Below are 97,267 nucleotides of genomic sequence, written 5' to 3' on the forward strand. Positions count from 1 at the left end.
GAAAGGACCAAAGGCGGCATCATCATTCCCGACACCGCCAAGGAAAAGCCGCAGGAAGGCGAAGTCATCGCCGTCGGCCCCGGCGCGCGCAATGACGCCGGCCAGATCCAGCCGCTCGACGTCAAGGCGGGCGACCGTATCCTGTTCGGCAAATGGTCCGGAACCGAGATCAAGATTAACGGCGAAGATCTGCTGATCATGAAGGAAAGCGACGTAATGGGCATCATCGAGGTTCCGGCGGCCGGCAAGAAGGCCGCTTGAGGCGCCCTTCAGCTAACGCCAGCCGGCTACCAATGGAGGAGTAAAAACATGGCTGCCAAAGAAGTCAAATTCCACACCGACGCGCGTGACCGCATGCTGCGCGGGGTCGACGTGCTTGCCAACGCGGTCAAGGTGACGCTCGGTCCGAAGGGCCGTAACGTCGTGATCGACAAGTCCTTCGGCGCGCCGCGCATCACCAAGGACGGTGTTTCGGTCGCCAAGGAAATCGAACTTGAGGACAAGTTCGAAAACATGGGCGCGCAGATGCTGCGCGAAGTCGCGTCGAAGACCAGCGACGTTGCCGGCGACGGCACGACGACGGCGACCGTTCTTGCCCAGGCGATCGTTCGCGAAGGCGCCAAGGCCGTTGCTGCCGGCATGAACCCGATGGACCTGAAGCGTGGTATCGATCTTGCTGTCGATGCCGTCGTCAAGGAACTGAAGAACAACGCCCGCAAGATCTCCAATAATGCCGAGATCGCCCAGGTCGGCTCGATCTCCGCCAACGGGGATGCCGAAATCGGCAGTTTCCTTGCTGAAGCCATGCAGAAGGTCGGCAATGAAGGCGTCATCACCGTCGAAGAAGCCAAGACCGCCGAAACCGAACTCGAAGTCGTCGAAGGCATGCAGTTTGACCGCGGCTACCTGTCACCGTACTTCGTGACCAATCAGGACAAGATGCGGGTCGAGCTCGAGGATCCCTATGTTCTCATCCACGAGAAGAAGCTCTCGAACCTGCAGTCGATGCTTCCGGTTCTCGAAGCCGTCGTGCAATCGGGCAAGCCGCTGCTGATCATCGCTGAAGACGTCGAAGGCGAAGCGCTTGCAACGCTCGTCGTCAACAAGCTGCGCGGCGGGCTGAAGATTGCTGCCGTCAAGGCTCCGGGCTTCGGCGACCGCCGCAAGGCCATGCTCGAGGACATTGCGATCCTGACCGGTGGTACGGTCATCTCCGAAGACCTCGGCATCAAGCTCGAGTCCGTCACCCTCGACATGCTCGGCCGCACAAAGAAAATCGCGATCGACAAGGAAAACACCACGATCATCGACGGCGCCGGCGCCAAGTCCGACATCGAAGGCCGCGTTGTCCAGATTAAGGCGCAGATCGAAGAAACCACCTCCGACTACGATCGCGAGAAGCTGCAGGAACGCCTTGCCAAGCTCGCAGGCGGCGTTGCCGTCATCCGCGTCGGCGGCTCGACGGAAGTCGAAGTGAAGGAAAAGAAGGACCGTGTCGACGATGCACTACATGCGACCCGCGCGGCAGTCGAGGAAGGCATCCTGCCAGGCGGCGGTGTAGCGCTGCTGCGCGCCGTCAAGGCGCTCGACAACCTCACCACTGCCAATTCTGACCAGCGTGTCGGCATCGAAATCGTCCGGCGCGCAATCGAATCTCCGGTGCGCCAGATCGCCGAGAATGCCGGGGCGGAAGGTTCGATCGTCGTCGGCAAGCTGCGCGAAAAAGCCGAATTCTCCTACGGCTGGAATGCTCAGACCAATGAATATGGCGATCTCTATCAGATGGGCGTGATCGACCCGGCCAAGGTCGTGCGCACAGCGCTTCAAGATGCTGCCTCCGTTGCCGGCCTGCTGGTGACGACGGAAGCAATGGTGGCGGAAAAGCCAAAAAAGGAAGCCGCTGCCCCTGCTATGCCCCCCGGAGCCGGCATGGACTTCTAGGTTGACATACGGCCCGCCTGGCGACGGGCGGGCCGTACCGAATGGAGGTCAAGATGGTTCAGACGATCATCAACAGATCGGACGTGCCGCTCGATGCCCGTGACCTTGAGATGTGCCAATGCGTATTCGACGAGATTCGATCGGAAGCCAACGTGGCCAAGGATTGCGAAGAAGCGGAGCGGATTGCTGCCATAACGATCGAACTCTATCGCCAGGGCGTGCGCAGCCCAGACCATCTGAAGGTCATGGTAGAGGCGGCTCGCGGTCTTATCGCACCGCGCGAACAGTAGAGTGAATGGATGGCCAAGACTGGTCATGCCCGTTTGAAACCCGCAAACGGGCAGGCAGTGAGATGGGAAGACAAAAGCTCAATAGCAGGAGCAGACGGTCTGCCGGCGAGGCGCTGGCGACATCCTTTGCGGCCCTGCATGTCCGCCGCTTGCCGATGATCTGAATTTTTCGCCCCTTTTTTGAGGAGGCTCCATGAATCTGTGCTAAGTCGCGGTAAAGAACGCCACCATAGGACTTATCGCAGCCATGATTGAACTTACGCCATCGCAGGTCGCAGCACTGAAACTCGCAAGAGACGGCGATCTTTATCCTCAGCCGATGAAGAAGTGGACGCACCAAAACGCCACGGTGACGTACGCGAAAACCGACCGTTGGAAAGAACGTCCGCAGAAAGTGAAATCTGTAACCAGCAAGGCACTGGACGAATTGAAAGCGTCAGGGTTTCTGGAACGGCGCCATCTCGACCATGATGCTTCAAAGGACGTCTACGGGATCACAATGGCTGGCAAGATGTGGCTGCTGAAGAATAAGTAGGGACCCAGATCCTCATCAGACTTTTGATCCTGACCAGTCTGCCGTTCAACGCCTAAACGATCGTTTTCCAGGAGCTGAGAAAACGTTTTCGCAATTGACATTGTTGTTGCGAAAAGGTTTTCTCTTGCATGGTCACGGGTGAGAGAATGAGACTTTGGACCATACTGGAAGAAAGCAGACCCGCACTACGATCCACGATCTAGCCGCTGCGGCCGGGGTCAGTATCTCGACGGCCTCGAAGGCGCTGAACGATACGGGCCGCATGGGCGAGGAGACACGCGAGCGGGTCAAGCGCATTGCGCGGGAAATCGGCTTCAGGCCGAACGCGCTGGCGCGTGGCCTCTTGAGCAAACGCAGCTTCACTATCGGGCTTTTGACCAACGATACCTATGGACGCTTCACACTTCCGGTGATGGCAGGCATTTCGGAAGCGCTTGTCGATCACGGAGTTTCGGTTTTCCTTTGTGCGATCGAGGATGATCCGGCCCTTGGGCAGATTCATGTGGATGCGATGCTGGACAAGCAGGTCGATGGCATCATCGCATCGGGAAAACGGGTCGATCGGCAGCTTCCGGTCGATTTGTCGAGCCTTCCTGTACCCGTTGTCTATGCCTTTACCGAAGGTATGCCGGGCAGCGTAAGCTTCCGCTCGGACGACGCACAGGGCGCAAGGCTCGCCGTGGAATTGCTCATCGGGCTCGGGCGTTTGCGCATCGCCCATATTACTGGTCCTGAAAGCTTCTTTTCGGTGCGCGAACGCGCTTTTGCTTATCGCGAACTGGCAGGTGACGGTGAACCGGTTCTTTACGGCGTGTGGGCAGAGGCCTGGGGTCACGAAGCGGTCGACCAGATATGGAGCCGCGCCGGAGAAAAACCCGATGGCATCTTCTGCGGCAACGATCAGATTGCCCGCGGCGTCGTCGACGCGCTGCGCGAACGGGGCGTCAAGGTACCGGAGGACGTTTCCGTGGTCGGCTTTGACAATTGGGAGATCGTCGCCGCACAGACCCGGCCGCCGCTGACGACGATCGACATGGAATTGAAGGAGCTCGGGCGTCAGGCAGGATTGACCGTGCTTGCCCTCGCCGAAGGCCGGCCCGTCGAGCCCGGCGTGCGGAAATTGCCGTGCCGTTTGATCGTGCGGCAGTCATGCGGGAGTGATGCCCGCGAAGAATGAGAAGCGGCGCGAGGAGACGCGCCATATTGGGAGGAATGTCATGATCAAGCGCCTAATAGCAGCGACCAGCATCGCTACCCTATGCCTGGTTTCCGGAGTATCGGCCGCCGAAAAAGTTGAAATGTGGGTCCGCTCGGGGATCGGCGACGCCTTCAACAAGGTGGTCGAAGCCTACAACGCCAACCACGAAAACCAGGTCGTCGCAACCGAGGTGCCATTTTCCGAACTGGTGCAGAAATATGCGACCGCCATTGCCGGCGGACAGGCCCCCGACGCCCTTTCGATGGATCTTATCTATAACCCGGCCTTTGCTGCGGCCGGCCAGTTGGAGGACCTGACGGACTGGGCAAAGTCTCTGCCCTATTTCAATTCGCTGTCGCCGTCACACGTTCGCCTTGGAACCTATCAGGACCGCATCTACGGCCTGCCTCTCTCCGTCGAGACATCGGTCTTCGCCTGGAACAAGGATCTCTACAAGAAGGCCGGTCTCGACCCGGAAAAGGCACCGGCAACGTGGGACGAGATCACCGCCAATGCGGAAAAGATCCGCGGGCTCGGCGACGACACCTACGGCTTTTATTTCTCCGGGGGCGGCTGTGGTGGCTGCATGATATTCACCTTCACGCCGCTCGTGTGGGGTGCCGGCGCAGATATCCTGTCGGCCGACAGCAAGACAGCAACGCTCGATACCCCGCAGATGCGCAAGGCCGTCGATATCTATCGCAACATGGTCAAGAAGGACCTCGTGCCGGCGGGAGCCGCAAGCGACAACGGCGCGAACTTCCTCACCTTCACCAATGGCAAAATCGGTCAGCAGAGCCTCGGCGCTTTTGCCATCGGCACGCTTGTGACCGAACATCCGGACATCAACTTCGGGGTCACACTCATTCCCGGCGTCGACGGAAAGCCCTCCTCCTTCGCCGGTGGCGATAATTTCGTCATCACCAAGGGCACGAAGAAGATCGACGCAGTGAAGGAATTCCTCGAATACGTCTACTCAGTCGATGGCCAGAAGGTCATGGCGAAATACGGCAGCCTGCCAACGCGCGGCGATATCGCCGAGAAAGTACTGGAAGGGCTCGATCCGCGCATGCAGGTCGGCCTCAAGGCCATTGGTGTTGCCAAGACACCCTATACGCTGCAGTTCAACGATCTGATCAACAGCGCCAACGGCCCTTGGGCCAGCTTCACCAATGCCGCGATCTTCGGCGACGATGTCGACGGCGCTTTTTCAAGCGCCCAGTCGGAAATGCAATCGATCATAGACAGCGGCCAATAATCCTCTCCCGGCCGCCGGCCGGGAAGAGTGGCAGCTTCCCGGCCAACCCCAACGACAGATACGGAGCGTTCTCGATGACAGGTTCAGGCTTACGGCGCCAATCTTGCGCGCGCAGGCGTCGGAGATCGCAATGGCGCGGCCTTGCCTATATCGCGCCGGCCATGGCGCTCGTTATCGTCTTCTTCATCATGCCGGTGCTTTTCACCGGATGGATGAGCCTTCACAACTGGCCGCTGATGGGCGCATCGCGCTGGATCGGATTCAACAACTATTTTCGCATGTATAACGACAGCCGCTTCATAACAGCGCTGAATTTTACGGCCTATTATACCGTGATCGTCACGATCGCGATCTTTTCGGTCGCCTTTCCGCTCGCGATCTTCGTCGAGAAAGAGCGGCAGTTTGTCAGCGCCTACCGCACGGTCATCTTCCTGCCCGTGGTCGTCGGTCTTGCGACGGCCTCGCTGCTTTGGGTTTGGCTCGCCAATGTCGACAGCGGTTTCATCGGTCCCGCCTTGAAAAGCCTCGGCCTCGTGGCAAAGAGCCCCAACCTGCTCGCGACTTTCGACACGGCGTTTCTGACGATTGTCGTGATGGTGGTCTGGAAGATTGCAGGCTTCACCATGATCATCCTCTTGACCGGACTTCAAGCTATTCCCGCCGAACTCACCGAGGCGGCCCGCATCGATGGCGCCGGGCGTTGGCAACGCTTCGTGCACCTGACACTGCCGCTGATGCGCAAGACGATCGCACTGGCGCTGATCGTCTCCGTCACCGGGTCGATCCTCGCCTTTGACCAGTTCTACATCATGACGGCCGGCGGACCGCAGAACAAGATGATCTCGGTCGTCTACTACATCTTCAATCAGTCCTTCGTGTCCTTCAATCTCGGCTATGGCGCAGCGCTCTCGATCGTGCTTCTCGCGATCCTGGTGGCGATCAGCATCGTGCAGCTCTGGCTGCTCCGTGTCGGAGAGGACCACCCATGATTTCGGCGAAGGAACAACGCGCACGAAGGCGCTTGCGCTCGAAGTCGGCCTATCACTTGACCGGCATCGCCATCGCGATCTTCTTTCTGGCGCCTTTCGCCGTCACGCTGCTTGCCTCGTTCCGACACGGAACCGAAGCGAGCCTGCCGCCCCTGCCGCCATGGCCGACCGCGGGAATAAGTTTCGATTCCTACAGATTGCTGGATACCTTCGGCGCCGGCATCTGGCGGCATATGATCAATTCGCTGCTCGTTTCCCTTGCGACCGTGGTGCTCACGGTTGCAGTCAGCCTGCTTGCGGGCTACGGATTTTCGCGTTACCGCTTTCCTCTGAAGAACGTGCTCTTCGTGCTGATCATCACGACACTGATGATCCCGTTCCAGTCGATCCTGACGCCGCTTTTCATCATCCTTGCAAAGCTCGGGCTCAACAATTCGCTTCTTGGGCTGACGCTGGTCTATGTGACGCTTCAGCTACCCTTTTCCGTCTTCATGATGCGAAATGCTTTCGACGCCGTGCCGAAGGAGATCGAGGAGGCTGCGCGCATCGACGGCGCCCGTGATTTAAAACTCCTCGCGCGCGTGCTGTTGCCCCTCGTCCTGCCGGGTGTCGCAACCGTCGCGATCTTTGCGTTCCTGAATGCCTGGAATGAGTTCCTGGCGGCACTTGTGCTGCTCTCCAGCAACGAGAAATACACCCTGCCGGTCCTCATGACGGCGGTGCGCGCCGGCCGCCTTGGCGCCATCAACTGGGGTGCTGTGCAGGCCGGTGTCGTCGTCATGACGATCCCCTGCCTCATCGTCTTCCTGCTTTTGCAACGCTACTACTTGCGCGGGTTGATGGCCGGCGCGGTAAAATGAACCCAGCTACAACGGATGAAGCCATGAACAAGCCAAAACGAGACCGCCAGTTCCGCCCCCTGCCCGTTCCAAGCGTCGAGCTTTACGGGGTCTTCGGGGACCGTCAGGATGCGATCTGCGAGTCCACGGCCGAGACACTTCTCGACCGCTGCGTGGAGGCGGGGATGCTGCGCGCGATCGATACCAGCCATCCGAGCCCCGGTGTCGTCATTCCAATTCAGCCCTGGGGCGGTACGACGCAGATGTTCTGGGACAGCGACCTTGGAAAGTCGATCGAGACGGTTGCCTATTCGCTCTACCGCCGCCCCAATGCCCAACTTGAGGCGCGCGTCGACGAAATCATCGACATGTACGAGAAGCTGCAGGACGGGGACGGTTACCTGAATGCCTGGTTCCAACGTGTTCAGCCCGGTCGCCGCTGGACCAATCTGCGCGATCACCACGAGCTATACTGCGCCGGACATCTGATCGAGGGCGCCGTTGCCTATTATCAGGCGACGGGCAAGCGAAGGCTGCTCGACATCATGTGCCGGTATGCCGATTATATGATCAAGGTCTTCGGCCATGGCGAGGGCCAGATACCGGGCTATTGTGGCCATGAGGAGATCGAACTTGCGCTCGTGAAACTCGCGCGAGTGACAGGCGAGAAGAAGTATCTGGATCTCGCCAAGTATTTCATAGACGAGCGTGGCACAGAGCCGCATTTCTTCACAGAAGAGGCGATCCGCGATGGGCGCGATCCGGCAAATTTCATCCAGAAGACCTACGAATACAATCAGGCGCATCAACCAGTGCGCGCACAGAAGAAGGTGGTCGGCCATGCGGTGCGTGCGATGTATCTTTATTCCGGCATGGCCGATATCGCCACGGAATATAACGACGATACGCTGACTGCAGCGCTCGAAATACTCTGGGACGACCTTACTACCAAGCAGATGTATATTACAGGCGGCATCGGCCCGGCCGCGGCAAATGAGGGCTTCACCGACTACTACGACTTGCCGAACGAAAGCGCCTATGCGGAAACCTGCGCTTCGGTCGGCCTCGTCTTCTGGGCAAGCCGCATGCTCGGCCGCGGCCCGAACCGCCGCTATGCCGACATCATGGAACAGGCGCTTTACAATGGCGCAATGGCCGGTATTTCGCTCGACGGCCGCACGTTCTTCTATGAAAATCCACTTGAAAGTGCCGGCAAGCACCATCGCTGGATCTGGCATCATTGCCCGTGCTGCCCGCCGAATATTGCCCGCCTGCTTTCCTCCATCGGGTCGTATATGTATGCCGTTGCCGACAACGAGATCGCCGTCCATCTCTACGGAGAAAGCAAGGCGCATTTTGAAATCGGCGGCTCCAAGATCACGCTCGCGCAGGAGACGCGCTATCCTTGGGATGGCGCCATATGTTTCGACATTGTAACGGAAAGGTCGGCGCGTTTCGCATTGTCGCTTCGTATCCCCGAATGGGCAAACGGCGTGGCGATCAAGGTGAATGGCGAGGCGCTTGATCTTTCATCCGTGATGCTCGACGGCTATGCCCGCATCGAGCGGGAATGGAAAAACGGCGATCACGTCGATCTCGACATTCCTCTTGCGGCGCGCTCGCTCTTTGCCAATCCGCTCGTGCGCCAGGATGCCGGCCGCACCGCTTTGATGCGAGGACCTCTGGTCTACTGCGTGGAGGCAACCGACAACGGCTCCGGCTTGAATGGAATCCGGCTCAATGGCGACGTTTCGAAAGCGACGACTTCCGAAGTCGCCGAGCTTCGTGGTGCCGTTGCTCTGGATGTGCCCGCAAGGCGCGATGAGGCCGATTGGGGCAGCGCCCTTTACAGGGCGTCGCCGCCACATGCACGCGAAACGACTGCGCGCTTCGTGCCCTATCCGTTCTGGGACAATCGAGCGCCAGGTGAGATGCTTGTCTGGGTAAGAGCAGGTGAAGAACGCGGTGAGTAAACTGGCTGACACTGGCGTCGTGCTGGCGGGCGTGCGCAAGAGTTTCGCCAGCCTCGATGTCATTCATGGCATCGACCTTGAAATTGCCGAAGGCTCCTTCGTTGTCTTCGTGGGACCCTCGGGCTGCGGAAAGTCGACGCTGCTTCGCATGATTGCCGGATTGGAAGAGGTCACCGACGGCGAGATCGAGATCAAGGGACGCAACGTCACCGATCTCGATCCCTCCGAGCGCGGCATTGCCATGGTGTTTCAGTCCTATGCGCTTTACCCGCACATGAGCGTACGCGAAAACCTCGCCTTCGCACTGAAGATGGCGAAAACGTCGGCAGCAGAGATCGAAGCACGTGTGAAGGCCACGTCCTCGATCTTGAAGATCGAGCACCTGCTCGACCGCAGGCCTGGACAACTCTCCGGCGGTCAGCGCCAGCGCGTAGCGATCGGGCGGGCAATCGTGCGCAAGCCGGACGTGTTTTTATTCGACGAGCCGCTATCCAATCTCGATGCCGAATTGCGGGTCTCGATGCGCATCGAGATTGCTCGGCTGCATCGCGAACTCGGCAACACGATGATCTATGTGACGCATGACCAGACCGAGGCGATGACGCTTGCCGACAAGATCGTCGTTCTGCGCGATGGGCGTATCGAACAAGAAGGAACGCCGCGTGAAGTCTATGAGAACCCGGCCAATGTCTTCGTAGCGGGCTTCATCGGCTCACCGCGGATGAATTTACTGCAAGCGACATGGTCGGGCGACGGCACAATCAGCATCGCCGGGACCGTCATTCCGGCGCCGATTGCACCTGGCAAGCTTTCAGCCGGCGACAGGCTTACATTCGGCATTCGCCCGGAGCACTTCATTGTCGCTGAAGCTGCGGCGCAGACGCTTAGAGCGCGCGTTGATTTCTTTGAGTACCTGGGCGGAACCCAGTACCTCTACTGCCAGCTCGATGATGGGCAGACCGTTACCGCTGAACACAGGTCTTCGCTCACAATCGAGGCCGGCTGCACCGTCCATCTTGCAAGCGAGATGGCCAAGCGCCGCTTCTTCGATGCAGATGGGACGCGGCTTGCGGATTAAAAATCTTCTCTCGATCGAGACCGAAACCCGGCTCCGTGTGCATTTGCTCGATCTCGGAACAAAATTGCACACGGGGCAAGATTGATCCGCCGCACTTCCCCATTCGACCTTCACCAAGGCGCTGAAGTCCGTCAGCCTCACGCTTGATGACGTCGGCTCGCTCAACCTTTCTTTTGATGCTCGGTGTAGTCCTGGTACGCGGCGATGTCGGTGAAGTCGCCGAAAGCGGCGACATCGCGGGCGGCTACGGCACCCTCAACCAAATGGCTCACCGTCCACGGTGGCGGGCCATTCTTCAAACGTGGATACTCGATCAGTGACACACAATCGGCAATCTTCGTGCCCGATATCGTTCCGGCACCATCAGGCGTCAGCCGCAGGTGTCGGCTCGCCAAGCGAGAGCATCAGTCGGTTGGCCCAGTTGAAGAAAGCGGCACCATGGATGGCGTCGGCAATTTCCAGATCGTTCAGACCTTCGGACCGCAGCCGGGCAATCTCTTCTTCATTGAAGGCGGATGGAGTCGCCGTCAAAGCGACCGAAGCCTCGACGATTGCATTCCATCTGAGGCTGCCGAGGTCGGTATCTGTCCCTTCGTCGAGCAGGCGCTGAACATCGCTGGTGCGCTTGGAATAATGAGAGGCAAAACGGGAATGGACCGAGGCGCAGAAAATGCAGCCGTTCACCCGCGACGCGGCCGTCGCAGACAGCTCCCTATCGGCGCGTGGCAGACCCGCCGCCGTATTGTAGAAGATGTCCTTGTCGGTCTTCGTGCGAGCCTCCAGGATCTCCGGATCGCGTACAAGCAGCATGAAGTAGGCCGACTTGGCGCGCGACGGATCAACGAGCCCGGCCCAATGCCGATCTGTCAGTTCTTCTTCTACGAGCGGCGCCAGCCAGGGTGTCCAGCCAATCTCGGCCTGTGTGAAGACGCTCGGGCGGTACTCGAGCTCAGGATGGATTGCAATCTCGGTCATGTAATCGTCTCCTTATTCGGCTGCTGCCGAAGCAAGTGTCCCCTCGCCCGCCCTGGATAGCGCCGCAAGCCCCGTGATCACGCGAATCTGGAATGCAAGGAAGGAAACGATCTGCGAAAGCGTCACGATCGCCGTCGTGCTCCAACCGGCATCCAGCAATTTTTGCAAGGCAGCCGGAGAAGCCTCTCGCGGCCGGAAGACCAGCAGATGGCCGTGTTCAAGCGCCGCCGAAAGCTTAACTCCGAGAGCGACGCGTCCAAAATCGGATACCTCAAAGACCAGGCCCGACGTGTCTCCAACCGATAGGGGTCCCGCCGGATACTTGCCGTAGGGGCCATGCGTACGCCCCTTCTCGACCTCGGCTTTGACGGCTGCGGCAAGAGAAGCGCCGCCCGCCGTCTCGACGATCCCGGCCGTGTAGAATTCTGCTACCGCGCTTGCATCGTGCAATCCCGCAACGAAGGCCGCAACGGCAAACCTCTCCACCCGCAAGATGTCTCCTTCCTGTACTGGCTCGAAAAGTGCCAGATAGCTCTTTTGCGCATTTGCGCGTGTTTCAGGCCGTTCCGCACGAATGCGATCGACGAAGGATCCGGCGCGGATGCCGGCTAAGAGATCGATAACGTCTGGTGTCGAAGAGGCCATGGTCGTTAACCTTTCTTGGGTAGCCGAAAATATCAGGCGTTGGCTGCAAGGCGCCGCTCCTGATGAAGCGGAGCCTGGCCCGTCCAGCCAAGCGCCGGCGCCACCATGGTTGCCGTCAATTCCAACGAGCGCAGGATATGCTCTTGCGGCGGATCAACCGAATGCACCTGGAAGACGAGATCGGTCACTCTTAACAGCGCAGTATCGGCCTTCAGCGACGCAATCACGTCGTCCGGCGTCCCGACATGCACATCGAATGCCTTGATGAGGTTTTCGGTTGTCGTGCCTGCAATCTTATGACCGCTTGCGACAAAACGCTCGACGCTACGCTTGAGCCCGAGTTCGGCAAAATGCAGCGCCTCCTTCCGGTCATCGGCGACAAAGAGGCTGCGGGAACCAAGAATGCGCGGCGCGCGGCGATCGGGCAGCGCTCCGAGATAGGTATCGATGATCGGATTTTGCAATTCCCAAAGCTCGGCAGACGGGGCTTCAAGCGGACGCGGCTGCGTCCGCGAAAGCATGAGACCATCACCATCACGACCAGCACGCTCACCGCCGTCGACGGAAAACGTCGCCTGCCACACATGATCAAGCAAGTGCGGCGCATCTGGATAGAGGCGGTTGCCGCCTTCCAGCTCGCGGCCGGCCCAGGCATCGCGCACCATCGCAAGGCTTCTGGCATAGACCTGGCCGCGATCGGCACTTTGCAGGCCGAACGGCAGGAAGGCTAAAGGCGTGCCGCCCGTGCCGAATCCGATTTCAAGCCGGCCATTCGAAATAATATCGAGAACCGCCGTGTCCTCCGCAACACGAATCGCATTCTCCATCGGAAGCGTGATCACGCCTGTTCCGAGCCGGATACGCGATGTTCGCGCCGCAAGTTCGGCAAGAAGGATAAGGGGTGAAGGAAGCCCCCCTTCTTCGCCATTGAAGTGATGTTGGGCAATCCAGGCGCTATCGAATCCGAGCTTTTCCGCATGGACGATCTGCTCGGCAACCAGCCGGTAGCGGGTTGCCGGATCGGCCTGGTCGAGTACCCGGCTGAAAAAGCCGAGACGCTTCGGCTGGACTGGATATCTCATGGGCTCGTTCCTGCACTGGTCAACGACGGCCGCCTCGGGATCGGCGGATATTTCTTGCCGGGAATGGCAGCGATCAACTCGCGCGTGTAGGCATGCTGCGGATCGCCGAAGACAGCCTCCACCGGCCCGCCGTCGACGAGCTTTCCTTCTTTCAGCACCGAGACTGTGTCGGCGATCTGGCGGACCACGGCGAGATCGTGGGAGACGAAAAGATAGGTGAGCCCGAGCTCGCGCTGCAGTTTGTCAAGCAATGCCAGGATCTGCGCCTGCACGGTAACGTCGAGCGCTGAGACCGCCTCGTCGAGAACGAGGATCTGCGGACCAAGGACCAGCGCACGAGCAATCGCAACGCGCTGACGCTGTCCGCCGGAAAGCGCATGGGGCCTGCGCGGCAGCATATCGAGCGTCAGCCCCACCCTTTCGAGCGTGCTTGCGACCCTTTCAACCCGTTCGGCGCGTGAGATCCGATCGAAGTTCAAAAGTGGCTCCTCGACGATCCGTGCAATGGTCTGGCGCGGATCGAGTGAGCTAAAGGGATTCTGATAGACGAGCTGGATCTTCTTGCGAAAGAGCCTCAGCGTTTCACCGCCCAGACCAGCGAGATCAAGACCATCGACGAAGACGTTCCCCGCCGTCGGCTTCTGGAAGGCCGCCACAGTACGGATTGTCGTTGTCTTGCCCGATCCCGATTCACCGACAAGCGCATGAGTCGTGCCGCGCCGGACCCGAAACGAGATGTCGTCGACGGCGCGAAAGTGGCTTTTCTGTCCGCCGAGGCCGAAATCCTGGATCAGATTTTCGACAACGATGATATCGTCCGGCTCTGCGGCCGGCGCTCCTGCAGCAGCCGGCACGCGCCTTCGACCGGCATTGAGAGACGGCGCGTTGGCAAAAAGCTGTCGCGTATATGCACTTTGCGGCGCCCTCAGGATATCGCCGGTACGGCCTTGTTCCTGAATGCGGCCATGATGCAGCACGACCAGTTTGTCGGCTCGGTCGGCGGCAACTCCAAGATCGTGGGTCACCAATAGAAGCGCTGTCCCATATTCGCGGCGCAGCGCGTCGATGAGGTCGAGAATGTGCTTCTGGACCGTCACATCGAGCGCGCTCGTCGGCTCGTCGGCAATAATCAGCGAGGGTCTCAGTGCAATGGCAATCGCAATCAGCACGCGCTGCTTCATGCCGCCGGACAGCTCGTGCGGATACTGCTGGGCACGCATCGTCGGCTGATAGAGGCCGACGCGCCCAAGCAGTTCGATTGCCTGAGCATAGGCAACCGGTCCGGAGGACTGGTCGTGGATTGCAAAGATCTCCGCCACCTGTTTGCCGATCGTCTTGACCGGATTGAGCGCGTTGCCAGGATCCTGCGGTATCAAGCTCACGATTGAACCGCGAATGCCATCGAGCCGCTTCTGGGGCCAGTCGGCAATCTCCTGCCGGTTCAGCCGGATACTGCCTTTCTCTAGGCGTCCGTTTTCCGGCAGAAGGCCGATGATTGCCTGCGCAGTCGAGCTCTTGCCCGAGCCTGACTCGCCGACAAGCGCCACGACCTCGCCCGGATCCACGCGAAAATCGATCCCGCGTACCGCAGTGCGTGTTCCGTTCCGATCGCTGTAGGAGACTGTCAGCCCCGACACCTCGAGGACTGCGGCGGGCTGGGTCGCGCCCTTCGGCCGATTGACAGGTTGGATCGTCATCTCTGCACCTTTCCGATTGCCTGGCTGATCCGGTTAACCGAGAGAACGACGAGCACCACAGCGATGCCGGGTGCAGCCGTCAGCCACCATGCGGTTGCGATATAATTGCGGCCTTCGGCAATCAGCAGGCCCCATTCCGGCGTCGGTGGTGGCGCGCCGTAGCCCAGAAAACCGAGGGTCGAAAGTTGCAGGATGGCCGAGCCCACCTGCAGCGCTGCAAATGCAATGACAGAAGTCAGCGAATTCGGCAGAACGTGGCGCCATAGCACTTTCAGGAACGTGGCGCCGCTGCCGAAGGCCGCCTCGACATATTCGCTGCGGCGCACCGTCACGACCTCCGAGCGTACGATACGGGCAAAGCTTGCAATCGACGTCACGCCGACGGCGATTGCAGCGTTTGTCGTGCCGAAGCCGAGAAGGATGATGATGCTGAGCGACAGCAATAGGGCCGGGATCGAGAGCAGCACGTCCATGAGACGCATGATGACCCCGTCAACCAAACCGCCTAAGGAACCCGCAAGAAGGCCAAGCGCCGTGCCGATGGCAATGCCGATGGCGACAGCCGCAAGCGCGCCGGAAAGCGTATGCACCGAACCATGAACGAGCCGCGCATAAAGATCGCGGCCGAGCGAATCCGTACCGAGCAGATGCGCTGCCCCAGGCGGTTTCAATTGCTGACCCGCCTGCCCCTGGATCGGGTCATACGCGGTAAAGAGCCCTGGAATGGCAGCCCATAAAAGGACAAGCGTCAGGATCACAACAGCGAGCACAAAGTCGGGCTGGACGCGAATCCCGTGCCTCTTTCCTTCGGCGGTCGGCAGCGCCTCATCGGCGACCGGTGCTTCCGCGAGCCAGGCGACCGGATCCGGACTTTCGATACTGAGGTGCCGTTCTGCACTGTCGAACTGGGTCATCGAGCGGTCCCCAATTTGGTTTTCAGTCGCGGATCGAGCACGGGATAGAGCAGATCGATCGCAAGGTTTATGGCGACGAAGGTGGCTGCAGATATGACGACGATCGCCTGCAAAACCGCTACATCCTGGAAGGACACTGCCTGTTCGGCGAGGCCGCCGATTCCGTTGAGACCAAAGACGGCTTCGGTCACGACGGCGCCGGCCAGCAGTTCGCCGAAGAGCACACCAGCCACCGTCAGTACTGGCAGCAGTGCGTTCCTTGCGACATGGCGCCACAACACCCAGTAATGCGATGCGCCCTTGGCGCGCGCAACAGCCACGAATGGACGCGTAAGAACCTCATCGATGTTCCGAAGCAGGATTTGCGCCATCGGTGCAGAAATCGGAACGGCAACGGTCAGGACGGGAAGGATCAGTCCCTCCCATGGCCCGGGATTGATCACCGGCACGAGTTTCAGCCGGAACGAGAATATCTGGATCAGCATGATGCCGAGCCAGAAGGTGGGCACGGAGACGAACAGCGAAGGGATAGAATGAAAGAACGAACGAAGCCGGCCGAGGCCCGGAATGTTGCAAAGGACCGCAAGAATGACGGCGAGGATTAAAGCGGTGGCAAAGCCGAGCCCTGCAAGCCGGATGGTCGAGGGCAGGTTGGCGGCAAGCTGCGCGTTGACGGCGACACCGCGCTGCAGCGAATAGCCGAAATTGCCGGTCAGAAAATTGCCGATTGTTTGGAGATATTGCGACGCAAGAGACCCGTCTGCTGCGTAGGCTGCACGAATATCGGCCAGCTGTTCCGGGCTGAGGCCGTATTCCGGGTTCTGGAATTTGATCAGCACCGCGTCGCCGGGCATCGCCTGCAGCAGCACGAAGGAAATCGTGAAGGCGGCCCAGAGCACCAGAAGCGCCTGCCCTATGCGTGAAAGAACATATCTTGCCATGGCAAACTCCGTCTCAGCGAACCAGCCCGGATCTTGCCAGGCTTTCGGCCGCTTAGTGTTCAGCAAGCCAGATGCTGTAGAAGCTCGGGCGGCCGACCGCCTCGAAGGCTACCCCCTGCACATAAGGGGCGCCCGCAAAGGCCTGCGGCTCTTCAAAGATCGGGATGGCATAGGCCTGATCGATCACGTAGTTCTGAACCTCGCCGGCAATCGTCAGGCGCTTGGCGCGATCTGGTTCTGACGAAAGCTGCTCAAGTAAGCCGTTCAGCCTGCCGTCTGCAAAGGACTTCACTTTGTCGCTCAATCCGCCCTTCTGGCGAAGCACGTCGCGGTTCTTCGGATAGTACTGGCTCTTGATGACGTCGGGATCGGCGCGGCCGACCATCGCCGGCGAAACGGGCGTCTTTTCCGGATCGAGATCATCGACGGTCTTGCTGCCGGCATCGCCTGCAAGAACATTGAGCGTCACGCCGAGCTTCGCCCATTGCTGCGCGACAAGCTGTAGCGTTGCCTTGTTCTGGGGCTGCGGCGGCGATTCATAGGCTGTCAAGATTAGCTGCTGGCCGTCTTTCGCACGCACGCCATTAGCACCGGTCTTCCAGCCGGCGTCGTCGAGCAGCTTTGCGGCTTCGGCAGGGTCGTAGGCAAGCTTCGAGGACAGATCGACATAGCCCTGCGCGGTCGAAGCGATGATCGATTTTGCCTGCGGATAGTTGGCGGAAAAGAGCGTCGAGACGATTTCCTGCGTATTCGTGCCATGCAGCAGCGCCCGTCTGACGCGCAGATCGGCAACGAGCGGGTTGTCTGGTCGGAAGACGACGCTGTTGTTCACGCCACGCGTTGGCGGCGCATAGATCTTATACCCCTGGCTTTCGACCTGCTCTTCGTCATAGGCCTGCACCTGGCGGATGAAATCCGCCTGGCCGGAAAGCAGTGCGCCGATGCGCACGCTGTCTTCTCCGGTGATGACATATCTGATGCCGTCGAGGTAGGCGCGGCCCTGATGTTCAGACTTTGCAGGACCCCAGTTGTAGTCTTGGCGCGCCTTCAGCGAGAGTTCCTTGCCGAGCGTTTCGCTTTCGACGACAAAGGGGCCCGAGCCAATGATCTTGGTTGCATCCCCGAGCTGCTCGAACGGCAAAGCCAGCGTCGTCGGCGAAACAAGGCCGGAGCCGATAACCGACGTTCCCTGCAGGAATCCCGGCGATGGCCTTTTGAAGTAGAATTTTACGGTGAGCGGGTCGATAACTTCGGAATGGTCGTAATTGTTGATGACTTCCGAAACCGGCTGCTTCAACGCTTTGTTGCCCAGACCGAAGGTATCGTAGTTTTTCGCAACCGCATTCGCATCGAGCGGCGACCCATCCGAGAAAGTCACGCCTTCGCGCAACTTGAAGGTATATTCCGTCGCATTCTCGTTGACCGTCCAGGATTCCGCGATCCAGGGCTCGATCTCGAGCGTCTTCGGATTCTGGTAGGTCAATTTATCAGTAATCTGATTGAGCACGCCGCCATTCGGGTAAAAACCGCCGGCCGGAGGATAAAGATTGGTGTGCGCCTGCTGCTCGAGATAGATCAGCGTGCCGCCCGTCACCGGCTTGGCCGCATCGTCCGCAATGCCCACGGAAGCGGAAGTCGTAAACGACAATGCCCCAATCAATGCGGCTGCGCCCAAATTTGTGAAGCTCATGTCTATTTCCCTCGGATGGAACATGGCCGAAGGATATGATTTTCATGTTTTAATCCATAGAATTGATGTTCTATTTTATTCCCGGAAGGGGAAATGAAGAACTCGCGCGGGGATAAAACCGGCAATATCCGGCATGGAGAGGCAAATGCGCCAGCCGAAAAGTGAAACGCATCTGAGCTGTCGACCGTGTTGACGTGCAGTTTTCAGGCGATAGAACTGAAAAGTGGATGGATTGTGAGATCCCTCTGCTCTCGGCGACCGTCAAAAAGCCCGACCGCATCGAGGTTTCACGTCCCATTGACCTTTTCGTCCGAGCATTGACCCGAGCCCGCCACGTTGAAGACCGACCATGCTGATCCGCCAGGGGCACGAACGCAACGAACAGATTGACAGGAAGCTCGCCTCCTATCTTGCGGCGATCGCCGGCGCGCTCAACGCGGCCGCCTTTTACGCGGTCGGCTTCTTTTCGGCGAACATGACCGGAAACATCTCCACCTTTTCCGACCACATCGCCGTCGGCGCGTGGTTTTCCGCCCTGTTCTACCTTGCGATCATCGTCACCTTCATCTTAGGCGCCACCGTCTCGACGCTGCTCATCAATGCCGGCCGCAGACGCAACATACATGCCATCTACGCCTACAGCATTCTGACCGAGGGGATATTGCTTGCGATACTCGGCTGTGCCGACCTTTGGCTGCTTGGACAATGGCGGGCCCCGGTTCTGGTGATCGGCCTTGCCTTTCTCATGGGCCTTCAAAACGCAGTCGTCACCCGCATTTCCAACGCCCGGGTAAGGACCACCCATATATCGGGAATGGCGACCGATGTCGGCATCGAGCTTGGGATGGCGTTTGACATCCTGCGCGGACGGGAGCGACCCAGCGAGGCGCAGTATGACCGCGCCAAGCTCCTTTTACATGTCCAAACCATCCTAGCGTTCCTATCCGGCGGGATCGTGGGCGTCCTCGTCTATCGCTCCGCCGGCGGCTTGTTGCTTATCGCCACTGCCGCGCTACTGCTGGCGATTGCCATGACCGGCATTTTCCGGGTGCGGCAGCAGCGGGCACAGGCCCCGTGACTTACGTGGCTGGTGCATCAAAGGCGCTGCAGGCAGAAGGAAAAATGCGCATCCGGATCCAGCGTCAGGTATTCGAAGCGCCATCCGTATTCCGCGCAGAACTTGTTGACGGCTTCCACGACGCCATAGACGATCGGCTTTACGGTGTTGCCGGTACAAAAATCGTGGCCGGCAATTCGCCCGCCGCGATTGACCTTGCTGTTTGACAGGACCAACTCCTTCCAGGTGAGTTCGAAGGAATGATCCGTGTCGATATAAACCCAGTCGAAAAAACCATCGTCAAACGTGCTGAGAGCTTCAAGCGACGTGCCCTGCCGGATCACCACCGTTCCGCCTTCTATCTCGCCGGCGAATTTCTCGCTCACCGTCGCCATGCCCGCGGAGTATCGATCCATCCCCCACGGATCGATCAGGAAGAGTTTTTCGGGGCGATTCCGCTTGAGGATTTCAGACGTGAACTCTCCTTCAGCGACGCCAATCTCGGCCGCAACCGCATGATTGGGCAGACGATAGAGAAGTTCATTGCGATCAGGCAGCAGCTTGGCGCCTTCGGTATGGACAAAATCAAGCCTTGTTCGAGGTGTGCTGCTCCTCAGACGCAGCCGCTCTTCGCGCGTTTTCACTCTGTGCTCCAGTGCGGAATGATTTGTTGGTCGCGACACGACACCAGAACGTGCCGCGACGCAGCTCATCTCTATACGCAAGTCCGGCGTCACGAAAGCTTGCGAGACAAGAGGAACTGCCCTTGACGGTCACAATAATCTGAGCGTGCCCGTAGTGCACATGGGCTGATGATTGCCGGTTCGAAAAATTTGGAGAAAAAACCCGGCAATGGTCTTGCAGTTCTGCGCCGATATCGCTAGAGAGCCTTCACGCTGGATGCTGCGGCATCGAGGGGCGATTAGCTCAGTTGGTAGAGCGCCTCGTTTACACCGAGGATGTCGGGAGTTCGAGTCTCTCATCGCCCACCATTCCATTTTTTCCTATTTGATTATTCATCGCTTTTTCCCTCGTTTGTCTCACCCACATTTTTGGGCGGCAAAAGTGAGACATTTTGCTCGCTCGAGTACTGCTCTCGGCGGTCAAAGGCGTTCGCCGTCATCCGCCGCTTGTTCGCTTTCTCGACGTAGATTTGCGCTGTCTTCAGTTTGGTCCAACCGAAGATCGCCATCAGCTCGGAAGCCGTTGCGCCACTCTCTGCCAGAGCAACAGCTGCCGCCTTCCGAGACCGTGCGACGAGCAGTGCGGCAAGCCCGCGTCGTTGCACCATTCGCGCATTTTGTTGCCGAGACCTTCTGTGACGAACGGTTTTGCAAATGAAGTGATCAGATAGGCATCGCGGCCAATCACGGTCGCCGCGATAACCGCCTGCAGATCTTGGTCATCGGCGCTTCGATCGTCACCGGGAATCGGTTGCGGTTTTTGAAAGCCGTGAAGCGCAGCCAGCGTTTGTCTTTGATCGTAGTTTCGTTTCGCGGGCCGATCTTCGCCGCGTCCGAGCGCCGCGCGCCGATGTTGATCATGATCTCCATCGCGAGGCGCGGCCTGCTTCCGATCGAATGAAACGCGCGATACTGGTCGATCGGTGCTGTCACGTTGTTTGAAAAAGGTCAGCTTGAGCAGCGGGACCTAATTTAGGCCCGCATTCCGGTTACGGCTTTCCATTCCGCCATGGTCTTGAGGCGGTGGATATGGATGGCCAGCGCTGAGAAGATGTTGATGAAACGCTGGAGACCTCTTGTACGATCTCATCGAGAACGTATCCGCCTTGGTCAACCGCGCGCCAAAGCCAATGTGTTCGCCCGCCGATGGTAATCACGACCTCATCCAGATGCCAGACGTCACGATGCGACGGTTTCTTGCGGCGCAATTGCCGCGCATAGGCGGGGCCGAATTTCCGGCCCCATCGGCGGGTGGTTTCATAGGAAGCAACGACGCCGCGTTCCAACAGCATCTCCTCGACCAATCGCAGGCTCAGCGGAAACCGGAAATACAGCCAAACTGCCCGAGCGATGACCTGTGGCGGAAAACGATGGTGCTTCTAATTCACGGTCGGCAAGCTCATCCTGCCCGACCTAACAGTCAACTGTTAAATCGAAATCAACGTGACAGCACCGTCAGGACTCCTACGACTTGGGGTCCGCCTGGGCCAAGTTCGGTCGCCTACTGTCTGATTTCAGGATTTGCTGGCATTTTCGGCAGCGCTCCGACACCTGGTTCCGACTTATTTCAGGTTCCCGAATTGACGACGAGGTTCACCAGCTTCTCAAGCGCCGTTCAATGAGGCTATCGCGACCACAAGACCGCTGAAGTATAGGCATGAAAACGAGTTTTTAATTTTAGGTGCATTTGATATACTTGTAAAATCATGGATGTAATATGAGGCGTATTATGCATCGCGGCCTAAGATGCGCCGTCCTTCTGGCAATGGCCGCCTTGTGCGTTCCTGTAGCCTATGGTGTTGCGAACGAGGCCGACGTGGCAACAGGGGAGCGGCTCGCCGCCTTGGTACGTGCCAGTCGCAGCGTCATCTCAAGCCATCAGGGTTTGATCAACGATGAATCGATCGGAGATAAAAATCTGACTGGCGCACGCGTGGTCGAAGAGTCGCTAGCCCTCTATAGCAAGAACAACGAACACTCGTTGCCGGACGAGAGCTTTACGCCGGCGGAGAAACAACTGTTCGATGCTCAAATTGCAGCGATACGGGAAATTGTCGACGAAAACCAGGTAGTCATTAATGCCAAGGGCGTGGGCTTTAAAGGATTTATCCCCGCCACTTTCGCCCGCCTCGTCAACGAACGTCTGGAGAAAAAAGTCGGCGAAAGGGCAAAGATAAAGGTCACGGCCCCAAAAGACCTCGTGCGCAATAGAAAGGCGCTTCCCGACGATTGGGAGCGGGACGTCATCGAGAGCAAATTCCAGTCCGCGGATTGGCCGAAGGGCAAGCCCTTTGTCGAGGAGAGCGAAATGGATGGCCGTCAGGCGTTTCGTATGCTCATTCCCGAATATTATTCCCCATCCTGCCTGACATGCCATGGCCAGCCCAAGGGCGAGATCGATGTGTCCGGCTATCCGAAAGAGGGCGCCGCCGAGGGCGATTTGGGGGGTGCGATCAGCATCATGCTCTTCAGATGAGCGCCATGAATCTCATTCGCATTAGATTCAACCGTCTGATGGATCGGAAAATTTCGATCCGCCTCGTTTGTCTCTCCGCTGGCTTGCTCGGTGCCCTGTTGTTGAGCGTTGCTTTCATGGCACACGATCTTCTTGAGAACCAGCGGCGCGTGGAGGAAGCGAATGCGCGCTTTCACATGTTCGATGCGGCCGTACGGGCGCACCGGCATTTTGGCGAGATGCGCTATTGGCTCACGGACTTGTCGGTCAGCCTGCTGACACTGTCAGAGCGGCGAGCCGAAGCAGCACGTGACGCGCTGGAGGAGAATCTGGCCCACATCAGGGCTTTTGCGCCGGATGCCGCCGGCACCATCGATCAGGGTTCGAAGGCCTATTACGCAAAGGCGATGGAGGCCGTCGACGCCTATACGGAGGGCAATCGGGTCATCGGAAACACGCAGTTGGCCGCCGCCAGGAAATTCAGCGATGAGATCGACACCGTGCTGAAGGGGCTCGAAGAACGCCTTGAGACAGAGGCGGATGGGGCACGTGATGCGGCTGCCGCGGCAGCGAGGAATACCTACACTCGAGCTTTGATTGCGGTTGCACTGATAACGATAGCGGGCGCAATTATGACCTGGCTGGTGCTTCGGTCAATACTGGTTCCCCTCGCCCGCGTCGACAAAGCGATGGTCCAGCTGACGGAGGGGCAGGAGGATGTCGAACTGCCACCGGAGGGAAACGACGAGTTCGGGAGGCTTTCAACGACGCTGCGGCTGCTGCGCGAAAGCCAGGCCCAGCGCCGTATCCTCGAAGCGGCCGCTGTGCGGCAGCGAAATACCGTCACGACGGCAATTGAGACCATCCCCGATGGTTTCGCGTTCTTCGATGCGCAGGATAGGCTGGTCCTGGTCAACCAACGTTATCTCGAGATATTCCCGGATATTGCGGAGCTCATGACGCCCGGAAGGCCCTTCGAGGATATTGCGCGCGCGCAGGCGAAGCGCGCCACGGCCGAGATCGGCGCCGCCGGCTTGGAGACCTGGGTGCAAGAGGCGATCCGGCGCCACCGGGACCCGCAAGGTATGATCGAGCGGCAATTCGACAATGGAACATGGCTTCGCATCGCCAAGCGTAAAACTCCCGAAGGAGGCACGATCGCCGTTTACACCGATATCACCGACTTGAAACAGCGCCAGGTAGAGTTGGAAGAGGCCAGGCAAGGCGCAGAGGTCGCAAGTGAAGAAAAGAGCCGCTTCCTCGCCTCCATGAGCCATGAGCTGCGTACGCCCTTGAATGCCATCATTGGCTATAGCGAGATGCTCATTGAAGATGCAAATGACTTGGCGCAGCCGGGCCTTGTTGCCGACCTTGGAAAAATCATGGCGTCCGGGCGCCATCTGCTGGCCCTGATCAACGATGTTCTCGATCTCTCGAAAATCGAGGCGGGGAAGATGGAGCTTTATGTCGAACGTTTCAGTCTGATGCAGCTCCTCAGCGATGTGGAAAGCACCGTTGCGCCGCTGGTCGCAAAAAAAGGCAATCGGCTGACGCTCAAGGTTTCGATTGAGCCGGACGAGGTCGAGACAGATAAGACCAAGCTCCGGCAGAATCTGTTCAACCTGTTATCAAATGCTGCCAAGTTCACCGACCACGGCGAGATCCTGCTAACCGTGACGCGCAAGTCCGATCGGCATGGTGACTGGCTGGAGTTTAGTGTCAGCGACGACGGGATCGGCATGACAGAGCGGCAGCAGGCAAAGCTCTTCCAGGCGTTCGTGCAGGTCGATTCCTCGACCACGCGAAACTACGGCGGAACCGGTCTCGGCCTGGCGATTACCCAGCATTTTGTCCGGATGATGGGTGGAACCATAGAGGTAGAGAGCGAACTCGGAAAAGGGTCGACCTTTCGCTTCAAGATACCGGCTATCTGCAGGGCGCGGGAGATCGAGGAGATCCCGCCGCAAAATGAGGCGCAGGAGGAGGTGCAAACCCACGGAACGGTTCTCGTCATCGACGACGAAGCCAAGGCGCGCAAGTTTGTCTCAGACGCCATCCGCGGCGCAGGATTTAAGGTGGTGGAGGCCAGGGGCGGTGAGGAGGGCATGGCAAGAGTGCGGAAATTACACCCGGATGCCGTCATCCTGGACGTGATCATGCCCGGACAGGATGGTTGGTCGGTGCTGCGCGAAATCAAATCGGATGCAGCGCTTCGCCACATACCGGTCATCCTCGCGACCGTTGTGGGGGATCGCGAGATGGGCCTGGCATTCGGTGCCGCCGACCACCTGATCAAGCCGATCGATCCGCGACAACTCGTCGACACATTGAATGCTGTCGCAGGCGATAGGCGGCATGACGTGCTTGTGGTCGATGACGACCCGGCGACGCGTGAGCTCTTTCGCAGGGTCCTCCTTCGCGAAGGCTGGCGCGTTCGCGAGGCTGCCGATGGACGGGGCGGGCTGGAGCAACTCGACGCCGGGCGCCCGTCAATCATGGTGCTCGATCTAATGATGCCGAATATGGACGGCTTCGGGCTGCTGAGTGCCATTCAGGAAAGACAGGACCTTTCTGATCTCCCGATCGTTGTCGTCACATCGAAGGATCTAACCCGCGATGAGCTGGATTGGCTTGGCGTGCGGGCGAAGGAGGTTATTCGAAAGGGAGCTAAAGGCCGCGCCGAACTGATAGCGGCTTTGAAGCGGCACGTGCCACTGAGCGAGGATGCCTGAGGAGCGCGAACAGTATGGTCAAGATTCTCCTCGTAGAAGACAATGAGATGAACCGCGACATGCTTTCCCGCCGGCTGGAACGTCGGGGATACGAAGTGATCGTCGCGACCGACGGTCTTGCTGGCGTGGAGGCGGCCGTGGACGCGCAGCCCGATCTGGTCCTGATGGACATGAGCCTGCCGGTCATCGATGGCTGGGAAGCGACAAGGCGCATCAAGGAAAATCCCGCCACCGCCGATATCCCCGTGATCGCCCTTACCGCACATGCCATGGTCGGTGACCGTCAAAAAGCGATGGATGTCGGTTGCGACGACTATGACACCAAACCCATCGAATTCCCGGGACTGCTCGAAAAGATCTCCCGTTTGACCGGAGGGTGATGGCCGTGGTCCAGTCTGCAGATATCGGTCATCGGGTACAGATTGCCAGAATCGCGCAAAAAATCGCCGATCCGGCGCAGGCGATCCTCGGCTATCAGGAATTGATCATCGAAGAAGTGCGCCGGCAGGGACCGAGCGAGGCGTTGCCTGATCTGGAGAATGTGCTCCGTGCCGCCCGGGAACTGAATGCGTTGATTGAGGGGCTCCTGGGCACCCAGCCTTCCGAGACCGGAAGCATCTCGCTGTTGCGGCATGATCTCAGAACGCCGATGAATGCGATTCTCGGCTACTCTGAAATGGTCATGGAGGACTTCGATGGTTCCTTGTCAGAACGACTCGTCGCGGACATATCAAGGATCATTGACGAAAGCCGCCGTCTACTGGCGCAGCTCGATAAAGCGCCAGAGACTTCCTCTTTCTATTCGGATGAAAAGACGTCAGACGAGGCCGATGCGACGCTCGCGGCGGATTTCGTACGAACCATGGCAGCCCGGTCGTCAGCATCGCCCGAGAAGGTTGGCCGCATCCTGGTCGTCGACGATACGATGTCAAGCCGTGATCTCCTAGCCAGGCGCCTTGGACGCGACGGACATGCAGTTGTCGTCGCAGGTTCGGGCGCGGAGGCACTGCGGATTCTGGAAACGCAGAAATTCGATCTTGCTTTGGCCGACATTCTGATGCCGGACATGAACGGCATCGAACTTCTCGGCCATCTTAAATCGAACAGGCGCTGGCGCGAGATTCCTGTGGTCATGATTTCGGGCCTCAAAGATTACGATGCGGTCGTCCGCTGCATCGAGGCTGGAGCTGAAGACTATCTTCCAAAGCCGATCGATCCAGTCCTCTTGCGCGCGCGGATTAAGGCGTGCCTTGAACGCAGCCGCTGGCGCGAGCGTGAGAGGCGCTATCTCTCCGAGATCGAGTTCGAGAAGGAGCGGGCCAATGCGCTGCTTCATGCCATTCTTCCGGGGCAGGTCGTCAAGCGGCTTGCTGAAGGCGAGGAGGTGATCGCCGACCGCGTTGAGATGGCGACCATCCTTTTCGCTGATATCGTCAATTTTACGGAGTTTGCCGCACGAACCCCGGCAACTGTTTTGGTGCGCAGGCTCGGGGCGCTGTTCTCGCGCTTCGATGAACTCGCCGACGAGTATGGCATGGAGAAGATCAAAACCATTGGCGATGCCTATATGGCGGCAGCCGGGTTGCCGGACCCTCGCCCGGACCATGCGCAGGCAGCGGTTGCCTTTGCCAGGGCGTTGCTGGTCGAAATGGCTAGAACCACCGGTCCGGAGCCTCCGCTCAGCCTGCGAATTGGCATAAACAGCGGGCCGGTAATTGCCGGTCTGATCGGCCGAAAACGGTTCGTCTACGATGTATGGGGCCATACGGTAAACCTTGCCAGCCGCATGGAATCCTACGGTATCCCCGGACGAATTCAGATATCGCAAAGCACGTTCGAGGCGCTCGGATCGAGCTGCATGGATGTCCATCAAGAAGTTATGGAGATTCGAGGCATAGGAAAATACATCACCTACCTAATTTGATGAGCCCACACATGGGGATCGATCATATCGCGCGTGACTGCACGCCCATTGCAAGCGTCATCGGATTATGGAACTCATTGACTGCCGGTCTGCTGGCTAGTCATCCAGCAGTTTTGCAACAACGGTGTCTGTCCTAGCGTTGTTGCCGGAGTCATGGCTCCTTCCGGCACCGATCGGTTGGAGTAACAAGTCGCCGGTTCCTGGGCTAGTGTTGGCATCCCAGGACTTTGCAGCAGCGGTGTCTGGAGTGGCGCTGCTGCCGGCAGCCGCATGGCAGCTTTGACTTATCGAAAACATTGACTCTGCCGTCGTCGAAACGGGATCGAAGCCAAACGCGCTAAATCGACATGGTAATCTCAGGGAGAACAAGAAGCTGGCTCTGCTCAACGCTTTATGACCCGCAGCTTGAAATTAAATTCTTTCAGCTCCAACCCTGTTTCGAAGAGCTTCAAATACCTCGATCTTGCCGGTACTTCGGTACCTGACCATAGCTGGTTATCTTTGATCATCGCTGTTTCAAGGCCATGCTCGCCCTTGACCGGAAGGAGGTTTCCCATTCCCTCGGCCAGATCGAGCGCCTTCAATCGAGCCTCAAAGGTGACGCGATTGGCATGCGCCGCATGCACTTCCCGGCTTTCTTACTTACTGCCGGAGCGCTTCGTCTCCGCGCCCAGTTCGTGAAAACCATCGCCGGTCTGGCCTACTGCTCGATCATACGCAACCAGGTCGACCTCTGGAAAGCGACCGTTCTGCCGGACCTCCAGAAGGGCTGCGGCCTCAAGATTTTTGACGCGCTGCGATAATCGCTTGCTTCGAGACGCCTTTCCGCTCTGCAAGATCCTTGATCGATATCCAGATCGCGCCGCTTGCATCGTCACTCATCGTTTAAACTCCGGTTCAGTCGAGGCAATTTCGCCTTCGATCAAGTTGGTCAAGTCAGTTTCCCAGGCTGCGTCACTAGCGAAATCTCGGGGTCGCCCCGGCCCGGAAGGGAGTGGGAACTGGGAAGGACCCGCCGCCGCGCTCGCCGGATCACCGCCCATCTCCGACGATCATCCCGGCGGCATGCATGCGGTCGATCAGGTAAGCTTCACCCGCCCCTCGCCGCCGCATTTCGGCGGTCGTCGCCTGTTCGCTGACATCCTCGGTTATCCATTCCAAGAACCGGCCGAAGTTCAAACCAAAGCGACGCTGCATCGCATCACTCCATCGCTTCGGCGTGCGGTATCTCATCGCCCACAATTTTTCTAAATAACATCAATTGCTTATGCGGCGCGGCGACGGCTCGAACACAACCGCGCGGGTATTATGCGCAAAAATTCGAATATTGCATTCAGAGCGTGAATGGACAGGTCAAGCCGCGCATCAGTGAGCGTACCGACACCGGGTTGGCAGCTCCTGCGAAGGACATCTGAAGATAGGCGCGCGCGCTCTTGGCCCGGACATCGATCAGGAACCGTCGGCCGGCCTCGCGGGGCCGCAAGCGCGACCCATCCAAAAACCGCAACAGGCCCCATGGACCGCGTGCGCTCTTCTTCTCAAGCGCCGGACCTGTATCGAAGGATATCTCAAAGCCTTGCGCGGGCGAGGCTCCCGGCCAGTTCAAGGTGACCGACTCGCCGGAAGTGATGACCGGGGCATGAGCGCCGCCGATCGAGACAGTCGCGGCTCCTCGTTGGGCAAGAGCCTCCAGCGCAATCGGGACGTCGGGCGATGCTCCCTTTTGAAAAAGGGCCTCGCCAACGGCAACCGCCTTTTGGAGAAAGGCCGCGCTTTCGGGTGAATAGCCTGAAAGCCGCGCTTCCGGCTTCCACCGCCACGGTGTCGTCGACGTGTCCATCAAGTGCGCCAGTTGCGCCCGGAAATACCTTTCTATGGTGCCGTTCGGCGCGAAGATCCGCGCGACTTCGGCCATGTCCGCATCAGGCCCATCAAAGAACGGATAATGGCCGCTCACGGCGGCCTGGCAGGCGGCCGCAACCTCAGAGCCCCAAGGTGATTGTGATGGCTGTGCAGGTTGCGGTGCCGAGGTTGCCTGCTTTGGGACATGATCCGCAGGAACCTCGGGCACTTTTGGGGTAGCCGTCTGAGCGATCACGTCCTCGACGATCTGCACGACCAGCAGCGGGGCTTGCTGCAGGGCAACGATCGAGTTGGCGCGCTCCTGTGCGTCCATGAGGGATTTCTTGCCGATCTCCGCATCCGCATCGAGGACGGAGAGAGCCACGTTCAGCGAGACAAAGAGCTGCGAGATTTCCGACATCCGGCCCTGCTCCACGAACTGGATAGCCGGACCCAATGCCGCTGCGACCCGAAGCTGGTTGGCGTGGCTTCGGCTCCGGTCGGTCCCGCCGGACTGACGCCATGCCTCGCGGATAAGCGCCGAGAGCGGCGAGTTGCGTGCGCTCAGCCCACCGCTGATCACGACAGAAGTGGGTTGGTCTGTGAACGCCCTCACGCGAAGCTCACCCAGATACTGCGTCCACACCTCAAGCGTACGCTTTTGAAGGAGATCCATCACCGCTTCCGTGGTCGTCGTGCCGCCGCCCGAGGGGAGCAGCTTTGCGGCTTCGGACGTTGCCCGGCGGATCGCATCAGCGGTGCCCGACTTCGCATAGTTCCATCCAGCCTCCGTATAGAGACCGGGGACTCCGCGCGCGCTCGGCAGGCCTGACCGGTGGATCAAGATCGTGTCGAGACCGGGGGCTGCCTGACTGAGAGACCAGGGAGGAACAGCTGCCGTCTTTTCGGCACGTGCCAGTTCGAGCAAGGCCCGCTCACTGGCCAAGCCTTCAGCAGCGAATTGCCGCGCCTGGGCGATCGTTTCGGGATCCGGAGATGGAAGCCCCGGCTGCGGCTTGGGCATGGCAGCAACATGCTCGGCCAGCAAAGCAAGTTCGGGGAAGCTCTCGGCGCGATCGGCGACCCAGCCCCCCAGAAACCTGGGCTGCCAGTCCGATGTCCCTTTCAGTGTCGACAAAGCGCGGAGGGAATCGTAGAGCGCATTGGCTTCCCCTTCCGTGGCAAGCGCAACAGCCAGCGCCTCGGCGAGCGGCTCGGCAACCAAGGCTTCGGCCGCCTCGCCATAGCGACGGCGCGCTGCTGCAGCTGGATCGACCATCTCGATATGGTGAATGAGGCCAAGCGGCGAACGGGTGGCATCCTGCTCAACGAGCCGGACCGCCGCCACGAAGGCATCGAGCTGAGCTGCCCGCGCGGCTGGCGTGGCCGCCTTTCCTGCTTCCACAACGCTCCGCACGTCGGGCAATTGTGCCAGCAGCCGCTCGCGAAACTGCCATTCGGCCCACCCGGCCCAGGCCACCAGCACCGCAAAGAACAGAGCCACCGGAAGAAAGACAAGGCCCCGATCTGCTCGCGTTCTGTGCTGCTCCTCCTTCGCCTGTGCAGCTTGAACGGCTTCACTGCAATGCCCGAGAAAGCGCGCCAGATCACGCCGCGCGAGCCCCCCTTTCGCCGCCCGGGCCGCCCTTTCGGCGAGATCATCGGCGCCAATCATGTGGCTGATCGGAAGAGCGGCCGCGAGCGCACGCTCCCATCGTTTGATGGGCAGCGCCGGATTGCTGCGCACACGGACATCGAGCAACACCACGAGCGCGTCGCGCGCATCGAGAATCCAGTCCGGCGGAACGTTCCTGCGGCGTCCTTCTTTCTCGAACTCGGCCACGAGCATGCGCGCGGTCGCGGCCAACTCCTGCGGATCAGGCCGCCTCTCGCTTTCGGCCCGCTTCGCGAGGCCAAGCAGAGGCTCGGCCAATGCTGGAAGCACGTCCGCTCCCGCTCCATCCCGACCCGGAGCTTGGAGATAGTCTCTCACAGTTTGCCCTCCGCGGCCCATTTACGAAGCAGCGCCTCACCCACTTCAAAATGCATGGAATCTTCACGGGTATAGCCAGCACCCCAATACCAGCCGGCATCGTTGAAGAACTCTGCGAGCACTACAAGTCCGAACTGCGTGCTGCTATCTCCCATCCTGTCGAGGTTCTTCTTGAGTGTCAGATCGACAGCCGCGCCCCAGGCATGCGACGATACAGACCTGTTCGAGCCTCGCACATAACGCGCGCACAGCGCACCAGCAGTGCCGATCGCGGCATAGATATCCGGCTCCTCCTTTCGGAGGCGCTCCATGATATGCCCCAGCGAATCGAGGGCGGGCTTGATCATCGTCAGGCGGAAATGTCCTATTTCTCGGGTTACTAGGTTTCTCAGCAATTTCGGGTTGTTGACCGGCTGGCAGCTTGTGGAATAGGTAGTTCGCGGCTCGCCAAGGATTTGGCGGAGCACTGCCGGTGTCGGGCGTATGACACCCTCGTTGAAGCGCTTCTTCGCCAGCTGCATGGGCTCCGTCATATTTTCAGTCTCCTCGGGCGGCGCCATACCGCCGAACTGGTCGATCGAAAATGACTGCTGGCTCGGAGGCTCCCCGGGCGACGGGGTGACGTCGGTGCTTGGCGGGACGGGCTCGGGGCGCGGCGCCGCCGCTAGTTCTTTCACTTTTCCCTCTAGTTCCGTCACCTTTCTTTTGACCGAGTTCAGTTCAGCTCGCAGCGACTGGATCTCTCTGTCCTGCTGAGCGAGCTGTTGAGTTAATCGATCGATCCTTCCTGCATTCAAATCACGGTCCGTGTCCCGAAGCAGGTCGCCAACAAACGCGAAAACGGCCGCCGCAAGAATGACGCTCATCCCAATGACGACAGCCGCAATCGGATTTAGTGGCCTCAAGGCGCTGCATCTCCGTCAATCTGCACGACTACCACAGAGACATTATCTGGAGCGCCCTGATCGAGAGCGGCCGCTATCAGTCGCCGGCAGGCGGCGTCTGGGCTCGGCGCGCTCAAGTGAGTGATGATCTCGGGCTCGGCAAGACAATCGGTCAATCCGTCGGAGCAAAGAAGCAGAAAATCGCCCGGCTCCAGCACGACCTCGACGGATTCCACGTCCAGACGGTCTGCGGCGCCAATTGCCCGAGTAACAACGTGGGATTGCGGGTGCTGTCGGACAGCGGCGGGGCTAAGGTGCCCGTCATCGAGAAGTTCCTGCACGACAGAATGGTCGCGCGTGAGCTGCAGCAACTCATCTCCTCGCAAACGATAGGCCCGGCTATCTCCCACCCAAGCGATTGTCGTCGCTCCGCCGTCGATGAGTGCCGCGACCACTGTAGCGCCCATCTGTGCCACGTTGGCCGAAGCCGCCCAACGGCGGACGGCGGAATTGGCTGACTGCAGCGCAGCAACGAGGTGAGCGCCGGAAACGGGAGTATGCGGGATTAGGGCGAGCTGTTCGATGACCAGGTCAGCTGCGACGTCGCCGTGGCCGTAGCCGCCCATCCCGTCAGCTACTGCCCAAAGGACGCCCGAGGGATCGGTGAGTATCGCGTCTTCGTTGTTTGTTCGCACATGCCCGGTATGACTTAGTCCCGCTCCTTGCGGCCTGCCCGGCCGGTTAGGCACCCGCGTCGAAGCATTGTCCCGAGAATCCGGGGTCATGATCGGATGAACCCCATTAAATCGATCCGTCGCGAGAGCGGCTAGCGGATCGGTTGCAGCCAAAGTCATCCTATAGTAATTTCATAGGAGGCGAAACCTTTTTGCCAAAGGAGCCTAAGATGAAGCGCCTGCTGACCACCAAGTTGACGGTGTTTCTCGCTCTATTCTTCGTGACCCAAACTGATTTGGGTGCGCAGGAATTGAACGATTCAGCGCTTAAAGAGCGCTTTCAGCGACAGATCGAGTTGTTCAAGGCGGCACGGCTCGGAGCCACGCGTGGTCTGGTTCTTACCAACTCCAACTCCAATTCGACGCCCAAGGACGCGGCCATACCGGTGACAATTGCCACGCCCGAAACCGGCGCAGCCAAAGCCGCTCCAGCTCCCCCTGCCCCTGGAGCCATTGCGTCCCAAGGAACCCAAGCTGCTCCAGCTGTCCCCGATGCAGGGCAGCCATCAAATCCGCAACCGACGGCGACATCACCGGCGACTGCCGTATCCGCAGCGGTGACAGGCGATCCGCAGACATACTGGAAGCTGCCGCCTGACGACCAGATCAACGTCCGCGTAAATTTCGACTTCGATTCAGCGGCCATAGCTCCGAAGCAAAAGGCGATGCTGCAGAAGCTTTGCGGAGTAATAAAGGACATGGACATCAAACTCGTCCGTATCATCGGTCACACGGATGCTGTCGGAGGCGCAGGCTACAATCAGCACCTGTCAGTACTGCGCGCGAAGGAGGTAACCCGCTTCTTCACGGATGATTGCAACATCGCACGGGAACGGCTCGAAGCAGTTGGCGCGGGCGAGCAGTTTCTTCTCAACCAGGAAAATCCGAAGGCTGATGAGAACAGGCGCGTAGAATTCCAGGCTGTGAGCTAAAGGCGGCCGCAGCTGCTAGCTGGCGGGAGCACGTTTCTTATTCAAACGCGTAGGTGAAACCTTCGGCAGATGCTCCGACCGTGGCCTTGGTGAGACGTTTGCCTTCGAGCGCCCAGTTCAGAACGCCTTGGCTCAGCGTCGGCAGAAGCGTGTTTGTCAGGATCGCGTCGATCATGCGCCCCCCCGATTCAACTTCGGTGCACCGAGCCTTGATCAATTCCAGAACCCCGTTCCCGATGACCAGTTCGGCGTCATGGCTGGCGCGCAGTCGGCGCGCGATCTTGGCGAAATGATGTTGCGTGATTGCATCGATCATTGAATCGGAGAGCGGGTAATAGGGCACGACAATCACCCGTCCGAGGAACGCTGGCGGAAACACTTTTAGAAGTGGCGGCCGCAGTGCGCTTTCGAGTTCCTCAAGCGGCGGCCGCGTCCTGCCGCCGTCTGTTCGCTTCATGATGACGTCCGAACCGACATTCGACGTCAGTAGGATAAGGGTGTTCCTGAAGTCGATCCGTCGGCCCTCGCTGTCATCCATCATTCCCTTGTCGAAAACCTGGAAGAAGATCTCGTGCACATCCGGGTGCGCTTTCTCGACTTCATCAAGCAAGATGACGGAATAGGGTCGCCGCCGCACGGCTTCGGTCAGTATCCCTCCCTTGCCGTAGCCGACATAGCCGGGAGGAGCACCCTTGAGGGTGGAGACTGTGTGTGCCTCTTGAAATTCCGACATGTTGATGGAGATCAGATTCTGTTCACCTCCATAAAGCGCTTCGGCGAGCGCCAGCGCCGTCTCTGTCTTGCCGACGCCTGAAGGGCCGCACAGCAGGAAAACGCCCACAGGCTTTTCAGGTGAGCCAAGTCCCGCACGGCTGGTTTGCACGCGCCGCGCGATTGATTCCATTGCAAATTCCTGGCCGACGACGCGCTCTCCCAGAACCTCGGCGAGCTGCAGCGCTTTTTCAGTCTGGCTGGTCAGCATCCGACCGACGGGAATACCCGTCCAGTCCTGCACGACGGAGGCCACAGCGTTCCTGTCGACGGAAAGCAGGATGAGCGGCGTCTCGCCCTGAATGCCTGCAAGTTCTGCCATTTGCACCTTGAGCCGTGCAAGATCGGCGCCCTGGTTCGGGAGCACTCTATCGCCGCTTTCCTGCTCGGGGAGATCCACGTCAGCGGCCACCGGCAATTCCGGGTCCGCCTCTCCCTCGGCCAGCACCGCATCAAGCTTAACTCCCTTTCCCCGTAGCCTCGCCCGTAGATCGAGGATTTCAGAGACCATTGACTGTTCTTTTTCCCAGCGAGCCTTTGCGGCAAGCAACGCCGATTCCGTCTCGGCGAGCGAGGCTTCGACCTTCGACTGGCGCTCTGCGACCTCGATGCCGATTGCAGCTTCGCGCCCGATAATGCCCTGCTCGACCTCGAGAGACTGCTTGCGCCGCAGAAGATCTTCGACCTCAGCCGGTGTCGCGTGCTGCGATACCGCCACGCGCGCGCAGGCCGTATCGAGTAGGCTGATTGCCTTGTCTGGCAGTTGGCGCGCGGGGATATAGCGATGTGAAAGGCTGACGGCTGTCTCGATGGCTTCGTCCAGAATCTGCACCTGATGGTGCTTCTCCAGCACGCCTGCCACACCACGCAACATCAGGATGGCGGCTTCTTCATCAGGCTCTTCAACCTTGACCACCTGGAAGCGGCGGGTCAAAGCCGGGTCTTTCTCGATATGCTGCTTGTATTCTGCCCATGTCGTTGCAGCGATCGTGCGAAGCTCGCCACGCGCCAATGCCGGTTTAAGAAGATTTGCCGCGTCTCCTGTTCCCGCTGCCCCGCCTGCCCCGATCAGTGTATGAGCTTCATCGATGAAGAGGATGATCGGAGTTTCCGATGCCTGGACTTCCTCGATGACTGTCTTCAGCCGCTTCTCGAACTCACCCTTGACGCTCGCCCCCGCCTGCATCAAACCGATGTCCAGCAGGTGTAGCGCCACACCTTTCAGCGGCGGCGGCACATCTCCTTCTGCAAGGCGGAGTGCAAAACCCTCGACCACCGCTGTCTTGCCCACTCCGGCTTCGCCGGTCAGGATCGGGTTGTTCTGGCGCCGGCGCATGAGGATATCGACGATCTGCCGGATCTCGGGATCCCGGCCCAGGACCGGGTCAATTTTGCCCTCGCGTGCGCGCCGGGTGAGGTCGGTGGCGTATTTCGCCAATGCGGAGTCACCGCCCGCCGGGCGTTTTTTCCGCGGCGGCTCTGGAGCTTCGGCCCTGCCTGCATTTTCAAGTGATCCGGCCAGCACGTCATCCAGCCGGGGGATAAGGGAATCCGCCTCGATCCGATCGAATTCGGTACTGATCTTCAACAGAAGCCCGTCAAGGACCGCTACCTTTCTGCAGGCCAGCAGAACATGCACTCCGCGAACCTCGTCAGATCCGAACTGCAGGCTTGCCAGGCTCCAGGCCTCCTGGATGGCATGAAAGATGTGATCGGAAAACTCCTCGATGGAGGTAGCGCCATAGGGAAGCTTGTCTATCGCCCTCGCCATATCGGCAGCAAGCCGGCCGAGATCAACGCCAGCATCGTGGAAGATAAGCTGAAAATCTGCGCGGTCGACCAGGGCCAGCTGTTCGATCCAGTGAACAAGTTCGACATAGGGATTGCCGCGAAGCTTGGCCGCGTCCGCCGCCGCCTTGAAAGCGCGCAAGCAAACGGAATTGAGTTTGCCGACCAGTTCCTTGCGCTTGAAGCTCTGCTGCATGTCGGTCGGCTCCTATCATGTGATCTTGAATAGGGCGTCGCTGGTCTTCGATCGCTAGTCACAGCGTGCCACATTAGAGTATTCTTGACAAATATTCGACCCGTGTGTTCTTGATGAATATTATGTCGCGTGGTTCCCACTGGGTGCGCTGGGAGGCTCCAGATGATTGATCCTCTGCCTGGCGACATCTTCCGCAAAGGACAGGTGCTCAACAACACCTACGAGATCGAGGGTGTCCTCGGCCGCGGTGGAACAGGTGAAGTCTATCGAGCGAGCAATCGGATCACCGGCCGCGTGGTGGCGCTTAAGGCGCTGAAGCGGGAGCTCTCGGCAAATGCCGGCTATCTGGAGCTTATGAAGCGAGAGGAGGAGATGCGCAGCATCTCCCATCACGCGGTCGTGCGCTACACCGACTGCAGCCAGACCGGCGACGGCCACGTCTATTTGGTGATGGACTACGTTGCCGGCACGCCGCTCAGTGAGTGGCTCGAGCAGGGCGGGGCTACCCCGCGGGATCTGCTCGTGGTGGCACACAGAGTGGCCGAAGGTCTTGTCGCAACGCACGAGCGCAAGATCGTCCACCGCGACCTTTCTCCCGACAACATCATCCTTCGCGACGGCAGGCCGGAGGAAGCGGTCATTATCGATTTCGGTATCGCCAAGGACAGCAACACAGGAGCGCGCACGATCGTCGGTAACGAGTTTGCGGGCAAGTACGAATATGCCGCGCCGGAGCAGATGCATGGGCAAGCGGAGCCTCGCTCCGACCTTTATGCCTTGGGCGCATCGCTGCTCGCAACCTTTCGGGGAAGGGTTCCAGACGTCGGAAGGAGCCCGGGCGAGGTCGTCCGTCATAAGGAGCGCCGGCTTGACACCTCGGGCGTTCCAGAACCGCTCAAGACCGTGATCGACGACCTCACTCAGCCTGACCCGGCCCATCGGCCACCGAGTGCCGCCGCGGTCGTCAATGAAATCGGAAGGTTGCTGCAACCTGGTCACGCCAAAGCACGGCCGGGCGGGCGCAACACGAGGCCCAGGTTGCGACCATGGCTTCTCATTCTGCCTCTCGCGGCGCTGGCCGCTATCGGCGGACTTTGGTTTCTCGGCGTTTTTGATAACTTGTCTCCGACTGCCCTGCCGATCGCGACGCCCTACAAACTCACTGCCGGGGTGGACGCGCAAGGGCGGCCCACGCTTACCGGTTTCGCTCCCGACGCCGACCAGCATCAGGCAATCCTAGCGAACTTTACCCGCACGGTCGGGCTTCCCCCACCGCATGACGCCCTCACACTCGCCCAGGGCGCTCCATCCGAACGGTGGGCGCAGGACGTCGATGTCTTTGTTGCGGCCGCCGTTCCGCTCGACGAGTGGAAGCTTGAAATAGCTGATCGAACGGTCCGCCTCACGGGCCTCGCCCCCGATAAAGCGGGACGCGAAGCTGCGGTCACACGATTTAATGCGGCAGCAAGAGCGGCCGGCTACCAGCCTGTCGCCCGTATTGCTGCCGGTCCGCGAGATCTGTCGCCGGACCAACTGAAACCCCTTATCGTGCCGCTGGAGACCTGCGGTCCACTCCGCGTTCAACAACCGGAGGGCGGCAGCTTTCCCCTCGGGTCGACGATCTCCGTCCAAGGAGACGTCGCTTCAAGCGGCGACCTCGAAGCCCTCCAGCAGGCACTCGCACCCCATGTCGGAGATCGCGAGCTGCGCTTCGATGCCACGGTACTCAGCGCCCAGCTGTGCGTTGTTCAAGAGCTGCTGCCGGATACGCCGCAAGGTCAGATGACGATCGTTCTTGGCTATGGCGACAAATCCGAGCCGAACATGTCGGGCATCTATTCGGTTGGCGACAATCCCGTTATCGACGTGCTCGCGCCGGCCGCGCTCGACAAGGGATACTTGTGGGTCGCCATCGCCGACGTCACCGGCAATCTCTTCAATGTTCTTCCGAACATCAAAAGACCCGATCATGCACTCGCCGAGATCGGGACCGTGACAGATGGCATGCGCACCATTCGGGTCGCCTATCCAACGGCCGAGGGTGCCGCCGACCCCGCAAAGCTCACCTTCGCCGTCGACAACACCTTCGGCAGAACTCTGATAATTGCTATGCAGACCGACCAGCCGCTTTTCCCGCAGCTTCGGCCAACAACCGAGTCCACCAAGTCCTTTGCCGAAGATTTGCGTGCAGTGGTAGCGGCCGGTCATGTCTCGATCCTGTCGATGACGACCCGGTTAATCGACACGCGCAAATAATTGCAGGTCCAAGAAATCTGCCATTAGTCTAGAACAAGAAGTTGTGGTAAAAGCAAAAGTAGGGGAATACTAGTCGGTTAACGGGGTGATCTGTTGTTCAACTCGGCTCTCTGGTTAAGTCCACTGAACGGCGACAACCCGTCGGGCGAAAGCTTGCGGAATGATGGGCGATTCCACGAGTTGGAACGCCTTGTGCAACCGCAGATCGAGATTAGCCGCGACGAACGCAACAACCCAGTCTCACGGACCGAGGTCCCTGTCGATTGGTCCATCGTCCTTCGAAAATCAGAAGAGTTGCGCGCGCACGGACGGGATCTGAGGCTCCTCGTGATCGTGACACGCGCCCTTGCAAATGAACAGGGTCTTGCTGGCCTCGCGGAAGGCTTGAACCTGATTACCGGAACCTTCGACATGCATTGGGAAACGATGCATCCGGAACTTCGTGAGGGCTTGCCTCCACGGGATGCAGCCCTGCGCCGGACGAATGCCCTTCTCCAACTGCAAAACGAGAAGGATGGGCTGCTCGGCGATCTTCGGAAGATGACATTCTTTGCGCCACGGGGCGTCGGCCCTGTCACAGGGCGCGATCTCGAGCGCGGTGCTCTCGACACCCGAACCGTTCTCAATGAGGCAGCACCCGGACTGAGCGACGCTGAGAAGGCGTCGCTCGTAAGCGAGCATGACCAGTTACTAAATCACGTCAGGACCGGCTGCGCGGCGTTTGCGGAACAAGCCGCGGACGAGGCGGCCGCGCTTATCGTCAGCGCAAACGCTGCCGCCACAGCGATGGAAGCCCTCGAGACATCGCTCAATCGGCGAATCGGCGGGGATGTGCGCGTGACCTTGCCGGATCTCAGTCGCTTCCTGCAGCGAGTGATCTCGACGCTTGAGCGTGCGAAGCCCAGCCCCAGGCAGGATACTGCAAACGAGGAAACGCTCGATCGTGAGACCGCGCCTGCCCAAACGATCTCTGACGCAGCTCCGGCTTACGTCGGGGCACCGGCAGTCTTTCCGTCGCGGCTCACCTCGCGCGAGGAAGTCACAAAGTGCATCGACCTCATCATTGCCTTCTACGACCGCACCGAACCGTCGAGTCCGATTCCCCATCTGGCGCACAGGATCAAACGTATGGTGCCGATGGATTTTCTGGAACTCATGGAGGACCTGGCGCCCTCCGGTTTGAAGGAATTCCGGCTTCTGGCCGGTGTGCCGGAAAGAAAAAAACCTGTCCCTGGGACGAAAGGTGATCACCAATGAGCGAAACTAAGGCCAAGGTAATTGAACGAAACCGGGCGCCTCGCGTCCAGATCGCTTACGAAGTCGAAACTTACGGCAGCCCGACCACCATCGAATTGCCGTTCGTCATGGGCGTGATGGCTGATCTCGCCGGCGCCTCCCAGACACCGGAGGCCCGCAAGTCCGTCCGGGACCGCTCCTTTGTCGAAACCGACGCAAACCGGTTCGGTCGCTTCATGGAAGCACTCAGCCCGCGCGTCAAAGCTCGCGTGAAAAACACCCTTCCCCAGCCTGCCGGCGAAGAGCGCGACGAAGAGCTTGCGCTAGACCTGACCTTTACGAGCATGGCCGATTTCGCGCCGGATCGTATTGCCGAACAAGTTCCACAGCTTGCAGAGCTCTTGAGAATGCGCGGCCAACTTGAGGAATTGCTCGGATTCATGGATGGCCGCATCGATGCCGAAAAACGCATCGCGCAACTTTTGAACAACGAGCCCCTGTTGGGAAAGATCGCCGATCAGGCGCTCGAAGATAGCAGCAAGTCGGAGGTCTGAGCCATGGCCGAACAGGAAAGCACCGCTGCAGTTGGTGTCACGGAAGCCAAAGAAGTCGACCTTCAGGAGTTCAGCGAACTTCTGGAAAAGGACTTCAAGGTCAAAAAAGATGACAGCGACAAGCTTCAAACCTTGGTCAGAAATCTGGCGCTTGCTGCTCGCGGCCGTACAGAATCGACCGTCATCTCTTCCAACGCGATCAAATCGATCAAGTCCTTGATTGCCGGCATCGACAAGCTGCTGACCGAGCAGACCAACGAAATTCTCCATGCGCCTGAAGTGCTTCAGATGGAGGGGACATGGCGCGGACTGTGGTACCTCGTGAACAATACCGAGACGGATCAGAAGTTGAAGATCCGCGTCATGAACATTTCGAAGGAGGAGTTGGCTGATACCCTTGAGGATTACGAGGGTCAGATGTGGGACCAAAGCCCCATATTCAAGAAAGTCTACACCGACGAATACTCGATGCTCGGCGGCAACCCCTTTGGCTGCCTGATCGGCGCCTACGAATTCTCAAATCACCCGAAGGATGCCGGTCTCCTCCGCAACATGTCCGGCATCTGCGCCTCGGCGCACACCCCCTTCATCGCAGCCGCCGCCCCCCGTCTGTTCCGCATGGAAAGCTGGCAGGAACTGCCGAACCCGCAAGACCTGCAACAGATCGTGTCGTCGCCGGCCTATGCCTCATGGCAGTCACTGCGCGAGAGCGAGGACGCCCGTTACATCGGGTTGACAATGCCACGGGTGCTGGCGAGGCTGCCTTATGGCGCAGAAACCGTTCCTGTGAAGGGCTTCGCGTTCGAGGAAGAGGTCCAGGGCGACCATCACCGATATGTCTGGATGAACGCGGCCTTCCCAATGGGGGTCAACATCAACCGCAGCCACAAGCTGTTCGGCTGGGGCACGCAAATCCGCGGGGTCGAGAACGGCGGGGCAGTGATCAATCTCCCTGTCCATAACTTCCCGACCGACGACGGGACGGTGGCGATGAAATGCCCGACCGAGGTCGCCATTGACGATCGGCGCGAGGCCGAGCTCGCCAAGCTCGGGCTGATGCCGATCCTCCATCGCAAAAACACTGATATTGCTGCCTTCATCGGCGCCCATTCGTTGCAAGACGACGAAGCGAGAGCCGGCCGTCTGGTCGACCCGGATGCTCAGGCCAACGAGAGGCTGAGTGCAAATTTGCCCTACCTTTTCCCGGTTTCCCGTTTCGCCCATTACCTGAAGGCGATCGCTCGGGATAAGATCGGCTCATTCAAGGAACGTGCCGACATGCAGATTTGGCTGACGGAGTGGATCAACCGCTACGTTCTCGCCAACCCTGCCTTTGCCGACGAAAAAGCCCGCGCAAAACGTCCCCTTGCAGCCGCCGAGGTCCAGGTTGACAGCGTGGAGGGTCGCCCCGGCTGGTACAATGCTCGGTTTTATCTGCGGCCCCACTACCAGCTAGAAGGCATCAATGCTTCGCTCCGGCTCGTATCGGAGCTGCCGTCTATGAAGTCCTGAACAACATTTAGCCGATGGGAGGTTATTCATGAAAATCGACGGTTTTCTCAAGGTACCTGACATCACGGGGCCGAGCGTTCGCGACGGCCACGAAGACGAAATCGAGGTGCACGGAGTGGAGTTTGAAATGCAGGCTCCTTTCGATCCGAATTCGCTATCGCGGAGAGGCCGCGTCAGCTTGGGCATGCTCAATTTCATCAAGCACTACGACAAGGCCTCGCCCTATCTGAAGAAGGCTCTGTTCGACAACAAGCTTCTGGACGAGGTCAAGTTTTCTGCGCGCAGAACGATAGAAGGCGAAACGAGCGACTACCTGGTCATCACGTTGAAGGAAGCTTCGGTGACCAACTACACCATGAAGCCGAGTGAGGAAGAGCCAGATGTGATCGAAGAGCGTGTCGGCTTCGCTTACAAGAACATCACTTTCAATTACGACGACAAGGACGAGGTCGAGATGGATGTCTATGTCGGCAAGTGACAGCTGGCAAAAAGGGTTTGGAAGGAAGGCGAGACCCGGGGGGCACCTGCGGGCGACTCGCGAAGCGATCCAGCCGTCCTTGTGGGATCGCCTGGTGAACGACCTGCCGGGGCTCAACTCGGAAATCAACCAACTTCGGCAGGCGATCCAGAAAGAGATAGACGTCGAACGTCTGAACGGGCTGGTTGCCGCAGGGGTTCACCAAATGGAGGCCGCTGCGGATATCAGCGCCGAGCAGAAGAAGAACATACACCGCCTGTTCTCTCTTGAGCGACGCCAGGCAGAACTGGAAAGTCGCGGCGTCGTCGTCTCGACCGATGTGCTGCGCGAGGCGGTGCGGCGTGACATCGAGGCGCTTTTTAATGCGCAACGCTTCGAATCCACGCCACTCTTGACGGATTTAGAGGCAGATCAGGCTGGCGACAACCCTCCGTCGCTTGAGGATTTCCCGGAAGTTCGCCGCAGCGTGATCAATTATGGGGTTCCCCCCTTCTCCGGCCGTTCCTCCCGTGACTTCGACCGCGATGAACTGTCGAAGGAAATCCGAAGCGTGCTCGCCGCGTTTGAACCTCGGCTGAAGGAAAGTGCGACGAAAGTTACCGTCAGCCTCGGCGACAGGGCGACCGGCCTCAGGATCGACATCGACGCACTGCTGCTTACCTCGCCGGCGCCGGAACGGCTGCTCCTGCGCACGATACTCAACCTCGACGACGGTTCGGCGCGGACTGAACTTAAGGACACCTGACCATGGACCGGGTCTTCCTGGAGTATTACGAGGAAGAACTCACCCACATCCGCGCGCTCGCCGCCGAGTTTGCAGATATGCATCCCTCGATCGCACGCAACCTTTCCCTTGACACGGCCCCCTGTCCCGACCCCTTCGTAGAACGCCTGCTGGATGGTGTGGCTTATCTCGCCGCGCGCACCCGACAGAAGGTGGATGCAGAAAGCTCCCGTTTCGCACGAAGCGTGCTCGAAAATTTCTATCCGGATCTCGTTTCGCCGACGCCCGCAACCGCCATGGCTTTGCTGAAGCCGGGCCAGCAGGTTCAAACGATGCTCGCAGGACACCTTGTGAAGCGCGGGACCCGGCTGGTTTCGAGCGTCCGCCCAGGCATTTCCACCCGGTGCATCTATACCACGGCGCAGGACGTGATGCTCTGGCCGCTCGCGATCACCTCGGCCACCTACATACAGGATCGAAGCGCACTCGCGGCAGCGGGGATTGCTCCGATTGACGGAGTAACCGGTTCGGCGGCATTGAGCATCACCTTCAATCGAACTGGCAAAGGCAAGCTCAGCGACTTGTCGCTCGACCGCCTGGATCTGTATTTTGGTGACAAGAGCAAGGCGTCGCTGCTCTTCGATACGCTCTTTGGCGCTTGCGCCGCGACCGGCGCCCGCCCGGAAGGACGCGATAACGCCCTAAGCGCACTTCCGGAGCCGGAGATGATCGGGATCTCCGACGACGAAGCGCTTATGCCGCGCACACGCGAAACATTCGAAGGCTACAGGCTTTTGCGGGAATACTTCATCGCGCCGGAAAGATTTCACTATGTGCGCGTCAAAGGGCTGCAGCCGGTCGTTCGGCGCTGCGGGGCTGGGCTGGAATTGCTCTTTCTTTTGCGGCGTCCCATCCCCGAGCTTGCGAATATCGCAGCGAAAGATTTCGAACTCTTCGCAACGCCAATCATCAATCTGTTCGAGCGCGGCTGCAACGTTATCGAACTCGATGCACGGCGGACCCGGCAAGTGCTTCACGCCGATCGCACCCGTCCAAGGGATTTCGAGATCTATCGCGCAATCCGCATCGAAGATGCCGATGTCGAAGGCCCCGACGCCGAGATGCCGGCTCTCTTCAGCCTGGGCCAGAACCGTGGAAACGGCTGGGTCTATTTTACCGAACGCCGCCCGCGGCGCCCGAGTGAAGACGAGCTTCGCCAGGGGCAAACGCGGACCTCCTATACAGGTGACGATGTCTTCATCACGCTTTCGCGCCCGGCTCAGTCGAAAGCCGCCCGGCCACCGAAGCGGATCGAAGTGACGGCGCTCTGCACCAATCGCGATCTACCGATATTGGACGACACGCCGTCCCTCACGCTCGAGAGCGGCGATCCCGTCGAGACCATCCAGCTCCTCGGCGCGCTGCGGCCGCCGTGGCCCTCGATTCCAGCGACGCTCCCGGCTGGAGCAGTGGAAGGCTCCAGAGCCGATGAACTCGCCTGGCGGCTCATAGCGCAACTCTCGCTGAACTTCCTCAGCCTGGCCGAGGAGGGCCGCGGGGTTGATCCGCTTCACGCTCTACTTGAGCTTTACGCGAACCGCGGGGATCCGGGCCTAAGCCGGCATGTGCGCGCCGTCGCCCGCGTCGAGGCTCGACCCTTGATCGAGCGCTTGGCAATTGCCGGGCCAATGTGTTTCGCGCGCGGCACCGAGGTTACGCTTCATATCGACCAATCCGTGCTTGCCGGGCACAGCACGTTGTTGCTCTCGGCGCTGCTGGCAAGGCTTTTTGCCCGCTATGCGGCAATCAACGCATTCGTGCGAACCCGCGCACGGATCATACAGAAGCAGGAGGATGTGCTATGGCCCATAGCGCCGGGCAATCGCTTCCTGATCTGAAGGACGCGGCTCCATCCCTTGAGGCGTTCGACTTTTTCGAGCTCCTGCGGCGCCTCGAAGACGACGGACGGCTTTTTGGTCAGGCCGGCCGCCCGGACCGGGAGCCGGCGCGGCTCGGACAGCATGTGCGGCTCGGTTTTGCCGCGCAGGATGTCGCGAAGGTCGAGCCGGCCACCGAAACCACGCCGGCTCGCGTCACGGTCTCGAACCTCGGATTGCTCGGGCCAGAGGGTCCAATGCCCCTCTACCTAACGCGTTGGGTGCTGGATCGGCTGTCGCAGCGCTGGTTTGCCAGGGCGGACATGCGGGAGGTCAGCGATACGACCTTCGTCGATTTCGTGAATATTCTTCAGCATCGCATGATCGCGCTCTTTTATCGGGCGTGGGCCGACGCTCATCCGGCGGTGCAGGTTAGGCGCCACGACGGCGGCCGTATTCGCGCAATGTCGGCAGCCCTGGCGGGCCTTGGCTTGTGTGGTAGGGGGCATGATGAGCGCGCAGCTATCGATGCCACGAAGCTCTCTCACGCTCCGGCGCTTGCCCATCAGGTAGACGGACCGGAGAGACTCACCCTGTTTCTTGCCGACCTCTTGAAGGTGCCGGTTCGGCTTCGCGAATTTGTCGGCACCTGGATGCCTATACCGAACGGGCTCCAGTCCCGGCTTGGCGGCGCGCATGTGCAACTCGGACGAAGCGCCACGATCGGACCGAGGACGTTCCAGCGGCAGCAAAGGATAGAGCTCTCCATCGGCCCGTTGACGCTTGCCGACTTCGTAGCTTTCCTGCCCGGCTGCGAACGGCGTGAAACGCTGCAGACCGCGATCCGCGATCTCGTGGGATACGGGCTCGATGTCGACGTAAGGCTCGTGCTCAGGCGGGACGAGGTTCCCGCGGCCAAATTGGGAGCAGCGCGGATCGGACAAATCGCCTGGCTCCCTCGACCGAAAGATCGCAGTGACGCAGATGATCTGTGCATACGCACCATCATTGGCTGGCGGCCGGACATGCCGGAGGCTGCGGCATGAGCCTGATCCTTACTCTCGAGCACGCGCCCCGACCCCAAGCCGTTCGCCAGATGCGGCTCGTCGAGGGAGAGCTCGTCATCGGTCGCAGCGCAGACGCCGACTGGCGGATCGACGATCCCGACATGTATATCTCACGCGCTCATTGCACGATCGGCTGCGTTCGCGGCCAGTATGTGGTGACGGATACCTCCAGCGGCGGGCTCTTCATTGATGGGTCGCGCACGCCTCTTGGGCTTGGGAACTCCGCCCCGCTGCATGACGGAGCGCGGCTGCAGCTCGGCAATTATGTTGTCCGCGTCGATTTCCAGGCGACGCCGACGGAGCGCGTGTCTGACCAGCCGGCTTCCCCACCGCCGGTCGGCTTCGAGCGGGACGACTTCTTCTCCGAGCGCAGAGAGCCGGCAGCGCCCACCCCGCGGCCGGCGGGATTGCCCGACCCATTCGAACAACCAGCCGCAGGGGCATTCGCCGCAGCAAGCAGGGGCGAGACAGCAAAAGGGACGCCCATGTTCGACGATCCCTTCAGCCTTGATCCGTTGCCAGCACCCGGTCAGGACAAGGGGGCTTGGGATTTTTCTTTACCCAGTACAACGCCGCCCGAGCAGTCTGTCACAGAGCCCCCAGCCGAACTGCATCCTGCCCCGACACCACAAGCAAGGCCGATGCAGGAAAGGACGGCACAGACCGAAGCCGCCTTGCGCGACGCCTTCCTTCGGGGACTGGGGCTCGGCGCCGATGAGTTCACGACATCCGATCCGGTCGCCCAGATGGAGAATTTCGGCCGGGAATACCGGATGATGCTGGAAGGGCTGATGCATCTCCTGCGCAAGCGGACCGAAGAAAAAGGCGAAGCGAGGATCGCCCAGACTGTGGTTGGAGCATCCGAGGTCAACCCTCTTAAATTCCTTCCCACGGTGGACGACGTGATCGCGACCTTCCTGGCGCAGCGCCAGGCCGGCTTTCTTCCTTCTGAGGCCGCCATCGGCAGTTCCATCCGCGATCTCGCACACCACCATGTGAGAACGTGGCGCGGCGTCCAGGCGGCGCTCGCCAGGATGATTGACCGCTTCGACCCGGCGACCCTGGAAAGCGAACTGAAATCGCACTCGGCGTTGGATGCCCTGCTTGCGGGTGGCCGGCGGGCAAAGCTCTGGGAGCTTTATGAGAAACGCTATCGCGAGATCGCCAAAAGTGCGTCGACGCGCTTCCTGGGCGAGATCGGCAGCGACTTTCGGGACGGCTATGAAGAGAGGGAGAACGACTGATGCTTAACCGACGCGACTTTCTGATGGTGATCGGCGCGACAGGCGCGCTTTCCGCCTGCATGGGCGGCCCGCCAAAATCGTCGACCGTAACGGTCACGGCGACGGGACAAGCGGGGATGAATGCCGCCGCTGGTGGTGGGGAACGTCCGGTGACCCTCCTTGTTCTTCGGCTGAAGGATGTCGGAAAATTCAACTCTGCCGACATTTTCGCCCTTCAATCCGATCCGGCCGGCGCGCTCGGAGCAGACCTCGTCGGGTCCGAGCAAATGACGGTCGCCCCGGGTGCAAGCGCCTCAAAGACGGTCGCGTTCCCGCCAGAAGCCACTTTCCTCGGTCTTGTCGCGCTGTTCCGCGAACCGGGCGGTCGCACCTGGCGAAGGAGCGTGCCGATCAGGCCGGAATCGACGGTGACGGCGAATGTCGTACTCAGCCGCGGCGGTATGGCGCTCGCGCTCGCCTGAATGGAGGGCGTTCAGCATGACGGATATCAACAAGGTGCTTTGGTCCGAGGGGCTCTTCCTCCGGACGCAGCATTTCCAGCAGCAGGACCGTTATATCGAAGCCTTGGTGCGGGGCGCGCTGCAGGCTGGACGGCTGCAGACCTTCGGTTTCAGGTCCCTCACGCTCGATGCCGCACAGCTGGAAGCCGGGCGGGTGGCCGTAACGTCGGCGCGCGGCATTTTTCCGGACGGCACCCCGTTTGCCATACCCGAAACGATGGACGCCCCCACACCTTTGACAATCACGGGTGACATGGGCGCGGGAGCGGTGCAGCTCGCCCTGCCCTTGGAGCCACCCGGCGGGGCCAGCTTCGACCCGGCTCACCGCGAACCAACCGGAGCGCGGTTTAGAGGACGGATCGAGTGGATACGCGATGCCGTCCACGGGGGCGCTGATCCGGAAGAGATCGAGATCGCCCGGCCGCAAGCCCTGCTCCTCTCGCCGGCGCAGGCGACCGGTGGCTACACGGCAATGCCCGTGACGAACGTTACCGGGCTGCTCTCCGACGGCAGTGTGGCGATCTCCGATAATTTCCTCCCGCCGGCACTCGCAACCGGTGCGGTACCCTTCTACGGCCAGCTCCTGCAGGAGGTAATCACGGGGCTCGACCGCATAGCCGAAGCGCACGGCAAGATGGTGCTTGGCGGCCCCGGCCGCAGCGTGGAAAATCTGCTGGTGCTCGATCTCGCCAACAGTGCGCGCCCGCGCCTGGCCCACATGCTCCCTCAGGAGGTTTTTCATCCGGCCGAGCTCTTTCTGGAACTCAGTGGACTGGCTGGCCGAATGGCAACCTACGGATCGGGCTCCCGTCGGCTGAGCGAGCTTCCCACCTATGAGCATATGGCGCCGGGGCCGGCCTTTGCCGCACTCGCCGACACATTGCGCTCGCTGATCTTGAGCCTGCGCTATGTCGAGCCGAAGTCGCGGGCGCTGCCGGTTCTGAAGCACGCAACCAACGTCTGGAAAGTCCGCGTCGACAATCCCGAACTCCTAACGGCCAGCCGCATCGTTGTGCGCGTCGGATGCGACATGTCCGACGAGGCATTGCGCAAGATCTTCGTCGATCAGGTGACCGTCGGTGCTGCGGACGAATTCGAGGCGCTGTGGAAGTCTCGACTGCCCGGCATCCGCCTCAAGCCTCTTCACTCGCAGCCCCGCGAGATCCCCTACGACGGAGACCGTCTCTGCCTTGAGCTCGATCAACGCAGCGAGCACTGGGAATCGCTTCTGCGCTCGCCCGGCTTCGTGATCGGAGTTTCCGGCGTTTTGCCCAGCGAACCACAGGTCGACTGCTATTCGGTAAACAGGTAGCACCATGGCAAGTGAGGATCCATTCGGCCTTTCGGAAGATCAGGGCCGTACACGCATCCGCCCGCCGGCGGGGGCAATGCCTGTCATTCCCACCGGCGCATTGGCGAGACGCGCGCGATCCCACCCCAATACGCTGATCAACGCTTTCGCCACCTTGCTTGAATTTGCGCCGGAACTCGAGAATGCATTGCCACCTGGCAATCCGGAAGCGCTGCGGACCAGACTTATGGAGGAGCTGGTTTCGGCGCGCGATGCGGCCGTGGCCTCCGGCGCAAGCCTGGCACGGGCAGATGCGGCCGCCTGGGCTGTCGCCTCCCTGCTTGACGATCTGGCGCTCAATACGCCTTGGGGCGGCTCCAGCGCCTGGCCGCGCCAGCCGCTGGTCGTCATGCTCCGCGGCGATGTGGATGCCGGAGCGCAGTTCTTCGCCAGGCTGGAGGAGCTGGAGCGCTATCCCGGCCGCGATCGTGAACTGCTGGAGCTGCAATACTTCTGTCTGGCGCTTGGTTTCCGCGGCAAATATCGGGTGCCGGGGCGTGCGGGCGATCGCTCCATCAGCGCCGTTCGCGCTGCAGCCGCTCGCTTCCTGCGGGATCCAGATGCCGAAGGCGCGCCGCTCTCGCCCAAGTGGGAGGGTGTCGCGGCAGCCGACGAGCCTTTCCGCTTTGCCGTTCCAATCTGGGTGCTCGCAGTCGTGGCTGTGGCGCTCGCGACGGCGATTTACGTGCTTTTGTCGATGCGGCTAGGCGCCAAGGCGGAAGAACTTGCTACGCTCGTTCGGGCGATACCGCCGCCGGAGCGTGCCGAGATCTATCGGCCGGAAAAGCGCGCGCCGGCACCGGATGCGCCGCGGGTCGAACCTGTCGTCCTTGAGCTGCTGCCGGAATTCCGTGGCGCCGCACCTCCTGCGCTTCTGCCGGCCTTGAAGGGCAATGAAAACGCCTCTCGGGTCACACTCCTGCTTCAGTCGAGCACTCCGGAGCTTTTCCAGTCTGCCCGCCCCGAACTGACGAAAAGCTTCGAGCCGCTCGTCGCATCCGTCGCAGCTGTTATCAAGGAGAATGCCGAACTGATCAGAAGCGTCACGATTATCGGACATACCGACAATGTTCCCCTCCAGGCCTCCAATCCGCTATCCAACAACCAACGCCTCTCCGAGGCGCGCGCCGCAACGATTGCCGCTTTACTGCGTGCAAGCGGCTTGCCGCCTGAGCGCTTGAAATCGGAAGGACGTGCGGCAACGCAGCCGCTTGCCAGAAATGACACGCGCGAAGGCCGGGCTGCCAACCGCCGCATCGAGCTCCTGATCGAGAAGGGGCTCTGACATGGCGATCTTTCGTTTCCTCTGGGCGATCCTAACCTCGCGCTGGCTCTGGACCTTCATCGGGCTCGTGTTGCTGTCCCTAATCGTCTGGATCTTCGGCCCAATCGTCAGTGTCGGAGAGAGCGCGCCGTTAGCGTCCGAGACGGTGCGATTGGTCATCATTGGCCTTCTCCTCGTGCTGTTTCTCATCTGGTGGATCGCGGCACAACGCCGCGCAATCCGCGCCAATCGCCTTTTCGTTTCCGAAATCGCCCCGCCGCCGGAAGCGCCCCCTAGCCCAGCTGAGGAAGGCGTCGCCTCCGTGGGCGCAAAGTTCCGGGAAGTGATGGCAGAGCTGAAACGCCACAAAATCGGTGGCCGAAAGTTTCTCCGCGAGATGCCTTGGTACGTGATCATCGGCCCGCCTGCGACCGGCAAGACAACGGCACTGCGGCAATCTGGACTGAGCTTCCCCATCGACCTCTCCGACGATTTGCATGGGGTGGGCGGGACGCGCAACTGCGACTGGTTCTTTTCCGAAGAGGCGGTGCTGATCGACACTGCGGGCCGCTATGTTCAACAGGAAAGCCAACCCGACGTCGATGCAGCGGAATGGTTGGGCTTTCTCGATCTTCTGAAAAAGCACCGGGGCCGCCGGGCCTTGAACGGCGTCATCGTGGCACTCGCCATCGACACGCTTTTGGAAGGCGACGCGACCATTCGGGCGCATGGCCGTCAGATCCGCAAACGGCTGACCGAACTTCAGGAACGGCTCGAGATCCGCCTGCCCGTCTACCTGATGCTGACCAAGGCCGATCTCATAAAGGGGTTCGAGACTTTCTTCGGAGGGCTCTCGACGGCCGATCGCGAACAGGTTTGGGGAGCAACCTTCCCGCCCGGCGCGAGCATCGACGGCAGCGCAGTCACGCGGGAACTCGCAGCATTGGCTGGCGTGCTCGAACGACGCCTCGTTCCTCGTCTTGAAGGTGAAGAAAACTTTACCGCCCGTGCGGAGATATTCCGCTTCCCGGCACAGGTCGAAAGCCTTTCCGAGCCTATTCGCGTGTTGGTCGAAACCGTTTTCGGTGAAAGCCGCTATGCCGAAAGCGCCTGGTTGCGCGGTATCTATCTAACCTCCGCCACTCAGGAAGGCACGGCAATCGACCGGCTGACGGCAGCCCTCGCTTCCTCTTTCGGCCTCCCGGCACAGCTCGCCGCGCCGATGCCGCGGGTTGAGAAGCGCAGCTTCTTCCTGAAGGACCTGCTCACGAAAGTGATCTTCAAGGAGGCGGGCCTCGGCACATTCGATCCTGCCGCAGAGGAACGGCGTATCTGGATATGGCGCGGCGCTGCAGTGGCCGCCGCGGCTTTGGTTGTCGTGGCCGGTCTGGCCTTTACGGTTTCCTATCGGAAAAACAACGCGGCTCTTTCGGCCCAGGCCGAACAGTTTGAAGCCTTGCAGCTTCCGCTCACTCCGGTTGCTGCGCGTCAGGCGCCGCTGGAACCGCTCGATCTGGATGTGGCGCTCGAGGCCGCAACCGAAGTATCGAATGCCCGTACCGTGCCGCCAGGTGGCATAGCTGCCTTGATCGGGCCTTCCGCCGCAACCGAGATCAGACAAGCGCAGGCCGACGCCTATCACCGCTCGCTTCGCAACATATTGGAACCGCGCATGGTCGCGCTGCTCGAGGCGACGATGTGGCGTCAGATCCGCGACCCGGAATTCCTTCTCGGCGCCTTGAAGACGTATCGCATGATGACCGGACTGTCGCCGATGGACCCCGAATTCGCCAAGCAATGGTGGACGGAGCGGTTGCCTGAATTCGCGCCCGTGCCGCCGTTCCGCACCGAGATGGCCGCCGACCATCAACTCGCTGCAATCGACAACATGGCGGCGGATCAAGCGCTTATCCAGCCCGATGAGGCGCTGGTGGGCGAAGCATTGCGGAGCATCTGCTCAATTCCGCTTCCGGTGCGTGCGTATAATGCACTGCTCTCAGATCCGGAGGTCAGAGCGCTTAAGGATTGGATCCCGGCGGACCACGTCGGCCCAAACGGCCTTAAGGTTCTCGCTCGACGCTCGGACAAGACTCTTAGAGTGGGCATCAGCGGCGCCTTCACCTATGACGGCTTTCACAACGTGGTTCTTGCGCGGCTGGAGGACGTGGCCACGCAGGCAGCACTCGATCGCTCCGTCTTCGCCGGAGGCTGCTCGGAAAATGCCAGCCCGTCGGTCGCCGCGCTTTCCCAGGACATCCTCAAACTTTACTACGACGATTACATCGCCAAGTGGGACAGCTTCCTGCGCGACATAAGGCTCGCGCCGCTGGTAGACCTGCAGACGGCGAGCGAAAATCTCAAGGATCTCTCCAGCGCAGACTCTTCGATGAAGCGGCTGCTGAACGCCATCGTCCAGGAGACGGAACTTACCCGTTCCGAAGATGACGCTGGGGGCAAAGTCCCTCCGGCGGCAACTTCCAAGCTTTTGTCCAAGCTCGGCAAGATCGGCAAGCTTGCCAAGAAGGGCGCGAAGCTGATGCCCGCCCCCGGCTCCAAGGCTGAAGTGGACCTCTCGGGCATGCTGGTTGCCGAGCATTTCAAACCCATCAAGGCCGCGATCGCCGAGGTCGACGGCCAACCTCCGGCACTCAATGACGCCGTCGCGGCGCTCACTGCGCTCTCGAACATGCTGCAGACCGTATCGGCAAGTCCCGATGCCCAGGATGCAATAAAGCGGCAAGGCGGCTTGGCGGAACTCACAGGGGCGGTGGCAAAACAGGCCATAACCCTCCCCGACCCGCTAGACGACTGGCTGGCCGGCATCGCCGGCGACACGAGCGGCCTTACAACGGAAGCGGTCACCTCTGAGCTTAACGCCATCTGGCGCGCCGATGTGTTGCCTTTCTGTCAGGCGGCGCTGGCGAACCGCTATCCGTTCATTCCTGACAGCGCAATCGATGTCAACGTGGTCGACTTTGCGCGGGTCTTTGGTCCGGGCGGGCTGATTGACAGCTTCATCAACAATCAGCTGATCAACTACGTCGACATGACGCGTCACCCTTGGAAATGGCGCGCGGACATCCGGCTTGATTCGTCAGCTTTAGCCGCCTTGGAACAGGCCCGGCTGATCCGCGACAGCCTCTTTCCAGGTGGTGCCGGACCGATCTTGACCTTTACGCTCGAGCCCAAGGACCTTTCGCCGACGGTCGGCCGCGTGACGCTGAACGTCGACGGCCAGAGCCTCACCTATTTCAACAACCCAACTCGCCCGCAGCCGATGACTTGGCCGGGCAAGGACGGAACGGGCGTAATTACTCTTGCCTTCCAGCCGATCGACGGTTCGCCGGAAGTGATGGTCAGCGAAACCGGGAGCTGGGCTTTCCTGCGGATGCTGCGGGCCGGCCGGTTGAGCGGGACCGAGCTTCCGGAGCTTTACAAACTGCGGCTTGCCGCCCAGGGCCACTACGCCGATTTCGAGCTTCGGGCAGCAAGCGTGGCCAATCCCTACGACTTGAAAATGTTTGCGAGGTTTTCGTGCCCGACGCAGCTGTGATCCTGCCAGGCTTCTTCGGAAAACTGCCCGCGATGGGAGATTTCGTCACGCGCGGTCTGCCGGCATCCTTCGTTGGCCCATGGGACCGCTGGATCACCCGGCATCTGGTTCACCGGTTTTCGGAGGGCTCGGTGTCGGCCCATCCCGGGTTGCGGTTTATCCTCGGGCCAGAATCCTTCGGACCCATGACCGGCGTGGTGATGGCAAGCGCCGACCGCGCGGGCCGGCGGTTTCCGCTGACGATTGCTGCTGCGCCGGCGGTTGCAGCAAGCGACATCGGGACTACCGCTACGGAGTGGTTCGATGCGTTGGAGGCGGCTGGAACACTGGCTCGCAACGGCGAACTCGACGGAGACGGCCTGGCTGCCCGGCTAACCTCCCTGCCTTTTCCCACAATCGTGGCCAGCGGAGGATTGATCCGACGGATGGTGTGCTGGGTTCGATCGTCCGAACCGATTGAGGTTAATCCAGAGGTGCCCGATTTGGCGTTCCGCCAGTTCCTTTGCGAAGCTCTGAGGTCTGGCTGATGCAAATATGGAATCAGACCGGCTTCCCGACTGAATTCACGATGGGCATGGACAAGACCAGCCACGAGTACATCGTTGTCGTGGTCAAGGGAACATTCGACTTTCCCGACACGCCGGGTGGCCCCGTGCGAAAATCATCCGCGCAGGTGCCGCTGGAGATGGCCGATACCCAAACGGGTGAACCGGGTTTTTCGGCCACTCTTTGGGAGACGGACTTTGCCTTCCGCAAGCCGCGCTGCGACGTGATCGCCAATGGGTGCGCTTACGCACCGGGCGGACGTCCCGCCGAGCGCGTTCGGGTTGGTATCAAGCTTGGTGACTGGTCAAAGGCCTTCGACGTCGTCGGTCATCGCGAATGGCGCGCCCGGGGCCCACTCTTTGCCGCCACGGCGCCGCTGCCCTTCCTGCGCCAGCCTTTCTCTTACGATACAGCGTGGGGAGGCACCGACCGCCTCGATCCCGAGGACAAGCTTCCCGCCAGCTACCCCCTCAACCCAATTGGCACGGGATGGGCGCGGCCGAAGAACCAGCATCTTATCCCCGGCCTGAGATTGCCCAACACCCAAGCCATTGAAGAGGAGATCCGCTCGCCCTTCGGCGACTATCGGCCGATGAGCTTCGGCCCTTACGGGAGAGGCTGGCCAGGCCGGATCGAATATGGCGGCACTTATGACGACAACTGGACGAGGAATATCTTTCCGTTCCTGCCGCCGGACTTCGACGAGCGATATTTCCAGATGGCGCCGCCCGACCAGCAGATCGATTCCCCCAGAGGGGGCGAAGAGGTGGTGCTGGTAAACCTGACTCCCGCGGGCCGGGAAAGCTTCCGTCTCCCCAGCACCAGCTTACCAATGACGCTGTTCAAGGGACGCGAGAAAGCCTTCGAGAGCGGGATACTGCCTGACACAATCCTGTTCGATCCCGATAACCGGCGCTTTTCGCTGGTCTGGCGGATCTCGCAGCGCATCCACCGGACAATCCTTGATTTCAGCGAATGTTGGGTTGGCCCGCCGACGGAATCCATGCTGAGGGCGCGCGCGACCGGCCGTGCCTTTGTGCGCGCGGTTGGTACAGCAAGGCTGCAAGAGGAGGAAGACGAGGCATGATCGCCCCGATCGATGTCATCTCTATCGGGATGGTGACAGCCGTCGGGCTCGATGCGCCGTCTGCCTGCGCGGCGATGCGGGCGCGGCTGGACGGCTTTCAAGAGACGCGCTTTCTGGGACCCGGTGGCGATTGGCTAATCGGTGCTCCCGTACCCTTGCCGCGCAACTGGATCGGCGAAAAGCGCATTGCCCATCTCGCGGCAGCCGCCATCTGCGAAGCCTTCGAAGCCGTGCCGCGGGCTCGCGGCCAGACCGCGCTCATTCTCTGCCTTGCCGAGAAGGAACGATCTGGCCGCCCCGCCCCCAATGGCGCGCGACTGCTTAGTCGCATCGCCGATATTGTGGAAAGTCCGCCGCACGGCCGCTCAAGGATTGTTGCCCATGGGCGTCCCTCGGGACACGTCGCCCTCGGGCAGGCGCGTCGGATGCTTGTGGCCGGCGAGGCACCCTATGTAATGATCGTCGGCGTCGACAGCTATTTGACGACACAGGCCATTGCTCACTACCTCGCCGACGATCGCCTGCTGACCCCCGACAATCCAAACGGCTTTATCCCCGGTGAAGCAGCCGCAGCCGTGCTCTGCACACGCTCGCACAACAGCGGAATTCGCCTCTTCGGACTCGGCCTCGCCCACGAGCAGGCCTTCATCTACAACTCGGACGACCTTCCGCTACGCGGCGACGGCATGACCTCGGCTTACCGCACAGCACTTGATGAGAGCGGCATAGAGATGAATCGCCTCGGCTATCGCATCGCCGATCTCATCGGAGAGCAGTACTGGTTCAAGCAAAGTGCGCTGGCCAGTCTGCGCCTCGTACGCGGTGCTCATGGGTTTCAGGACATCTGGAGCCCTGCCGAATCCCTTGGCAACGTCGGCGCTGCCGTGGTTCCGCTGATGATTGGAATGGCTTTCACCGCTGCCCGCAAGGACTACGCCGCCGGAAACCCGGTTTTGATCGAAGCCTCTAACGATTCCGGCGCCTGCGGCGCCGCGATCCTTACGGCGAGGACTGCCTGATGGGCGACGTTTACGCCAATGGGCTCGAGATTTCTGGCAAGGCAGTGAACGCCAGAACAATTGCGGTTTTCCCGGATACCTGCTTCACCCCGCCCGAGAACCCGGCAACGCCACCGGGCGTGCCGGTGCCTTATCCAAGCTTCGGATTTGCCAGCGAGACTGAGAAAGGCACCGGCACGGTCAAGATCGGCGGGCAGACCGTCAACATCAAGAACAAGTCCGACCTGTCGAGAACGTCAGGCACCGAGGCGGGTTGCGCGGCCAAGAAGGGCATAATCACGTCAAAGAACATGGGTAAGGAGTATTTCCATTCCTGGTCCAACGACGTGAAATTTGATGGCGAGCCGGTCATCCGGATGTCAGACCTCGCCACGAACAACCATGCTTCGCCTCAGAGCAACACGGTTACGTGGCCCCATGTGGCAAAACTCAAGTCCGGTCGATTCAACTGCGAACAAGTTCTGAATGATCTGAAAATACATCTCCACAAGCACGAGGATAACCCTTGCGGGAGCATGAGCCATAACGGACAGCAGCTGCAGTCCGAGCACATGTGCATGAACGCCTTTTTCCAGAACAATCGCGCTCAGGACACTTCGATTAAAGGTTTCGAAAAATACAGCTGCAAAGGAGCCCCCTGCATTTGCATGCAGGGACCGGGGCATGCAAACCCGAACAGCACACATGGCAAAAAGACGATGGCTCAGTTCGCGCTTGTCGCAGACCTAAAGGAGTCAGATACTCAGCCTACGTTGGGTAAGGTTATCGACTCCGAAATGGAGAGCATCAAGGCAAACCACGAAAACCTACAGCCAAGGCCAGGTGATAGGCAGCATAACGCGAAGGTTAAGGCTGCGCTTGATTGTCTGAAGCAGGTCGTGGAGAACTATTTTGAGTGGGTGACAGGCAAGAATAAGAAGGACATGCGCGAAACTGAATGCCGCATGCCTCAGCCTAGCACTGATTTCCCAACGCCCCCGAGCGGCGTCAGGCTGCCGGGGACTGTAACCACTTTTCGATAGGAGCCACATCATGGCCCAGTCGCCAACGAACCCAGGAGAGTATATCAGCTGCCTGAAGGTAGAGGGCCGGGGAGAAGCCGATGCCTTCATTCTGATTGTGACAACGAATGAAGAGCGGACGCTCCACGTCTCCCGAATCTTCTTCTATCAGAACTTTCCGACTCAAGAAGGGACCATAGCCGTCTCGCTCGACACCTGGCTTGTGGATTTCACTGTTGCGACAGATGGCACGATCATCTCCATTTCAGCGGACGGTGTGGTGTGGAGCACACGAGGTGGCGACCCCGCCCAAACCAAGCTATCGCGTGATCCTCTGACCAAGATCTGTGGTCCCCTCGACAGCGCGACTATTGCGACGGTGGGGTTTCACGGTCGTGCTTTTCGGCAAGATGGCGACACTTGGACCGACCTGAACTATCCTGATGATCACAACCTTTACGACGTAACTGCCCTCTCCAACAACGATATCTATGTCTGCGGTGCCGGGGGGGTATTTGCGCATTACGATGGAGTAGATTGGACGCAAATCGACCTTCCAACGAATCGGAACCTTCACACAGTCACCCACAACGCTGACGGTCGGGTCGTCGTCGCGGGTAATGCAGGGATTATTTTTGTCGGGTCGCTTGCTGCCGGCTTCGAGGAAACCTCGGCCGAGGAAGTTGATATTCATGGCTCGTGTGTGTACCGGGGGCGCTTCGTCCTGGCCTCGCCCGGATACGGCTGCTTTGCGCTTGACGGGACAACGGTGTCCGAGTTCCAAAGAGGGTTCGAGCCATTCCGCATAACAGCGAACGGGCGCCACCTGCTCGCCGCTGAGGATGCGCGCGTCGTCCTGTACGATGGAAGTGCCTGGCGGGTTATGGATGTGTTCTGAGTTAGGCCTCGAGTAGAACGGTGTCAGTGAACCCGCCCTAGCGGCTCGCCACCAGATACGCCCGCACTTTCTCAAGATCGAGATCGACCACCCGCGGCGCCTCCTGCACCGACAGCATCCGCACCACGAACAACTCCCCCGCCTCCGGAAACTCGGCGTACCGCTCCTTCGCGATCTCCAGTCCCGCCCTCCCCGCCACTCTGAGCCCGTCGAGATGCGCCTCGAGCCGCTCGACCAAGCGCGCAAGCCGCTCCTCATCCATGTCGGGGTTCTCGTCCGGATGGAGCAAGTGGTAGTCGTAGACCGTCCACAGGAATGCCGCCATCTCGGCGTGCTGGCGGACGATTTCGCGAAGAACAGGCGCGGCTGGCATCAGTTGAGGTTCACCGATCCGCCACGAATGCGATTTGCGGCGCTGGCGTGGCTTGTCACATAGGTGCCGCGGATGGTGATGTGGCCGTCCTTTTCCATGATGATTGTCGCCTTGCCGCAACGAAGCTCGATGCGCTCCTCTCCAGTGATCCGGACGCGCTCTCCATCGCGAATGACATTTGGCGTCGAAGACTTGCGCGCCGGCTCCACAATTCGGCCGACGATCAACGGTCGCGTCGCGTCTCCACCCTCGAAGAGCAGCGCGACCTCGGCACCGATCATTGCTGATGTGAGGTCGGCTAAGGTTCGTGCGGGCAATGCAGTATCCCGGGGGTTGCCGGGAAAGACTACCAGTGGCGCACCTGCGTCGAAACCCAGCAACACGCCGATCACCACTCCTTCGATGCGTTCCCGTGTGTCGAACATCTGAAAACCCCTCAATTATGACTGATCTTGCTGCCCTTCCAAACGACCTCACCGGACGCCTTGCCGTTGAACTTGCCCGTGGCCCTGACCGAAATATCCTTGCCTTCGATTGAGATCGTGCCGTCCTTCTTCATTGCAATGGCTGCCGAGCCGCACTTGATGACGACGGAGTCGCCGGCTTCGATCAGCAGATCTTTTCCAATCTTGATCAGCCCGTCCTCACCTACCTCGACCGCGCTGCCCTTGGCGACCTTCACCACCCGGGCCCCTCCGATCTCGGTTGCATCGTCCTCGCCGATCTTTGCGCTACGGCCCTTGCCGATCTCGCTCGTCTGTCCGCCGCCAATCTCGATGCTCTGGTCAGCGCCGATCTCCCAGCTGTCGGATCTACCGATGTCATGGCTCTGGCTGATACCGACGCTGACCGACCGCGACGCGCCGATGGTGTTCATCTGTGCCGCCCCGACTGTTCTGGTCTCTGCGGCCCCGACCGTATCGATCCGCGCCGCGCCGACGGTGACCGTCTGGACGATGCCAACAGTCTGGGTGTGGTTGGAACCAATGGTCTCGGTGGAATTCGCGCCGATGCCGATCGTCTCGTCCGCTCCAACGGTGAGAGAGCGGTTGATACCCACCGTCTCGGTATCGTTGGAGCCGATGTTCACTGTGCGGTTGACGCCCACTTTGGTCGTCTTGTTGTTGCCGACGTCCTCGTCGAGGTTCACCCCGACAGAGTGCTTGGCATTGTTGTCGATGCGGTCCGCTTGGTCGTGCTGGACCAGCTTGCTGCGGTCGTTCTTGATCAGCAGGTTGTGGTCCTTCTGCGCCTGGAAATAGACCTCTTCCGATCCCGCCTTGTCCTCGAAACGCAGTTCGTTCCAACCGCCCCCGCCAGGCGAGGAATTCGTCTTCAACCCGGACTGGGTGGCATTTCCCGGCAGTTCATAGGGAGGCATTTCCTTGCCGTTATAGACCCTGCCGGTGATGATCGGTCGGTCGGGATCTCCCTCGAGGAAATCGACGATCACCTCCTGGCCGATGCGGGGGATCTGGATGAAGCCCCAGCTCCCACCCGCCCAGGTTTGCGAGACCCGCACGAAGCAGGAACTGTTCTGGTCCTTCTTGCCGAGGCGGTCCCAGTGAAACTGCACCTTCACCCGCGCATATTTGTCCGTGAAGATTTCCTCGCCCGAAGGGCCCACCACCGTCGCGGTTTGCGGACCCCGCATGATCGGCCGGCGCGTGGTGCGCGGCGGCCGGTAAGTAACGGAAGTCGGTGCGACCTGGAGCGTCGCGCGAAAGCTTTCTTCCCCCGCATAAACGGCGGGGCGGTAGCCTGGGTCAAACAGGCGGTAGTCGGCGCGCAGGACGACATGCTCCGTGTTCTGATCCTTGCGCGGGAAATTTTCCAGTTTGAAGTTGCAACCCGAAGCGAGCCCCCGCACGGTGCCGGCGGCGGCGATGCGCTGATGGGCTGCCTGAATTTCCTCGCGCCGTACCACGGCGACGGTGTCGCCGCGTCCCACTGTTAGATGGGCGCCGGGATGGCGATAATGCTCGCCCTGCGATTCTGCGTGAGCAAACGGCTGCGCCGACTGCGCCATCAGGTCGGCGCCGGGCTTGGTGAAATCGTAATCCGTGTGGGCATAGGTGCCCGGCTGAACGGAACTGGTTAACACCCATTCCGTGATATATTCCTGGTCTCGGCGCATCGGTTCGCCTTCGGCGCGGAACTTGATCGTCGCATAGCCCGGCGCAGGCTTCAGCTTGTTCATGGCGTCGGCAAGGATGAGGGTGTGTTCTCCCTCGCCATATTCGAAGAAATACATGATGCCTTCATGCTCGAGCAGCCGCTGCACGAAGTCCAGGTCGGTTTCGTCATACTGCACGCAGTATTCCCGTGCCTCGTAGGAACCCTGCAGCCGCTTCTCGAACTTGGCGGGCTTATATTTCGAGAATATCTGCTCGACGATCTCCACCACATTCATGTTCTGGAAGATGCGACAGTCGGTGGTGTTACCCAGCAGCCAAAGCCAAGGCCGCAGCTCCGCCTCGTAATAGGCAAACCCTTCTTCGATGCGGGTCAGGCGAAAGTCTGAAACGAGGCCGCTGAACCACCGCTTCGGGTCTCCTGCCTCCCCCTCAACCGAAATTGGCTTTCCGAGAAGCCTCAGGGCGTCGACGTTCGCGTCGGGGCTGATGAAACCGACGGTGAAGGCAAAACACCTGCTGATCTCGTCATGGCCGATGAGGTGCGTGAAGGTCAGCGTCGCTGGTCCAAGCGGCGTCTGGACGGTTGTTTTGCGTTGTTCGTCCATGCGGAGAGTGCCCCTGTCTCGTGACGCCGGCAGTCCTGGATCATGAACTTACCATAAAGACCCGCCACCTCGAAAGACGCATGGCTATTGCACCGGGTCTATCAAATGATCCGGCGAGAAATGCATCGGCCTGGACACGCAAGCCATTTTTGGAGCGGCTTCCGCTAGGTCTGATCCTTTTTCCCCCATGCGAAGTTGCAAAAATTGCATTACTATGGAGGCATTATTCTTGCCGCTCATCAGGACAACGAAGTCAACAACCTGGGCTTACCGGCCATGACGCAACGAAGTTCCTACTTTCGGCCGAAATGGATATTCTTGGTTCCGCTGTTGGCGCTGTTCTTAACGGCATTCTCGCAGATCGCCTATGCGGAGGGCAAAGCCGCCATCGTGGTGGGGAACGGCGAATACGAATTTGCGCCTCTCGCTAACCCGAAAAACGATTCCAAGCTGATTGCCGCGACACTCACGGAGCTTGGTTTCGATGTTCTGCTTTTCTACGACGTCAAGAAAGCCGCCGCTGGCGACCTCGAAAATGCGATCCGCACCCATCTTCTCGGCGCTGATCTGGCTATCCTCTACTACGCGGGACACGCGCTGCAGTACGAAGGGCGAAGCCTGCTGCTACCCGTCGATGTACGAACCGGATCGGCTAAGGAAGTCATCGATGACGCCATCGTTCTCAATGATCTCATAGACATCGTCAAGGACGACCCGATCGGCGTCAAGCTGATCATTTTGGACGCCTGCCGCAATAACCCGCTCACCTCGGAAAAGGGACTGCGGCAGGGCTTGGCAAATATCGAGGCAGGCGCAGGTCAGGTTCTCATCGCCTTCGCCACAGGCGCCGGCGAAGTGGCTTACGACGGCACCGGAGTGAACAGCCCTTATTCTTTGGCGCTGGCCAATGCGCTTCAACAGCCGGGCCTCGACATCTACGACACGTTCAGAACAGTGCGCGGAGACGTGCGCCTTGCCACCAACGGATCGCAGATACCGTGGATCACAGGCTCGATCGAAACCAAATTCGTCCTAAAGCCGGGCGGCGCCGAGAAACCAGCACCCGAGGTCCCGGGGGGCGATGGCGAGCTGACTATTGATCAGGTCCTTTGGTATTTCATTCAAGACAGCGCGGATCCAACGGATTTCGAACGTTTCGCTAAAGTGTTTCCGAAGAGCCAGCTTGCGGCCGAAGCGCTCAAACGCAGCAGTCTCCAGGTTGCAGAGTTGCAGAAGCGCGGGCTGTTTGTCAGCGGCGCACTTGCCGCCACCCCGATTTCCACCGAGCCGCCGTCCGATGAGGCTACTGCAGCCGCTGGAGCGGAGTTTATTTTTCAGCAGGCCGGCGAGCGCGCCGTCAGCGAGACTTTTCGTATCTGGCCACGCGAAATGCCCGACACGCAAAGCGGCATGAAGACGCTCGTTACGGATTGCGACCTATATGCAGCCGATCCCAACGATCCTCAACGCGTGGTACCCGGTGTTACGAACGGGCTGGTGAACGTCCGCGACGGGCTGCGCTCTTGCGGCTATGCGCTCGCTGCAGACCCCAGCAACCCACGCCTGCAGTTTCAGTTAGCCCGCGTCCTCGAAATAGCGAAACGCTATGACTGGGCGGAGCATTTCTACGAACTTGCCAGCCAGCAGCAATACAGCGCCGCTTTCGTCAATCTCGGTTACATGGCCCGGGCCGGTATCGGCCGGGAGGTCGATTACAAGCGTGCCTTGGACTTCTACATGAAGGCGGCACCGCTCGGAAATCTCAGAGCAAGGACGAATGTGGGAACCGCTTACATCCGCGGTCAAGGCGTGCCTCAAAATCCCGAAGAGGGGATTCTGTGGTACAGACTTGCAGCATCAAGCGGCTGGTCGAATGCGATCACGGCGCTCGGCGACAGCTTCCGTCGCGGTACCGGCGTGAAGAAAGATGATGTGGAGGCGACGAGGCTTTACGCCGCCGCGGCTGATGCAGGTCAGATCGACGCCATGACCAATCTCGGCCGTGCCTATGTCAGCGGCTTGGGTGTCAAGAAAGATGTCAAGCGGGGCTATGATCTGATGATCCGCGCGACGGAAATGGGTAACCAATACGCGCCCTTCTACGCAGCACGCCTTCTCGTGAAGGGCGAAGGCAACGTTCCTCGCGATGCCAATCGCGCACTTGCCCTGTTGGAACTGTCAGCACGCCGAGGCTTCGAGGACGCCTATCTCGAACTCGCAAAGGGTTACGAGGAGGGCAGTTTTAGCCGTGGAAAGCCGGATTTGCAAAAGGCATATTTCAACGCAACGCTCGCCACTCGTTTCAAGGTCGAAGAGGCAGAACGGACCAAGTCTTCGGTGGGTGAAAAACTGAACGCTGCCACGCGAAAGGAAATCGAGGGAGAAGTCGAGCTTTTTGTTCAGCAGAATGGACTTTGAGGAACACAGGAATGGCTTTGCGCTGGATCATAGACAAAGTTGGCTGGTTTTTGCCGCTCGGCAGGCGCAGGAGAAATGCCCGGATCGTCGATCCGGCTGATGAAGAGGACAGCCTTCTTTATGTCCTGCAAGATCCGAAGGAGGAAGCCAGGCCTAGGAGCCTTATTTCTGTCCTCGGCATGATGCCCGCCAATCTCCCGGAGATTCTTGATACGGCCGTGGAGGCTTGCAGGGCAAATGGTGAATTTCCTGTTGTTGTTCTGTCAGAACTCCGTCCCGATCTGATAGCTGCAAGTTCCGCTCCTTTGGAATTTCTCCCTACCCGGAGCTACCTGCCTTCGCTCTCCCCTGAAATCTATGGAAGATACGTTCGCCGGCGCTGGTCATTGATCCTCGCGAAATGGGACATCTCCAGCGAAATCACACTTTCATCGACCATCGACGAGTTTCTTGCCGACCAGGTAGGCGCCGATGCGTCCATTCGTTCACCTGCGAGCAATCGAGGCATGCAACGGGCGGTCAGCGCGGATACTGAAGACAAGCTGCTCGATCGCATTCGCGGCCATGGCGGCGCCATTGACGTAACTCAGGCGAGCTAATCGCCGGCGAACCTCGGTGCGGAAGGCCTCAGATAGCGCCAGATCGAGGGTTGTCTCCACACGATCCAACTCCGAGTACCGCAGGCAGAGACCCAAGCCTGTTGTTTGGGCATAAACAGCGCGAAGATGCTGGTCATCCATTTCCGGCGCTTCATTGGGCACGAAGATCGAAGGGATTCCTCCCAAGATGCTTTCATGGAAGCTATTATAGCCGGCAGTGGTGACAAGAAGATCGATCGCGCTGACATATTCAGCCAAGGGGTAAACGCTTGTGCGCAAAACGCCCGGCCATTCCTGCTTGGAAGGTTTCGCGAGTGGATTGAGAATCTGAACTGTTTGTATATTCCGCCTCACCAGGCCGGCGAAAATTAGGCCGGGCAAATCCTCAAGGTCAAAGTTGCGTTGCGAGCCTAGTTGTACCGCGACAGTAAAGCGGCCCGGGTCGACGCCTAGCTTGCTGGCAGCTTCGCTCCTGGGCAGTCCCGTCCCTGGATCCAGCAGAAGCACAGGGGGGACGGCGACAGTCCCCGGCATATCGCGTGTCGGACCATGGTCTTCGTCATGAGCAAATTCGCCCGGCTCGATCACCATGTCGAATATATCCTGGGAACCTGGGTCAAAGTCGTGGTCAAGGCGCCACAAGGCACGCCGGATCCAAAACCAGGCCAGGTCGCGACGGCATTCGGCAACGGCAATCAATCCTGGAAACGGCCTGTTCCCATCGAACACCACCGCCGAAACATCAAACGCCTCCACGGCCGTCAGCAGCTCTTGCGCATATGCCCTATTCCAACTGTCGTCCGTCACTCCGATCGCCAAGCCGGAAGGAGTATAGTCAACAGCGTGACCTCGCGCATAGGCCAATGCGGATCCGGACGATCGGGTAAAGAAAATAGGTTCGGTGTCATCGGGCAGACGCTCTGCGATAGCCATCAGACGGGTGATATGTCCGAGCCCGATACCGTTTGTCGCGACGAAAAGTATCCGTCGCTTTTTGCCCATACGCCGTGGCAATGATCTGGGTGCTTTGTCTTCGGCGGCCTCGCCAGTTAGATGGCACTTGCCCGCGGTTGTGCTGCATTTCAGGGCGGGGGGCCTGGACAGTTCAAGATCATCACATAGGCGTGCCATGCGGTGCGAATATTGATCGATCGCAAACTTTCTCCGGACAAGCTCTCGCGCGGCATTTGATTGTTGGAGATAGGTCGAAGGTGAAGCGACAAATCGCTCGATGACGTTGCGCGTTTCGGCAACGTTGCAATAGACGGCGCCACCTTCGAAGAGGCCTTCAAATGAAGGATCGAGCACCGTCACCAAACCGCTAGCCATCGCTTCCGCGATACATACTCCGAAGGCTTCCACCCACTGCGGGCTATGAAAATAAACATAAAAATCAAGGCGCCTGAGAAAGTCCGGTACGCTGTTTTGCGCGAATGGACTGATCTGCCAGTTCGAGCCTATCCAGGGTTGGATTGACGTCGGGGCACCGCCCAACACCTTGATGGCGAAATTGGGTGTGTCGGGATAGGCTGCCCGTAGCTCATCTGCGGAACTGGGCCATTTCGCCGGGTCTGCTCTCGTGTGGCGCCCCAAATTGACGGTGCCTGTTGGAGCTGTTCGCTGGGGAGATGCCCATTCAGCAAGGTCAACCATGTTCCACAAATCGTGCCGGAGCAGCGCAGGACTTTCGGTCCCGATACTGTCGAACTGGGATCGGACCTTCGGCCCAACGGGAGCAAACACGACCGGAACACCAAAGAGCCGATCCAACACGCGTTCCACGACCCCCAGATCGTATTGCGGAACCCGATTGCCGTCGAACAGAGGATGATGAACCACACACACGACGCGGCGAGGCTGCAAACGCACCGGCGAACGCGGCATTCGCTCGAACACTGCAGGATGGTGGGCCAGAAGAATGTCGCAGGTCGCCTCTTCGGATCCTGTGAGCCAAACGGTATTCGATTGCTCGATAACTGCGGCTGTACGACTGTCGAAGACGCCGAGCTCACGTGTGCGCTGTCCCAAAAAAGGCAGCAGGCCACAGCTCACCCCCCACTGGTTCGCCGCCTTCAGCTCGGTTCTTAGTGCGCTCGACGTACCGCCGTGAAAGCGCGGGTCAGCAGCATGAACAACGTCAAAATGCACAGCTAACCCCACGATTGTATCCGACGCTGAGCTTCGCGGCCTGTCCCGTCTCCCTCAATGTGATCGAAGGGTATCCCCAAGTTTCCAGATGCGGCGGCACATTGCTCCTCGAAAAACGCGGTCTATGAAGCAGAACAGACAGCGCTAGTAGACTCGCCGTCCCCAGAAGTCTCGCCGAGGTTGGGTCGCCAGTTTCCGAACTGTAACAGGCTGCTTTTGAACCGTCGTCTTCATCTTCTCGACGGCCAACGTCCCATAGCAGCTGCGAGGATATTCAGCGAGGAAAGCCCGGTAGGATTGACGTGTATTCAGCCTTTGTGCCCGGCGCCAAGCGGCAGATTCAGCTGCGCTCGGTCGCGTGCTTTGACAGTTGCTGGGATTGGGTGGCGCCAATGTTAGGTACGGCCAGGACGGCACACATCCCGTCAGAAAGACCGAGAAAAGGACGGCAACACGTTTCAACATTCGAGAACGCTCCAATCCAGAACCAGGCTAAAAACCCACAAGAAAGAGTAGAATAACTATCGCCAAATAACAAGCTCCGCAGATGCGTCCAACAGCGATCCGGTGCGACTAGTGGTTAAGGTAAATTTGAACAGCCGTAAGACGCTGCAGCTCTTTCGTTCAGTATTTCCACTCGTGGCCGAGAGCGTCAGTTTTAAATACGTCATCTATGCGCGATGCCGTAAATCTGCAGTCTCAGATTGATTCTTCGTCTGCTCGACATATCACCGCCGTTCATATCCGGAATGCCGACATCGACTTCCCCAAGACGCGCGCATTTAAGCGTCCTCATCGAAAGGGTCCGCTCTCGACCCGTGCTCGCGAATGTACGAGCGGATGATCTTGTGCTGGATGTCACTCAACGTCAGCACGTGCAATTCCTCCGCCCCACGCAGCCGGCCGGCAGCCGCGCAGATCTCATATACCGAACTTGCGCAATGGAGCATTCTTTCGCGGTCAGAACAGAAATGCTCCGGGTACACTGTCGGCTTAGCGACCACCAACGACCTCTTCTGACACTTCGCGTAGGAAGAAATCGATCTCGCCATCCCTTTTCTCTCGAAACATCAAAAGCTCGCCTCTCAAATCCGCCTTGCTTCATCGGCTGTCAGCGCGTGCTCTCGCGTGCCAGACACGATGATCTCGAGAACTTCATGCTCGTCGGTATTCTTAATGTAGCGGTCGCCCACATACTCGCCGCGCTTCAGCACCATGACGCGGTCGCCCACGGCGAAAATGTCGACGAGGCGATGCGAAATGATGATCTGGGCAACCCCCTGCTTCTTTAACTCCAACATGGTTTCGAGCAGGCGCTCGGTCGCCATCACGGAAAGGTTGGCTGTCGGCTCGTCGAGGACCACGACGCGCGGACCAAAGGAAATCGCGCGGGCAATCGCGACCGATTGCTGGCGGCCACCCGACAGGCTTTCGACCTTCTGATAGACCGAGTTCACGTCGACCTTGAGCCGTTTCAGCACTTTGTCAGCTTCCGCATACATCTTGCGGCGATTGACGAAAGGACCTTTGAGCGGCCAGCGGCCAAGGAAGATGTTCTGACCGACATCCATGTTACCGCACAGCGCGAAGTCCTGGTAGATCATCTCGATGCCGACATCCCGGCTTTCGTGCGGGCTCTTAAAGTGCACCGGTTGTCCGGCAACAAGGATCTCACCGGCATCGCGCTGATAGGCGCCGGTCAGGATCTTCATGAGCGTCGATTTGCCGGCCGAGTTGTCACCGACCAGGCCAAGTATCTCGCCGGGATAAAGCACGAGATCGACCTTGCGGAGTGCCTGCACCGCCCCGAAAGCTTTTTCGATACGCCGCATTTCCACGATCGGTTCGGGTTGTGCTGCGTCAACCATGGGCGATTTCCCGACCCTTGTGCCCTCGTGCAAGGCTGGCTCGCAGAGATCCGAAAACCTTGGCCTGGCGCACCCATATGTCGATCAGCACCGCGACGATCAAGATGAGGCCGATGAAGACGTTGATCCAATGCTGCGGCATGCTGAATCCCTGGACGTTGAGCTGCATCAGTGCCCGCACGAGCGTAATCACGGCCGCGCCTGCGAGAGCGCCGATCATCGTGCCGTAGCCGCCGAAGATCGAGCCGCCGCCTATGATGACGGAAGCGATGGCATCAAGCTCGCGGAACTGCCCGGCAACCGGGTTGAAGCTTCGAAAATAGGCGACGTTGATGATCCCGGCCATGCCCGCACAAAGTGCCGCCAGCATGAGGGCGACGAAACGCACCTGGTCGGTGTTGATGCCGGCATAGGCGGCGGCGCGGATGTTGCCGCCGGTGGCACGGAGCTTGTGTCCGAACGGCATGTAAGCGAGTACGACGCCAGCCATCAGCGCGACGAAAAACATCCAGATCGTCTGGACGCTGACGACCTCGGCCACCGTGCGTAGGATGCCGGGCGGTAGCGAGATGAGGAAATGGAGGAGGATGTCATTCACCTTGCGGCCGAGCAGATTGTAGCCCTCCGGCCAGCCGGCCAGTTGCTGTCCGGCTACGAACCAGGCAGCCAGACCGCGGGCGATATAGTACATGCCAAGTGTGGCGATAAACGCCGGCAACTTGAACCCGACCGTCACGACGGCATTGACGAAACCTGCGGCCATTCCCGCAAGAAGGCCCATCGCAATCGCAGTGAATGGATCGGCGCCGAGGACTTTCAAGAAGTAGGCAGCCGTACTCCCGGCAAGGGCAAGGACCGATCCGACGGAGAGGTCGATGTCGCCCGCGGCAATCACATAAGTGAGCCCGATCGCGATCAGCGCCAACTCGGTATAGTTGAGCAGGATCGCGAAGCTATTCGACAGGTTCCACCAGTAATCAGGCCTGAGCGCGACACCCGTTAACCACAGCAAGACAGCCAGGATGATGGCAAGCGAATCCCGCCGGCCAACAAACCTCCCGAAGGTGGTCGTCGACATCGCCGTGTCCGTTGCCATGGCGCCTTTGGTCTGAACGCCCTCGAGCGCGACGCCGCCGATCTCATAGGCGGGCGGCGGCGGCTTGCCGCGGAGCCACGCCCAGAAACGCGCTGCAACCTGGCGCCGAATGAGGTGGGGTTCAATCAGCACCGCGATGACGAGAAGGAGCCCAAGAAAGACCGGGACCGCACCGACCGGTAACGAGAATATCGCGTTGACCGTGATTTCCTCATCGCCGATCTTGACCGTGCGCGTGATCGGCCAGCCCTCGCGCAGCACCTTGTCGAGAAGGACAACCAGCAGTGCGCCAAGGCACGACCCGGCCACGCGGCCACGGCCGCCGAGGATGGAGGCGCCCCCGATAATCACTGCGGCGATGACGGTCAGCTCGCCGCTCACACCGTAAAGCGGCGTCACGCCCTTATCCTGCGCGGCCGACATCAGGCCGGCGAGCGTCGCGCAGAGCGAGGAGATCAGGTAGGCCCGGATACGCACCCAGTTCGTCGGTATGCCGGCATAAACCGCTGCCTGCTCATTGCCTCCTGTTGCGAAAGTCTCGTAGCCCCACCGCGTCTTGGCCAACACAAGGGCGCCGATCACTGCGACGACGGCGAAGATCGCAATCTGGTTGTTGAAGCCAAAAACATTTGTTTCACCGAGGTGGAAGAACAACGGATAGTCTTTCGCCTTGCCGGGATAATAGATCGCCTGGCCGTGCGTGAGTGCAAGGACGAAGCCGCGGCCAATAAAAAGAACCGTCAGTGTGGCAATGAACGCGGGTACTTTCAGGACCGTGACCAGCAGGCCGTTCGCGAGACCGATCACAACACCTAACGTCATACAGAGGATTATCGCTGTCAGGACGTTGAGATCGAGTACGTTGGACGCGAACAGCCGAGCAAAAACGACCGCGACCAGGCCATAGGTTGAGCCGACCGAGAGATCGAGATCCTTGTTGACAATGACGAAGGTCATTCCGACTGCGATGATGGCCACCCGGGAAGTGTCGCGAAGCAGGGCATGGAACGCCTCCGCCGATCCGAAGAAGGCGGGATTGACGATAGCGCCCCCGAGATAGAGGAGCACGAGCAAGCCCACAAGCCCCGCCTCCCAGCCGCCAATCAGTTGGGATGGTACGCGCTCGTGCCGGGTCGCGTTAGGCTCCATAAGCTTGTTCTATCCGGCTTTCGCATGCTGCGGGCAGAGCTCTCGTCTCCCGCAGCGATTGTGAACCTTGCCTGCGACGTCAATTCTCGAAGCGCTTGCCAACATTTGCGACAGTCTCCTTGGTCACGAGCTGGGCGCGCGTGTCGAGATTGGCGGCCGCGATACCGCGATCGATCTGCAGATAGAGTTGCATGACCGGCCAGAAGCCTTGCAGGAATGGTTGCTGACCAAGCGCGCCGGTCAGGTCGCCGCTTTTCAACGCATCCTGCTGGGCGGGACCGAGGTCGAATCCATAGGCGCAGATCTTGCCCGTCATGCCGGTCTGGGCGACGGCCTTGGCAAGGGCCGGCGTGAATACGTTGTTCCCGGCAAAGGCGCCAACCACGTCGCCGCGCGATTCAAACAGCGTGACGATTCCGTTCACCGGATCATTCGGGTTGGTGTCGATGCCGGTGTTCTCCGGTCCTGCATCGACTTTGAAGTTCTCCAGCTTGCCCGCATCCTTGAGGCCTTTGACGATCGCGTTGAAAGCCGATGTCACGCGATTGTTCACCTCGATGTTGCCCATCGCAGTCGACGAAGGCAGCACGATCGACCCCTTCTCGATACCTTTATCCGCCAAGCACTTCACGAGTGCCTCGCCGGCAATTGCAGCAGCAGACGCGTCCTGGCCGGTATGGCTGAGCTTACTGCGGTTGAGAATGGTCCCGTCGAAGGAATTTGTGGTGGCAACCGGGATACCTTTCGCCTCGGCGGCTTTGACGATGTCGTTGTAGGCGCCAGCCTGCGGCGTTGTCATGATCAGCCCGTCGATCGTCGGGTCCTGCACGATCTGGTTCAGGATTTCGATCTCGCGGGCGGGGTCATCGGTCGGCGATTCAGAGCCGAGCAGCAGGACCTTGGCGCCGATCAGATTGCCGGCAACCGTCGCGCCGACATAGACGGGGTCGAAGAATCCATTGCCAGCCGTGTGTGTTACAATTGCGAATGTCAGATGGCCGTCTGCCGAATGGAAATCCTTCGTGCCGGCAGCCTCCTTTGCGGCTTCATCGAAATTGTAGCCGCCAACCGCTTTCTCGACGCTGCCCGATTGCGCGAAGGCATACGAGACGCCAAGCGATACCACTGCGGTCGATACCGCGAGCAAAATAATTCGCCTCATGATTGGTCCTCCCTTACCAGGATCGGAAACCATTCGAGCGCACTTATTGAGTTGTTCGAATGCTCCCCTCCCCATATTTTCTAATATTCTAATATGCGGCGCAATCCCCGCGGAAGTAAATGGCGAACTCACCGCATTGGCGAATTTATTCAATCTCGAAGCGAGTCCGGTCACCGGATTGAGAGAAACGGGTGTGAACCCGCCGCTTGCGGACAATTACCGGGGCTCGCGGTATCTGAAGCGACGTCGTCAGGGGTCTCCGGCTCATCGAGCAGGTTCGCAGATTGCAAGAGGCAACCCGTCGGCAGCCCTAATTTGCCATCAGTGTGCTGACAAAGGCTGGACGACCTCTTATGAATTGCGCATGCAAAACGACTTTCTGATAAACGGCCCCGACGACGCCGAGTTTACGGTCCTGCTTGCTCATGGCGCCGGCGGGGCGATGGATTCGCCGTCGATGACGGCTGCGGCCGAGGCTCTGGCAGCCATCGGCCTTCGCGTCGCCAGGTTCGAATTTGCCTATATGGCGGCAAGGCGAACCTCCGAAGGCCGCAAGCCGCCGCCGCGCGCCGACAAGCTCATTGCAGAATATGGTGCCGCAATCGAGCGGCTCGGCGTGCGCAGTCCTTTGATCATCGGCGGAAAATCGATGGGCGGCCGCGTTGCCAGCATGATTGCCGATGATCTTTTCGCCAAAGGCAAGATCGCCGGCCTCATCTGCCTCGGTTATCCGTTCCACCCGCCTGGCAAGCCCGAAGAGCTCCGCACAAAGCATCTCGAAACGCTGATGACGCCGGCGCTGATTGTCCAGGGAACGCGAGACGTGTTCGGCACTCGGCAGGAGGTCCAAAGCTACAAGATGTCCAACAAAATTGAACTCGTTTGGCTTGAAGACGGCGATCATGATCTGACGCCGAGAAAGAAGATATCGGGCTTCTCACTGGCAGATCATCTGGCAAGCATGGCAGAGGCCGTCAAAACCTGGGCGTCTTCGCTGGCACCATAGCCGCGATGTGCTTGAGCGGCAACACACCGTCGCGGGCGTCAGGCGATATACGCATAGCGAATCCACTATACGGAACCCGCAGCAAAGTGGACATTGAATTGTCGAGCCTGGGCATAGCGCATTGATGTCGAGCATTCGGCCGGGCAGGTTTTGGAGGTGAATGCGGCGGTCATGACGGCCGCCAGCATGAGCATCGGCCGCCCATCGACCACCCCTATCTCGATGGGCGGTCCCCCGCAGAACACCCGGTCATAATTTTCCGATGGCCGGCAAAGTGACCCGAGCTGTCATCCGCTCTAGCCTTTTGTAAACCGGCGCGTCTCCGTCGGCATTTCGCCGAAGGTTTCCCGGTAAAGGATGGAGAAGCGCCCCACATGCGTAAATCCCCATTGCCGAGCGATATCGGAGATGGAGACCCCATCCTGACGGCCGAGAAGAAGATCTTTTCGGGCACCCTCCAAACGAAGTTGGCGGAGATAGTTCAAGGGTGTCGTATTCTTGAACTGCTTGAATGCCGCCTGAAGGGCACGGGCGCTGACTCCCGCATCGCGCGCGATCTCATCGACGCTTACCGCAGTTGCAATGTTGGCCATCATATAGTCGATCGCGCGCTTCATCTGTCGCGGCATCGCAGGCGAGACGGGGCGTTCCAGCAAAGCCGAATAGCGATGCGGTACGTTTTCGAGGAGCGCGACCATGATCGTGCGGAAGAAGAATTCCGTGGAACGTGCCGAGATGGTGCCCGCCGGTTCGCTGATCAGACTATCCCACAGCAACTGGGCCATCGCGGCGAGTTTCGCACCCGCACCCGAACGGGCATCGTACTCGGCAAAGAGTTCGATATCGTGAATGACCGGTGAACCGAGAAGTTCGCTCAGTTGGCGGGTAACCGACTGGCGACTGAAAGCTATACCAATATGACTGCGATCGCTATGCAGCCGCAGCAGATTGGCCTTTGACAGGTCGGCGGCCAGAAGCGTGCCAGGCGCGGACGTCAACTGATGCCCGTCTCCGCCCATTTCCATCGCACCCGTTATTGGCACATAAAGCGCGTAGGCGTCCGGCGGCTCCGAGAAATTGACCTCCATGCCCGATTGGCAAAGCCCCGACCAGATGTCGAATTCTCCAACGGAGAAATGGGTGTCTTCCACCGATATCGTACGACTTCGGTCGATCGGGCTAACCCGAACCGGCTTCAAAGTATTGGCATAGTGCTCACGCAATTCGTCAACATCGGCGTCGAAGATGCAAAAACGGGAAGCGTGCAGGTTGCCCGTCATGGCCTAGACTGCTCCGGAACAACGCAGGCCGTCGCGCCGGCTGTATAAGATGAGGCGACGCTTTGATCGAGGCAGCACGGCCGCGCCGTGCAGAGATTCACGAAGAATGCGCCACTCTCCCCGGTTGACAAGTCCTCCTCCGACCTGTGCGGCTTCGCATGCATTAGTATTACTTTATGCACACATTAGTGTCTTCGTAAATGTCTAAGGAATCAACTCATATCCAGAGAACGAACAGAATATCCGCTGCGCGCGTGGGATTGTCGTTTGAGCAGGCCTTGAAGGATGGGGTGAAAGCGCAAGACCCGTACCGCAACGATCATTTGAACGAGAAAAGGCCCGCAAAAACGCGGGCCTTGAACGTCACCTCAGGCACGTGGCTAGGATTGTCAAAATTCTTCCCAGTCCGCCGACACAGCAGCCGCTGCCTGGGTCTTTCCACCGGTGAACGCGGATGAAATTTTGCGAATCATGGCAGCAGGCGCTGAGGGTCTCGGCAGGGAGGCGGGGCCTGCTTGACGCACGGCCACCGACTTTGCACCGTCGAAACGGAACTTTGCCAGCTGAGCTGAAAGCGCTGCTGCTTCAGCTGCCAGTTTTTGGCCGGCGGCCGACGTCTCCTCGACCATAGCAGCGTTCTGCTGGGTCGATTGATCCATCGCATTGACGGCATTGTTGATTTCCCGCAGAGCCGTCGACTGCTCCTTTGCCGATTCAACGATCGAATCGACATGACGGTTGATCTCCTGCACTTCCAGGACGATTTCCGTCAGAGCCTTACCTGTTTCGTCAACGAGCGCCACACCGGAGCGCACCTGTTCGGCGGACGTGTGGATCAATTGCTTGATTTCCTTGGCGGCCCTGGCGGAGCGCTGCGCCAATTCCCGCACTTCCTGTGCCACCACGGCAAAACCCTTGCCTGCCTCGCCCGCACGGGCCGCTTCAACGCCCGCATTGAGCGCCAAGAGATTCGTCTGGAAGGCGATTTCGTCGATGACGCTGATGATGTTGTTGATTTCGCTGGACGAACTTTCGATTTGTCCCATCGCAAGGACGGCGCGCTTGACGACGTCGCCCGACCGCTCGGCATTCTGCCGGGTTTTGGCAACAACCGTGCGCGCTTCTTCAGCGCGTGCGGTCGAGCCATTAACGGTTGCTGTAATCTCGTCCAGCGCGGCTGCTGTTTCTTCGAGGGAGGCAGCCTGCTGCTCCGTGCGGCGAGCAAGGTCATTGGAGGCCGTGCTGATTTCGGCTGCACCAGCGTCGATCGAGAACGCGTTGCCGCCGATTGCCTTCAAGGACGACTGCAGCTTGTCGGCGGAATTGTTGAAATTTATGCGCAGCGTGTCGAGCGCTGGACCGAATGGCCGGACGAGTCGGAAGGCGAGATCGCCGTCGGCCATTGCTTCAAGTGCCTGACCCAATTGCGCAACGGCATCGTTTGTTTCTGTTGCGGCAGCCTCACGCTCCCTGGCGGCGCCTTCGAGCTGCTCGCGTTCTGCAGTGGCGCGTCTCGCGTCGGTTTCGGCCCGGTGCGCAGCCTGTGCACTGAGCGCGTCGCGCACGGCGCCGACGGCGCGCGCAAGATCACCGATCTCGTCGCGGCGTGCATCGAGCTTGGAATCGGCTGCGACCCCCTCTCCGCCAGCCATGTGCTGCAGTGCCGATTGCAACTTTGCGATCGGTCTCGTAATCGAGCGACTTGCGAAAAAGGCCGCGACGATCGCCAATATGATGGCGCCGGCCAGTGAGCCGAACGCCAAAGTCTGGAAACCGCTGGCGGACTGACGAACGTCGCCGCCGACCTTCTGGTTCAGGGTCTCCTGGTAATCGATGAATTTGTTGATTGCGCCGAGCCAGGCGACGAACAGCGGACGGGCCTGTTCGAGCAGGATTTTCTTTGCCTGCGCTCCATCGCCTTTTACCTGCAGGTCGATAATCTGGGTAACGAGAGGATTGGTTTTCGATTGGATGTCGGCAATCTCAGCAAGGATTGTCCTTTCTTCGGCCGAGGCGCCCGCCGGCGAAGACACCATCTCCGCCATTTTTTTCTCGTTGACGGCATAGGCTTCGGCCAGTTTCGCAATCAGTTCCACCGCAGCCTGCCGGTCTGCAGTAGCGTCGACCAGGGTAACATCCCGGATTGCGATAGCCCGGTCGTGCACGCTGCCGCGGTAATTGATGGCAAAGCGCTGCTTGACGCTGTTGACGTCGTTGATCTGGCTAAGATCGCGATTGATGGTGTTGACCTCGGTCACCGAATACTGGGTCAGCGCCAGCATCAGGAGAAGGAGGAAACCGAAGCCGATCCCCAGGCGTGTTCCAATTCGAAAGCGGGTCATTTTCCTCATCAGTATTTCCAGTCTGAATGTGGCATTTGATATATAAGTAAAATTCACTACAAATCTTAAATAACATTGAAGTATCCAGAAAACGAAATTCTGTCCTTCAAACGACCGGTCATAATACAGTCTATGGCGATAGGGCCGTTACAAAATACAACGGCAAGTTATACATTCCGAGCTAGAGGCTCCCGGCGCTCCATCGGAGCTTTCGATAGCGCCATCGTTTTTCTCCGTTTTCTTTGTCTGGCCTACTTTGCCAATTTCTCGGCTGCGGAATCATCTGCAGGAGAATGAAAGACATGGCTATATTTTCGAGTTCAAGGATCCTCGTTGCCGGGGGCGGTTCCGGAATGGGCCTGGCGCTGACGAGACGCTCTCTCGCCGCCGGTGCGGAGGTCGTCATTGCCGGGCGGAACGCAGAAAAACTGAAACGCGTCAGACAGGAACTACACAACCCCGCCGCACTCCGCACGGCCGCAATCGATATAACACAGGAGGATCAGGTCGCCGGCCTGCTGGGAAAGATCGGTCGGCTCGATCACATCGTCAGCACAGCCGCCGACATCGAGGGCGCTTATGAGCTTTTGCCATCGCTTGACCTTAAGACAGCGCAACGGGTCGTCGAAAGCAAGATTTACGGACCGTTGCTCTTGGCAAAATATGGCGCACCTTTGATCCCGGCCGGCGGCTCCATTACCTTTACATCGGGTATCGCAGCCTACAGGCCATCGGCACGCGGGGCAGTTGTGGCCGCCGTCAACGCCGCATTGGAGGGACTGGTGCGCGCCCTTGCGATCGAGCTGGCACCGATCCGTGTCAATGCCGTCTCGCCCGGCTGGGTCGACACCCCCATTTGGGCCCTTGTGGCCGGCGACAAGAAGGACGACACGCTGGGCGCTATGGCAGATAGGCTGCCGGTCGGACGCGTGGGACGTGCGGACGATATCGCCGACGCCATCAGCTTCCTGATAGGCAATACCTTCACGACGGGAACGGTATTGCACGTCGAGGGTGGGCATCGGCTGATCTAGCTGGCCCCGAACGCATCGCTTGCCGCCGCCAGCAGCAACTTCAGCGCTGGCGGTTGCACGCGCCTGCGCCGCCAGATCATTACAAGCAAAGCCGCCTGCGTCGCGTTTGGCCAAGACATCTCGCTGATTTCGCCGCGATCGAGGGCCTCGACGACCGCAAAACGCGGAACCAGAGCCAAGCCTGCACCTTCGGCCACGAGCCGCGAAATTGTAGCGATGCTGTCAACTACGGCGGCAAGGCTCGGTGCGGCAATGCCTGCTTCAGCAAACGCCTTGTCGAACAGATGCCGGTAGACGCACCCGACCTCGGTCACCACGAAGCGTGCCGAAGCAATCGCGTTCATATCGAGTTTCGTTGCTGCGAGTTCCCGTCCAGGAGGCGCAATCAGAACCAATGGCTCCGCGGCAATCGCGCGCTTGGCGAAACGTTCGCCGACGCCCTGCTGATCGAAGCAGAAGGCGACTTCGATCTCGTTTGTTTCGAGCTTTTGCAGTAGGCCACCGCTGCCGGCGACCTTCAACGTGAGATCGATGCCAGGATGATGGCTCTGAAAACCGGACAGCCATCTTGGAAGCTTGACGGAAGCAATCGTCTCCAGCGCACCAATCGTGACCGACCCGGCATTTTGCGCTGTGATGGCTGCCACCGCTGCGCGGGCCTCGTCTGCCAAGTTCAGTATGGCTTCGGCATGGGACCTCAACACCTCGCCTGCTTGCGTCAGCTCCAGACCTGATCTCGATCGGATAAAGAGAGCCGTACCAAGTTCGATTTCCAGGGCTTCGATCTGGTCGCTGACGCTCGATTGTGCGAGGTGAATTTCTGCCGCTGTCCGCGTGAAACTTCGGTACCGGACAACCGCAAGGAATGTCTTGAGTAATCTAGGATGCATCGAGGTCAGCGCGGTAGAATGGTGAGATGAGCGCCGACGCTGTCATGTCGCTTGCATGCCGTCAATGGATTGCAGAACGTTTGCAGTGAGGCAGCGCCAAGATCCCGCCAAAGCCTTAGCGAGGTTTGCACGCACTGATCGCGTAGCGATGCTGGAGGCCTCTGGAAAGGGCCTTGAAATAATTCCAGTGGCGGGCCTGTGCTTTGTGCACTTCCCGCAGGTTTTCGTCGATCCGCACGCGTTCGAAACCGGCGTTCTTCAAAAGTGCGGCGATCTTGTCCGCCCGCGCCCCCTTTGAGAAATAGACCCGCGACAGGATACTGCTATGGATCTCTGCCATACCGGGCCCATGCCCCGGATCAGCTTTCAAAAGTCCGCCACCTTCGAGCAATTTCATCACACGCTTCACCAGCCGCTCGGCAAAACCGGCACTGACGAAATCGCCATCGACGATCAGCAGCGTTCCGCCAGGCTTCAACACACGCATCCATTCCGCAAAGGCTTTTTCGGGATCAACCAGCGTCCATACCAGATGGCGGGTCACGATGACGTCGTAAGTGTCATCCAATTCCGTGGTGTTTTCGACATCAGCCATGCGGAAACTGATCATGCGGCCTCGGCTCTTTGCTTTGGCACGGGCTCGCTCCAGCATCGGCTCGGCCCAATCGAGGCCGGTCACCTCGAAATCGAGATCGTCCATGAGATGGGAAATGACCCCCGTGCCGCTCGCCAGGTCGAGCGCACGCCTGCCCTCTCCCGCCCCAAGATGCTTTACGATCAACCGATGCCAGGCGCTTTTCTCCGCCTCGGTGAAAATCTCATGGCCCGGCGACTGGTCGAAGGACTCGGCCCTGGCCGACCAATAGGCCTTGATCTCGTCACGAAGCCCGTAATTCTCGCCGCCCGCCACTTGCCCGTCCATTACCGTCATGCCAGCCAGTCCCAGTTTGAAATTGTTCTAATAGATATAACTTGACGATTACAATCATAAAATAATAGACGGCATTTCAGTTTTCCACGGAGTGAATTTTAATGCGCATTAGAGCCAAAGCGGCCATTCTTGCAATGGGCCTTGTCGTCACCGCCGTCTGGCCGGCCCTAGCCGACAAGATCACCGTGAAGGACGTGACCGGGCGCGAGGTCGAGGTGAACGCCCCGGTCAAGCATATGATCCTCGGCGAGGGCCGACAGATCTATTTTCTGGCAGCACTGGATAAGGAAGCCCCGTTCGAGCACGTCGTCGGGTGGCGCGACGACCTGCCGAAGGCAGACCCTGAATCCTACGACGCCTACCTTGCCAAGTATCCCGAGATTGCCAAGCTGCCGACCTTTGGTGGCATGAAGGACGGCACCTTCGATATCGAACAGGCCGTCGCGCTGAAGCCCGACGTGATCTTGATGAATATCGACGCGAAAACCGCCACCGAAGAAGCCGGATACATCGAAAAGCTCGGTAAAGTCGGCATTCCGCTCGTCTATGTCGACTTTCGTGAAAAGCCGATGGAGAACACCGAGCCCAGCATGCGCATCATGGGCAAGCTGATGGCCAAGGAAGCGCTCGCGGAAGACTTCATCAAATTCCGCGCCGACAGCATCAAGCGGGTGACCGACGTGCTTCAAAGGGCCAACCCGCCGAAGCCTGTCGTCTTCGTCGAGCGCGCCGGAGGCTATTCGGAGGATTGCTGCATGTCCTTCGGCAACGAAAATTTCGGCAAGATGGTCGAAATTGCCGGCGGTACCAACATGGCCAAGGACATCATTCCCGGCACGTTCGGAACGGTCAATCCCGAGCAGATCATCGCTTCCAATCCGGATCAGATCATCGTCACCGGCGGCAACTGGGACAAATATGTGCCCGGCGGTGCCTGGGTTGGCGTCGGCTATGGCGCAGATCTGAAGGAAGCCCACCGCAAACTCGAAGCCCTGACCAAGCGTCCGGCCTTCACTGGCGTCAAGGCGGTGGCCGATCATAACGTTCATGCCATCTGGCACCAGTTCTACAACAACCCCTACCAGTTCGTCGCCATCCAGGAGATCGCCAAGTGGCTCCATCCGGAACTGTTTGCCGATCTCGATCCCGAGGCGACCTTCAAGGAATTGCATGCCCGCTTCCTGCCGCTCGACTACAAGCCGGGATATTTCGTCTCCCTGAAGGACGAATAAACATGACCAGGCCGACGGCGCAGAAGCGGTCCGTCGGCCCGAACATTTCTGTCACCGGCGCGCGAATTGCGCGTCGATAAGGAGCCTCTCATGCGGTTTTCTGCCATTCGACACATCGCCGCCATTCTGCTTGGCCTGGTTGCGGTACCCGCAACAGCCGCCGAGATCACCGATGTTGCGGGCCGCACGCTCAAGATCGACCTGCCGGCAAAACGCGTCATCGTTGGCGAGGCACGGCAGATCCACGTCATCGCTGCCCTTAAGGGTGACAAGACTTTCGATCAGATTGTTGGTTGGCGCGATGATCTGATCAAGAAGGATCCGGACAGTTACACAGCCTATGTCGAGGCATTTCCGCAGATTGCCGACCTGCCACGTTTCGGTTACCTGCCCCAAGGTGAGTTCAGCCTCGAAGCGGCAATTGCGCTCTCGCCCGATGTCATCACCCTCAATCTGGAAGCGCAAAAGTCCGCCACCGACAGCGGCTTTGAGGAAAAGGCGGCCGCCGCCGGGATAAAGATCGTCTATCTCGATTTTCGCCTCGATCCGGTTCGCAACACCGAGGCGTCGATCGAACTGCTCGGTCGCCTTTTCGGCGCCGAAGACCGAGCCCAGGAATTTATTGCCTATCGGCGCGCGCAAATCGCCCGCGTGACCGACAGGCTCGCAAAGGTCAAGGACCTGAAACGCCCGAACGTCTTTGTCGAGCGGGCGCCCGGTATTTCCGGGGAAAACAACTGCTGCCGCACCTTCGGGCCGGTCAATTTCGGGGCCATGGTGGAAGACGCCGGTGGCCATAATATCGCATCAGACGTCATTGCCACCACCTTCGGCGATCTCAACCCCGAACAGCTTGTCGTGTCCGATCCCGAACATGTGATTGTCACCGGCTCGAACTGGGCAGCCGAATCCGACATCAACCAGTTCGTGCCCGTGGGCCGCGGTGCGGATATGTCGCTTGCCCGCGACAGGCTCGCAAAACTGATGACGCGCACACCCTTTCCGGCGCTAAAGGCTGTTAGGAGTGGACGAGTTCACGCCGTATGGCATCAGTTTTATGGTGCGCCATACGAGTTCTATCCGATCCAGCAATTTGCCAAATGGCTTCATCCCGAGCTGTTTGCTGATCTCGATCCGGATCAAACATTCAAGGAATTCCATGAGAGTTTTCTTCCCGTGACCTTCAAGCCTGGCTATTTCGTATCGCTGGAACGGGGATCAAACTGATGGCTGAGGCAACCCAGACACTCGTTGCGCCGGCCGGACGCGTGCGATATCGCGCTCTGGCAACGCGCAGAATCCTGATCCTTGCCGGGTTGGTTGGCGCACTGTGCCTCAGTGTCGCGGCCGACATGGCACTTGGCCCGGCACGCTACAGCCTGACGGAGGTTGTCTCGGCGATCTTCGGCCCCGGTGAAGTTGCAAACCAGCTGAGGGTCGTCATCTGGGATATCCGCATGCCGATCGCGCTGATGGCGATCACAGTCGGCGCGTCGCTTTCGGTCGCCGGCGCCCAGATGCAGACGATCCTCTCCAATCCATTGGCGAGCCCTTTTACGCTTGGCATTTCGGCGGCCGCCAGCTTCGGCGCAGCACTCGCACTCGTTGGCGGCGTCGCCCTGTTTCCCGGCGCCATCGAATACGTGGTGCCGCTGAACGCCTTTATCATGGCGATGGTCGCGGCGCTCTTCATCCACTTCGCCTCCACGATGCGCGGTGTCAGCGTCGAAACCATCGTGCTGCTCGGCATCGCCCTGGTCTTCACCTTCAACGCAGCCCTCTCCCTCCTCGAGTATCTGGCTTCCGAACAGGCGCTCGCAGCGGTTGTCTTTTGGACCATGGGCAGCCTGACGAAGGCCACCTGGGCCAAGGTCTATTTCACCGGGGCGGTGCTTGTCGTCACCGTGCCGCTGTTCATGAAGGATGCCTGGGCGCTGACTGCTCTTCGCCTCGGTGACGACAAGGCTGCCAGCATGGGCGTCAATGTTCGCCGCCTGCGGCTGCAGACGATGATGATCGTGAGCCTGCTTGCAGCAATCCCCGTCTCCTTCGTCGGCACCATCGGCTTCGTCGGGCTTGTCGGACCCCATATTGCCCGCATGCTGGTCGGCGAGGACCAGCGCTTCTTCCTTCCTGGAGCCGTCATCTGCGGCGCGCTTCTGTTGTCGACGACATCGGTCGTCAGCAAGATGCTCATTCCAGGCGCCATCCTTCCGATCGGCGTGATCACCGCGCTCGTCGGCGTTCCCTTCTTCTTCGTTCTCATATTCAGCAATCGGAGGCGCGCATGGTAGGTCTTGCGCTTCAGGACGTTGGGGCCGCGTACGGCCGCAGGACGGTGCTTTCCTGCGTTAGCACCGACATGCTCCAGAGCGGCAGTGTAACGGCGGTGATCGGCCCCAACGCGGCAGGCAAGTCGACATTGTTCAAACGCATCGCGTCATTGATCTCCGGGCCGGGGCTCGTTGAACTGTCCGGCACGGAGCGCGGCCCGAGAACGATCTGCTACATGCCGCAGGATACCGGCGCCAACGCCGTTTTGACGGTCTACGAATCGATCCTGCTGTCTGCCAAACAGGGCAGCGGCTGGCGCGTTCACGACGATGAGCTCGCCGAAATCGACGCCATTTTGAAGGCACTGCGGATTGAGGATCTCGCATTTCGAGAGCTCGGGGAACTGTCCGGCGGGCAGCGGCAGCTGGTATCGCTGGCTCAGGCGCTCGTGCGCCGACCCGAGGTCCTCCTCATGGACGAGCCGACTTCGGCGCTCGATCTGCATCGCCAGGTGGATGTCCTTACTTTCATTTCCGACTTGGCAGTGCGCAAGGGCATGATCGTTCTGGTCGCGCTTCACGACCTCAACCACGCTCTTCGCTACTGTCAGAATACGATCGTCATTGCCGACGGTTCTATGGCGATCAGTGGCGATACATCGGCGGTCATCACCCCCGAAATGCTCCGCGACATCTATAAAGTCGCAGCCCGCATCGAGACCTGCTCGCAGGGACGCGCCCTGGTCATCGTCGATAACGCCATATAAGCCGCGAAGCTGCACCAATGCAGCATTCAAAGGGGAAAGGCGGCGCGTGCCGAGGCCCCATGGCCGCGCCGCCCCGGTCGATGCGCCGGTTGAATTAAAGAGCATTCGGGAATGTCAATTCCCACTCTTTCCTTTGTCCGGCCATCCGTTAGTTAAACGCCTGTTGTCCAAAGCATTTCATCCACAGGAGTAGGGATAAATGGGTGCGTCAGTGATAATCGGAATCTTGATCACATTTCTCGTAATCATTCTCGTCTTATACTTGGTTCAGCGGCTGCCGATCGATGCCCGCATGCGCCAGATCGTGCAGATTATCGTGATAATCATCGGCATCGTTTCGCTCTTGAAGTATCTGGCCGTTTGGTAATATCAGGCGGATTTCGACTGGCCGACGACACAAGGCGTCGACCCTTTGTGGCGAAGACTGCCCGCCGCTTTAGAGCAACGCGCACTCATGATCCGGTCGATGCCGGCTTATCGTCCGTTGGTATTCCTGCGAACCTTATCGCTTTTCGCTTTCACTGATGACGTCTTAGCGTCATAGGCCTGTCCGAAATTGGTACCGCCCAGATGCCCGCCGGCGCTGGTGTTGGCGACTTGGCGCTTGGCCCGCTGAAGAAGCTGATCTGCATTGGTTTTCTTCATTTCGTAGCTCCAATAATTGGAAATTGAAAAAGCCGGGCAAAACCCGACCTCGATTCGTCGTGACGGACCAGTGCCGGTACATCCGTGGTCAATGGCCGATCTGGTTGGATGACTTACGCAGCGAGGAGATTCTCGGCGGCGTTCTTTCCGCTTTTATTGTCGCGCACGATGTCAAAGGTGACCTTCTGGCCTTCCCTTAAATCAGACATGCCGGAGCGCTCTACTGCAGAGATGTGAACGAAAACGTCCGTTGAGCCATCGCTTGGCTGAATGAAGCCGAAGCCTTTGGCCGAATTGAAAAATTTAACAGTTCCGCTGTTCATGACGATTTCCTTTCAATCGCACAGGATTGGTCGCTCGGCTGCAATGCCGACGACGGATGATCGATTTTGAGAGGAAAGACCGCCTTGAGCGCAAAGGGCGCCAAAACAAAGCTTAACAGGCAAGCTCGATGACCGCTTTTAGGCGACAACTGTGTTTAGAAAAAGGCTGGATCGCACTACCTAGGCTAGCATGCGCTCCTAAAATGAAAGAGGTCCGCCGCTTGCCAGGCAACGGACCCAAATTTCGCGTACTAAAGGATGAATGGGCTCGCTACACATTACCTTCGCGACACAATGCCGTCGGCTTTGCGCCGACGACTGCCAATTATGCACTTATTGCAAGTTTCGGCGATGATGCTGTTGAACGTGCGGCGACCGTGCCTGCCAGTGTGGGCATGCCAGCCTCCAGGCAGGCTGCGATAAATGCTTCGCGGGCCACCTCTGCGGGGACGAACCGGCACAGTGCTCCCCGGCACTGGTTGACGGCTCGATGGTAGCGCTCACCTCGCCGCTCGGGCCACTCGTTCTCAAGAAATTCAATGGTCTCAAAGGCTGAGGTAAATGTCCGCTCAAGTCCGCACTCCAAGCGGACCGTTACCGGAACCCGCCAAGGCACCTCACTGACAAGCATGGTGTTCTTCTCCTCTCTAGATGCCGCTGTTTCACCCCAGAAAATATTGGTTTTGAAAGGTTTTCGTGCAAGAGGTAACGGCCTAAACCAATCGGATGAGGTCCTGCAGCGATTGCGATCAGGACGCATTCATTTTGAGAATACCGAACCGGCGCTATTGATATGGGCGCAGCTCGAGACCGGGCCGATCTTAGGCAAACTCAGAACCGTCCTTTCCTAGTGCCGGCACGCCGACGGCGGCGGTAAGTACAACGAGTACCGCCCATCCTGCCGGTTTCTGTCCAGTAGGATGGGCTTAGAAAGCTGGTTCGAGCCCTAGGTGACGACGTCCGTTCTCCCGATCTTCATCTTGATTGATCAAAATCGCTCAGTGTGATAACGAATATCCTCATGATCAGGGCGACCAGCGGCTCAAATCGCCATGCGTGAAATCAATCACATCACCGGCAAACAGCTGGCAGCCGCGCGCGTGTTGGCGGGTCTTGATCAAAGCCAACTTGCCAAGGACGCCAATATTTCTGCTCCCACCTTGTGCCGCATGGAAGCATGTGAGGGGCAGGTCAAGGGTATGGCTAACAACGTCGTCGCCGTCGTTCGCGCCCTCGAAGCGGCCGGCATTGCCTTCCTCGACGGCGACTATGCAGGCTCCGGCGGCCCAGGCGTTCGCCTTCTGGCACCTGCGCGCGGGTCGATCGACGTCGATGAGAAACAGGTGATTCAGTACCGCGACGTTTTCGAAAACGATGCGCCACCTGGCGCAGGCGGCTGATATGGAAGAGCATGTCGGAAATCGCCGCGACGAGCCGCTTACGTCTGAAGATCTGACCGTCTGCAACAACGTCCTTGACGAGCTGTGTGCTCAGATGGATATCACCGACGATGAAACGGTCACACATCTGGCGTCGATCATCATAGAATTATATCGCCAAGGCGTGCACGAACCGGAGCAATTGAAGCTCTTGGCCGGCGCGACGCGTGATGGCCCCGACCCGTGACGGACGGCGTTGATCATCGGTGGCCAGCAGCAGACGCTTGGTTACTTGACGCCCAGAGATCGCGAATGGCGATGTCTTTCTAGGGCGTCAAAAGAGAAAGCGGCAATCTCCAACGCGGTGCCACCATCGAGTGCAAGGTCAGACAGAATTTCACCGACGACGCTCGTGAATTTGAAACCATGCCCGGAACAGGGCGATGCAACGACAATGTTTGGCTGTCCAGGCAAAAGGTCGAAGAGGAAGTCCTCGCTCGGCAACATCGTATAGCGGCAGGAGGCCGCGCGAACACGAAGCCCGGCAGCCGCGGGCAGACGTCTGGACGCAAAACCGTCGAGCAGTGCGGTATCCTGGTCGTTGATCGGCGGATTGGGTTCGTTGGGGTCGATCGGCTCGCGGAAATGCGCGTGGCGGCCAAGCTTGATGCCGTCGGTGCCGATCGCGGGGAAGCCAAAATAAGAACCTTCCGCACCTTCATCGCGAAGGAAACATGGCATGCGTTGCGGCTCTGCTACAAAGCCGTCCTTTGGCTGATACCACGCCACGACCTGACGGATCGGGGTCGCGTGTGATTTCAGGTGCGGAACGAGTTCCGCAATCCAGGATCCCGTCGCGATGACGACCTTTTTGGCGTGGTAGCGGCCACTCGCTGAAGAGATAGTGACACCGCTGTCACCCGGATCGAGCGCCATAACCTTCTCGCCAAAATGGAGCATCGCTCCGCTTTCGGCCGCAAGTTTGATGTAGCCCATGATGGCAGCTTCCGGGCGCAGATATCCGCCTTGCGGGTCGAGGATCGCAACCTCATCGTCATCGAGCTGAAAAGCAGGAAAGCGGCGCGCCATTTCCGCCGCGTCGAGCTCTTCATGGGCAAGGCCGTGTAGCCTGCACGAAGTGCGCGTGCCGCTGACAATCTTGCTGTCTGGCAGACCGATCTGCAACACGCCGGTGATGGTCAGGATATCGGCCCTTAGACTGGTTTCGAGCGCACGCCAGTTGCGATAGGCACGTTGAAGAAGCGGCACATAGGACGGGTCCTCGAAATAGCCGAGCCGAATCAACCGGCTGTCTCCATGCGACGAGCTCATCGCATGCGCGGGAAAATAAGCGTCGATACCAATCGCTTTGACGCCGCGGGCGGCGAGAAATGCAAGTGCTGCGCTTCCCATGGCCCCAAGGCCGATCACAGCGACGTCGAATCGAGCGATCATGGCAACCCTTTCAAATATCCGCCGGCGGCGAGCGATCCCGAATTAGAGTTCGCAGCGTCTCCATGTCCGCGGCAAGGGGGCGGTCATCGGCATAGTGCCGCACATGTGCACGCACGATAATATGGATTTCTTCCGTTCCTTTCGCCCTCAGCGCCGTCGCCTCTAGAAAATCATGGGCCTGGGCTGCAGCCATCAATTCGATCGCCAGGATGTATTCAGCGTTGTCGATGACGGAAAGCAGCTTGTTTGCAGCAGCTGTCGGATGCGCGAGGAAATCCTCCTGCAGCCCCGATGTCAGGCCGCCATCCATCGAGGCCGGAGCAGCAAGACGGCGGTTCTCGTTACTGAGCGCCGCAGCCGTATACTGGGCGATCATGAAGCCGGAATTGCTGCCGGCATCACTGGCAAGGAAAGGCGGAAGACCGCTTACCAGCGGATTGACAAGACGATCAATTCGCCGCTCGCTCATTGCGCCGATCTGAGCGATTGCGATTGCAAGGCTGTCGGCCGCCTGCGCGAGTGCCGGAGCAACGGCATGCGCCTCGGACGAGACGATCGGATTGTCCGGCGTGCCCGAGATCGCCGGGTTGTCGGTGACGGACGCAAGCTCCCGGTCGACAGTCTCGGCTGACTGCTCGAACACATCGCGCGCGCCGCCATGTGCATGCGGTATCGCACGCAAGCTGAGTGCATCCTGCGTACGTCTTGCAAGGGCGGCCGCAACAAGCCCGCTGCCCGAAAGCCGATTGCGGATGGACGCACCGACCGTCGCGATACCCCTCGAAGGGCGAAGCGCAAGCACCGCTTCGTCAAACGCAGCCAGCTGGCAGCCGGCCGCTTCCAGGGTAAGAGCGGCGATTGCATCGGCCCAATCGAGCAGGCGGGCGGCGCGTGCGAGAGCGATGCTTGAAAGACCGGTTGCGCAAGCCGTGCCATTGACCAGGCTCAACCCTTCTTTCGCCTTGAGCACGAGTGGCGCAAGCCCGATCGCCGTCAAGGCGTCGCGCCCGTGCATCGGACGACCGGAAACGCGCGCAGATCCCTCCCCAATCAAGACGAGCGCACTGTGGGCATTATGGGTGAGATAGCCGGCTGAGCCTTTCGACGGCACATCGGGAATGCAATCCCTCTCGAGAAAGGCAGCCAGGTTGCTGACGATTTCCGGCCGCACGCCTGAATGGCCGTGGGCAAAATTGGCGATCTGCGCGGCAATAATCGCCCGCACCTCGCGTGGTGCCAAGAGCGGGCCGACGCCGCATGCGTGACTGAGTACGATATTGCGCGAAAGTTGTCCTTGCGATCTACGATCAACAACCGTGTCCGACAGGGCGCCGACGCCGGTATTTATACCGTAGGCTCGCACCCCGCTTTCGACGATGCGCCCGACGATACGGGCGGCGTGGGCGATCCGTTCCTCTGCAGCCGGAGACAGTGCAAGTGCTTCGCCTTCGCCGACCTGAGCAATGTCGCGCCAGCCGAGCCTGTCCCCGATCGTGACGGTCATTGTCCGCTTCCGAAATGACCGATGAACTGGCGGAAGGCTGGCGATGCGCCGCCGCCGAACATGTCGTCCGGCGCGCCACTGCTTTCCACAAGACCTTCGCGCATGAAGATGACGCGATTGGAAACGTTGCGGGCAAAACTCATTTCATGGGTAACGACGAGCATGGTCATGCCCTCTTCGGCCAGCGCACGCATGACGCGCAGTACCTCACCCACGAGTTCTGGATCAAGTGCGGAGGTCGGCTCGTCGAAGAGCATCACCTTTGGCTTCATCGCAAGCGCGCGCGCGATCGCCGCGCGCTGTTGCTGGCCGCCGGAAAGATGCGCCGGATAGGCATGACGCTTGTCAGCGATGCCGACTTTTTCGAGCAGCGCTTCGGCCTCGGAAATGCATTCTGCACGCGGTCGCTTGAGGACATGCACGGGGCCCTCGATCACATTCTGCAGAATGGTCATATGTGACCACAGGTTGAACTGCTGAAAAACCATGCCGAGTTCGGAGCGGATATGATCGACCTGCTTCTGGCTCGCAGGCCTGCTTCTTCCGTTCCTGTGCACCATCTGGATCTCTTCGCCATCGACCCAGATCTCACCACTCGTCGCCGTCTCGAGAAGGTTGATGCAACGCAGGAACGTCGATTTGCCGGAGCCCGAGGCACCGAGCAGCGAAATCACATCGCCATCTTCTGCGTCGAGGGAAATTCCGCGCAACACCTCGTGAGTGCCGAAGCTCTTGCGGATGTTGCGGACCGAAAGTCGGGTTAGACCGGGCATGTAGGCTCCAATCGGGTTCAGTCTGATCCTACGCCTTCAGCACCGCCGGAACGGCGCGGCGATGTCGGGATAGCGAATATTCAAGCAGGGTCATGCCCTGAAGGATGATGAAGTTCAAAACAAGATAGATGAGGGCAGCACAGAGGAAGACCTCCATCGTGCGATAGGTCTGCGAGATCAAACGCTGGGCGACACCTGTGACCTCCCATACTGTGACGAGGCTTGCGAGAGCCGTCGACTTCATCATCAGGACGATCTCGGTCGAATAAGCAGGCAGGGCGTGCCGGAAAGCGATGGGCGCAAGGATGCGGCGCACAAGCAGCAAGCCCGACATGCCGATCGATCGGGCGGCCTCGATCTCCCTTGGAGAGATTGCACGAATGCCGCCGCGAAAGATTTCAGCCGTATAGCCGGCGGTGCAGAGCGCCAGCGACAGGACGGCACAGACGAAAGGCTCGCGCAGGAACGGCCAGAGGAAGGAATAGCGGATGAAACCGAATTGCCCGAGGCCGTAAAAGACGAGAAACATCTGGATCAGCAGCGGTGAGCCGCGGAAGATAAAGACGTAGCCCTTGGCAATCCCCGACAGCACCGGATTGCCGCCAACGCGCATCCAGACGATCAAGAGCGCCAGGAGGAGGCCGAAGACGATCGACGCGGAAAACAGCGCCAGCGTCATCGGCACGGCCTTCAAAAGCGTTATCATGGTCTGCGACAGGAAGGTGAAATCCATGGTCGTTCCTCAGGCCTGGCCCATCGCAGCTGCCGGCATGCTCCGGTTTGTCCGCCGCTCGGCACCGTTGAAGAGACGATCGGAAAGGCTCGTCAGGATCAGATAGAGCGCGCCACCGACGATGAAGAAGAGGAAATATTGCCGGGTAGAGCCGGCCGCGACTTGGCTGGTCCGCATCAATTCGGCAAGACCCGTCACCGAAACCAGCGCCGAGTCCTTGAGGCTCAATTGCCAGACATTGCCGAGACCGGGAATGGCAAAGCGCAGGACCTGTGGCATGACAATGCGGCGGAAGCGCAAGCCACGGTGCATGCCGATTGCGGATGCCGCCTCAAGTTCACCCTTGGAAATCGCAAGGTAGGCGCCCCGGAAGACCTCCGCCTGATATGCGCCTGAAATGATACCGACCGCCAGCGCACCGGCCGCAAAGGAAGGCAGTCCGAGAAACCCCTCATAACCCATGGCCGTGCCGATCGCCGTCATCGCGGATGATCCGCCGAAATAGATCAGATAGATGATCAGCAGTTCCGGAACGCCGCGAAAAACGGTGGTGTAGAGACTGCCGATGGCAGAAAGCAGCCAATTGCCCGATAGCTTGGCGCCGGCGACGATCGTTCCGAGCAGCGCCCCGATTGCGAGCGCCGTCGCCGTGACGGCGAGAGTTGTCGCCGCACCGAGCAGCAGCAGTGCCCCCCACCCTGTCGAGCCGAAGCCAATCAGTTCCAGTGTCGCCATATCCGTTCCCCGCGCTGCCCTTAAAGGGCTGTCAGAATAACATGCGGTCCCCGTCATGAAAGCGGGGACCGGAAGTCTCGACCGGAACCGGCGCCTACTGTTGCGGGCTGACGTCGACCTTGAACCACTTCATCGAGAGATTTTTGACGGTGCCATCGGCAAGGGCCGACTTGATGGCCTCGTTGAACTTGTCGCGCAGGTCCGTATCTGCCTTGCGCAGCCCAAGACCTTCGCCCTCGCCCCAGATGGAGCCGGCGATTTCGGGACCGGTAAAGGCAAGCGCACCGTTTGCAGCTTGGAACGCGTTATTGAAATAGACCGCATCGTCGAAGCCGAGATCGATACGGCCGCTCTGCAGGTCAAGGTCGCGGTCTGCACCGGTCTTGTATTCGCGAATCTCGGCGATGCTGCCGAAGTTGTCGTACACGAATTTGGCGTAGACAGTCGCCGCCTGAATGCCGATCGTCTTGTCCTTGAAGGCTTCCTTGAGGCTTTCGATTTCCTTCACTCCGGTCTGGCCGGGGGTCATCTTGATGGTCGAGCCTGTGCCTGCGGCGTTGGCAAGCGGACTATCCTTGGCTGTCGCAAAGGCGGCAGGGGTCGCGGCATAGGGAACCGTAAAGTCGATGATTTTCTTGCGTTCCTCGGTGATCGACAAGGCGTCCATGATGACGTCGAACTTGCCGGCGTTGAGCGCTGGAATCATTCCGTCCCAGTCGGAGGCGACGAGCCTGCAGTCGATCTTGGCACGTTCGCAAAGAATCTTGGCGAGTTCGGGTTCGAAACCGCCAAGCGAGCCGTCGGCATTCGTCAGGTTCCACGGCGCGTAGGCGCCTTCGAGCGTTATCGTCGCGGTCTTCCAATCCTTGGCGGCTAGCGGGGCGGCGAAGGCTGCGAGCGTAAACCCAGTGGAAAGAAAAAGCGTCTTGAATCTCATATCATCAATCTCCTCTGAAGTTGTCATTGACCTTGTGGCTGCATGAACCGGTCTGCGCCGGCTTGCCTGTCGTCATCGATTTTACTCGAATGCTCGATCAGGAGGTTGTATAGGGTACCATAAGAGAGAATTCATGATATGCAAGAGAAAAGTCTGTTTGTAGGGCAGATTCCATCGATGCAAAAGGAATGTGCAATGAAGCGTCCGGGCGAGATGAAGCGCGAGTTTTCGGGACATGACACCGCGCCGCTATATGCCGGCGTCAAACAGATGATCCTCGATCGCATTCACAGCGGCGAATGGCCGCCGAAGCATCGCGTGCCTTCCGAGAACGAACTGGTCGTCGAGCTCGGCGTCAGCAAGATGACCGCCAATCGAGCGTTGCGCGAGCTTGCCAGCGAGGGTGAGCTGGTGCGCATCCAGGGTGTCGGCTCGTTTGTTGCGGAGCGCAAAGGCTATTCCGCTCTTTTTGAAGTGCGCAATATTGCTGAAGAGATTGCCGAGCGCGGAAACGCGCATGAGGCGGAGGTCATTGTTCTTGCAAGAGAAACTGCCTCCCCGGACGTGGCTGATGCGCTGGAGCTCGAAATCGGCGGCTCCGTCTTCCACTCGCTCATCGTTCACAGTGAAAACGGCGTTCCGGTGCAAATCGAAGACCGCTTCGTTAATCCGTCGGCAGCGCCGAGTTACCTGGAGCAAGACTTCTCTTCGTTGACTCCGAATGCCTATCTCACAGCCGCAGCGCCATTGAGTGGATCCGAGCACGTCGTCGAGGCGGCAATGCCGAGAAGCTGGGAATGCAAGCTGTTGATGATCTTGAAAACGGAACCCTGTCTTGCAATCCGGCGACGGACCTGGTCGGGCAAGAAGGTTGTCTCGACTGCCAGACTTGTCTATCCGGGGCACCGCTATCGGCTGGAGGCGCGCAGCGGCAGGATGTTTGACGAATAAAGATCTGAGTTCCATATGGAAGCTAACGGCGACAGCTTTGAGCTGAACGGCTCACAGCGTTTCCTCCTTTGGTGTCAGCCTCAGATGATGTGTCTGCGAAGGCATAGGTGACGGCGGGTGATATCGTCGAATTTGCTGATAGGCGGGAGGCGGCCTCGAAAACCGATCCGCCCTTCGGGAAATTATTTCTGCACGTAACGTCACCGCCACTGGCAGCACTGGCCTGTGCAGAATGTGGTTTTCGCGCCATATAAAGGTCTCGAACATCGGCAACAGATAGGTCCTAATTGAAATCGGGCTGCTTTGCGTGTAGCTCATTGGGAATGGGCAAGATGTACCGAATCACAATGAGCAGGCTGCTCGTGATGATGCGGCTGGTGATCATCGTATCGCTGGCGGGGTACTCGCTGTCGAACGCCAACGCGGCGATGCATGGCTCCTCGTTCCCCGAGCTGGAAGTCGTTGCCTCGGATCCGATGCTGTCCCACGAGGGCCACGACATGGCGGACATGGCCCATCATGACCACTCGCATGGCGACGTATCCCATGGTGGCGATGACGCGTCGAAGCTGGTCAAGCAGGAATGCTGCAGCGATTTCTGCGGCGGCTTTGGCATAATTTCCGAAGGCCCCGATGTCGGCGGACCCGTCGTGACCTCGATCCGGCAGTACGTCGACGACCGGACGACCCTTGGCGAACTGCCGACCCTCGACCGTCCCCCGAATATCTGAATAGAGACGCGCCCGCTTGATCGGGTCCAGCCGGACACCTGCCTTCGTGTGGCGGGTGGCCCCCGTAGGCCATCTCTTATTCGGAAATTTCATAATGAAACCCTTGCTTTTCGTGGTGGGGCTGCCGCTTGTTATCGGCGGTTGCGCATCCACGCTTCCTCCCGACGTGGTGGCGTCCTCCGCCGCGGTCGAACAGCCGTCCGCGCGCCCGCTCGCATACCGGTCGCCGATCTCGGGCTACGTCGCCAGGCAGCCCGTCGACCCCAAGCCGTGGCGCAGACAGAACGATCTGCAGTCTCCAGCAAATGGAGACGCCTCATGATCGACCCTGGAAGAACGATGGTAGCGCTGGTATTCCCGCTGGTGCTGAGCGGCTGCGTCACAGGCGCCGAATACTCCAGCAAGGAAGCGGGCTTCACCTCCGTTTTCAACAAGACCGCCGCTGTCACGACGAAGGATACCGTCTGGATCCAGAACCAGAACCAGGCCCGGTCGGCCGCCGCGCAGGTCAGGAACCTGCTCGCTCGAAAGAAGGCCCTTGACGTCGAGACGGCTGTTCAGATCGCCCTGCTCAACAACAGGGGCCTCCAGGCGGCGTACGCCGATCTTGGCGACAGTGCTGCCGACGCCTGGCAGTCGACGATGTTTATCAACCCGACCGTCTCCATCGGCACGACGGGCATGGGGACGCCGGAACTGGAGGCGTTCAAGACTGTCGAGGGGATGATCACGACGAATATCCTGGCGCTGGCGACAAGGAACAGGGACATGGCGATCGCCGACACCCGCTTCCGCCAGGCGCAGTTGAACGCGGCAGTGAAGACACTTCAGCTGGCTGCCGACACGCGCCGTGCCTGGATCGGCGCGGTGGCAGCCTGGGAGAACGTCGGGCAGCTCCAGCGTGCCCAAGCGGCGGCGGACGCCGCTTCGGAGCTCGCGGAGAAGCTGGGCGAGACCGGTGCGATGACCAAGGGCGCCCAGGCGCGCGAACATGTATTCGTCGCCGAACTCGCCGGAGAGACCGCGAAGGCCCGCCTGGCGGCACGTCTCGCCAAGGAGGAGCTGACGCGGCTGATGGGCCTGTGGGGCGCCGACCTGGACTACCAGGTTCCGAACAGCCTGCCTCCCCTTCCAAAGTTGGCCGTCAGGCGCGACACGATCGAGGCCGAAGCACTTCGAAATCGGATCGATCTCCAGGTGGCTAAGCTCGAACTCGAAGCCACTGCCAGGTCCTATGGTCTGACCGAAGCGACCCGCTATGTCACCGACCTCGAAATCCTGACCGGTTTCGAAACGGAACGGGAAATCGAGGACGACGAGAAGACGACGAGAACGACTGCTCAGGTCGAGCTCGAGTTCGCGATCCCGATCTTCGACACCGGCAAGGCCCGGATGCGCAAGGCCGAGGTGGCATACATGCGGGCGGCGAACCTGCTGGCGGAGAAAGCCGTCAACGTCCGGTCGGAGGCGAGATCCGCTTACGAGGCCTACCGCTCGAACTACGACATCGCGCGGCACTACCGCAACAGCGTCGTGCCGCTGCGCACCAAGGTCGAGGAGGAATCCCTGCTGACCTACAACGGCATGATCTCGAACACCTTCGAGCTGCTGACTGACACCCGCGACAAGATCAACTCCGTCCTGCTCTCCGTCAACGCGAAGCGAGACTTCTGGCTGGCCGACGCCAACCTCGCGCCTGCGATCTACGGTGGCGGCGCGACGAACGCGTCGGCAGAGACCGAGGTCGCCGCTGCTTCCGAAAGCAGCGGTGGCGGCCATTGAGAAAGGAACCCACCATGTTCAACAGACGACAACTGTTCGGTGCGAGTGCGGCGCTGCTGGCGGCGGGAGCCTGGACGAAGACGTCGGCGATGGGCCTGCCGGACGCCCCGACAATGGACTCGGCAGACATGCAGCCACCGCTCCACCCGACCTCGGGTCCAGACTACCAGCCGGTCGTTACCCTCAACGGCTGGACCCTGCCCCACCGGATGAACAACGGCGTCAAGGAGTTCCACCTCGTTGCCGAACCGGTCGAACGCGAGATGGCCGACGGTATGACGGCCTATCTTTGGGGCTATAACGGCCAATCTCCGGGGCCGACGATCGAGGCGGTCGAAGGCGACCGAGTCCGAATCTTCGTCACCAACAAGCTTCCGGAGCACACGACCATCCACTGGCATGGCATGCTCGTGCCGTCGGGCATGGACGGCGTCGGTGGCCTGACGCAGCCGCACATTCCGGTCGGAAAGACCTACGTCTACGAGTTCGACCTCGTGAAGTCCGGCACCTTCATGTACCACCCGCACTCCGACGAGATGGTGCAGATGGCCATGGGCATGATGGGCTTCTTCGTCGTCCATCCCAAGGATCCCAAATTCATGCGTGTTGACCGGGACTTCGTCTTCCTGCTCAACGCCTACGACATCGATCCAGGATCCTACGTGCCGCGGATCATGGAGATGACCGATTTCAACATGTGGTGCTGGAACAGCCGCGTATTCCCCGACATCAGCCCGCTGGTCGTCTCCAAGAACGACAAGGTGCGCGTCCGCGTCGGCAATCTAACCATGACAAACCATCCGATCCACATGCATGGCTACGATTTCGAGGTGACGTGCACCGACGGCGGCTGGGTCCGGCCCGAAGCGCGCTGGCCTGAGGTGAGCATCGACATCCCGGTCGGTGCGATGCGCGCCTACGAGTTCGACGCCAAGTACCTCGGCGACTGGGCGATCCACTGCCACAAGTCGCATCACACGATGAACGCGATGGGACATGACATCCCGACCTTCATCGGGGCGGACAAGTCGAAGGTCGCCGACAAGATCAAGAAGCTGCAGCCGGAATACATGCCCATGGGTACGAAGGGCATGGCTGATATGGGCGAAATGGAAATGCCCATCCCCGAGAACACCGTGCCGATGATGACCGGCTGGGGGCCGCATGGCCCCATCGAGATGGGCGGCATGTTCTCGGTCGTGAAGGTCCGCGAGGGCATCTCGGCGGACGATTACTCCGATCCGGGCTGGTACGAAAACCCGCCCGGAACGCAGGCTTGGGAGTGGACCGGCGAGCTGCCGGACGCGACCAAGGCCAAAGACTCGAAAACGCAAATCACGCCCAGGCCGACAAAAGGCTGAGGCTCAATCTTTCACATCAAAAAGGATTTACCCATGAAGAACTATGTATTGGCACTGGCGCTGGTCGCCCTCGCAACCCCAGCCCTGGCTACCGGCAATCACGCTGGCGGTCACGGTGAAAAAATGGCCATTGGCGAACCTGGCGATAAAGCCAAGGCAACACAAACGATCCGCGTCACGATGAAGGAAACCGACGACGGCAAGATGCTATTCACTCCGGCCGTCTTCAACGTGCGCAAGGGACAAACGGTCAGGATCGCGATCAAGAATGCCGGAACCGTCGACCACGAGTTCGTGCTCGATCAGGAAGACAAGATTCTTGAGCATAAGGCGGTCATGGAGAAGTTCCCCGAGATGGAACATGACGATCCAAACTCGATCCGCCTTCCGGCCGGTCAATCCGGCGAGATCGTCTGGAAGTTTACCACCGGTGGCGAGTTCAAG

89 protein-coding genes, 1 tRNA gene and 1 pseudogene (1 of these 91 running past the window's edge) are annotated in these 97,267 nt (G+C 59.6%); 53 read left to right on the plus strand and 38 right to left on the minus strand.

Features of this window, described 5'->3' with window-relative positions; all coding sequences use genetic code 11:
* The 10 genes from groES to BLP23_RS26875 form a co-directional block, all read left to right on the plus strand.
* Positions 1 to 261, plus strand: the 3' portion of a protein-coding gene (groES, locus tag BLP23_RS26830) for a co-chaperone GroES (protein ID WP_092587782.1). Its footprint begins 54 nt before the window's first position; only the last 261 of its 315 coding nucleotides appear in the window; the start codon falls outside the window, past its left edge; the stop codon is at positions 259 to 261.
* 48 nt (positions 262 to 309) lie between these two features.
* A complete protein-coding gene (gene groL, locus BLP23_RS26835) occupies positions 310 to 1,941 on the plus strand; it encodes a chaperonin GroEL (protein WP_092587783.1) in 1,632 nt (543 codons plus the stop codon).
* A 53-nt stretch (positions 1,942 to 1,994) separates the two neighbouring features.
* On the plus strand, positions 1,995 to 2,231 hold the full coding sequence (locus BLP23_RS26840) for a hypothetical protein (RefSeq protein WP_092587857.1): 237 nt from the start codon (positions 1,995 to 1,997) through the stop codon (positions 2,229 to 2,231).
* Positions 2,232 to 2,478: 247 nt separating this feature from the next.
* The gene (locus tag BLP23_RS26845; protein WP_022716313.1) at positions 2,479 to 2,766 is read left to right on the plus strand and encodes a hypothetical protein; all 288 of its coding nucleotides are present in this window, start codon (positions 2,479 to 2,481) and stop codon (positions 2,764 to 2,766) included.
* Positions 2,767 to 2,920: 154 nt separating this feature from the next.
* On the plus strand, positions 2,921 to 3,943 hold the full coding sequence (locus BLP23_RS26850) for a LacI family DNA-binding transcriptional regulator (RefSeq protein WP_208603206.1): 1,023 nt from the start codon (positions 2,921 to 2,923) through the stop codon (positions 3,941 to 3,943).
* Between the two features lie 40 nt (positions 3,944 to 3,983).
* A complete protein-coding gene (locus BLP23_RS26855) occupies positions 3,984 to 5,222 on the plus strand; it encodes an ABC transporter substrate-binding protein (RefSeq protein ID WP_092587784.1) in 1,239 nt (412 codons plus the stop codon).
* A 74-nt stretch (positions 5,223 to 5,296) separates the two neighbouring features.
* Entirely contained in the window at positions 5,297 to 6,211 is a 915-nt protein-coding gene (locus BLP23_RS26860; protein ID WP_092587785.1) for a carbohydrate ABC transporter permease, read from the plus strand.
* Positions 6,208 to 7,071 carry a carbohydrate ABC transporter permease gene (locus BLP23_RS26865; protein WP_092587786.1) on the plus strand — a complete coding sequence of 288 codons (864 nt, stop codon included), beginning with the start codon at positions 6,208 to 6,210 and terminating at the stop codon, positions 7,069 to 7,071. The genes BLP23_RS26860 and BLP23_RS26865 overlap by 4 nt, the downstream gene beginning before the upstream one ends.
* Before the next feature lie 23 nt (positions 7,072 to 7,094).
* Complete coding sequence (locus BLP23_RS26870; protein ID WP_092587787.1) at positions 7,095 to 9,023, plus strand: glycoside hydrolase family 127 protein; 1,929 nt, start codon at positions 7,095 to 7,097, stop codon at positions 9,021 to 9,023.
* 1 nt (position 9,024) lies between these two features.
* A complete protein-coding gene (locus BLP23_RS26875) occupies positions 9,025 to 10,101 on the plus strand; it encodes an ABC transporter ATP-binding protein (protein WP_092587859.1) in 1,077 nt (358 codons plus the stop codon).
* Positions 10,102 to 10,262: 161 nt separating this feature from the next.
* Here the strand turns inward: BLP23_RS26875 and BLP23_RS33365 are convergent, their stop codons facing one another.
* From BLP23_RS33365 to BLP23_RS26910, 8 genes are read right to left on the minus strand one after another with little or no spacing between them, the layout of a single operon-like run.
* Positions 10,263 to 10,496 carry a hypothetical protein gene (locus tag BLP23_RS33365; protein ID WP_139187120.1) on the minus strand — a complete coding sequence of 78 codons (234 nt, stop codon included), beginning with the start codon at positions 10,494 to 10,496 and terminating at the stop codon, positions 10,263 to 10,265.
* Positions 10,465 to 11,076: an alkylhydroperoxidase domain protein gene (locus tag BLP23_RS26880; protein ID WP_092587788.1), complete on the minus strand. Its 612-nt coding sequence runs from the start codon at positions 11,074 to 11,076 to the stop codon at positions 10,465 to 10,467. The genes BLP23_RS33365 and BLP23_RS26880 overlap by 32 nt, the downstream gene beginning before the upstream one ends.
* A 12-nt stretch (positions 11,077 to 11,088) precedes the next feature.
* Complete coding sequence (locus BLP23_RS26885) at positions 11,089 to 11,721, minus strand: CMD domain protein (protein ID WP_092587789.1); 633 nt, start codon at positions 11,719 to 11,721, stop codon at positions 11,089 to 11,091.
* Between the two features lie 32 nt (positions 11,722 to 11,753).
* Positions 11,754 to 12,803 (minus strand): putative FMN-dependent luciferase-like monooxygenase, encoded by a 1,050-nt coding sequence (locus BLP23_RS26890; protein WP_092587790.1) that lies wholly within the window; start codon positions 12,801 to 12,803, stop codon positions 11,754 to 11,756.
* Positions 12,800 to 14,500, minus strand: a complete 1,701-nt coding sequence (locus BLP23_RS26895) for a dipeptide ABC transporter ATP-binding protein (protein ID WP_092587791.1) — start codon at positions 14,498 to 14,500, stop codon at positions 12,800 to 12,802. The genes BLP23_RS26890 and BLP23_RS26895 overlap by 4 nt, the downstream gene beginning before the upstream one ends.
* Positions 14,497 to 15,414, minus strand: coding sequence for an ABC transporter permease (locus tag BLP23_RS26900; RefSeq protein WP_092587792.1), 918 nt, complete (start codon positions 15,412 to 15,414; stop codon positions 14,497 to 14,499). The genes BLP23_RS26895 and BLP23_RS26900 overlap by 4 nt, the downstream gene beginning before the upstream one ends.
* The gene (locus BLP23_RS26905) at positions 15,411 to 16,355 is read right to left on the minus strand and encodes an ABC transporter permease (RefSeq protein WP_092587793.1); all 945 of its coding nucleotides are present in this window, start codon (positions 16,353 to 16,355) and stop codon (positions 15,411 to 15,413) included. Before BLP23_RS26905 ends, BLP23_RS26900 begins: the two co-directional genes overlap by 4 nt.
* 52 nt (positions 16,356 to 16,407) lie before the next feature.
* Complete coding sequence (locus tag BLP23_RS26910; RefSeq protein WP_092587794.1) at positions 16,408 to 18,045, minus strand: TIGR04028 family ABC transporter substrate-binding protein; 1,638 nt, start codon at positions 18,043 to 18,045, stop codon at positions 16,408 to 16,410.
* 349 nt (positions 18,046 to 18,394) lie between these two features.
* Between BLP23_RS26910 and BLP23_RS26915 the strand changes: the two genes are divergently transcribed.
* A complete protein-coding gene (locus BLP23_RS26915; RefSeq protein ID WP_092587795.1) occupies positions 18,395 to 19,123 on the plus strand; it encodes a YoaK family protein in 729 nt (242 codons plus the stop codon).
* Between the two features lie 17 nt (positions 19,124 to 19,140).
* On the opposite strand, the gene BLP23_RS26920 is transcribed toward BLP23_RS26915, so the two are convergent.
* Positions 19,141 to 19,746, minus strand: a complete 606-nt coding sequence (locus BLP23_RS26920) for a class I SAM-dependent methyltransferase (RefSeq protein WP_092587796.1) — start codon at positions 19,744 to 19,746, stop codon at positions 19,141 to 19,143.
* A gap of 272 nt (positions 19,747 to 20,018) precedes the next feature.
* On the opposite strand from BLP23_RS26920, the gene BLP23_RS26925 reads away from it, so the two are divergent.
* A tRNA-Val gene (locus BLP23_RS26925) sits at positions 20,019 to 20,094 on the plus strand.
* Positions 20,095 to 20,114: 20 nt separating this feature from the next.
* On the opposite strand, the gene BLP23_RS26930 is transcribed toward BLP23_RS26925, so the two are convergent.
* The 3 genes and pseudogenes from BLP23_RS26930 to BLP23_RS26945 all read right to left on the minus strand — a co-directional run.
* Positions 20,115 to 20,294 carry a hypothetical protein gene (locus tag BLP23_RS26930; protein ID WP_092587797.1) on the minus strand — a complete coding sequence of 60 codons (180 nt, stop codon included), beginning with the start codon at positions 20,292 to 20,294 and terminating at the stop codon, positions 20,115 to 20,117.
* 175 nt (positions 20,295 to 20,469) lie between these two features.
* Positions 20,470 to 20,646, minus strand: coding sequence for a hypothetical protein (locus BLP23_RS33870; protein WP_167363989.1), 177 nt, complete (start codon positions 20,644 to 20,646; stop codon positions 20,470 to 20,472).
* Positions 20,647 to 20,861: 215 nt separating this feature from the next.
* Positions 20,862 to 21,137, minus strand: a pseudogene (locus BLP23_RS26945) (IS6 family transposase); the annotation flags it as partial.
* A 377-nt stretch (positions 21,138 to 21,514) separates the two neighbouring features.
* On the opposite strand from BLP23_RS26945, the gene BLP23_RS26950 reads away from it, so the two are divergent.
* The 4 genes from BLP23_RS26950 to BLP23_RS26965 all read left to right on the plus strand — a co-directional run bounded on the left by BLP23_RS26950 (position 21,515) and on the right by BLP23_RS26965 (position 26,896).
* Positions 21,515 to 22,261 (plus strand): Tll0287-like domain-containing protein, encoded by a 747-nt coding sequence (locus BLP23_RS26950; RefSeq protein ID WP_092587800.1) that lies wholly within the window; start codon positions 21,515 to 21,517, stop codon positions 22,259 to 22,261.
* A gap of 116 nt (positions 22,262 to 22,377) precedes the next feature.
* Positions 22,378 to 24,972 (plus strand): hybrid sensor histidine kinase/response regulator, encoded by a 2,595-nt coding sequence (locus tag BLP23_RS26955; RefSeq protein WP_233426827.1) that lies wholly within the window; start codon positions 22,378 to 22,380, stop codon positions 24,970 to 24,972.
* Between the two features lie 14 nt (positions 24,973 to 24,986).
* A complete protein-coding gene (locus BLP23_RS26960) occupies positions 24,987 to 25,352 on the plus strand; it encodes a response regulator (RefSeq protein ID WP_022716292.1) in 366 nt (121 codons plus the stop codon).
* A gap of 5 nt (positions 25,353 to 25,357) precedes the next feature.
* On the plus strand, positions 25,358 to 26,896 hold the full coding sequence (locus BLP23_RS26965; protein ID WP_233426828.1) for an adenylate/guanylate cyclase domain-containing protein: 1,539 nt from the start codon (positions 25,358 to 25,360) through the stop codon (positions 26,894 to 26,896).
* Between the two features lie 383 nt (positions 26,897 to 27,279).
* On the opposite strand, the gene BLP23_RS33370 is transcribed toward BLP23_RS26965, so the two are convergent.
* Positions 27,280 to 27,480: a hypothetical protein gene (locus BLP23_RS33370; RefSeq protein ID WP_139187121.1), complete on the minus strand. Its 201-nt coding sequence runs from the start codon at positions 27,478 to 27,480 to the stop codon at positions 27,280 to 27,282.
* A 27-nt stretch (positions 27,481 to 27,507) separates the two neighbouring features.
* Here BLP23_RS33370 and BLP23_RS26970 point away from each other — a divergent pair, with 27 nt between their 5' ends.
* Positions 27,508 to 27,699, plus strand: a complete 192-nt coding sequence (locus tag BLP23_RS26970; RefSeq protein ID WP_139187122.1) for a hypothetical protein — start codon at positions 27,508 to 27,510, stop codon at positions 27,697 to 27,699.
* 229 nt (positions 27,700 to 27,928) lie between these two features.
* On the opposite strand, the gene BLP23_RS33875 is transcribed toward BLP23_RS26970, so the two are convergent.
* The 4 genes from BLP23_RS33875 to BLP23_RS26985 all read right to left on the minus strand — a co-directional run bounded on the left by BLP23_RS33875 (position 27,929) and on the right by BLP23_RS26985 (position 32,400).
* Entirely contained in the window at positions 27,929 to 28,093 is a 165-nt protein-coding gene (locus BLP23_RS33875) for a hypothetical protein (RefSeq protein ID WP_167363990.1), read from the minus strand.
* A 136-nt stretch (positions 28,094 to 28,229) separates the two neighbouring features.
* Positions 28,230 to 30,731, minus strand: coding sequence for an ImcF-related family protein (locus BLP23_RS26975; RefSeq protein WP_233426829.1), 2,502 nt, complete (start codon positions 30,729 to 30,731; stop codon positions 28,230 to 28,232).
* Positions 30,728 to 31,597 (minus strand): M15 family metallopeptidase, encoded by an 870-nt coding sequence (locus tag BLP23_RS26980; RefSeq protein ID WP_092587860.1) that lies wholly within the window; start codon positions 31,595 to 31,597, stop codon positions 30,728 to 30,730. Before BLP23_RS26980 ends, BLP23_RS26975 begins: the two co-directional genes overlap by 4 nt.
* Positions 31,598 to 31,632: 35 nt before the next feature.
* A complete protein-coding gene (locus tag BLP23_RS26985) occupies positions 31,633 to 32,400 on the minus strand; it encodes a PP2C family protein-serine/threonine phosphatase (RefSeq protein ID WP_092587861.1) in 768 nt (255 codons plus the stop codon).
* Positions 32,401 to 32,519: 119 nt separating this feature from the next.
* Here BLP23_RS26985 and BLP23_RS26990 point away from each other — a divergent pair, with 119 nt between their 5' ends.
* Entirely contained in the window at positions 32,520 to 33,281 is a 762-nt protein-coding gene (locus BLP23_RS26990; RefSeq protein WP_092587805.1) for an OmpA family protein, read from the plus strand.
* Positions 33,282 to 33,318: 37 nt separating this feature from the next.
* On the opposite strand, the gene tssH is transcribed toward BLP23_RS26990, so the two are convergent.
* Positions 33,319 to 36,036, minus strand: a complete 2,718-nt coding sequence (tssH, locus tag BLP23_RS26995; protein WP_092587806.1) for a type VI secretion system ATPase TssH — start codon at positions 36,034 to 36,036, stop codon at positions 33,319 to 33,321.
* A 162-nt stretch (positions 36,037 to 36,198) separates the two neighbouring features.
* Between tssH and BLP23_RS27000 the strand changes: the two genes are divergently transcribed.
* The 18 genes from BLP23_RS27000 to BLP23_RS27085 all read left to right on the plus strand — a co-directional run bounded on the left by BLP23_RS27000 (position 36,199) and on the right by BLP23_RS27085 (position 58,203).
* The gene (locus BLP23_RS27000; protein WP_092587807.1) at positions 36,199 to 38,292 is read left to right on the plus strand and encodes a serine/threonine protein kinase; all 2,094 of its coding nucleotides are present in this window, start codon (positions 36,199 to 36,201) and stop codon (positions 38,290 to 38,292) included.
* 93 nt (positions 38,293 to 38,385) lie between these two features.
* A complete protein-coding gene (locus BLP23_RS27005) occupies positions 38,386 to 39,549 on the plus strand; it encodes a type VI secretion system protein TssA (protein ID WP_092587808.1) in 1,164 nt (387 codons plus the stop codon).
* Positions 39,546 to 40,082, plus strand: a complete 537-nt coding sequence (gene tssB, locus BLP23_RS27010) for a type VI secretion system contractile sheath small subunit (protein ID WP_022716281.1) — start codon at positions 39,546 to 39,548, stop codon at positions 40,080 to 40,082. The genes BLP23_RS27005 and tssB overlap by 4 nt, the downstream gene beginning before the upstream one ends.
* Before the next feature lie 3 nt (positions 40,083 to 40,085).
* Entirely contained in the window at positions 40,086 to 41,594 is a 1,509-nt protein-coding gene (tssC, locus tag BLP23_RS27015; protein WP_040115642.1) for a type VI secretion system contractile sheath large subunit, read from the plus strand.
* Positions 41,595 to 41,622: 28 nt separating this feature from the next.
* Complete coding sequence (locus BLP23_RS27020) at positions 41,623 to 42,072, plus strand: Hcp family type VI secretion system effector (protein WP_092587809.1); 450 nt, start codon at positions 41,623 to 41,625, stop codon at positions 42,070 to 42,072.
* Positions 42,059 to 42,817, plus strand: a complete 759-nt coding sequence (tssE, locus tag BLP23_RS27025) for a type VI secretion system baseplate subunit TssE (protein WP_092587810.1) — start codon at positions 42,059 to 42,061, stop codon at positions 42,815 to 42,817. Before BLP23_RS27020 ends, tssE begins: the two co-directional genes overlap by 14 nt.
* Before the next feature lie 2 nt (positions 42,818 to 42,819).
* Positions 42,820 to 44,694 carry a type VI secretion system baseplate subunit TssF gene (gene tssF, locus BLP23_RS27030; protein ID WP_092587811.1) on the plus strand — a complete coding sequence of 625 codons (1,875 nt, stop codon included), beginning with the start codon at positions 42,820 to 42,822 and terminating at the stop codon, positions 44,692 to 44,694.
* Complete coding sequence (gene tssG, locus BLP23_RS27035) at positions 44,658 to 45,719, plus strand: type VI secretion system baseplate subunit TssG (RefSeq protein ID WP_092587862.1); 1,062 nt, start codon at positions 44,658 to 44,660, stop codon at positions 45,717 to 45,719. The genes tssF and tssG overlap by 37 nt, the downstream gene beginning before the upstream one ends.
* On the plus strand, positions 45,716 to 46,984 hold the full coding sequence (tagH, locus tag BLP23_RS27040) for a type VI secretion system-associated FHA domain protein TagH (protein ID WP_092587812.1): 1,269 nt from the start codon (positions 45,716 to 45,718) through the stop codon (positions 46,982 to 46,984). The genes tssG and tagH overlap by 4 nt, the downstream gene beginning before the upstream one ends.
* Positions 46,984 to 47,445 carry a type VI secretion system lipoprotein TssJ gene (gene tssJ / locus BLP23_RS27045; RefSeq protein WP_074064413.1) on the plus strand — a complete coding sequence of 154 codons (462 nt, stop codon included), beginning with the start codon at positions 46,984 to 46,986 and terminating at the stop codon, positions 47,443 to 47,445. Before tagH ends, tssJ begins: the two co-directional genes overlap by 1 nt.
* A gap of 16 nt (positions 47,446 to 47,461) precedes the next feature.
* Positions 47,462 to 48,796 carry a type VI secretion system baseplate subunit TssK gene (tssK, locus tag BLP23_RS27050; RefSeq protein ID WP_092587813.1) on the plus strand — a complete coding sequence of 445 codons (1,335 nt, stop codon included), beginning with the start codon at positions 47,462 to 47,464 and terminating at the stop codon, positions 48,794 to 48,796.
* Between the two features lie 4 nt (positions 48,797 to 48,800).
* Positions 48,801 to 50,120, plus strand: coding sequence for a type IVB secretion system protein IcmH/DotU (icmH, locus tag BLP23_RS27055; RefSeq protein WP_092587814.1), 1,320 nt, complete (start codon positions 48,801 to 48,803; stop codon positions 50,118 to 50,120).
* A gap of 1 nt (position 50,121) precedes the next feature.
* Positions 50,122 to 53,652, plus strand: coding sequence for a type VI secretion system membrane subunit TssM (gene tssM / locus BLP23_RS27060; RefSeq protein ID WP_092587815.1), 3,531 nt, complete (start codon positions 50,122 to 50,124; stop codon positions 53,650 to 53,652).
* Positions 53,634 to 54,179: a type VI secretion system-associated protein TagF gene (gene tagF / locus BLP23_RS27065; RefSeq protein WP_092587816.1), complete on the plus strand. Its 546-nt coding sequence runs from the start codon at positions 53,634 to 53,636 to the stop codon at positions 54,177 to 54,179. The genes tssM and tagF overlap by 19 nt, the downstream gene beginning before the upstream one ends.
* Positions 54,179 to 55,285 (plus strand): DUF2169 family type VI secretion system accessory protein, encoded by a 1,107-nt coding sequence (locus BLP23_RS27070; RefSeq protein WP_092587817.1) that lies wholly within the window; start codon positions 54,179 to 54,181, stop codon positions 55,283 to 55,285. Before tagF ends, BLP23_RS27070 begins: the two co-directional genes overlap by 1 nt.
* Positions 55,282 to 56,304: a beta-ketoacyl synthase N-terminal-like domain-containing protein gene (locus tag BLP23_RS27075; RefSeq protein ID WP_092587818.1), complete on the plus strand. Its 1,023-nt coding sequence runs from the start codon at positions 55,282 to 55,284 to the stop codon at positions 56,302 to 56,304. Before BLP23_RS27070 ends, BLP23_RS27075 begins: the two co-directional genes overlap by 4 nt.
* Positions 56,304 to 57,326: a PAAR-like domain-containing protein gene (locus BLP23_RS27080; RefSeq protein ID WP_092587819.1), complete on the plus strand. Its 1,023-nt coding sequence runs from the start codon at positions 56,304 to 56,306 to the stop codon at positions 57,324 to 57,326. Before BLP23_RS27075 ends, BLP23_RS27080 begins: the two co-directional genes overlap by 1 nt.
* Positions 57,327 to 57,336: 10 nt before the next feature.
* Positions 57,337 to 58,203, plus strand: coding sequence for a WD40/YVTN/BNR-like repeat-containing protein (locus BLP23_RS27085; RefSeq protein WP_092587820.1), 867 nt, complete (start codon positions 57,337 to 57,339; stop codon positions 58,201 to 58,203).
* A 37-nt stretch (positions 58,204 to 58,240) separates the two neighbouring features.
* Here BLP23_RS27085 and BLP23_RS27090 read toward each other — a convergent pair whose 3' ends face one another.
* The 3 genes from BLP23_RS27090 to BLP23_RS27100 are packed head-to-tail and all read right to left on the minus strand — an operon-like array spanning position 58,241 to position 61,319.
* Positions 58,241 to 58,576 carry a hypothetical protein gene (locus tag BLP23_RS27090; RefSeq protein WP_092587821.1) on the minus strand — a complete coding sequence of 112 codons (336 nt, stop codon included), beginning with the start codon at positions 58,574 to 58,576 and terminating at the stop codon, positions 58,241 to 58,243.
* On the minus strand, positions 58,576 to 59,001 hold the full coding sequence (locus tag BLP23_RS27095; protein ID WP_092587822.1) for a DUF6484 domain-containing protein: 426 nt from the start codon (positions 58,999 to 59,001) through the stop codon (positions 58,576 to 58,578). Before BLP23_RS27095 ends, BLP23_RS27090 begins: the two co-directional genes overlap by 1 nt.
* Before the next feature lie 11 nt (positions 59,002 to 59,012).
* The gene (locus BLP23_RS27100; RefSeq protein ID WP_092587823.1) at positions 59,013 to 61,319 is read right to left on the minus strand and encodes a type VI secretion system Vgr family protein; all 2,307 of its coding nucleotides are present in this window, start codon (positions 61,317 to 61,319) and stop codon (positions 59,013 to 59,015) included.
* A 276-nt stretch (positions 61,320 to 61,595) separates the two neighbouring features.
* Here BLP23_RS27100 and BLP23_RS27105 point away from each other — a divergent pair, with 276 nt between their 5' ends.
* Both BLP23_RS27105 and BLP23_RS27110 read left to right on the plus strand, forming a co-directional pair.
* Positions 61,596 to 63,737 carry a caspase family protein gene (locus BLP23_RS27105; RefSeq protein WP_092587863.1) on the plus strand — a complete coding sequence of 714 codons (2,142 nt, stop codon included), beginning with the start codon at positions 61,596 to 61,598 and terminating at the stop codon, positions 63,735 to 63,737.
* A gap of 11 nt (positions 63,738 to 63,748) precedes the next feature.
* Positions 63,749 to 64,336 (plus strand): hypothetical protein, encoded by a 588-nt coding sequence (locus BLP23_RS27110; protein ID WP_233426830.1) that lies wholly within the window; start codon positions 63,749 to 63,751, stop codon positions 64,334 to 64,336.
* On the opposite strand, the gene BLP23_RS27115 is transcribed toward BLP23_RS27110, so the two are convergent.
* The 4 genes from BLP23_RS27115 to BLP23_RS27135 form a co-directional block, all read right to left on the minus strand.
* Positions 64,223 to 66,496: a glycosyltransferase gene (locus tag BLP23_RS27115; RefSeq protein WP_233426831.1), complete on the minus strand. Its 2,274-nt coding sequence runs from the start codon at positions 66,494 to 66,496 to the stop codon at positions 64,223 to 64,225. The genes BLP23_RS27110 and BLP23_RS27115 overlap by 114 nt on opposite strands.
* Before the next feature lie 1,073 nt (positions 66,497 to 67,569).
* Positions 67,570 to 68,352, minus strand: coding sequence for an ATP-binding cassette domain-containing protein (locus BLP23_RS27125; RefSeq protein WP_092587826.1), 783 nt, complete (start codon positions 68,350 to 68,352; stop codon positions 67,570 to 67,572).
* Positions 68,345 to 70,597, minus strand: coding sequence for an ABC transporter permease (locus BLP23_RS27130; RefSeq protein ID WP_092587827.1), 2,253 nt, complete (start codon positions 70,595 to 70,597; stop codon positions 68,345 to 68,347). The genes BLP23_RS27125 and BLP23_RS27130 overlap by 8 nt, the downstream gene beginning before the upstream one ends.
* 79 nt (positions 70,598 to 70,676) lie before the next feature.
* Positions 70,677 to 71,759 carry a substrate-binding domain-containing protein gene (locus tag BLP23_RS27135; RefSeq protein WP_092587828.1) on the minus strand — a complete coding sequence of 361 codons (1,083 nt, stop codon included), beginning with the start codon at positions 71,757 to 71,759 and terminating at the stop codon, positions 70,677 to 70,679.
* 364 nt (positions 71,760 to 72,123) lie between these two features.
* Here BLP23_RS27135 and BLP23_RS27140 point away from each other — a divergent pair, with 364 nt between their 5' ends.
* Complete coding sequence (locus BLP23_RS27140) at positions 72,124 to 72,765, plus strand: alpha/beta hydrolase family protein (protein ID WP_092587829.1); 642 nt, start codon at positions 72,124 to 72,126, stop codon at positions 72,763 to 72,765.
* A gap of 296 nt (positions 72,766 to 73,061) precedes the next feature.
* Here the strand turns inward: BLP23_RS27140 and BLP23_RS27145 are convergent, their stop codons facing one another.
* Together BLP23_RS27145 and BLP23_RS27150 are read right to left on the minus strand one after the other, a co-directional pair.
* Positions 73,062 to 74,045: an AraC family transcriptional regulator gene (locus BLP23_RS27145; RefSeq protein ID WP_092587830.1), complete on the minus strand. Its 984-nt coding sequence runs from the start codon at positions 74,043 to 74,045 to the stop codon at positions 73,062 to 73,064.
* A 389-nt stretch (positions 74,046 to 74,434) separates the two neighbouring features.
* Positions 74,435 to 76,396 (minus strand): HAMP domain-containing methyl-accepting chemotaxis protein, encoded by a 1,962-nt coding sequence (locus BLP23_RS27150; protein ID WP_092587831.1) that lies wholly within the window; start codon positions 76,394 to 76,396, stop codon positions 74,435 to 74,437.
* Positions 76,397 to 76,680: 284 nt separating this feature from the next.
* Here BLP23_RS27150 and BLP23_RS27155 point away from each other — a divergent pair, with 284 nt between their 5' ends.
* A complete protein-coding gene (locus tag BLP23_RS27155; protein WP_167363991.1) occupies positions 76,681 to 77,421 on the plus strand; it encodes an SDR family oxidoreductase in 741 nt (246 codons plus the stop codon).
* Here BLP23_RS27155 and BLP23_RS27160 read toward each other — a convergent pair.
* Both BLP23_RS27160 and BLP23_RS27165 read right to left on the minus strand, forming a co-directional pair.
* Positions 77,418 to 78,311 carry a LysR family transcriptional regulator gene (locus BLP23_RS27160; protein ID WP_092587833.1) on the minus strand — a complete coding sequence of 298 codons (894 nt, stop codon included), beginning with the start codon at positions 78,309 to 78,311 and terminating at the stop codon, positions 77,418 to 77,420. The genes BLP23_RS27155 and BLP23_RS27160 overlap by 4 nt on opposite strands.
* Positions 78,312 to 78,426: 115 nt before the next feature.
* The gene (locus tag BLP23_RS27165) at positions 78,427 to 79,242 is read right to left on the minus strand and encodes a class I SAM-dependent methyltransferase (protein ID WP_092587834.1); all 816 of its coding nucleotides are present in this window, start codon (positions 79,240 to 79,242) and stop codon (positions 78,427 to 78,429) included.
* A gap of 101 nt (positions 79,243 to 79,343) precedes the next feature.
* On the opposite strand from BLP23_RS27165, the gene BLP23_RS27170 reads away from it, so the two are divergent.
* The 5 genes from BLP23_RS27170 (at position 79,344) to BLP23_RS27190 (ending at position 83,881) form a co-directional block, all read left to right on the plus strand.
* On the plus strand, positions 79,344 to 80,474 hold the full coding sequence (locus tag BLP23_RS27170; RefSeq protein WP_092587835.1) for an ABC transporter substrate-binding protein: 1,131 nt from the start codon (positions 79,344 to 79,346) through the stop codon (positions 80,472 to 80,474).
* A 90-nt stretch (positions 80,475 to 80,564) separates the two neighbouring features.
* Complete coding sequence (locus BLP23_RS27175; protein ID WP_092587836.1) at positions 80,565 to 81,701, plus strand: ABC transporter substrate-binding protein; 1,137 nt, start codon at positions 80,565 to 80,567, stop codon at positions 81,699 to 81,701.
* On the plus strand, positions 81,701 to 82,768 hold the full coding sequence (locus BLP23_RS27180; RefSeq protein ID WP_092587837.1) for a FecCD family ABC transporter permease: 1,068 nt from the start codon (positions 81,701 to 81,703) through the stop codon (positions 82,766 to 82,768). Before BLP23_RS27175 ends, BLP23_RS27180 begins: the two co-directional genes overlap by 1 nt.
* On the plus strand, positions 82,762 to 83,514 hold the full coding sequence (locus BLP23_RS27185) for an ABC transporter ATP-binding protein (protein ID WP_092587838.1): 753 nt from the start codon (positions 82,762 to 82,764) through the stop codon (positions 83,512 to 83,514). Before BLP23_RS27180 ends, BLP23_RS27185 begins: the two co-directional genes overlap by 7 nt.
* Positions 83,515 to 83,713: 199 nt before the next feature.
* Entirely contained in the window at positions 83,714 to 83,881 is a 168-nt protein-coding gene (locus BLP23_RS27190) for a Thivi_2564 family membrane protein (RefSeq protein ID WP_022716243.1), read from the plus strand.
* A gap of 107 nt (positions 83,882 to 83,988) precedes the next feature.
* Here the strand turns inward: BLP23_RS27190 and BLP23_RS33880 are convergent, their stop codons facing one another.
* The 3 genes from BLP23_RS33880 to BLP23_RS27200 all read right to left on the minus strand — a co-directional run bounded on the left by BLP23_RS33880 (position 83,989) and on the right by BLP23_RS27200 (position 85,113).
* Positions 83,989 to 84,159, minus strand: coding sequence for a hypothetical protein (locus tag BLP23_RS33880; RefSeq protein ID WP_167363992.1), 171 nt, complete (start codon positions 84,157 to 84,159; stop codon positions 83,989 to 83,991).
* A 113-nt stretch (positions 84,160 to 84,272) separates the two neighbouring features.
* A complete protein-coding gene (locus tag BLP23_RS27195) occupies positions 84,273 to 84,482 on the minus strand; it encodes a cold-shock protein (protein WP_022716241.1) in 210 nt (69 codons plus the stop codon).
* Positions 84,483 to 84,807: 325 nt separating this feature from the next.
* A complete protein-coding gene (locus BLP23_RS27200; protein ID WP_092587839.1) occupies positions 84,808 to 85,113 on the minus strand; it encodes a DUF982 domain-containing protein in 306 nt (101 codons plus the stop codon).
* Between the two features lie 421 nt (positions 85,114 to 85,534).
* On the opposite strand from BLP23_RS27200, the gene BLP23_RS35390 reads away from it, so the two are divergent.
* Positions 85,535 to 85,882: a helix-turn-helix domain-containing protein gene (locus BLP23_RS35390; RefSeq protein ID WP_092587840.1), complete on the plus strand. Its 348-nt coding sequence runs from the start codon at positions 85,535 to 85,537 to the stop codon at positions 85,880 to 85,882.
* A 1-nt stretch (position 85,883) separates the two neighbouring features.
* Positions 85,884 to 86,108 (plus strand): hypothetical protein, encoded by a 225-nt coding sequence (locus tag BLP23_RS27210; RefSeq protein WP_092587864.1) that lies wholly within the window; start codon positions 85,884 to 85,886, stop codon positions 86,106 to 86,108.
* 41 nt (positions 86,109 to 86,149) lie between these two features.
* On the opposite strand, the gene solA is transcribed toward BLP23_RS27210, so the two are convergent.
* From solA to BLP23_RS27240, 6 genes are all read right to left on the minus strand, one after another.
* Positions 86,150 to 87,316 (minus strand): N-methyl-L-tryptophan oxidase, encoded by a 1,167-nt coding sequence (gene solA, locus BLP23_RS27215; RefSeq protein ID WP_092587841.1) that lies wholly within the window; start codon positions 87,314 to 87,316, stop codon positions 86,150 to 86,152.
* 10 nt (positions 87,317 to 87,326) lie between these two features.
* Positions 87,327 to 88,820, minus strand: a complete 1,494-nt coding sequence (locus tag BLP23_RS27220) for an HAL/PAL/TAL family ammonia-lyase (protein ID WP_092587842.1) — start codon at positions 88,818 to 88,820, stop codon at positions 87,327 to 87,329.
* Positions 88,817 to 89,593, minus strand: coding sequence for an ABC transporter ATP-binding protein (locus tag BLP23_RS27225; RefSeq protein WP_092587843.1), 777 nt, complete (start codon positions 89,591 to 89,593; stop codon positions 88,817 to 88,819). Before BLP23_RS27225 ends, BLP23_RS27220 begins: the two co-directional genes overlap by 4 nt.
* Positions 89,594 to 89,621: 28 nt before the next feature.
* Positions 89,622 to 90,326, minus strand: a complete 705-nt coding sequence (locus BLP23_RS27230) for an ABC transporter permease (protein ID WP_092587844.1) — start codon at positions 90,324 to 90,326, stop codon at positions 89,622 to 89,624.
* Between the two features lie 9 nt (positions 90,327 to 90,335).
* Positions 90,336 to 91,061, minus strand: coding sequence for an ABC transporter permease (locus tag BLP23_RS27235; RefSeq protein WP_092587845.1), 726 nt, complete (start codon positions 91,059 to 91,061; stop codon positions 90,336 to 90,338).
* Between the two features lie 94 nt (positions 91,062 to 91,155).
* On the minus strand, positions 91,156 to 91,998 hold the full coding sequence (locus BLP23_RS27240) for a transporter substrate-binding domain-containing protein (protein ID WP_092587846.1): 843 nt from the start codon (positions 91,996 to 91,998) through the stop codon (positions 91,156 to 91,158).
* Positions 91,999 to 92,193: 195 nt separating this feature from the next.
* Between BLP23_RS27240 and hutC the strand changes: the two genes are divergently transcribed.
* The 6 genes from hutC to BLP23_RS27270 all read left to right on the plus strand — a co-directional run.
* The gene (hutC, locus tag BLP23_RS27245) at positions 92,194 to 92,949 is read left to right on the plus strand and encodes a histidine utilization repressor (RefSeq protein ID WP_092587865.1); all 756 of its coding nucleotides are present in this window, start codon (positions 92,194 to 92,196) and stop codon (positions 92,947 to 92,949) included.
* Positions 92,950 to 93,281: 332 nt separating this feature from the next.
* The gene (locus BLP23_RS27250; protein WP_092587866.1) at positions 93,282 to 93,680 is read left to right on the plus strand and encodes a hypothetical protein; all 399 of its coding nucleotides are present in this window, start codon (positions 93,282 to 93,284) and stop codon (positions 93,678 to 93,680) included.
* Between the two features lie 94 nt (positions 93,681 to 93,774).
* Positions 93,775 to 94,002 (plus strand): hypothetical protein, encoded by a 228-nt coding sequence (locus BLP23_RS27255; protein WP_092587847.1) that lies wholly within the window; start codon positions 93,775 to 93,777, stop codon positions 94,000 to 94,002.
* Positions 93,999 to 95,462, plus strand: a complete 1,464-nt coding sequence (locus tag BLP23_RS27260) for a TolC family protein (protein ID WP_092587848.1) — start codon at positions 93,999 to 94,001, stop codon at positions 95,460 to 95,462. Before BLP23_RS27255 ends, BLP23_RS27260 begins: the two co-directional genes overlap by 4 nt.
* A 14-nt stretch (positions 95,463 to 95,476) precedes the next feature.
* Positions 95,477 to 96,823: a multicopper oxidase family protein gene (locus BLP23_RS27265; protein ID WP_092587849.1), complete on the plus strand. Its 1,347-nt coding sequence runs from the start codon at positions 95,477 to 95,479 to the stop codon at positions 96,821 to 96,823.
* A gap of 33 nt (positions 96,824 to 96,856) precedes the next feature.
* Positions 96,857 to 97,267, plus strand: a 411-nt coding sequence (locus BLP23_RS27270; RefSeq protein WP_092587850.1) for a cupredoxin domain-containing protein, incomplete at its 3' end; no start/stop codon positions are given.

The organism is Rhizobium mongolense subsp. loessense (assembly GCF_900099775.1).
Classification (GTDB): domain Bacteria; phylum Pseudomonadota; class Alphaproteobacteria; order Rhizobiales; family Rhizobiaceae; genus Rhizobium; species Rhizobium loessense.

Excerpts from the sequence above, each read along its gene's own strand:
- BLP23_RS27185 (WP_092587838.1), top strand. The coding sequence starts at position 82,762 with ATGGTAGGTCTTGCGCTTCAGGACGTTGGGGCCGCGTACGGCCGCAGG.
- BLP23_RS33870 (WP_167363989.1), bottom strand. The coding sequence starts at position 20,646 with ATGATCAACATCGGCGCGCGGCGCTCGGACGCGGCGAAGATCGGCCCG.
- BLP23_RS27020 (WP_092587809.1), top strand. The coding sequence starts at position 41,623 with ATGAAAATCGACGGTTTTCTCAAGGTACCTGACATCACGGGGCCGAGC.
- BLP23_RS27150 (WP_092587831.1), bottom strand. The coding sequence starts at position 76,396 with ATGAGGAAAATGACCCGCTTTCGAATTGGAACACGCCTGGGGATCGGC.
- BLP23_RS27090 (WP_092587821.1), bottom strand. The coding sequence starts at position 58,576 with ATGCCAGCCGCGCCTGTTCTTCGCGAAATCGTCCGCCAGCACGCCGAG.
- BLP23_RS27175 (WP_092587836.1), top strand. The coding sequence starts at position 80,565 with ATGCGGTTTTCTGCCATTCGACACATCGCCGCCATTCTGCTTGGCCTG.
- BLP23_RS27095 (WP_092587822.1), bottom strand. The coding sequence starts at position 59,001 with ATGTTCGACACACGGGAACGCATCGAAGGAGTGGTGATCGGCGTGTTG.
- BLP23_RS33880 (WP_167363992.1), bottom strand. The coding sequence starts at position 84,159 with ATGAAGAAAACCAATGCAGATCAGCTTCTTCAGCGGGCCAAGCGCCAA.
- BLP23_RS27220 (WP_092587842.1), bottom strand. The coding sequence starts at position 88,820 with ATGACCGTCACGATCGGGGACAGGCTCGGCTGGCGCGACATTGCTCAG.
- BLP23_RS26855 (WP_092587784.1), top strand. The coding sequence starts at position 3,984 with ATGATCAAGCGCCTAATAGCAGCGACCAGCATCGCTACCCTATGCCTG.
- BLP23_RS27000 (WP_092587807.1), top strand. The coding sequence starts at position 36,199 with ATGATTGATCCTCTGCCTGGCGACATCTTCCGCAAAGGACAGGTGCTC.
- BLP23_RS27170 (WP_092587835.1), top strand. The coding sequence starts at position 79,344 with ATGCGCATTAGAGCCAAAGCGGCCATTCTTGCAATGGGCCTTGTCGTC.
- BLP23_RS26950 (WP_092587800.1), top strand. The coding sequence starts at position 21,515 with ATGCATCGCGGCCTAAGATGCGCCGTCCTTCTGGCAATGGCCGCCTTG.
- BLP23_RS27200 (WP_092587839.1), bottom strand. The coding sequence starts at position 85,113 with ATGCTTGTCAGTGAGGTGCCTTGGCGGGTTCCGGTAACGGTCCGCTTG.
- BLP23_RS35390 (WP_092587840.1), top strand. The coding sequence starts at position 85,535 with ATGCGTGAAATCAATCACATCACCGGCAAACAGCTGGCAGCCGCGCGC.
- tssE (WP_092587810.1), top strand. The coding sequence starts at position 42,059 with ATGTCGGCAAGTGACAGCTGGCAAAAAGGGTTTGGAAGGAAGGCGAGA.
- icmH (WP_092587814.1), top strand. The coding sequence starts at position 48,801 with ATGGCAAGTGAGGATCCATTCGGCCTTTCGGAAGATCAGGGCCGTACA.
- BLP23_RS27230 (WP_092587844.1), bottom strand. The coding sequence starts at position 90,326 with ATGGATTTCACCTTCCTGTCGCAGACCATGATAACGCTTTTGAAGGCC.
- BLP23_RS27180 (WP_092587837.1), top strand. The coding sequence starts at position 81,701 with ATGGCTGAGGCAACCCAGACACTCGTTGCGCCGGCCGGACGCGTGCGA.
- BLP23_RS26955 (WP_233426827.1), top strand. The coding sequence starts at position 22,378 with ATGGCACACGATCTTCTTGAGAACCAGCGGCGCGTGGAGGAAGCGAAT.
- BLP23_RS26895 (WP_092587791.1), bottom strand. The coding sequence starts at position 14,500 with ATGACGATCCAACCTGTCAATCGGCCGAAGGGCGCGACCCAGCCCGCC.
- BLP23_RS26880 (WP_092587788.1), bottom strand. The coding sequence starts at position 11,076 with ATGACCGAGATTGCAATCCATCCTGAGCTCGAGTACCGCCCGAGCGTC.
- BLP23_RS26905 (WP_092587793.1), bottom strand. The coding sequence starts at position 16,355 with ATGGCAAGATATGTTCTTTCACGCATAGGGCAGGCGCTTCTGGTGCTC.
- BLP23_RS27190 (WP_022716243.1), top strand. The coding sequence starts at position 83,714 with ATGGGTGCGTCAGTGATAATCGGAATCTTGATCACATTTCTCGTAATC.
- BLP23_RS27145 (WP_092587830.1), bottom strand. The coding sequence starts at position 74,045 with ATGACGGGCAACCTGCACGCTTCCCGTTTTTGCATCTTCGACGCCGAT.
- BLP23_RS26885 (WP_092587789.1), bottom strand. The coding sequence starts at position 11,721 with ATGGCCTCTTCGACACCAGACGTTATCGATCTCTTAGCCGGCATCCGC.
- BLP23_RS27080 (WP_092587819.1), top strand. The coding sequence starts at position 56,304 with ATGGGCGACGTTTACGCCAATGGGCTCGAGATTTCTGGCAAGGCAGTG.
- BLP23_RS26870 (WP_092587787.1), top strand. The coding sequence starts at position 7,095 with ATGAACAAGCCAAAACGAGACCGCCAGTTCCGCCCCCTGCCCGTTCCA.
- BLP23_RS26860 (WP_092587785.1), top strand. The coding sequence starts at position 5,297 with ATGACAGGTTCAGGCTTACGGCGCCAATCTTGCGCGCGCAGGCGTCGG.
- BLP23_RS27085 (WP_092587820.1), top strand. The coding sequence starts at position 57,337 with ATGGCCCAGTCGCCAACGAACCCAGGAGAGTATATCAGCTGCCTGAAG.
- BLP23_RS26865 (WP_092587786.1), top strand. The coding sequence starts at position 6,208 with ATGATTTCGGCGAAGGAACAACGCGCACGAAGGCGCTTGCGCTCGAAG.
- tssK (WP_092587813.1), top strand. The coding sequence starts at position 47,462 with ATGACGGATATCAACAAGGTGCTTTGGTCCGAGGGGCTCTTCCTCCGG.
- groL (WP_092587783.1), top strand. The coding sequence starts at position 310 with ATGGCTGCCAAAGAAGTCAAATTCCACACCGACGCGCGTGACCGCATG.
- tssH (WP_092587806.1), bottom strand. The coding sequence starts at position 36,036 with ATGCAGCAGAGCTTCAAGCGCAAGGAACTGGTCGGCAAACTCAATTCC.
- BLP23_RS33875 (WP_167363990.1), bottom strand. The coding sequence starts at position 28,093 with ATGCAGCGTCGCTTTGGTTTGAACTTCGGCCGGTTCTTGGAATGGATA.
- BLP23_RS27130 (WP_092587827.1), bottom strand. The coding sequence starts at position 70,597 with ATGGAGCCTAACGCGACCCGGCACGAGCGCGTACCATCCCAACTGATT.
- BLP23_RS26845 (WP_022716313.1), top strand. The coding sequence starts at position 2,479 with ATGATTGAACTTACGCCATCGCAGGTCGCAGCACTGAAACTCGCAAGA.
- BLP23_RS27250 (WP_092587866.1), top strand. The coding sequence starts at position 93,282 with ATGTACCGAATCACAATGAGCAGGCTGCTCGTGATGATGCGGCTGGTG.
- BLP23_RS26990 (WP_092587805.1), top strand. The coding sequence starts at position 32,520 with ATGAAGCGCCTGCTGACCACCAAGTTGACGGTGTTTCTCGCTCTATTC.
- BLP23_RS27105 (WP_092587863.1), top strand. The coding sequence starts at position 61,596 with ATGACGCAACGAAGTTCCTACTTTCGGCCGAAATGGATATTCTTGGTT.
- BLP23_RS27100 (WP_092587823.1), bottom strand. The coding sequence starts at position 61,319 with ATGGACGAACAACGCAAAACAACCGTCCAGACGCCGCTTGGACCAGCG.
- BLP23_RS26890 (WP_092587790.1), bottom strand. The coding sequence starts at position 12,803 with ATGAGATATCCAGTCCAGCCGAAGCGTCTCGGCTTTTTCAGCCGGGTA.
- tssF (WP_092587811.1), top strand. The coding sequence starts at position 42,820 with ATGGACCGGGTCTTCCTGGAGTATTACGAGGAAGAACTCACCCACATC.
- BLP23_RS27235 (WP_092587845.1), bottom strand. The coding sequence starts at position 91,061 with ATGGCGACACTGGAACTGATTGGCTTCGGCTCGACAGGGTGGGGGGCA.
- BLP23_RS27110 (WP_233426830.1), top strand. The coding sequence starts at position 63,749 with ATGGCTTTGCGCTGGATCATAGACAAAGTTGGCTGGTTTTTGCCGCTC.
- BLP23_RS26840 (WP_092587857.1), top strand. The coding sequence starts at position 1,995 with ATGGTTCAGACGATCATCAACAGATCGGACGTGCCGCTCGATGCCCGT.
- BLP23_RS27255 (WP_092587847.1), top strand. The coding sequence starts at position 93,775 with ATGAAACCCTTGCTTTTCGTGGTGGGGCTGCCGCTTGTTATCGGCGGT.
- BLP23_RS27070 (WP_092587817.1), top strand. The coding sequence starts at position 54,179 with ATGCAAATATGGAATCAGACCGGCTTCCCGACTGAATTCACGATGGGC.
- BLP23_RS26900 (WP_092587792.1), bottom strand. The coding sequence starts at position 15,414 with ATGACCCAGTTCGACAGTGCAGAACGGCACCTCAGTATCGAAAGTCCG.
- BLP23_RS27165 (WP_092587834.1), bottom strand. The coding sequence starts at position 79,242 with ATGACGGTAATGGACGGGCAAGTGGCGGGCGGCGAGAATTACGGGCTT.
- tssJ (WP_074064413.1), top strand. The coding sequence starts at position 46,984 with ATGCTTAACCGACGCGACTTTCTGATGGTGATCGGCGCGACAGGCGCG.
- BLP23_RS26910 (WP_092587794.1), bottom strand. The coding sequence starts at position 18,045 with ATGAGCTTCACAAATTTGGGCGCAGCCGCATTGATTGGGGCATTGTCG.
- BLP23_RS27155 (WP_167363991.1), top strand. The coding sequence starts at position 76,681 with ATGAAAGACATGGCTATATTTTCGAGTTCAAGGATCCTCGTTGCCGGG.
- BLP23_RS27240 (WP_092587846.1), bottom strand. The coding sequence starts at position 91,998 with ATGAGATTCAAGACGCTTTTTCTTTCCACTGGGTTTACGCTCGCAGCC.
- BLP23_RS26930 (WP_092587797.1), bottom strand. The coding sequence starts at position 20,294 with ATGGCGATCTTCGGTTGGACCAAACTGAAGACAGCGCAAATCTACGTC.
- tssG (WP_092587862.1), top strand. The coding sequence starts at position 44,658 with ATGGCCCATAGCGCCGGGCAATCGCTTCCTGATCTGAAGGACGCGGCT.
- BLP23_RS27195 (WP_022716241.1), bottom strand. The coding sequence starts at position 84,482 with ATGAACAGCGGAACTGTTAAATTTTTCAATTCGGCCAAAGGCTTCGGC.
- tssB (WP_022716281.1), top strand. The coding sequence starts at position 39,546 with ATGAGCGAAACTAAGGCCAAGGTAATTGAACGAAACCGGGCGCCTCGC.
- BLP23_RS27125 (WP_092587826.1), bottom strand. The coding sequence starts at position 68,352 with ATGGTTGACGCAGCACAACCCGAACCGATCGTGGAAATGCGGCGTATC.
- BLP23_RS26960 (WP_022716292.1), top strand. The coding sequence starts at position 24,987 with ATGGTCAAGATTCTCCTCGTAGAAGACAATGAGATGAACCGCGACATG.
- hutC (WP_092587865.1), top strand. The coding sequence starts at position 92,194 with ATGAAGCGTCCGGGCGAGATGAAGCGCGAGTTTTCGGGACATGACACC.
- tagH (WP_092587812.1), top strand. The coding sequence starts at position 45,716 with ATGAGCCTGATCCTTACTCTCGAGCACGCGCCCCGACCCCAAGCCGTT.
- BLP23_RS27265 (WP_092587849.1), top strand. The coding sequence starts at position 95,477 with ATGTTCAACAGACGACAACTGTTCGGTGCGAGTGCGGCGCTGCTGGCG.
- solA (WP_092587841.1), bottom strand. The coding sequence starts at position 87,316 with ATGATCGCTCGATTCGACGTCGCTGTGATCGGCCTTGGGGCCATGGGA.
- BLP23_RS27260 (WP_092587848.1), top strand. The coding sequence starts at position 93,999 with ATGATCGACCCTGGAAGAACGATGGTAGCGCTGGTATTCCCGCTGGTG.
- BLP23_RS27135 (WP_092587828.1), bottom strand. The coding sequence starts at position 71,759 with ATGAGGCGAATTATTTTGCTCGCGGTATCGACCGCAGTGGTATCGCTT.
- BLP23_RS27210 (WP_092587864.1), top strand. The coding sequence starts at position 85,884 with ATGGAAGAGCATGTCGGAAATCGCCGCGACGAGCCGCTTACGTCTGAA.
- BLP23_RS27075 (WP_092587818.1), top strand. The coding sequence starts at position 55,282 with ATGATCGCCCCGATCGATGTCATCTCTATCGGGATGGTGACAGCCGTC.
- tssM (WP_092587815.1), top strand. The coding sequence starts at position 50,122 with ATGGCGATCTTTCGTTTCCTCTGGGCGATCCTAACCTCGCGCTGGCTC.
- BLP23_RS27160 (WP_092587833.1), bottom strand. The coding sequence starts at position 78,311 with ATGCATCCTAGATTACTCAAGACATTCCTTGCGGTTGTCCGGTACCGA.
- tssC (WP_040115642.1), top strand. The coding sequence starts at position 40,086 with ATGGCCGAACAGGAAAGCACCGCTGCAGTTGGTGTCACGGAAGCCAAA.
- BLP23_RS26985 (WP_092587861.1), bottom strand. The coding sequence starts at position 32,400 with ATGACCCCGGATTCTCGGGACAATGCTTCGACGCGGGTGCCTAACCGG.
- BLP23_RS26970 (WP_139187122.1), top strand. The coding sequence starts at position 27,508 with ATGCGCCGCATGCACTTCCCGGCTTTCTTACTTACTGCCGGAGCGCTT.
- BLP23_RS27140 (WP_092587829.1), top strand. The coding sequence starts at position 72,124 with ATGCAAAACGACTTTCTGATAAACGGCCCCGACGACGCCGAGTTTACG.
- BLP23_RS26980 (WP_092587860.1), bottom strand. The coding sequence starts at position 31,597 with ATGAGCGTCATTCTTGCGGCGGCCGTTTTCGCGTTTGTTGGCGACCTG.
- BLP23_RS26915 (WP_092587795.1), top strand. The coding sequence starts at position 18,395 with ATGCTGATCCGCCAGGGGCACGAACGCAACGAACAGATTGACAGGAAG.
- BLP23_RS27225 (WP_092587843.1), bottom strand. The coding sequence starts at position 89,593 with ATGCCCGGTCTAACCCGACTTTCGGTCCGCAACATCCGCAAGAGCTTC.